Here is an 85,016-nt window from a genome sequence, read left to right as displayed (position 1 = left end):
GGCCGGGGGCGTCCTCGCCGACGTCGCGGCGCCGGTCGCGGTGGTGCGCTGATGGGCGCCGGGCCGGGTCGCTGGCGCGCGCTCGGCGTTGCGGTCCGGCTCTACCACCGCGCCGCCCCGGGCACCGTCGCGGCGCGGGCCGCGACGATCGCGGCCGCGGGCCTCGTCCCGGTCGCCGCCGCCTGGCTGACGAAGGAGCTCGTCGACGGGGTCGGGGCCGGGCTGACGACGCGCTCGGTCGTGCTCCTCGCCGTCGGTCTCGCCGTGACCGGCGCGCTCGGGGCGGTGCTCGCGCACGTCGCGAGATACCTCGACCAGGAGATCGGGCGCCGTGTCGGGCTGCACATGCAGACGACGCTGTTCGGCGCGGTCGTGCGGCCGACGGGGATCGCGCAGCTCGAGGACCCCGGGTACCACGACCGCCTGCAGCTCGCCCGGCTCGCGGGCGAGTCCGGACCGCTGCTGCTGACGGCGGCGCTCGTCACCGTGGTCCAGTCGCTCGTCACGGCCTCGGCGTTCGTCGTGTCCCTCGTGGTGCTGTCGCCCGTCGCGGCGGTCCTCGTCCTGGCCTCGGCGGTGCCCGCGCTCGTGGCGCAGCTGCGCCTCGGCCGGCTCCGCAGCTCGACGACGGCGCTCACCAGCCCGCGGTCGCGGCGCCGCCTGTTCTACGTGACGCTCCTGACGGACCTGCGCGCGGCCAAGGAGATCCGGCTCTTCGGCCTGGGCGAGCACTTCCGCCGCCGGATGCTCGACGAGGTCGGGTCGGTGCACGACGCCGAGCGGCGCGTCGACCGCGTCACGGTGCGGACCGAGACGTTGCTCGCCCTGGTCACGGCGGTCGTCTCCGGCGCGGTCCTGGTCCACGCGGTGGTCCGGATCTCGCGCGGCGCGGGCAGCGTGGGCGACCTCGCCCTGCTGGTCGCGGCGCTCGGCGCGGTCCAGGCCTCCGTCGCGGCGGTCGTCGGCCAGCTCGCGGTGGCCGACGAGGCACTCGTCCTCGTCGCCCGGTACACGGAGGTCGTCGAGGGCGCGCCGGTCGTCGCCGCCGTGCCCGGGCCCGTCGCCGACGCTGTCGCCGACGTGCCCGCGGCGGCGGAGCCCGCCGGACCAGGCACGATCCGGCTGGAGGACGTCTGGTTCCGCTACGGCGACGACGCGCCGTGGGTGCTGCGGGCCCTCGACCTGGAGATCCCGGCGGGCGCGTGCGTCGCGCTGGTCGGGGCGAACGGCGCCGGCAAGTCGACCGTGGTCAAGCTCCTGTGCCGCCTGTACGAGCCGACGCGCGGCCGGATCACGTGGGACGGCGTCGACGTCGCGACGCTCGACCCGGCGGTACTGCGCGCCCGCGTCGCGACGGTCTTCCAGGACTTCGTCTGCTACGAGCTGACCGCGCGCGAGAACGTCGCGCTCGGCGACCTCGACCGCGCCGCGCGGCCGGGCGCGGTCGAGGGAGCCGCCGCGACGGCCGGGGTGGGCGACGTGCTCGCCGCGCTGCCGCGCGGCTACGACACGATGCTGACGCGCGCGTTCGCGGGGCTGCCGACGCGGACAGGCACCGCGGCCCCCGACAGGACCGGGACCGGCAGGGCTCGCACCGGCGGGGCCGGGGCCGACGTGCTCGACGACGCCGGGGCCGCGGGGGTGGTCCTGTCCGGCGGACAGTGGCAGCGCGTCGCCGTCGCCCGGGCGCTCCTGCGGGAGGACGCGCGGCTGCTCGTGCTCGACGAGCCGTCGTCGGGCCTGGACCCGCGCGCCGAGGCGGACCTGCACGCGACGCTGCGCACGGTCGGCCGCGGCAGGTCGCGGCTGCTCGTCGCGCACCGGCTGAGCACCGTGCGCGACGCGGACCGGATCGTCGTCCTGGAGCGGGGCGCCGTGCTGGAGAGCGGCACCCACGACGCGCTCATGGCGCACGACGGCGAGTACGCCGCGCTGTTCCGGTCCCAGGCGGAGGGCTACCGCGAGCACGTCGCCGCGACGGCGGGGGAGGCGTCGTGAGCCTGACCGTCGACGTCCTCGGCCCCCTGCGGGCCCGGGTCGGGGACCAGGACGTCCAGCTCGGCGGACCGGGTCGGCGCGCGCTGCTGGCCGCGCTCGTGCTCGGCAAGGGCCGCGTGGTGCAGGTGAGCGCGCTCGTCGACGCCCTCTGGGGCGACGACCCGCCGCCGAGCGCCGTGACGAAGATCCACGGGCACGTGTCGGGGCTGCGCAAGGCGCTCGCCGCGGCGGGGCACCCCGACCCGACCGCGGCGCTGGTGACGGCGGCGCCCGGCTACCTGCTGCGGCTGGAGCCCGCAGCGACGGACCTGGGGCGGTTCGAGGCGGACGTCGTCGCGGCGCAGGCCGCACGCCGCGCCGAGGACCCCGACGCCGCCGAGTCACACCTCGCCGACGCGCTCGAGCGGTGGCGCGGCCCGGCGCTGGCCGACGTGCCGGCCCCCGCGCTGCGCGCGGTGGCCGAGGGTCTCGACGACCGGCGGCTGCGCGTCCTGGAGGACCACGCGGAGCTGTGGCTCGCGCTCGGCCGGTCGCGGGACGTGCTCGACGAGGTGGGCCCGCTGCTCGTCGCCCACCCGTTCCGCGACCGGCTCAACGAGCTGTTCATGGTCGCGCTGATCCGCACGGACCGGCCGTCGGAGGCCATCGCCACGTACCGCCGCTGCCGCGAGGTCTACGGCCGCGAGCTCGGCATCGAACCAGGGTCCCGGCTGCGCCGCATCGCGGCGTCGCTCGGCTACCCGTCGTAGGAGGAGACCGACCAGCATGTCGACCGAACGCACGACCACGCGCGCGCACCGCGCAGACCGCACGGCCCCGACGGGCGGCCCGGCCCGCCCGTCGGAGGCGGCGGACCCGGCCCGCGGCGCCCACGTCCGCCTCGCGCAGGTGGTCCGGTCCTTCCCGCTCGGGCAGCGCGAGCGGCTCGTCGCGGTCGACCACGTCGACCTCGACCTCGAGCCGGGCAGCCTGACCGCCCTCACGGGGCCGTCCGGGTCGGGCAAGTCGACGCTCCTGCACCTCGTGGGGGCCATCGAGCGCGCGGACTCCGGCTCGGTCCGGGTCGACGAGGAGGAGCTCGTCGGCGCGCCGCGGGGCCGGCTCGCCCGGTACCGGCGGCGCGTCGGGTTCGTGTTCCAGCGGTTCCACCTCCTCCCGGCGCTGAGCGTCCTCGACAACGTGCTCGTACCGCTGCTCCCGGACCGCGCGGCGCGCTCCGCGGCGGTCGACCGCGCGCGGGACCTGATCGACGCCGTCGGCCTCGCGGGGCGCGAGCACGCGCTGCCGGGGACGCTCTCGGGCGGGCAGCAGCAGAGGGTGGCGATCGCCCGGGCGCTGGTCGTCCGGCCGCGGCTCCTGGTCGCCGACGAGCCGACGGGCAACCTCGACTCGCGCACGGGCCGCGCGGTCCTCGACCTGCTGCTCGGCCTGCGCGAGCAGCACCCCATGACGGTCGTGCTGTCGACGCACGACCCGGCCCTCGCCCGCGAGTGCGGGCGCACCGTGCAGCTCCTCGACGGCCGGGTGGTGGCCTCGTGACCCGCTCGGACGCGGTGCGCCGTCGCGGCGCCCGGCGCGCGGCCGTCCTCGCGCTCGCGACGCTCGCGGTCCTGGTGCCCGTCGTGGCGCGCCGCCGCCTGCTCGTGGTGACCGTCTCCGGCGCGAGCATGGAGCCGGCCTACGGCGCGGGGACGCGCGTCCTGGTCGCGCGGGGTCCGCGCGCCCGGCCCGGGGACGTCGTCGTGCTCGACGGCGCACGGGTCGCCCCCGCCCCGGACGGCCTCCCGCCGGGGGCCCGCGACGCTCGCGGCCTCGTGCTGAAGCGCGTCGCCGCGGGCGCCGGGGACCCGGTGCCCGCGGAGGTCGTCGACGCCGTCGGGGGGCAGGAGCACGACCGCGTCCCGCCCGGCCGGCTCGTCGTCCTCGGGGACGCGCCGGAGGCGAGCGTCGACTCGCGCCGCTGGGGCTACGTGCCGGCGGACGCGGTGGTCGGCCGTGTCGCCGCCGTGCTCGCGGCGGGTCCGGGCACGGGGGTCGCGCGATGATCTCGCTCGTGGTGTCCCAGCTCCGGCACGGGCTGGGCCGTGCGGTCGCGACGGTGCTGGCGGTCGCGGTCGCCGTCGCGAGCTTCGCGCTCCTCTCCTCCACGGCGGCGGTCTCGCGCCTCGCCGCGTCGGGCACGGTCGAGGCGAACGCCCGACCGCTGTACGACGTCCTCGTCCGTCCGGCGGGCACGCCCGGCCCGGCGGACGGCCTGGTCCGGGCCGACGACGTCGCGTCGGCGAGCGGCGGGATCTCGCTCGCGCAGTGGGACGCGGTCCGCGCCGTCCCCGGCGTCGAGGTCGCGGCCCCGCTCGCGACCGTCGGTTACGTCATGCAGCACGTGGCCGTGCCCGTCGACCTGACGTCGGCGGTCGACCCGGGGGCGGAGCGCCAGGTCCTGCGCGTGCGCCCGACCGTCGTCTCCGACCGCGGCACGACGCACGTCCCTGACGGCGACACCTACCTCTACGCGACCGAGCACCCGCTCGAGCTGGTCCCGGGGGAGCCCTGGGAGGACGGGGTCGTGTACGAGGCCGGCGAGCTTCCCGCCCCGGTACGCCTCGTGGAGCACGACCCCGACGGCGCGACGGAGGACTGCGTGTGGGGTGCGGCCCGGGACGACCAGGACGTCGACCGGTTCGCGCCGCGCGACCGGGAGTCCTTCGCGTGCTGGTCGTCGGCGGGGTCGGTCGCCGCGGCGCCCGAGGCTCCGACGGCCTGGGTCGGCGTGACCGTCCCGCTGCTCGTCGTCGCGGTCGACCCGGCGCAGGAGGCCGCGCTCGACGGGCTCGACGGCGCGGTCGTGGACGGGCGGTACCTCGGTGCCGGTGCCGGTGCCGACGCCGACCCGGCGGCGCCCGGCGAGCTGCCCGTCCTCGCGGCGACGAGCACGGCGCTCGACCAGACCGTGACGCTCGACGTCGAGCGGCTGCCCGCCGACGCTGCGACGACCGTCGCGTCGTCGCGGACCGTGGGCGCGGCGCTCGACCTGCTCGGGGACGTCCCGGGGACCGTCGTCGACCGGGTCGAGATCGACCCGCAGGACGTGCACGACCGGCTGCTCGCCGCCCTCGCGTCGCCGCCCGGCGCGGGCGAGCCGCCCTGGCTCCGCGCGCCGACGACGATCGTCGGGCCCGACGCGACGACCGTGGTCGACGCGGTCCGCGTCGTCGGCCCGGCGACCAGCGGGCCGGTCGACGTCGCCGGGGACGAGTGGGCCGGAGCGTTCCGCGACGACCCCGGGCACGACCCCGTCCCCGTCACGTCTGCGGACCTTCCGTCGCGCCCCGTCGCCCGGTACACCCCGCAGGACCGCGGGCTGGGACTCACCCTGCGGGCCGTGGGCGCGTTCGACCCGGCGCTCGTCGAGTCCGGCCCGGAGCTCGCGACCCTCCCGTTCGAGCCGACCGCGCCCGCGGGCGTGGACGGCGCTGACGACGCGAGCCGGGCCGCTCTCGGCGACCGGCCGCTGCTGCCCGGCCCGGCCGTGAGCGGCTGGACGGGGCAGCGCCCCGCGCTCGTCACGTCGCTCGACGCCGCGGCGTCCCTCGCGGGCTACACGCGGGCCGGCGAGCCGCTCCCCGTCGGCTCCGCCGCCCCGCTCGCGTCGCTGCGCGTGCGCGTCGAGGGGGACGTGGGGCTCGACGCGCGGTCCCAGGAGCGCGTGCGCGCCGTCGCCGACCGCATCCACGCCGCGACCGGCCTCCGCGTCGACCTCCTGGTCGGGTCGTCCACGACGCACGTCCCCGCTGCCGTGCCCGCGGGAGCGTTCGGCCGGCCGGACCTCGTCGTCGCCGACCCCTGGCTCCAGGAGGGCGTCGCGACCGCGATCGTCACCGCCGTCGACACCAAGAGCCTCGCCCTGGCCGTCCTCGTCCTCGTCGCGTGCGGGCTCGCGGTCGGGAACGCGACGAGCTCGGCGGTGCGCGTGCGCTCGACGGAGCTCGCGGTGCTGGCGTGCGTCGGGTGGCCGCGCCACCGGCTCTTCGGCCTCGTGCTCCTGGAGTCGCTCGTCACCTGCGGCGTCGCGGGCGTGCTCGGCGCGGCCGTCGCCGTGGTCGGCGCGCCCGTGCTCGGGGTCACCCTCGTGCCGTCGTCCGTGCTGCTGGCCGTGCCCGCGGCGGTCGCGCTCGGTGCCGTGTCCGCGCTCGTGCCCGCGTGGCGCGCGGCGCGGGCCGACCCCGGCTCGGCCACGCGCGCACCCGTCGCGCACGTCGGCCGGGCGTGGTCGCCGCGCCGCGTCGGGACCCTGGCGGTGCTCGGCGTGGCGCGGGCCCCCGGCCGGACGCTCGTCGGCGCGCTCGCGCTGGCGCTCGGCGTCGGCGCGGTCGGGGTCCTCGTCGCGGTGTCCGTCGCGTTCCGGGGCGCCGTCACCGGGACCGTGCTGGGCGACGCCGTGACCGTCCAGGTGCGCGCCGCGGACTACGTCGCGGCCGGCCTCGTCGCGCTCCTCGGCGCGGTGACCGTCGCCGACGTGCTGTACGTCGCGGTCCGCGAGCGCGCCGCCGAGCTCGCGCTCCTGGAGGCTGTGGGGTGGGGCTCGCGCAGCGTCGCCCGGCTCGTGCTCACCGAGGCCGCGGTCGTGGGGGCGGTCGGCTCGCTCGTCGGGGCCGGGGCGGCGCTCGCGGTCGCGGGCCTGCTCGCCGACGACGTCCCGGCCGCGGTCGTCGTCGCCGCGGCGGGCGCCGCCGTGGGTGGGGTCCTCCTGGCGCTGCTCGCGGCGTGGTGGCCCGTGCGGGTCGTGCGACGCCTGCCCGTCGCGCGTCTGCTCGCGGCCGAGTGAGACCGGGAACGGCCCGCCAGCACGACTGCCCCGGACCGTGACGGTCCGGGGCAGCGGGAGCCGTCCGCGTGCGGGGACGGCGCAGGGCGTGACGCTCCTGGGTCAGATCCAGTAGCAGTACGTCGTGTTGATGGGCACGACGCGGCAGCACTCCTCGATGCGGCCGCCCGAGAAGTAGTTGTGCCAGCAGTAGTAGTCCTTGGCCTCGGCCTTCGCCGTCGGGAGCAGGGCGCCCAGGAGCCGGTCTCCGAGCGTGTGCAGTCGCGTCATCGCGTGTCCTTCCAGGGGTCGACGTGCAGCGCGGACGACGGGGTGTCGCCGTGCGGCCCGAGCGTCGCGCGGTGTCCTGACGGTCCGCTGACGGTCCGCTACCGGCGCTCAGCCCAGCCGCTGCTTCGCCGCGAGGACCCGCACGACGGCGGCGTCCACCTTCGCCGCGAACGCCGGGTCGGTCGTCGCGCGCTCGACGACGGCCGCCACCATGGGCTGCACGACGCCCGGGTCGGCGGACGCGAGCACCATGTCGCCGCCCGCGTCGATCGTCAGGACGGCGCGGTCGGCGGGCGACCACGCCTGCACCTGCTGCGCCGCAGACACGTCGTCCGTGATGACGACGCCGTCGTACCCCAGGTCGCCGCGCAGCATCCCGTCGACGACGACGGGCGAGAACGCCGCGGGCAGCGAGCCGTCGATCTGCGCGTAGACGGCGGTGGACGTCATGACGAACGCGGCGCCCGCCTCGATCCCCGACGCGAAGACCGCGACGGACGGGTCGTCGCGCGTCGTCACGTCGTCCGTGACGCCCGCGTCGGTGTCCGTGTTCTCGGTGACGCGGCCCAGCCCCGGGAAGTGCTTGATCGTCACGTCGACCCCGGACGCCTCCATGCCGGCGCTGAACGCGTTCGCGTGGGTCGTCACCAAGTCCGGCGTGAAGCCGTAGTTCCGCTGGAAGTACCCGATCGGCGGGTTCTGCGCCGCCGTCCCCTCGGGCACGAGGTCCATCACCGGCGCGAGGTTGAGGTTCACCCCGGCCGCCGCGAGCTCGCCGCCCCACGTCGTCGCGTCGGCCTGCAGCGTCGCCGGGTCGAGCGCCGCCTGGTCCGTGGCCGTGGGGATCTGCGAGAACCCGGGCCCGCGCAGCACCTGGACGTACCCGCCCTCCTGGTCGGTCGCGACGAACAGCGGCGTGCCGTTGGTCGTGTCCGCCGAGACGAGCGCCGTGAAGCCCGCGACGAGGTCCGCCGTCGGGCCGGTGCCCGCCTGCGAGCGCCCGGCGAGGAACACGTTGCCGACGTGGAGCTGCGACACCGCGTCGTAGCTCACCTGCTGCGGGTCGCTCACGTCGACGCCGACCATGAAGAGCTGCCCGACCTTCTGCTCGAGCGTCCACCCGGCCAGCGGGTCCTCGGGCGGGGTGGACGGCGTCGGGGGAGGGCCCGACGGCGACGGGTCGGGGGAGGCGGTCGGCGCGCCCGAGGGCGACGGGGCCGGGGCGGGGCCCGGGCGGGTGAGGTACCACGCGACCGCCGAGACGGCGGCGAGCGTGGTGACGACGGCGACGACGATCCAGGTGGTCCGGGCACGGGTGGTCAAGGGCGGCACCTCCAGCGGCCACCGTAGCCCGGCGTCGCTCGACGGGCGGAACCCGGAGCGGCGCGACATGATGCCCGCACGGACAGCCGCGTCCCGGGGCGACGGTGCCTCGGGACCCGCGCGCCGCAGACGACGTCTCCGATCCTGGAGCACGGCATGACCCACCGCTCGCCCGCCCGTCCCGTCGCCCTCGACCGTGCTCGCCGGGGCACCGCCGCGCTCGTCGCCGCCGCGCTCGCGCTCGCGGGCGCGGTCGCCCTGGTGGCCGGCCCGCAGGCGCGGCCCGCCGCGGCGGCGATCGGGTTCTGCCCCGACCCCGACGACTTCCCGAACGTCGGACCCGTGCCGGTCCCGGGGTTCACCGACAACAACGTCGCGGTGTACGCGGGCGGGGACTACACCGCGACCGGGACCTCGGCCGAGACGGAGGGTGTGCTCGTCGTGCGCGGGGACGCGACGTTCGACACCCCCGGGAGCTTCAACGTGGGCACGGTCGGTGCCGGGTCGGGCATCGTGCCGGAGCCGGGGTCGCCCATGCTCCACGTCGGCGGCGTGATGAGCATCGCCTCCGGGACCAACGTCATCGTGGGTGCGAACCTCGACGGCGGCGGGGCGGTGCACGTCGGGGGCGACCTGGAGGACGTGGGCGGTCTCGACACCAACGGGGGTGCGGTCGAGACGAACATGGGCACGGACGCCGCGCTCGCCCCGTGGGCGGGGTTCCAGACCGTGATCGTCGACGAGTCGGCCGTGCTCGGCGCGGTCCCGGCGACCGGGACCGCGGCGCGGTCCGGCGGTCAGGTGCTGTTCACGAGCACCGACCCGGCGAGCACGGACCTCCAGGCGTTCACCATCGACGCGGCCGACCTCGACGGGGCCTCGGAGTACGCGTTCGTGGGGATCCCGGACGGCACCCCGATCGTCGTCAACGTCGTCGGGGACGCGCCCGTGACCGTGACGGTGAACGACGTGAGGATCAACGGCGTGCGGGTCGACGACCCCGCGAACATCGGCAACGCCGCGGCGCGCCTGATGTGGAACTTCACCGGCTCGGGCGACGTCGCGGTGAACGGTGCCGGTCAGTGGGTCGGCTCGATCCTCGCTCCGTCCGCGGACCAGGTGACGCTCACGGCGAGCACCAACGGGCGCGTCTACGCGGGCAACGACCTCACGACGTCGGGCAGCGGCAACGAGCAGCACAACTACCCCTGGATCGGCCCGGGGCCGTTCAGCTGCATCCCGTCGGCGAGCTTCGTCGTCCAGAAGACCGTGACGGGCGGGGCCGCCGCCGACGTGCCCGCCGACACGACGTTCGAGGTCGAGTACACCTACGAGGAGCCGGGCGGGACGACCGGCGGCGACACGCTCGTCGTGCCGATCAGCGGTGCGCTCGTCAGCGGACCGACGCTCCCCGTCGGCACCGTCGTGACGATCACCGAGACCAACCTGCCCACGGTGCCGGGCGTCGAGTGGGGCACGCCCGTCATCCAGGTGAACGGGGAGCCGCTCGGCGACCCCGCCCAGTTCACGATCCAGGAGAACCAGACCGTCACGGTGACGGTCGTGAACACGGCCAACGGCGGCACCGTCCCGGTGGTGGGCGGGTTCTCGGTGGCCAAGGCGGTGACGGGCGACGCCGCGGGCCTCGTCCCCGACGACACCGCGTTCCTCGTCGACTGGGAGGCCACGCTCCCGGAGGGGGCCACGTACGACGGCGACCTGTCCGGCACGCTGACGGTGCTCGCGGACGGGACCGTCGTGGACGGCCCGTCCGACCTGCCCGTCGGCACGACCGTCACGCTCACGGAGCAGACGCCGCTGCCGGAGATCGAGGGCGTGGTGTGGGGTGACCCCGTGCTCAGCCCGGCGTCGCCGATCACGATCGTCGAGGGCGCGACCGGGGTGGCGGTCACGGTGACCAACGTCGCGGACGCCGTGGTCGGGGGCTTCACCGTCCAGAAGTCGCTCGAGGGCGGCGCGGCGGACGTCGTCCCGTCCGAGACCGCGTTCCTCGTCGACTGGACCGCGACCGTCCCCGCGGGTGTCGAGTACGACGGCGACACGTCGGGCACGCTGACCGTCCTCGCCGACGGGACCGTGGCGGACGGCCCGTCCGACCTGCCGATCGGCACGACCGTGACGCTCGTCGAGCAGCCGCTGCCCGACGTCGACGGCGTCGTCTGGGGCCTGCCCACGCTCGAGCCCGCGTCCCCGATCACGATCGTCGAGGGGCCGACGAGCGTCGCGGTGACGGTGACGAACACGGCGAACGTGCCCGCGGAGATCGGCGGGTTCGCGGTGCAGAAGTCGGTGACGGGCGACGCGTCCGGGGCCGTGCCGCCGGACGCCGCGTTCGTCGTCGCCTGGGAGGCCGTGGTTCCGCCCGACTCCGGCTACGAGGGCCCGACCTCCGGGACGGTGACCGTGCTCGCGGACGGGACCGTGGTGGACGGCCCGCAGGACCTGCCCGAGGGCACGGTCGTGACGTTCACGGAGCAGACCATGCCCGACGTCCCCGGTGTCGACTGGGGGCAGCCCACCGTCTCGCCCGGCACCGTGACCATCGGTGAGGGGGACGCCGTCGCGGGCGTCGTCGTGACGAACACGGCGACCGCGCAGGTCGGCGGGTTCTCGCTCGCCAAGACGGTCGAGGGCGACCTCGCCGGGAGCGTGCCGCCCGGGACGGCGTTCGAGGTCGAGTGGTCCGCGACCCTGCCCGCGGGCTTCACGTACGACGGCCCGCTCACGGGGACGCTGACCGTGCTCGCGGACGGCACCGTGGTCGACGGCCCGCAGGACCTCCCGGTCGGGACGGTCGTGACGTTCACCGAGATCAACCTGCCGGAGGTCGACGGCGTCGTCTGGGGCGCCCCCACGTTCGCCCCGGAGACCGTGACGGTCGGCAACGAGGAGAACACCCTCGTCACGCTGACCAACACCACGCAGGACGTGGTCGAGGTCGGCGGGTTCTCCGTCGCCAAGGAGGTGACCGGCGACCGCGCGGACCTCGTGCCCGCCGGAACCGAGTTCACCGTCGCGTACTCGTACGAGCTCGACGGCACCCTCGTCGGCGGCTACCTCCAGGTCCCGGCCGACGGGACGGTCGTCGCAGGCCCGCAGAACCTCCCCGTCGGCACGGTCGTCACGTTCACGGAGGCGGACCTGCCCGAGGTCCCTGGCGTCGCGTGGGGCGTCCCGACGTTCAGCCCGCCGACGGTCGTCGTCGGCGACGGGCAGAACACGCTGGTCACCGCGACCAACACGGCGAACCAGGCGCTCGGCGGGTTCTCCGTGGTCAAGCGGGTGACCGGCGAGGCGTCCGACGCCGTCCCCGCGACCACGGAGTTCGTCGTGGGCTACGCGTACGACGGCCCGGACGGCACCGTCACCGGGTCGCTCACCGTCCGCGCCGACGGGGTCGCCGTCGACGGCCCGCAGGACCTGCCCGTGGGGACCGTGGTCCGGCTCACCGAGACCGACGTACCCGAGATCGGCGGGGTCGACTGGGGCACGCCGACCTTCACGGTCGACGGGACGGCGGTCTCGGAGGTGACGGTCGGCGACGGCACGGTGGTCGTGACGCTCACCAACACCGCGGAGGACGAGGAGCTCGCGATCACCGGCACCGACGCGGTGCTCGTGACCGTCCTCGCCCTCGCGTTCCTCGGGGCCGGCAGCGCGCTCCTGCTGTTCCGCGCCCGCCGTCGCCGCCTCGCCTGACGGGCACCGACCCGACGGCCGGCACCCGCGCGGGTGCCGGCCGTCGGGCGGACGAGGGCGGATCGGCGCGACGAACGGGACGAACGCCCCCGCGCGGAGACGAGCATCACACCGCAGACTGCGTCATGGGGGAGCGCGCACGACATCTCAGAAGGCGAGGACGGTGCCCGTGGACCGGGCGGCGTCACCCGCCGGACCAGGAGCCATGCATGTCCCGAGGTACCCGCCCCCGAACGTTCGACCCGCTGCGCCGCGCCGTCGCCGCCGTCACCGCAGCGACCCTCGCGCTCGCCGGGGCGGTCGTGCTCGTCACCGGGCCCCAGGCCGCACCCTCGTTCGCCGCCGTCGGGCAGTGCCCGGACCCGGGCCAGTTCCCGGGCATCGGGAACCTGCCGCCGGTCTTCACCGACAACAACGTCGCCGTCTACGCCGGGGGGAACTTCCTCGCTACCGGCTCGGCGTCCGAGGCCGAGGGCGTGCTGGTCGTCGGAGGAGACGCGACGTTCAACCGGACGCTCAGCGGGAGCTCGTTCAACGTCGGCACGGTCGGGGCGGGGTCGCAGATCGCCCCGGACCCCGGCACCGTCATGCTCCACGTGGGCGGCACGCTCGACGTCGTCGCACCGACGAACGTCATCGTGGGGGCGGGCTACTCGGGCCAGGGCGGCGGCGACGTCCAGGTCGGCGCAGCCAAGACCGGTGCGGGGACGGTCGACATGAACGGCGGGGAGCTGCGGCCGGGCCTCGGCGCGGAGAACGCGCTCGCGCCGTTCGGCGACTTCGGGGACCAGGTCTCGCAGGCTTCGACGGCGTTCGCCGGCCTGACGGGGACGCCCGTCGCCGTCGCCGGAAACTCTGCGACCTTCGACGGCTCGACGAGCAGCGCGCTGCACGTCTTCACGGTGGACGCCGCGGTGCTCAACGGCGTGAACGAGCTCAACTTCAACGGCTTCACCGACGGCGCGCCGATCGTCATCAACGTGGTGGGCGGCCCCGTCGACTTCCAGCCCAACTACTTCGCCGCGAACAACGTCCGGTTCGACGACTTCGCGAGCCCGGACTTCGGCAACTGGGCCTCGCGGATCATGTGGAACTTCGTCGACGCCGACGCGGTCCAGCTCGGCCCCGCGGGAGCGTCGCAGTTCATGGGGTCGGTCATGGCGCCGACGGCGGACGTTCAGCTCTACAACCACATGAACGGGCGGGTGTACGTCGGCGGCGACCTCACGTTCGGGGGCGAGGGATCGCAGAGCGGGCTGGAGATCCACAACTACCCGTGGATCGGGCCGGGGCCGTTCAACTGCGTCCCGACCTCGAGCTTCGTCGTGCAGAAGACGGTGACGGGCGCCGCCGCGGCGGACGTCCCGGCCGGGACGGTGTTCACGGTCCACTACTCCTACGTCACGCCGGAACCGGACAGCGAGACCGGCGAGGGCGACCTCGAGGTCCCGCTCAACGGCAACCTCGTCGCAGGCCCGGACCTCCCCGTCGGGACCGTCGTGACGGTCTCGGAGCCGACCTTGCCGAGCGTCCCCGGCGTGTCGTGGGGGTCGCCGGTGTTCCGCGTCAACGGTGACGTGGTGAGCGACCCCACCTCGTTCACCGTCGTCGACGGCTCGATGATGACCGTGTCGGTCGTCAACACGGCGAACGCCGGCGGACCGGTCGGCGGGTTCTCGGTGCAGAAGGCGGCGCTCCAGGGCAACGCGGCGGGCGCCGTCGACCCCGCGACGGAGTACCAGGTCGAGTGGACGGCGACGCTCCCGGAGGGAACGACCTACGACGGCGACCTGTCGGGCACGCTCACCGTGCTCGCGGACGGCGCGGTCGTCGACGGTCCGCAGGACCTCCCGGTCGGCACGACCGTGACGTTCGCGGAGGTCACGCCCGACCCGGTCGACGGCGTCGTCTGGGCGACGCCCGTCGTCGAGCCCTCGACCGTGACGGTCGGGGACGGCCAGAACACGCTCGTCACGGTGACGAACACCGCGACCTCGCAGGTCGGCGGCTTCACGGTCGTGAAGATCGTGGACGGCAACGCCACGGGGCTCGTCCCGGGTGACACGGCGTTCACGGTGACGTGGACCGCTGACATCCCCGACGGCGTCGTCTACGGCGGCGAGACCACGGGACAGGCGGTGATCCTCGCGGACGGCACCCCGTACGCCGGTCCCGTCGACCTCCCCGTCGGGACGGTCGTCACGTTCACGGAGGTCGCGCCGCCGGTGATCGACGGCGTCGTGTGGGGCACGCCGTCCATCAGCCCGGCCGAGCTCACGGTGGGTCAGGGGCAGCCGGCGATCGTCCAGGTGACGAACACCGCGAGCACCGTGAACGGCGGGTTCACGGTGCACAAGGAGCTCCTCGGCAACGCGTCGGGCGCGGTCCCGGGCGACACGGCGTTCCTCGTCGACTGGGCGGCGACGCTGCCGACCGGGGTCACCTACGGTGGCCCGCTCGCGGGGACCGTGACGGTCCTCGCCGACGGGACGGTCGTCGACGGCCCGCAGGACCTCCCGGTCGGCACGGTGGTGACGTTCGCCGAGCAGACGCCGTTCCCCGAGGTCGACGGCGTCCAGTGGGGCGACCCGATCATCTCGCCCGAGTCTCTCGTCGTGAGCGAGAACGGCGGCCAGCCTGCCGCGGTGACGGTCACGAACGTCGCGACGTCGGTCGACGGCGGGTTCACGCTCCAGAAGGCGCTCGCGGGGAACGCGTCCGGCGCCGTGCCGGACGACACCGAGTTCCTCGTGGACTGGTCGGCGGTGCTGCCGACGGGCGTCACGTACGACGGCGCCCTCTCAGGCACGCTCACGGTGCTCGCGGACGGGACCGTCGTCGACGGACCGCAGAACCTGCCGGTGGGCACCGTTGTCACGCTCACGGAGCAGACCCCCCTGCCGGTGGTGTCGAACGTCGTCTGGGGCGACCCGTCGTTCGACCCGGGCGCGCAGGTGACCATCACCGAGAACGGTGGTGAGGCGGTCGGGATCACCGTGACGAACACGGCGACCAGTACCGTGGGCGGCTTCGCGGTCGCCAAGGACGTCGTCGGCGACGCCGCGGGCCTCGTGCCGGGGAGCACGCCGTTCTCGGTGACGTGGGTCGCGACGCTCCCCGCGGGGGTCACCTACGACGGGTCTCTCACGGGGACGCTGACCGTCCTCGCGGACGGGACCGTCGTGGACGGACCGCAGGACCTCCCGGTCGGGACGACCGTGACGTTCTCCGAGTCGACGTTCCCGACGATCCCGAACGTCGTGTGGGGCGACCCGTCGTTCGACCCCGCCACGCTCACGGTCACCGAGACCGGGGACACCCCGGCGCTCGTGACGGTGACCAACACGGCGTCGAGCGTCGTCGGCGGATTCACGCTGCAGAAGGACGTCCAGGGGAACGCGGCCGGGATCGTGCCTGACATCACCACGTTCACGGTCGCCTGGACCGCGGTCCTGCCGCCGGACGTCGCCTACGACGGCCCGCTCACCGGCACGCTGACGGTCCGGGCCGACGGGACGGTCGTGGACGGCCCGGCGGACCTCCCGGTGGGCACCGTGGTGACGTTCGCCGAGCAGACCCCGCTGCCCGAGGTCGGTGACGTCGTGTGGGGCCCGCCGTCGTTCACCCCGGCCCAGCTCACGGTCACCGAGAACGACGGCGAGCCCGTCGCGGTCACGGTGACGAACACCGCGAACTCGGTCGTCGGGTCGTTCGGTGTCGCGAAGGCGCTCGCGGGTAACGCGCAGGGAATCGTGCCGGACGACACCGCGTTCCTCGTGGACTGGAGCGCCGACATCCCTGACGGCGTCGACTACGACGGCGACACGTCCGGCACGCTCACCGTCCTCGCCGACGGCACGGTCGTCGACGGCCCGACCGACCTGCCGGTCGGGACGGTCGTGACCCTGAGCGAGCAGACCCCGCTCCCGGAGGTCGACGGCGTCGTGTGGGGCACGCCGTCGTACGACCCCGGCACCACGGTCACCATCACCGAGAACGCCGGCGCGCCCGTCGTCGTGACGCTGACGAACACGGCGACCACGGTGGACGGCGGCTTCTCGGTCGCCAAGGCGCTGACCGGGAACGCGGCCGGGCTGGTGCCCGGCGACACCGCGTTCCTCGTGGACTGGTCCGCGGTGCTGCCCGACGGCGTCACGTACGCGGGCCCGCTGACCGGGACGGTGACCGTGCTCGCGAGCGGGGCCGTCGTCGCCGGCCCGCAGGACCTCCCGGTGGGCACCACGGTGACGTTCACCGAGCGCACCCCGCTGCCGTCGGTCGACGGCGTGGTCTGGGGCGTGCCGTCCTTCGCTCCCGCGTCGACGCTCGTCGTCGTGGAGAACGGGGGCGACCCCGTCACGGTGACGGTCACCAACATGGCCACGACGGTGAACGGCGGGTTCACGGTGGCCAAGGCCGTGACCGGGAACGCCGCCGGCCTCGTGCCGGACGACACCGAGTTCGTCGTGGGCTGGAGCGCGGCTCTCCCCGAGGGCGTGACGTACCCCGGTCCGCTGACCGGCACCCTCACGGTCCTTGCGGACGGGACGGTCGTGGACGGCCCGGCGGACCTGCCGGTGGGCACGGTCGTGACGTTCACGGAACAGACCCCGCTGCCCGACGTGCCGGACGTCGTCTGGGGCACCCCGGCGTTCGCGCCGGGGGCCGAGGTGACGATCGTCGAGGGCGCGACGGGGGTCGAGCTCACCGTCACGAACACGGCGACGAGCGTCGTCGGCGGGTTCACGCTGGCGAAGGATGTCCAGGGGGACGCGGCCGGGATCGTGCCGGACGGCACGGAGTTCCTGGTCGACTGGACGGCGGTGCTGCCGGACGGCGTGACCTACGACGGCGACCTGTCCGGCACGCTGACGGTGCTCGCGGACGGGACGGTCGTGGACGGTCCGGCGGACCTGCCGGTCGGCACGGTCGTCACGTTCGCCGAGCAGACGCCGCCGCCCGAGGTGCCGAACGTGGTGTGGGGCACCCCGACGTACGCGCCGGGCACCGAGCTGACGATCACCGAGAACGGTGGAGCACCCGTCGCGGTGACGGTGACGAACACGGCGACGAGCGTCGTCGGCGGGTTCACGGTCCACAAGGCGCTCGCGGGGAACGCCGCCGGGGCGGTGCCGTCGGGCACGGAGTTCCTGGTCGACTGGACGGCGGTGCTGCCGGACGGCGTGACCTACGACGGCGACCTGTCCGGGACGCTGACGGTGCTCGCGGACGGGACCGTCGTGGACGGCCCGGCGGACCTGCCGGTCGGGACGGTCGTGACGTTCGCGGAGCAGACGCCGCTGCCCGAGGTGCCGAACGTGGTCTGGGGGACCCCGGCGTACACGCCCGGTGCCCAGGTGACGATCGTCGAGGGCGCGACGGGCGTCGAGCTCGCCGTGACGAACACGGCGACGAGCGTCGTCGGCGGCTTCACGCTGCAGAAGGACGTGACCGGGAACGCCGCCGGCCTCGTGCCGGGCGACACCGCGTTCTCCGTGACCTGGGTGGCGACCCTCCCTGCGGGCGTGACGTACGACGGGTTCCTCACCGGGACGCTGACGATCCTGGCCGACGGGACCGTCGTGGACGGCCCGCAGGACCTGCCGGTGGGCACCACGGTGACGTTCACCGAGGCGACGCCTCCCGCGGTCGACGGCGTCACGTGGGGCGCGGTGTCCGTGGACCCCGCGGCGCTGACGGTCGCCGAGAACGGTGGGGCGCCGTCCGCGGTGACCGTGACGAACACCGCGAACGCGGTGACCGGGTCGTTCGGGGTGGCCAAGGCGCTCGCGGGGAACGCGGCCGGCGTGGTGCCGGACGACACGGCGTTCCTCGTCGACTGGACCGCGACGATCCCGGCCGGGGTCGACTACGACGGCGACACGTCCGGCACGCTGAGCGTGCTCGCGGACGGCACCGTCGCGGACGGTCCGGCGGACCTGCCGGTCGGCACGGTCGTGACGTTCGCCGAGCAGACGCCGCTCCCCGAGATCGCGGACGTGGTCTGGGGCACCCCGGAGCTCTCGCCGGAGTCGGTGACGATCGCCGAGGGCGACGAGCCGGTCGTGGTGACGGTGACGAACACGGCGACGAGCGTCGTCGGCGGGTTCTCGCTGGCGAAGGACGTCCAGGGCGACGCGGCCGGGATCGTGCCGGACGGCACCGAGTTCCTGGTCGACTGGACGGCGACCCTGCCCGCTGGCGTGACCTACGACGGCGACCTGTCCGGCACGCTGACGGTGCTCGCGGACGGGACCGTCGTGGACGGCCCGCAGGACCTCCCCGTCGGGACGGTCGTGACGTTCGCCGAGCAGACGCCGCTCCCCGACGTCCCGGACGTCGTCTGGGGCACGCCGTCGTTCGCTCCCGGGACCGAGCTGACCGTCACGGAGAACGACGGGCAGCCCGTCGCCGTGACGGTGACCAACACGGCCACGAGCATCGTGGGCGGGTTCGCCGTGCAGAAGGCGCTCGCGGGCGACGCGGCGGGGGTCGTGCCGGGCGGGACGGAGTTCCTGGTCGACTGGACCGCGGTGCTGCCCGAGGGCGTCACGTACGACGGCGACCTGTCCGGCACGCTGACGGTGCTCGCGGACGGGACCGTCGTGGACGGCCCGCAGGACCTCCCCGTCGGGACGGTCGTGACGTTCGCCGAGCAGACGCCGCTGCCCGAGGTCCCGAACGTCGTGTGGGGCGACCCGGTCGTCTCCCCGGAGTCGGTGACCATCACGGAGACGGGCGAGACGCCGACCCTCGTGACGGTGACGAACACCGCGACGAGCGTGGTCGGCGGGTTCGCCGTGGCCAAGGCCCTGGCCGGGAACGCGGCGGGGGTCGTGCCGGACGGCACGGAGTTCCTCGTCGACTGGACGGCGACCCTGCCCGACGGCGTCACGTACGACGGCGACCTGTCCGGGACCCTCACGGTGCTCGCGGACGGGACCGTCGTGGACGGCCCGCAGGACCTGCCGGTGGGGGCGGTCGTGACGTTCGCCGAGCAGACGCCGCTGCCCGACGTGCCGGACGTCGTGTGGGGTACCCCGGAGATCGCGCCGGAGTCCGTGACGATCACGGAGACCGGGGACACCCCCACCGAGGTCACCGTGACGAACACGGCGACGAGCGTCGTCGGCGGCTTCACGCTGCAGAAGTCCGTCATCGGCGACGCCGCGGGGATCGTGCCGGACGGCACGGAGTTCTCCGTGACCTGGGTCGCGACCCTCCCGCCGGACGTCACGTACGACGGGTTCCTCACCGGGACGCTGACGGTCCTCGCGGACGGCACGGTCGTGGACGGCCCGCAGGACCTGCCTGTCGGGACCACGGTGACCTTCACCGAGGCCACCCCACCGGCGGTCCCGGGCGTCACGTGGGGCGCCGTGTCCGTGGACCCGGCGCAGCTCACGGTCACGGAGAACGACGGCGAGCCCGTCGCGGTCACGGTGACGAACACCGCGAACGCGGTGACCGGGTCGTTCGGGGTGGCCAAGGCGCTCGCGGGGAACGCGGCCGGCGTGGTGCCGGACGACACGGCGTTCCTCGTCGACTGGTCGGCGACCCTGCCCGACGGCGTGACGTACCCCGGCCCGCTGACCGGCACCCTCACGGTGCTCGCGGACGGGACCGTCACCGACGGCCCGGCCGACCTGCCGGTCGGCACCGTCGTGACGTTCGCGGAGCAGACGCCGCTGCCCGACGTGCCGGACGTCGTGTGGGGCACGCCGGAGCTCTCGCCGGAGTCGGTGACGATCGCCGAGGGCGACGAGCCGGTCGTGGTGACCGTGACGAACACGGCGACGAGCGTCGTCGGCGGGTTCTCGGTGACCAAGGCGCTGGCCGGGAACGCGGCCGGGATCGTGCCGGACGGCACGGAGTTCCTGGTCGACTGGACCGCGACCCTGCCCGCTGGCGTGACCTACGACGGCGACCTGTCCGGCACGCTGACGGTCCTCGCGGACGGGACCGTCGTGGACGGTCCGGCGGACCTGCCGGTCGGGACGGTCGTCACGTTCGCCGAGCAGACGCCGCCCGACGTGGCGGACGTGGTCTGGGGCGACCCGGTCTTCTCCCCGGAGTCGGTGACGATCACGGAGACCGGGGACGCCCCCACCGAGGTCACCGTGACGAACACGGCGACGAGCGTCGTCGGCGGGTTCTCGCTGCAGAAGGCGCTGACCGGCGACTCGGCCGGGGTCGTCCCGAGCGACACGGCGTTCCTCGTGGACTGGTCCGCGGTCGTGCCCGAGGGCGTCACGTACGACGGCGACGTGTCCGGGACCCTCACGGTGCTCGCGGACGGGACCGTCGTGGACGGCCCGCAGGACCTGCCCGTGGGCACGGTCGTGACGTTCGCGGAGCAGACGCCGCTGCCGGAGGTCCCGGGCGTCGCGTGGGGCGAGCCGAGCCTCGACCCCGAGGGCGCGCTGACGATCACGGAGAACGACGGCGAGCCCGCGGCCGTGACGGTCGTCAACACTGCGGACACCGTCTTCGGCACGTTCACCGTCGCGAAGGCGCTCACGGGCGCAGCGGCCGGCGCCGTCCCGGAGGACACGGCGTTCACCGTGACGTGGTCGGCGACCCTGCCCGACGGCGTCACGTTCGACGGCCCGACGAGCGGCACGCTCACCGTCCTCGCGGACGGGGCGGTCGTCGACGGGCTCGCGCTGCCGTACGGGACGGCCGTCACGCTCGCCGAGCCGACGTTCCCCGACGTCCCCGGGATCGCGTGGGGCACGCCGACGTTCGACCCGGCCACGGTCGTGGTCGGGGACGCCGACGCCCCGGTCGCCGTCACGGTGACGAACACGGCGGTCGCGCGGGCCGGCGGGTTCACCGTGCACAAGGAGGTCGGCGGCGACGCCACGAGCCTCGTCCCGGCCGACACCGCGTTCCAGGTCGACTGGACCGCCGTGCTCCCGGCCGGGGTCGAGTACGACGGCGCCATGGAGGGCACGCTCACCGTCCTCGCCGACGGCACCGTGGTCGCCGGGCCGCAGGACCTGCCCGTGGGGACCGAGGTGACGTTCACCGAGCGCACCCCGCTGCCGGAGGTCCGGGGCGTCCTGTGGGGCGAGCCGATGTTCGCGGTGGACGGCGCGGCCGTCGACCCGGCGACCCTCACGGTCGTCGCGGACACCGCGGTCGCGGTCACCCTGACCAACACCGCGAACGACGCACACCTCGTCGGCGGGTTCGCCGTGCACAAGGTCGTCACCGGGAACGCGGCGGGCCGGGTGCCCGACGACACCACGTTCACGGTCACCTGGACCGCGGACGTCCCGGGCGGGACGCTCGACGACGGCCCGACGTCGGGGCGCCTCACGGTCCGCGCCGACGGCACGGTCGTCACGGGCCCCGCGGACCTCCCCGAGGGGACCGTCGTAACACTCGGCGAGGTCGACCTGCCGAGCATCGACGGCGTCCGGTGGGGCACGCCGGCCTTCACGGTCGACGGTGAGCGCACCGCCGAGCTGACCGTCGCCGTCGGCGAGCTGGCGGACGTGACGCTCACCAACACGGCGAGCACGACCGGGGGCCTCGCCGTGACCGGCGCGACCACGGGCGGGCTCGTCGGCCTGGGCGCACTGCTCGTCCTCGGCGGGGCCGCGCTGCTCGCCGTGACCAGGCGCCGCCGGACCGCCTGACGAGCGGGACGTCGCCCACCGCACGACGCGCGACGGGCCGGTCACCCCGCGGGGTGACCGGCCCGTCGTCGCACCGCTCGCGCGAGGATGACCGACCTCAGTCGTGGCCCGCGAGCGTCGCGAGCGCCTTGGTCCACAGCGCGTGCGCGCGCTCCGCGCGCTCGGCCGTCTCGATGTTGCGCTCGACGACGCGCACGCGCGTCCCGGAGTCGTCCGGCTCGAGGACGATCGCGATGTCGTGGTAGTTCTCGGGGACGTCGGGCAGGCCCATCGTCGGCGAGAAGTGCGTGAAGTGCAGCAGCCGCGGGCGCTCGACCGCGACGACGGTGCCCCAGTCCGCGAACTCGCGGCCCATGTAGTGCCCCTCGAACGTGACGGGGCTGCCGGGCCGGAAGTCGGTCTCGACGTTCATGCCGAGCATCCAGCGGGCGCTCGGGTGCAGCAGCTCGGCCCAGACGACCTGCGGCGGCCGCGCGACGTGGATCTCGGCGGTCGTGCTGTGCTCGGTCAGGGTCGGGTCGGTCATGGGTACCTCCGGGGCTCGGGGGCGGGGGCCCGCTTCTGGGGCGACGGTAGACCCTCCGGGCGACACCGGCAGCCGGTAGGTTCGGGCGCGTGACCCGACTGGTGCTCGTCCACGGCCGCGACAACCAGGGCCTCGACGCCGACGTCCTCGACCGCACGTGGACCGTGGTGCTGGACGCAGGGCTGCGCGCGGCGGGATCGAGCCGCGTGCTGCACGACGCCGACACGTCGTTCGTCTTCTACGGCGACACCCTCGCGGGGCTCGTCGCGGGCGACGCGGAGCCGCCGCCGGTGACGGTGCACGCGCTCGCGGCCCTGCCCGGCGACGAGCTCGCGTTCGTCGCGGCCGTCGTCGAGGAGGTGCTGCGGGGCGCGGGGGCGGGCGTCCCGGCCCGCCCCGAGGGCGCCGGTGCCGGTGCGGGGGAGTGGCTGAACCTGCTGCTGTCCGCGCTCGACCGGTACGTGCCCGGCCTGAGCAGCGGCGTCGTCGTGCTGCTCGCGCGCGACGTGTGGGCGTACCTGCACGACGACGCCGTGCGCAGGACGATCGACGACGCGCTCGCCGCCGCGATCCCGACGGACGGCCCGGCCGTCGTGGTCGCGCACTCGCTCGGCTCGGTCGTCGCGTACTCGGTGCTGCGCGAGCACCCCGACGCCGCGCGGTGGGACGTGCCGCTGCTGCTCACCCTGGGCTCCCCGCTCGCGATCCGGGCGATCCGCGACGTCCTCGCCGCGCGCGCCCCGCTGCGCGTGCCCGCGCCGGTGCGCCGCTGGGTCGCGGCGCGCGACCGCCGGGACGCGCTCGCGCTCCACGGCCTCGGGCCTGCGGCGTTCCCGCTCGACCCGCCGACGCCCGCGATCGAGGACCTCGTCGTCGCGAACGCGGCACCGGGGCACCACGCGGCGGCCGTGCTGCTCGCCGACGGCAGCCCGGCGGGCTACCTCGCGCTCCCGGAGGTCGCGGGCGCGCTGGACGGCTGACGCGACCTGTCCGCACCAGGTCGCGGCAGGGCGCGACGTCGTGCTGACAGGTTCACGACACGCCGTGGAGGCGCGCGTGCAGCGACCGGATCTCGGGGGCGAGCTCGTAGGCCGGGCCGCGCACGGGCACGCCCGGCGCGACGTCGCCGATCGCGAGCGGGAGCACGGGTCCGGGCGCCACGCCCCACTCGTCGAGCCAGCCGACGAGCTGCGTCGTGCCGGACGCGTAGACGATCGGGCCGAGCCCGACCCAGGCGTGCGCCGCGCTGCACATCGCGCAGTGCTCGCCCGACGTGTACACGACCGCGTCGCGCCGCTCGTCGGGCGTGAGGTGCTCCGCGGCCCAGCGGGCGATCTCGAGCTCCGGGTGCCGGGTCGCGTCGCCGTCCTTCACGCGGTTGCGGTCCTCGAACCGCACGACCCCGTCGCGGTCGACGAGCAGCGAGCCGAACGGCTCGTCGCCGTCGTCGAGCGCCTCGCGCGCGAGCTCGACGCAGCGGCGCAGGTGCACGAGGTCGTCCGGGGTGGGGAGGGTCTCGGGAGTCATGGCGCCCATCCTCGCCCGGTCAGCGCGCGAGCGCGAGGACGCTGCGCACGTCGGCGACGAACCCGTCCACGTCGTCCGGGGTCGTGTCCCACGCGCACATCCACCGGACCTCGACCCGGTCGGCGGTCTCGCCCGGTCCCCAGTCGTAGAAGCGGTGCCGCTCGCGCAGGCGCTCGACGGCCGCGCGGGGGAGGGTCGCGAAGACCGCGTTGACGAGCGTGGGCTGGGTGAAGGCGAGCCCCGACGTCGGGGCGGGGACGGCGTCGTCCGGCCCGACCGCAGCGGGGACGACGACGTCCGCGAGCCCGGCGCGCAACCGCCCGGCCATCGCGTTCGCGTGCCGCGCGTTGCGCAGCCACAGCTCGTCCTCGTCCGCGAGCTCGTCGACCTCGGCGACGGCGTCGCCCACCGGCTCGAACAGCGCGAGGAGCTGCGCGGAGACGTAGCGCATCTTGGACGCGAGCTGCATCGTCGCCTTGCGCACGAACTCGACACCGTCGACGGCCGACGGGTCGAGCACGACGACCGCCTCCCCGAGCGCGAGCCCGTTCTTGGTGCCGCCGAACGACAGCACGTCCACGCCCGCGTCCGTCGTCAGGGCCCGCAGCGGGACGTCGAGCGCCGCGGCGGCGTTCGCGAGGCGCGACCCGTCGAGGTGCACGCGCATGCCCCGGGCGTGCGCGGCATCGGCCACCGCGCGGACCTCGGCCGGGGTGTAGAGCGTGCCGAGCTCCGTGGACTGCGTGAGCGACACGACGAGCGGCTGCGCGCGGTGCGGGTCGCCGAGGTCGCTCGCGAACCGCTCCACGGCGTCCGGCGTGAGCTTCCCGTCCGACGCCGGGACGGCGAGCACCTTGACCCCGCCGACGCGCTCGGGCGCGCCGTTCTCGTCCGTGTTGAGGTGCGCGTGCTCCGTCGCGACGACGGCGCCCCAGCGCGGCAGCATCGTCATGAGCGCGACGACGTTCGCGCCCGTCCCCGTGAGCACCGGGTAGGCCGTGGCGTCCGGGCCGAAGCGGGACCGTACGGCGTCCTGCAGGCGGGCCGTCCACGGGTCCTCGCCGTAGGAGATCTCGTGCCCGGCGCTCGCCGCGGCGAGCGCGGCGAGGACGTCGGGATGGGCGGGGGAGTAGTTGTCCGAGGCGAACGAGGTCACGTGCCCAGCGTAAGGACCTCGGAGCGAGCGAGCGGGCGCGGACGTGCCTAGCGTCGAGAGGGACGCCCGGCCGGGCGTCACGAGCAGCGGAGGTGCAGCCATGACCACGAACCCCGACGAGCCCGGCACGGGACCGGTCCCTCCCGTCGAGCCGACGGTCGAGCCGCCGAAGTCCCCGGGGCCGCCCCCGGACCCGTCGGAGCCGCCGCGCGACCCGAGCCACACGGACCCGGTCCCGGACTCCCCGCCCGACTGGCCGTCGTCGCCCGGCCGCCCCGTCGGCCCGGACGAGCCGAGCGACGACGCCTGACGTCCGGCCGCGCGTCGTGCACCCGACGTGAGGGCGGTCGCGCGGCTCACAGGAGCCGGCGCGAGCCCGGGTGCGTGACGCGCAGCCAGCGGTAGCCGTAGCCGTCGAGCCGGACCTCGGTGCTCCCGTCGGGGTCCGGCTCGACGTCGTCCGCGTCGAGCAGGTCGACGAGGCGCGCGTCCTCCGGCAGGTTGCCGAGCGCGAGCCGGACCACGACCGGGTCCGGGGACAGGTTGTGGACGGTGACCATCGACGCCTCCTGCCACGTGCTGCGCAGCGCGAGGACCGACGGCTCCGGCTGGTCGAGCACGTCGACCTCGCCCCAGCCGAGCTCGGGGCACTCGCGGTACCGGTGCGCGAGCAGGCGCACGAACGTCAGCAGCGAGTCCGGGTCGCGCCGCTGGTCCGCGACGTTGACGTGCTCGGGCGCGTAGCCGTCCGTGGGCACCGGGCCGGCGAGCCGGCGCGCGGGGGCGCGCGAGAACCCTCCGCCCGGTCCCGACGACCACTGCATCGGGGTCCGCACGGCGAGCCTCCCGTCCGCGGCGAGGTTCTCGCCCATGCCGATCTCCTCGCCGTAGAAGAGGACCGGCGTCCCCGGGAGCGCGAAGAGCAGCGAGTACACCATCCGGACGCGGCGCGGGTCGCCGCCCAGCATGGGCGGGAGCCGACGGCGCAGCCCCCGACCGTAGAGCTGCATGTCCTCCTCGGGCCCGAACGCGGCAAAGACCTCCTGGCGCTCGTCGTCGGAGAGCTTGTCGAGCGTGAGCTCGTCGTGGTTGCGCACGAACGTCGCCCACTGCGCGTCGTGGGGGATCGGGGGGCGCGCGGCGAGCGACGCGGCCAGCGGCCCGGCCTCGTGCCGCGCGAGCGACAGGTACAGCGCCTGCATGCCGTTGAAGTCGAACTGCAGCGTGAGCTCCGAGCTCGACGGGCCGGACTCGCTCCCGTCACCCGTCCCGTCGTCGCCGAAGTAGAGGCGCTGCTCCTCGAACGGCAGGTTGACCTCGCCCATGAGGATCGAGTCGCCCGCGCGGCGCGAGAGGAACGAGCGCAGCGCGCGCAGGAAGTCGTGCGGGTCCTCGATCTCGTCCGACGGGTTCGCGGCCGCGTCCCCGAGGAAGAACGGGACGGCGTCGACCCGGAACCCCGACAGGCCGAGCTGGACCCAGTAGCCCATCGTCTTCGCGATCGCGTCCCGGACGAGCGGGTTCGCCGTGTTGAGGTCCGGCATGTGGCGGTAGAAGCGGTGCCGGTACCACTCGCCGGTGCGCTCGTCCTTGGTCCAGATGCCCTCCTCCTGGTCGGGGAAGATCACCTGGTCCTTCGTGGGCGGCGGCTCGTCGGCGCGCCACACGTAGAAGTCGCGGTACGGGTTGTCCGTGCTGGCGCGCGAGGCCTTGAACCACGGGTGCCGGTCGGACGTGTGGTTGACCACGAGGTCGGCGATGACCCGGATGCCGCGGTCGTGGGCCGTCCGGACCAGCTCGACGAGGTCGCCGACGTCGCCGAGCCGCGGGTCGACCGCGAGGAAGTCGGTGATGTCGTAGCCGTCGTCGCGGTCGGCGGTCGGGTAGAACGGCATGAGCCACAGGCACGTGACCCCGAGGTCGGCGAGGTGGTCGAGGCGCTGCACGAGCCCGGCGAGGTCGCCCACGCCGTCGTCGTCCCAGTCCATGAACGTCTCGACGTCGAGGCAGTAGACCACCGCGTTCTTCCACCACAGGTCGCCGGTGTCGCTGATCCTCATGCCGCACCTCCCTCGGTCGTCGCGGTCGCCGACCGCAGGAGCGGCAGCAGCGTCCCGCCCGCCGCGTCGAGGAACGCGTCCTGCTGCTGCCCCACGTGGTGCAGGTACACCTCGTCGAACCCGCACGCCGCCAGCTCGGCGACGCGGTCCGCGAAGCGCTCGGCGTCGTGCTCCACGAGGACCGTCCCGCGCACCTCCTCCGGACGCACGAGGTCAGCGACCGCGTCGAACTGCTCGGGCGTCTCCAGGTGCCAGCTCACGCTCGGCGGCAGCAGGTTGGAGCGCCACTGGTCGTGCGCGACGGCGAACGCCGCGGCGTCGTCGTCGCCCCACGCGACGTGGACCTGCAGGGCGAGCGGACCCCGGCCGCCCGCGTCGCCGTACGCGCCGACGACGCGGCGCAGGGACTCGACCGGCTGGTTGACGGTCACGAGGCCGTCGGCCCAGTCCGCGTGGCGGCGCGCCGTCGCCGGGGTGACGGCCGGGCCCACGAGGCGCGGGACGACGTCGGGCAGCGACCACACGCGCGCACGGTCCACGGTGACGTGGCCGCGGTGCGTGACCTCCTCGCCTGCGAGCAGCGCGCGGATGACGTCCACGCACTCGCGCAGGCGGTCGTCCCGGTCGGACTTGGGGGGCCACGGGTCGCCCGTGACGTGCTCGTTCATCGCCTCGCCGGAGCCGAGCGCGGCCCAGAACCGGCCGGGGAACATCTGACCGAGCGTCGCGATCGCTTGCGCGACCACCGCGGGGTGGTAGCGCTGGCCGGGCGCCGTGACGACGCCGAACGGCAGGTCCGTGCTGGCGAGCGCGGCGCCGAGCCAGGACCAGGAGTGGCCCGACTCGCCCTGCCGCACGCTCCAGGGCGCGAGGTGGTCGGAGCACATCGCGGCGTCGAACCCCACCTCCTGGGCACGACGCGCGGCACCCAGCAGAGGGCCCGGGGCGATCTGCTCGTGGGACGCGTGAAAACCGAGGGAGACCATGGCGCCAGTGAACCGAGGCTCCGCCGGACACGCTCGGCGAGGAGGGGGACCGGTGGAGGGAGCGTGCGCGCTCGGCGGGGGCCGCCCCGTCCCGACCCGTCCCCCGTACGCTGACGCGATGCGCCTGCTGACCTGGACGTTCGCCGCCTACCTCGCCGCCGTCCTCGTCGTGACGCTCTGGCCCTCCCCGCAGTCCACCGACGCGCCCGGCTGGGCGACGTCGACCCTCGGGTTCCTCCAGGGCCTCGGGATCCCGATCACGCTGCCCGTGCTCGAGGCGCTCGCGAACGTCGTCATGTTCGGGCCCTTCGGCCTGCTCGGGGTCCCGCTCCTGCGCGGCGCGACCGCCCGACGCCGTGGTGCGCCCGTGGGCGTGTGGCGCGCCGTCGGCGTCGTCACCCTCGCGGGCTGCGCGCTCTCGGTCGCGATCGAGCTGACGCAGAACCTCCTGCCGGGGCGCGTCCCGACCGTCCAGGACGTCGTCCTGAACACCGCAGGGGCGCTCCTGGGCTCGGCGCTCGTCGGGCTCGTGCTCGTCGCCACGGGTGCGCGGCGCGCCGTGGCGTCGCGTCCCGCGTGACGCCCCCGGGACGGCGGCTCAGCCCACGGTCCCGTCGACGTAGTACCACCGGTCGCCCTCGCGCACGAACCGGCTGACCTCGTGGAGGCGGCCGCGGTCCGCGCGGTCCGTGCGCGACCGGTGGTGCGCGACGAACTCGACGACGCCCGTGGCGTCGAACGGGCCGCCGGCCTCCGTGCGCACCACGTCGAGGCGGCGCCACTCGAGGTCGTCGTCGAGGTCGAGGTCGGACGGCCGGGTGGACGCGTGCCAGGTCGCACGCAGGTAGCGGGCGTCGCCGACGGCGAACGCGCTGTAGCGCGAGCGCATGAGCGCCTCCGCGGTCGGTGCGTGCGAGCCGTCCGGACCGGGCCGCAGGCCTGCGTGGTAGCGGCCGCAGCACGCCCCGTAGGCGTCGCCAGACAGGCACGGGCACCGCGCGTCGTCGGCCGTGGTCACGACGCGGCCCGCCGCCGGTCCGACTCAGCGGCCGCGGCGCACTCCGCCCCGGGCACCCGGCCCGAGCGCTCCACCGCGTCCGCGATGGTGCGCGACACCGCCTCGAGACGGGCCAGCCCCTCGGGGCCGAGGGGCTCGAACACGACCTCGCGCAGCAGCTCGGTGTGCCCGCGCACGGTGCGCAGGAGCGCGCGCCGGCCCGGGTTCGTCAGGACGATCCACGTGCCGCGCGCGTCGTCGGCGCACTCGGTCCGCTCGACGAGACCGCGGTCGGCCATGCGGCGCGTGAGGTGCGAGACGCGGCTGCGCTCCCAGCAGAGCTCGGCGGCGAGCTCGCCCGTGCGGAGCGCACGGTCCGTCGCGGCGTGCAGCGCCGAGAGCGCCTGGAACTCGGCCTCGGACAGGTCGCCGTCGTCGCGCATCCCGGCGGCCAGCACGCGGTCGAGGGCCTTGCGCATCGTCACGTAGGCGTCCCACGCGTCGCGCTCGGCGTCGTCGAGGATCGGGTGTCCCGCCATGCGGACGATCCTACCGCGGTGGGTGACACGTCACCGAGATGGAGTTACGGTGACGCATCACCAACTTTGGTGACACGTCACTCTTCTGGAGGAACCATGACCTCGACCCCGCGCCTCGCGGTCCTCGTCGGGAGCACGCGCACCGGGCGCAACAGCGAGGGCGTCGCGCGCTGGGTGCTCGACCGCGCCGTGCAGCGCACCGACGCGACGTTCGAGCTCGTCGACCTCGCCGACCACCCGCTGCCCCACCTCGACGAGGCGCTCCCGCCGCGCCTGCAGCAGTACGAGAACCCGCTCGTGTGGGAGTGGTCGCGCGTGATCGACGGCTTCGACGGCTACGTCGTCGTGACGCCCGAGTACAACCACGCACCGCCCGCCGTGCTGAAGAACGCCCTCGACTGGCTGTACCACGAGTGGGCCGACAAGGCCGTGGGCTTCGTCGGCTACGGCGCGCAGGGCGGCACGCGCGCCGTCGAGCAGCTGCGCCTCGTCGCGGGCGAGCTGCAGCTCGCCGACGTCCGCACCCAGGTCGGGCTGTCGCTCTACGACGACTTCGAGGAGTTCCGGACCTTCGCGCCGCGCGAGCGCCACCTGCGCGACCTCGACGCGACCCTCGACGAGGTCGTCGCCTGGTCGCGCGCCCTCGCGACCGTGCGCGAGAGCAAGGCCGTCGCCGCCGCCTGACGCCCGGCCGGGGCCGTCCCCGTGCGCGACGGCGCCCGCCCACCGGGGTGAGCGGGCGCCGTCGGGCATCACCTCACCCGGGCCGGGGGCCCGGGCGGTCCGGCGACGGGGTGCGGGTCAGTCCTGCGCGGCCCACGGGCCCCAGCGGTCGCCGGGCGCCTGGTTCCGCGTCCACCACTTCGCGGTGTACGTCGTCCCCTCGTAGGTCACGCTGTCGCCCTTGACGTAGACGCGGCTCGGCTTCCACACGCCGACCCCGTCCGCGTCGACGCCCGCGATCTCCTCCCACGGGCCCCACGGGTCACCGGGTGTCTGGCCCTTGGTCCACCACTGGGCCCGCCAGACGGCGCCGCCGTAGGTGACGGTGGACCCGCCGGTGTAGGTGGCGCTCTTGGACCAGGCCGGCGGCTCGGCGTAGGTCGGCTGGGCCTGCGGGTTGAGCTCGTCCGTGACGACCGTCTTCGCCGCGTTGGTGATCGGATCGTCGAGCAGCAGGACGTCGAGCCCCTGCTGGATGTCGTTCGAGATGATCGCGCCGTTGTACCAGTACGCCGACCACGAGCCGCCGAGGATCAGCCGCTCCGCGGAGAGCGGGCCGCGGTCGAACCACGCGATCTCGACCGGGTTCGCCGAGTCCGTGAAGTCCCACACGGAGATGCCGCCCTGGTACCAGGCCTGGACCATGATGTCGCGGCCCGGGACGGGGATGAGCGAGCCGTTGTGCGCGACGCAGTTCTCCGTCGCCGCCTGCTCCCGCTCGATCTTGTAGTAGCTCTTGAAGACGAGCTCGCCGCCCACGATGTCGTAGATCGCGTCCGCGCCCTTCTCGGGCCCGACCGTCGGGTTGCACGTGGGTGCGCCGCCGCCGCCGAGCTCGTCGGTGAAGACGACCTTGGTGCCGGCGTTGTTGAACGTCGCCGAGTGCCAGAAGGCGAAGTTCGTCGTGTCGCGGACGACCTCGGTGACCACCGGGTGCGCGCGGTCGGAGATGTCCATGAGGATGCCGTCGCCCATGCACGCGCCCGCCGCGAGGTCCTTCGACGGGTAGGTCGTGATGTCGTGGCAGCCCGACGTCGTGCTCGAGCCGTTGCCGCCCGGGTTGCCGCCCTCCGGGAAGAGCACGGGCGTGGAGACGAGCTCCGCCGCGGCGGGGTCGTCGAGCGGGATCTGCACGACCGAGATGAGGTCGTGCGGCGGCTGGCAGTCGGGGAACGCCGCGTTGGGGCTGTACGACGAGACGTAGACGAACAGCTCCTCCCCGTCCTTCGACGGCGCGAGGGAGTGCGTGTGGGAGCCGCACTGCGTCTCGACCGACGACACGTACTGCGGCGACGTCGGGTCGGAGATGTCGAAGACCTTGACGCCCTCCCACGAGTCCTTGACCGTGGCGCTCTGCGCGACGTTGTCGCACGAGTCGTTGCTGCGCGACGAGTCGGTGCTGAGGACGAGCAGGTCCCCGTAGACCGAGATGTCGTTCTGCGAACCCGGGCAGACCACCTGCGCGACCTGCTGGGGGGCGGTGGGGTTCGCGACGTCGTACACCGTGAACCCGCCGTAGTTGCCGGCGAAGGCGTAGCGGCCCTGGAACGCGAGGTCGCTGCTGTACTGGCCCTCGGGCGCGAACTCGCCGTTCTTCGGGATGTTCGCGACATGGGTCAGGTTGGGGCTGCCGGCGACCTCCCCGGGCGCCAGGACGTCGGTGGCCTGGGCGAGGGGGGCGAGGCGCTGGGCGGGAAGGTCCGCGAGCGAGCCGGCGGCCTGCTCGGTGAGCGCGGCCACCGCCTCGGGAGAGCCGTCGGACGGTTCGGCGGCTGCCGACGAGGCGACGGCGAGCGAGGAGACGGCAAGGGTGGCCGCCATGGACGAGGCGAGCAGGACCCGGCGTCGTTGCCGGCGCGTCTGCCCGTGCGTCGTTCGATGCACCTGAGAAACACCTCCTTGGTAGGGTTCTGCGAATTCTGACGGGCAAATGTGATCTGGACCACTCAAACCGGGCAGTTTCCGGTGACCTTTTACACGGAGGGAACAGGACAGGTGCAGAGTTTTCCCAGCCGTAACGCAGTCCCGGCCGGCGGCGCACGCGCCCTGACCTGCGGCGCCGTCGTGCTCGGGCTCGCGCTCGGCGCCTCGGCGTGCACGCCGGACCCCGACCCGACCTCGACGCCGTCGAGCGTCGTCGTGCAGCCCGGCCGGCCGGGGGAGGAGGCGACGACGGTCGCGCCCGAGGACTACGCGGCCGCGCCCGAGGCGGACTCCTGGAACCAGGCCGACGCCGCGTTCGTGACCGGGATGATCGAGCACCACCTCCAGGCGCTGGAGATCGCGGCGCTCGCGCCGGACCGCGCGGGGTCCGACGCCGTCCGGTCGTTCGCGGAGCGCGTCACCGCCGCGCAGGGCCCCGAGGTCCACGCGCTCGCGTCGTGGCTCCAGGCCCGCGACCTCGCCGTCCCGGAGGGCGCGGAGGACGTCGGCGGCACGGGCCCGCGCGCGCCCGAGGGGTCGGGGCACGAGCACGGTGACGGCGTCTCCGGGATGCTCACGGACGAGCAGCTCGCCGCGATCGAGGGCGCGAGCGGAGCGGAGTTCGACCGCCTCTTCCTCGAGGGGATGATCCAGCACCACGAGGGCGCTCTCGCCATGGTCGACGTCGTGCTCGTCGAGGGTCAGGACCTCTTCGCGAACGAGATCGCGGCCGAGACCGCGGCCGGCCAGGGCGGCGAGATCGACCGCATGCGCGACCTTCTCGCCGCCCTCTGACGCACCGAGCCAGAGCCGGCCCCGGCGGGGTAGAGCCGTGGTTCGTGCGCCGGTGCCGCTGCCCGTGGCGTGCGCGCTCGTGGCCCGCCCCGGTGTCGGGACGGGCCACGGTCACGGGCCGGGTGGGGGCGAGGTCAGCAGTAGAGGTTCGCGCCCGTCGTCGTGCCGAGGATCTGCGCGAAGCGCTGGAACGCGGTGACGCGCGACTGGACCTGCGCCGGGTTGCCGCCGTTGCACTCGATCGAGCCGTTGATCGAGCGGATCGACTCGCCGAAGCCCGCGCCGGAGACGATCGCCTGGTGCCCGGACATCGAGCCCGCGCCGGACTGCGTGTTCCAGAACCAGAGGCCGGTCTTCCAGGCCACGGCCGAGTTCTGCTCCACGAGGTACGGGTTGTTGAGCAGGTCGATGCCGAGGGCGTCGCCGGCGGCCTTGTAGTTGTAGTTCCAGCTCAGCTGGACCGGGCCCTTGCCGTAGTACGCGCTCTGGCCCGCGGGGCAGCCGTACGGCTGGGAGTAGTCGCAGTAGTGCGGGTAGTTCGCGGTGTTGATCTCCTTGATGTAGACGAGCCCGCCGGTCTCGTGGTTGACGTTCGCGAGGAACGCCGCGGCCTCGCGCTTGGCGACCTCGGTGCCACCCGTCGTCGCGAAGCCCGGGTAGGCCGACAGCGCGTCGACGAGGCCCTGGTAGGAGTAGAACGCGTTCCGGTTCGGGAACATCTGGTTGAACTGGGCCTCGGAGACGACGAAGCCGCTCGGGTTCCCGGGGTTGCCCGGGTCGGTCCCGCCGCCTCCGCACGCGCCCTGGGTGCGCCAGACGCCCCACTCGCCGGTGGTGCCGGGCGTCTCGCCCTGGGTCCACCAGCCGGCCTTCCAGTTCTGGCCGCCGTGCGACACGACCGCGCCGCCGAGGTAGACCGTGCCGGAGCTCCACGCGGGGGCGCAGGTCGCGGCGTGCGCCTGCTGCGCCGGGCCGGCGACGGCCCACGAGAGCGCTCCCACGAGCACGAGGAGAACGGCGAGGAGCAGGGCGAGGGGACGGGACGCGGGCCGCTGGGCGACCGCGGCGGACGCCGCGGGGGAGGACGACGCCGGAGCTCGGGTGTGCATCGGTGCACCTTTCGTCGGTGATCGGGTCGGTTCGAGCCTGGCGGCGCGGCGCCGTGGTGGACAACCCCCGTACGCGGAACCCCGTACCCGTGGGACGCGCGAGGTGGAGCCGTGGTCACGCGAGGTTGAGGTGTGGTCACGACCGGGTCTCTCCTCGCGTGACCAGAGTTCTACCTCGCGGGGTGGGTTGACGTGCCGCCGTGGCGGGTGCGAGAGTGTGCGCAACCCGGAAACGTTTCCAGGGCTGTCGAGGTCGTCAGTCTGGAAACGTTTCCACATGCGACGGTCCTTCGACGACGAGGTGGACGACAGTGACGTCATCACGCGCCACGCTGATCCAGGTGGCACAGCGGGCCGGGGTCTCCCTGGCCTCGACCTCCCGCGCCCTGCACGGGACGGGCGCGAGCCCCGCGATGGTCGAGCGCGTGCGCGCCGCGGCCACGGAGCTCGGCTACAGCCCGGACGCGATCGGGCGCTCGCTGCGCCTGAAGAAGACGTTCCAGGTCGCGTTCGCCGTCGCCGACATCGGCAACCCCGTCTACGTCGAGATGATGACCGCGATCCACGAGGTCCTCGCGCCGCACGGGTACCGCGTCGTCGTCATGACGACGGGGGACACCACGCGGTCCACCGTCGAGCTCGTGCGCAGCCTGTCGAGCGGGTTCGTCGACGCCATGATCCTCAGCCCGCTGCGCACCGACGACGAGCTCGTCGAGGAGATCCGGCAGGCGCCGGTCCCGGTCGTCGTCATCGGCCGCACCCTGGCCGACCGCGGCATCGACTCCGTGTCCACCGACTCGGCGGGCGGCATCGGCGAGGCCGTGCGTCACCTGCTCGGCCTCGGCCGCCGTCGGCTCGCGTTCCTCAACGGCCCGCTCGACACGACGCCCGGCGAGGCGCGCCAGCGCGGCTTCGACGCCGCGACGCACGCGGACGACTTCACGGGCGAGCGCGCCGACGCCGTCGTCGCGGCGGACTTCACCGTCGCGGCCGGCCTGGCGGCCACGCGAGCGCTCCTCGACGGGTCCGACGACGGCGCTCGACCTGACGCGATCGTCGCGGCCAACGACCTGCTCGCCATCGGCGCGATCCGGGCCGTGCGCGAGCGCGGGCTGTCGGTCCCCGAGGACGTCGCGGTGACCGGCATGGACGACACCGAGATTGGCCGCGTGTTCCAGCCCAGCCTCACGAGCGTCTCGCTCGGCTCGACCGAGCGTGGGCGGATCGCCGCGGAGCTCGTCGTCGACCTCGTGGACGGTGACGCCCAGGCCGGGCGGCACACGGCCGTCGGGCCGCGCCTCGTCGTGCGCGAGTCGACCGCCGCCCCGGCCGCGACTCCCGAGGCGGGGGGGCAGCGCGCGGCGGGCGACGCCGTCGAGCACGAGGTGCCCGTCGACGCCGCGGGAGGGGGTTCTCGATGAGCGCCCCGACCCTCGCGGGCGACCCGCACGCCGCGGCGGCGCGCCGCCCGGACCGGGGCGCCCCGCGCCGGACCGGGGGCATGGCGCGCGCCAAGCGGCGCGAGGCGGTCGCGCTCGTCATGCCGTCGCTCCTGCCGATCCTCGTGCTGAGCGTCGCGCCGCTCGTCATGGGCGTCGCGCTCGCGTTCACGGACGCGCGGCTCGTGCGCCACCCGGACTACCAGTTCGTGGGCGTCGACAACTTCGTACGCCTCGCGGACAACTCGTTCTTCTGGGACTCGTTCCGCATCGGCATGATCTGGGCAGTCTCCGTGACGCTGCTCCAGCTCGTCGCGGCGATGGGCCTGGCGCTCCTGCTGAACTCGGGGCTCCGGCTCCAGGGGCTCACGCGCGTCCTCGCGCTCATCCCGTGGGCCATGCCGCCGGTCGTCGTGGCGATCATGTGGCAGATGATCTACTCGCCCAACGCCGGGCCGCTCAACGCGTTCCTCGGCGCCCTGGGCCTGCCGGACGACATCAACTGGCTCGCGGACTTCTCGACGGCGCTGCCCGCGGTGATCGTCGTCGGGGTGTGGGTCGGGATGCCGCAGACCACCGTGACGCTGCTCGCCGGGCTCCAGCAGATCCCGGACGAGCTCCACGAGGCCGCGTCGATGGACGGCGCGGGCGCGTGGCGCCGCTTCACCGCCGTGACGCTCCCGAGCCTGCGACCGATCATCACGTCGATCACGTCGCTGAACTTCATCTGGAACTTCAACTCGTTCTCGCTGGTCTACGTGCTCACCGAGGGCGGGCCGGGCGGCCGGACCATGCTGCCGATGCTCTTCACCTACCTCGAGGCGTTCAAGAACCGGAACATCGGCTACGCCGCCGCGATGGGCGTCGTGCTCGTCATCGTGGTCGTCCTCCTGCTCGCGATCTACCTGCGGTCGCAGTTCCGCTCCGAGAAGGAGAGCTGACCCGTGCGCGCACTCGTCCGCCCGGCCCAGTACGTGGCCCTGGCGTTCTACATCCTCTTCCTCGGCTTCCCGCTGCTCTGGCTCATCTCGGCGTCGCTCAAGTCGTCGGGCGAGCTCAACTCGCTCACCGTGAGCCTCATCCCGCAGGACTTCCACTGGGAGAACTACTCCCAGGCGCTCTCGCGGCAGGGGCTCGTGCGCTCGGCGTGGAACAGCGCGATCGTCGCGGTCGTCTCGACGATGCTCGTCATCGTCATCGCGCTGCCCGCGTCGTACGTGCTCGCGCGCCTGCGCGGCAAGATCCGCGCGGCGGGCGTCGGCTGGATCCTGGTGAGCCAGGTGTTCCCGGTGATCCTCATCATCCTGCCGCTGTTCCTCATCCTGCGGACCGTCGGGCTCACGGACTCGCTCGTCGGGCTCACGCTCGTCCACACCACGTACACCCTGCCGTTCGCGCTGTGGATGATGCAGGGCTACGTCTCCGCGATCCCGGTCGACCTCGAGGAGGCGGGCTCCATGGACGGCGCGAGCCGGTTCACCGTGCTCCGCACGATCGTCTTCCCGCTGCTCATGCCCGGCGTCGTCGCGACGGCCATGTTCAGCTTCGTCTCCTCGTGGAACGAGTTCTTCTTCGCGCTCGTCCTGCTCCAGTCGCCCGAGAACTACACGCTGCCCATCACGCTGAAGATGTTCATCGGCGGCGAGGGCAAGGTGGCGCTCGGTCCGCTCGCCGCGGGCTCGGTGCTCGCGGCCATCCCCAGCATCGTCTTCTTCTCGATCATGCAGAAGAAGCTCACCGGCGGTCTGCTGTCCGGCGCCGTGAAGGGGTGACCCCCCACATGTACCCCCCCTGCAACACCCCCACCCGAAAGGTAGAACCATGAAGACTCGTGGTGCGTCCATCGCCGCATGCCTCACGATCACGACCCTGCTCGTCGCCTCCTGCTCGAGCGGGGGCGGCAGCGGGGACGACGGCGCCGACGGCGGCCCGGTCACGCTGAAGTTCCAGTCGCTGTCCGACCAGCCGGCCGCGATCGAGGCGACCGAGAAGATCGTCGCGGACTGGAACGAGGCCAACCCCGACGTCCAGGTCGAGATCGTGCCCGCGGGCTGGGACGGGATCTACGACAAGCTCATCACGCAGTTCAACGGCGGCGCCGCGCCGGACATCATCCACTACGAGGCCGCGAGCATCGTGCCGTTCGCCGTGGACGGCTACCTGGCCGACCTGTCGGAGTACATGTCGGACGAGAAGCGCGCCGACATCCCCGAGGGCATCCTCGACTCCGTGACGGTGGACGACCAGGTCATCGCGTACCCGACCGAGCTGCAGTCCTACATGGTGTTCGCCAACAAGACGATGCTCGAGGCCGCCGGCGTCGAGATCCCGACCGGCGAGACCATGACGTGGGACGAGCTGCGCGAGATCTCGAAGGCCACGACGAAGGACGGCGCGTACGGGCTCGGGTGGGGGCTCGCGAGCCCGACGGCCGCGTTCATGGCGATGGCCCCCGGCTTCGGCGGCCAGTACTTCGAGGGCACCGGGGCCGACGCGAGCATCACCATCGGCGAGGGCGAGATGGCCCTGCCGAAGCTCGTCGACGAGATGGCCCACACCGACAACACGGTGCTGCCGGTCACCCTCACGCAGTCCGGCTCGGAGACGCTCGCGTCGTTCTACGCGGGCCAGGTCGCCATGACGATCCAGGGCTCGTTCCAGGCCGCGAACATCGCCAACGACGCGCCCGAGGGCTTCGACTGGGTCGTGCTGCCCCCGCTCGAGGGCCCCGACGGCGCCGAGCAGGCCGCCAACCCGCAGACGCTGTCGGTGAACATCGACTCCGAGCACGTCGAGGAGTCCGCGGAGTTCATCGAGTTCTTCACCGACACGGAGAACCTTGCCGCGCTCAACGAGGCGGACGCGCTCATCCCGGCCACGACGTCGGCCCAGGAGGCCATGGCGGCGTCGCTCGGCGACGAGAACGGCTGGTCGACGATCCTCTCGTCCGGCCAGTTCCTCACGTCCGCGCCGTACCTGTTCGTCGACGCGTACGCGCAGTGGAAGGACACGGTCGCGACGCCGGCGTACCAGAAGTTCCTCGCCCAGGAGATCGACGCCGACCAGCTCGCGACCGAGCTCGAGGCCGGCTGGGACGAGATCACCAAGTAGCACCTCGGCCGCCCGCCGCGCACCGTGACAGCGGTCGTGGCGAGCACCGAGCAGCAGCGGCCGGGGGCGGTCGCGCACGCGACCGCCCCCGGCCGGGAACCGCGGCCCTGACGGGTCGCGCCGGGCGCGACGTGCGCCGAGGAGAGATCGACAGGGAGTGGACCGTGACCTGGCTGGACGACCGAGCGGTGGCAGTGATCACCGGAGCGGCGGTGGGGGACGCGCTGGGGGGCGCCACCGAGGGCTGGACCCCCGAGCAGATCGAGGAGCGCCACGGGGGGCGCGTGACGGGGATCGTGGAGCCCTGGTACCCGAACTGGCAGGACGCGCGTCCGATCGCGCCCTACCACAAGGGTGACGGGCACATCACGGACGACACCCTCATGACGCGCGCGCTCGTGGAGGTGTACGCGAAGCGGCGCGAGCACCTCGACGCGTACGCGATGGCCGAGGACCTCGTGCCGCTCATGATCGGCGAGCCGCGCTGGATCCCGGAGCTCGAGTCGACCGCGCTGCTGCTGCAGCGCGTGTTCCTCGCCGAGAAGTGGATCGTCGCGCGCCTGCACTACGGGCACGTGGACCCGCGCGAGGCGGGCGTCGGGAACGTCGTGAACTGCGGCGCCGCGATGTACGTCGCGCCGGTGGGGCTCGCGAACGCGGGCGACCCGCGCGGCGCGTACGCCGAGGCCATCGACCTCACCGGCGCGCACCAGTCGAGCTACGGCCGCGAGGCCGCAGGCGTGTTCGCGGCCATGGTCGCCGCGTCCGTCGCGCCGGGCGCGACGGTCGACGACGTCGTGCACGCCGCGCTCGACGTCGCGCACGACGGCACGGCCGCCGCGCTCCAGGCCGTCGTCGAGGCGTTCGACGGCTGGACGACGGCGCCCACGACCGACGAGGAGGAGCGCGCGCTCGCGCGGCTCGTCCGGGAGACGGTGGCCCCGTTCGACTCGGTCGGGCCTGCGTACCGGCAGATGTCGATGGACGCGCGCCGCCCGTCGCGCACCAAGTCCATCGAGGAGCTGCCCGCGGCGCTCGGCTTCGTGCTGGGGCACCGCGGCGACTTCCGCGGCGCCGTGCTCGGCGCCGTGAACTACGGGCGCGACGCCGACTCGATCGCCGTCATGGCGGGCGCGGTGTGCGCCGGGCTGGGCGGGACCGCCGTCGTGCCGGACGAGTGGCTCGACGCGATCGAGGGGGCGAGCCGCATGGACATCCGGGAGACGGGCCGCCTCATGGCCTCCGCGGCGGCGGACATCCTCCGCTCCGACCGCGAGCGCGCCACGTCGCGCCTGCGCGCGCTCGCCGAGCTCGGCGGCGCGTCCGTGGACGGCGGCGATCTCGGGCTGCACGACGGCGCGGCCCAGCCCGCGCGGACGGGTGACCCGGCGTGAGGCTCACCTGGGCCCAGCCCGAGGACCTGCTCGCGCACGAGCTCGTCCAGGCGGTGGCGGAGGGCAAGGACCCCGCGACGCTCGCCGACGTGCGCGAGCGCTGGACCGCCGCGGGCGGCGACGCCGTCCCCGCGGTGAGCGGCGCCGGTCCCGTCCCCGCGACCCCGGCGCTGCGCGCGCTCGCGCGCGACCTGCTCGTCGAGCTCGACGCGCTGCCCGCGGCGCCCGCGCCGCACGAGCCCGACGACTGGGACGCGATCCTCGCCACGCTCCCGGCGGCGCCCGGCCTGCCCACCCGCCCGAGCGCCGTCGGGCCCCCCGACGGCACCGCCGCCGGCGCGGCGACCGGAACCGCCACCGCCGCCGACGCCGCGTACGCCGACCGCGTGCTCGGGGCGTGGACCGGCCGCGCGGCGGGCTGCCTGCTCGGCAAGCCGGTGGAGAAGATCCCGCGCGCGGGCATCGAGGAGATCCTGCGCGCGACGGGCCGGTGGCCGCTGGACCGCTGGTTCACCGCCGTAGGGCTGCCCGACGACGTCGCCGCGCGCTGGCCGTGGAACCGGCGCAGCGCCCCGACGTCGCTCGAGGAGAACATCGACGGGATGCCCGAGGACGACGACCTCAACTACCCGATCCTCGCGCTCGCCCTGCTGGAGCGGCACGGGCGCGGGTTCACGACGGACGACGTCGCACAGCTCTGGCTCGACGCGCTGCCCGCGGGTCGCGTGTTCACGGCCGAGCGCGCCGCGTACCGCAACATCCTCGACGCGCGGCCGGTGCCGGAGACGGCGACGCACCACAACCCGTTCCGGGAGTGGATCGGCGCGCTCATCCGCACGGACGTGCTCGGCTGGGTCTCGCCCGGCGACGTGCGCGAGGCCGCGCGCCTCGCGTGGACGGACGCGCGCCTGAGCCACACGCGCAACGGCGTGTACGGCGCGATGTGGGCGGCCGCGCTCGCGTCGGCGGCGATGGTCTGCGAGACGGTGGACGAGGTGCTCGACGCGGCGGACGCCGTCGTGCCGCCGGGCAGCCGGCTGGCCGCCGCGATCCGGCTCGGCCGTGACGCGGGCCGCGACGGCGACGCGTCCGAGGCGGGCGTGCGCGCCGGGCTCGACACGATCCACGCCGCGTACGGCGACCTGCACTGGGTGCACGTGCTCAACAACGCCGCGGTGATCGCCTACGCGCTCACCGCGGGGCGCGGCGCGGACGGCCGCGGCGACTTCGGCGCGAGCGTCGCGATCGCCGTCACCGCGGGCTGGGACACCGACTCCGCGGGCGCGACGGTCGGCGGCGTGGTGGGTGCGCTGCAGGGCGTCGAGGGGATCGGCCAGCGGTGGACGCGCCCGCTCGACGGCCACATCGCGACCTCGCTGCCCGGCGGCGAGCAGAGGATCGTGGACCTCGCGGCGCGGACGGTCGCGCTCGCGGCGACGCCGGTCGTGGTGGCCGGGGGAGCCGTGCAGGGTCCCACGGAGGAGGCACCGGCATGAGCAGGACGGCGGACGGGGAGCAGGGCGCCACGGTCCGGGGCGGGTCGGGACGGGTCGTGGTGGTCGGGTCGGCGAACGTCGACCTCGTCGTGGACGTCCCGCGCCACCCCGGCGGCGGCGAGACCATCCTCGGCGGCGACCTGCGGCGCAACCCGGGCGGCAAGGGCGCGAACCAGGCGGTCGCCGCGGCGCGCGCGGGCGGCGCCGACACGACGTTCGTCGGCGCGCTCGGCCACGACGACGCGGCCGACCTGCTGCTCGCGTCGCTCGACCGCGGCGGGGTGCGCACCGACCTCGTCGAGCGCGTCGACGTCCCGACCGGCACCGCCCTCATCACCGTCTCGCCCGACGGCGAGAACGCGATCGTCGTCGCGCCCGGCGCGAACTCGCACGTGACGGTCGGCGCGGCCCAGGCCGAGCGGATCGCCGCGGCGGACGTCGTGCTCGCGCAGCTCGAGATCCCGCTCGACGTCGTCCGTGCCGCCGCGGCCGCGCGTCGCCCCGGCGCGCTGCTGGTGCTCAACGCGGCACCGTCGCGCGACCTGCCGGACGACGTCTGGGACGCGATCGACGTGCTCGTCGTCAACGAGCACGAGGCGGCCGACCTGGTCGGTCCGACGGAGCGTGAGACGGACCCCAGCGGCCTCGCGAGCCTTCTGCTCCTGCGCGTCCCGGCCGTCGTCGTGACGCTCGGCGGCCGGGGCAGCCTCGTGCTCGAGCGGCTGCCCGGTGGCACGCTGCAGAGGCACGTCCCCGCGGTCCCCGTCGAGGCCGTGGACACGACCGGCGCGGGAGACACGTTCTGCGGCGTCCTCGCCGCGGCGCTCGCGCGCGGCGCGGACCTGCCCGACGCCGCGCGGCTCGCCGCCGCGGCGGGCGCGCTCGCCGTGACCCGACCCGGCGCGCAGGACGCCGTGCCCGACGCGGCGGACGTCGTCGCGCTCGCGCGCCGGGCCGAGAGCCTCACCTGACCGAACTGAGCCACTTCGCAGCACGACCGAGCGCGGGCCCGCCCGCCGAGGGAAAGGCACCATGACGTACACGTTCGACCCGCTGGTCCCGCGACCGATCGACCTGCCGACCGAGGTCGCGCTCGACGGGCCGCTCACTCCCGAGCAGTCCCTCGCGCTCGACGAGGCGAAGATCTTCGTCGGCCCGGCCGACCCCGCCGACCGCCCGGCGTGGCGCGAGCGCCTCGCCGCGTGGCGCGACGACGCGCGCCGCCGCCACGGGTACACGGGCACCGCGTACGACCGTCCGGACGCCGCGTGGGCTGCCGGGTGCTCGACGGTCGCGCAGGTGTGGCTGTGGGACGAGCTGCTGTACTCGTTCGAGGAGCACCGGTTCACGCCGGAGCGGTTCCTCGCCGACGCGCGCGAGCGGTTCGGCGGCCTCGACGCCGTCGTGCTGTGGCACGCGTACCCCGTCATCGGGATCGACGACCGCAACCAGTGGGACTTCTACCGTGACGTCCCGGGGATCGTCGACCTCGTGCGGACGTTCCACGACGCGGGCCTGCACGTGTTCGTCGACTACAACCCGTGGGACGTCGGCACGCGCCGCGGCGACGACGACCTCACCGAGCTCGCGGCCGTCGTGCGCGACCTCGGCGCCGACGGCGTCTTCCTCGACACGCTGAAGAAGGCCGAGCCGGAGCTCGTCGCGCGGCTCGAGGCCGCGCGGCCCGGCATCGTCCTGGAGGGCGAGTCCAAGCTTCCGGTCGAGCGCATCGAGGACCACTCGTCGTCGTGGGCGCAGTTCTTCGCCGACTCGCCCGTGCCCGGCGTGCTGCGCGCGCACTGGTACGAGCGCCGGCACATGCAGCACCACGTGCGCCGCTGGCACCGCGACCACTCCGAGGAGCTCCAGTCCGCGTGGCTCAACGGCGTCGGCGTCATGGTGTGGGAGGTCGTGTTCGGCGTGTGGGTCGGCTGGTCGCCGCGCGACGCCGCGACGGTCAAGCGCCTGGTCACGGTCCAGCGCGCGGCGCGACCGCTGCTCCTGGACGGCGAGTGGACGCCCCTCACCGAGCTCGCCCCCGAGGCGGAGACGGCGGGGGTCTACGCCTCGCGCTGGGACCTCGACGGCGTGACCCTGTGGACGCTGGTGAACCGAGGCGCCACGGACTACGCCGGCCCCCTCCTCCCGCCCGACCACCCCTCCCGCCGAACCCGGGATTCCGTGGCACCCGAGGCGCTGGGTGACGTGCAACCCAGGGCTCGCCAGGGCGCTGATGACGCTCAGACCCGGGTTCGGTCCGGCGGGGGTGTCGACGGGGTGCGGGTACCCGCGCGGGGCATCGCCGCGGTGCTGCACGTGGCCGACGGCGTCGCCGAGCCGGCATGGCTGCCGCACCTGCGCGACGTGGTCGCGTCGCTCGACGAGTCCGCGCGCCACGACCCGGACGCGCGGTTCCCGCACCGGCTCGCGCGCCGCCTCCACGCGTCACCCGCCGCGTCCGCGGCCGCGTCGGTGTCGATCGAGGCGACGGACCCGACCGGGTCGAGCGCCGCCGTCGGGCCGGGCCGGACGGGGGCGACGTGCGCGCCCGAGCCTGGTGCCGTCGTCGTCCCCGCGGGGCCGTACGTGCTGACCGTCCGGTACCGGGCGCGCGAGACCGGGACGTACCAGGGCGCGCCCTACGTGGACGAGTGGAAGCCGCTCCCGCCGCGTCTGCACGACGCGCGGACCCTCCAGCGCGACGGCGAGCTCGCCGCTCCGGTCGCGGTGGGGAGCGACGTGACGAACGCGGAGTTCGCGGAGTTCCTCGCGGCCACCGGGTACGTGCCCGCCGTCGCGCACCGCTTCCTCGCGCACTGGGCGGACGGCCGTCCCGCGCCCGGCACGGAGGACGAGCCCGTGACCTTCGTCGACCTCGACGACGCGCGGGCGTACTGCGCGTGGCGCGGCGGGCGCCTGCCCACCGAGGACGAGTGGCAGCGCGCGGCCGAGCAGCCCGGCTGGACGCGCGGCGAGCCCGCCGTGTGGAGCTGGACGGGCTCCGAGCACTCGGACGGCCGCACCCGGTTCGTCATGCTCAAGGGCGGCAGCGACTACCGCGCCGACGGCTCCGACTGGTACGTCGAGGGCGGGCGCCACGCGGCGGACTACGCGGTCAAGCTCCTGGTCCCCGGCCTGGGGCTCGCGCGCGGCGCGACCGTCGGGTTCCGCTGCGCGTGGGACCTCGCCGTCGACCAGCCCGCCGCCGACCAGCCCGCCGAGGAGGTGACGGCATGACGGACGCACCGCGCGTCTCGCGCGACGCCGCCGCGGGCGCGCTCGCGGGCCTGCGCGTCGTCGACGCGTCGACGTTGTTCGCCGGGCCGATGGCGGCGATGCACCTCGGCGACCTGGGTGCCGATGTCGTCAAGGTCGAGCACCCCACGAAGCCCGACCCGTCGCGCACGCACGGCGCCGCGAAGGACGGCGTGAACCTGTGGTGGAAGACGCTCGGGCGCAACAAGCGCACCGTCACCGCGAACCTCGGCAGCCCGGGCGGGCGCGAGGTGTTCCTCGCGCTCGTCGCCGACGCGGACGTGGTCATCGAGAACTTCCGGCCCGGCACGCTCGAGCGATGGGGCCTCGGCTACGACGAGCTGTCCGCGCGCAACCCGCGGCTCGTGCTCGCGCGCGTGAGCGGGTTCGGGCAGGTCGGGCCGTACCGCACCCGCCCCGGGTTCGGCACGCTCGCCGAGGCGATGAGCGGGTTCGCCGCGATGACCGGCGAGCCCGACGGCCCGCCGACCCTTCCGCCGTTCGGGCTCGCCGACGGCGTCGCGTCGCTCGCGACCGCGTTCGCCGTCATGGTCGCGCTGTCCACGCGCGAGCGCACCGGGCACGGGCAGGTCGTCGACACGGCGATCATCGAGCCGATCCTCGCGATGCTCGGGCCGCAGATCACGCGCTGGGACCAGCTGCGCACCGTGCAGCCGCGCACCGGCAACCGGTCCGCGAACAACGCGCCGCGCAACACCTACCGCACGCGCGACGGGCAGTGGGTCGCGGTCTCGACGTCGGCGCAGTCCATCGCGGAGCGCGTGATGCGCCTCGTGGGGCGCCCCGACCTGATCGACGAGCCGTGGTTCGCGAGTGGCGTCGAGCGCGCGCAGCACGCGGACCTCCTCGACGAGGCCGTCGGCGGCTGGATCGCGCAGCGCACGCGCGACGAGGTCGTGGCCGCGTTCGAGGAGGCGCAGGCCGCTGTCGCGCCGATCTACGACGCCCAGGACATCGTCGACGACCCGCAGTTCCGCGCGCTCGGCACGATCCACGAGATCGAGGACCCCGAGCTCGGGCCGATGCTCATGCAGGGCCCGCTGTTCCGGCTGTCCGAGAACGACGGCGTCATCCGCTTCACCGGCCGCGCGCACGGCGCCGACACCGATGCCGTGCTGGGCGAGCTCGGGTTCGCACCCGAGCGCGTCGCCGAGCTGCGGGCGGAGGGCGCGGTATGAGTGCGGGCGCTCCGTCGGGTCCGCGAGACGGGTCCGGGTCGGGAGACCGGCTCACGTCCCGGGCCGGTGCGCCGCCGCTCACCTTGCTGTACGTGCCCGCGGACCGGCCCGACCGGGTCGCCAAGGCGCTCGCGTCCGCGGCCGACGTCGTGCTCGTGGACCTCGAGGACGCCGTCGCGCCGGCGCGCAAGGACGAGGCGCGCGGGAACGCCGTCGGGCTGCTGGACGACGCTGCCGCCGCGCGCGGGGTCCAGGTGCGGATCAACCACCCCGCGACGCCGTGGCACGCCGACGACGTCGCGGCGCTCGCGGGCCTGCCGCTCGCCGTCGGGGCGCGCGCGCCGAAGGTCGAGTCCGCCGACGAGGTGCGCGCGCTCGCCGCGGCGCTGCCTGGGCGGGCGCTGCACCTGCTCGTCGAGTCGGCGCTCGGGGTCGAGCGGGCGTTCGAGCTCGCGACGGCGTCGCCGCAGGTCGCGTCCCTCGGGCTCGGCGAAGCCGACCTGCGCTCCGACCTGCGGGTCGACGACGAGGCCGGGCTCGCGTGGGCACGGAGCCGGGTCGTCGTGGCCGCCCGGGCGGCAAGGCTGCCGTCGCCCGCGATGTCCGCGTTCACGCACGTGCGCGACCTCGACGGGCTCGCCACGTCGTGCCGCGCCGGGCGGGCGCTCGGGTTCTGCGGCCGCACCGCGATCCACCCCGGGCAGCTCGCCACGATCCGTGACGCGTTCCTGCCGACGCCCGACGAGGTGGACCGAGCGCGCGAGGTCGTCGAGCGCGTGGGCGACGCCGCGACGTCGGGCACGGGCGTCGTCGCGCTGGCGGACGGCACGTTCCTCGACGTCGCGATGGTCGAGCGAGCGCGCACCGTGCTGGCACTGGCGGACCGCCGCCCCGCCGGGTAGCGCCCGGCGCCGAGCACGACCCTGCCCGCGGTCGAACACGACGTTGCTGTCGTTATCGGCCCGATCACGACAGCAACGTCGTGCTCGACGGGTGGGGGGAGGGGGGAGGGGGCAGCACATTCACGGATCTCGACGAGGAGAACACGATGGACGCAGCACCACGGGACCGGGCGCACCGCGGGACGGCACCACGGCCGGGCCGGCGGCCCGGGACGACGGCGGTCGGGACGGCTCTCGCCCTCGCCGTCGGGCTGGGCGGGCTGGGGCTCGCGCTGCCCGCGACGGCGGCGGAGCAGGGCACGGTCGAGGCGGGGCGGGTCGCGGACTCCGCGGCCGGGGCGATCGACTACACGGTCTACCTGCCGCCCGGCTACGACGACGGCGAGCAGGAGTACCCGACGCTCTACCTGCTGCACGGGCGCGGGGACACGCAGGCGGCGTGGCAGCAGATCACGGGCGACCTCGATGAGCTGATCGGGGCGGGCGAGATCCAGCCGATGGTCGTCGTCATGCCCGACGCGCCGTGGAACGACCGCGGCTCCTGGTACACGGACTCCCTGTACACCGGGGACGCGACGGGCGCCGGCGCCGGCACCGCCGTCGAGACGGCGTTCACGCGCGACCTCGTCGCGCACGTCGACGCGACCTACCGGACCGTCGAGGACCGCGAGGCGCGCGCCGTCGGCGGCTACTCCATGGGGGGCGCGGGCGCGCTCCGGTTCACGCTCGCGCACCAGGACACGTTCTCCGCGGGCATCGTGCTGAGCCCCGCCGTCTACGTGCCGCAGCCGCCCGCGGACTCCTCGGCCCGCGACCACGGCGGCTACGGCGTCGGCACCGCGCCGTTCGACGCCGACCGGTACACGGAGCTGTCCTACCCGGCGGCGCTCGCGGCGCTCGACCCGGCGCTCCCGGTGCACCTGTTCGTCGCCGTCGGCGACGACGAGTGGGCCAACCCCAACCCCGCGGAGGCCACGCACGACATCGACTTCGAGTCCGCGCGCCTCTACAACCAGGCGCGCCGCGTCCCGGGTGTGACGGCCGAGCTGCGCGTGCTCGACGGCGGCCACGACTGGGACGTGTGGCGGCCCGGGTTCCGCGAGGGGATCGTCGACGTCTCGGCGCGGCTGCGCACGACGCCTGCGGTGCCGTGGGACGCGGAGCTCGCCGGATCGACGGGCGACGACCGCGCGGGCGGCGTCGTGGCACTGCCCGACGGCGGCACCGCCGTCGCGCTCGACCTCGCCGGCGCGTGGGACGGGTACGAGCCCGCGGGCGGCCTGGACGCGGTGGTCGTACGGCGCGACGCCGAGGGCGCCGAGGTCTGGCGGCACGCGGTGGCGACGGGCGCGGACGACCGCGCGTACGGCGTCGTGCCGGGCGCCGACGGCGGGGTGCTCGTCGCCGGGTACACGAAGGGCGACCTCGACGGCGCGCACGCGGGCACGACGCGCGACGACGGGTTCGTCGCGGCCGTGACCGCCGACGGCGAGCGGGCGTGGACGCTGCAGACCGGTGACCCGGGAACGGCCGACCGCTTCTACGCGGTCGCGCCCGACGGTGCGGGCGGCGCGTACGTCGCCGGGTACACGAGCGGTGCCGTCGGCGGCGCGCCGAGCGCCGGGGACAAGGACGCGCTGCTCGGCCGGGTCTCCGCGGCGGGCGAGCTGCTGTGGCTGCGCCAGGTCGGCGGGCCCGGCGAGGACAAGGCGCTCGCGGTCGCGGCGTCGCCCGACGGCGCGGTGTACGTGGGCGGGGTGTCGGGCGGCGGGATGCCCGGGGCGGAGCCCGCGGGCGCGAACGACGGCTGGGTCGCGCGCTACGGCGCGGACGGCGAGCAGGAGTGGCTGCGCGCCGTCGCGACGAGCGAGAACGACCAGGTCAGCGGTCTCGTGGCGCGCTCGGACGGATCGGTCGTGGCCGTCGGGCACACGCGCGGGGCGCTCGGCGCGGCCGGCAACCTCGGGGACAACGACGTCGTGGTGCGGGCGTTCGACCCCGCGGGAGAGGCCCTGTGGACGACGCAGGTCGGCACGTCGACCGACGACCGGGGCGTCACGGGCGTCCTCGGCGCGGACGACGCCGTGCTCGTCGTCGGCACGACGTACGGCGCGCTGGGTACCGCCGTCGGCGGGGTCGACGTCGTGACGATCCCCGTCGCGGCCGACGGCACCCCGGGCGAGGCGACGCAGACCGGGTCGCGCGAGCGCGACGGCGCGGACGAGTGGGACGACGCGAACCTGTTCGCGGCACCGGTCCCCGCGGCCGACGGCCGCGACGGGGCGGCGCTGCTCACCGGGCTCACGTACGGTGCGCCCGCGGGGACGACGAATGCGGGCGCTGCGGACGTGTTCGTCGCGCGCGTGCCGTGGGACGCCGTCGTGCCCGGGTCCGGCACGGGGGAGCCGCCGCTGACCGTGACCGCCCAGGCGCGGTGCCTGGCCGGGAAGGCGTACGTCGCGGTACGCGCGACGAGCACGGCGGACGCACCGGTCGACGTCGAGCTCGCCACGCCGTACGGCTCGCGCGTCGTCGCGGACGTCGCGCCGGGGACGAGCGCCTACCAGTCGTTCCCCGTCCGCGCCGCGACCGTCCCGGCCGGGGAGGCGACGGCGACCACGGACGGCCGCACCGCCGTCGTCCCGTACGACGCGCTCACCTGCGCCTGACCGCTGCTGCGGCCGGCAACGGCCTGGCCGCCACGCTCGGCGCACCGGCCGCCGACCACGACCCTGCACCCGGCCGAACACGACGTCGCTGTCGCTATCCGCCTGATAACGACAGCAACGTCGTGTTCGGCGCGGGGCGGGCGGGGCGGTCAGCAGGTGAGGTGGTCGCCCGTCGTGGTGCCGACGATCTCGACGTAGTGGCGGAAGAGGCGGACGCGGTTGTCCATCTGGCGGGGGTTGCCGCCCTCGCACTCGAGCGGGCCGTTGATGGAGCGGATGGTCTCGGCGAAGCCGTGCTCGCCGACGATCGCGTCGTGGCACGTCATCGTCGCGGTGCCGGGCTGCGTGTTCCAGTACCAGAGCGCGGTCTGCCACGCGACGGTCGGGTCCTGCTCGACGAGCCACGGGTCGGCCAGGAGGTCGATCCCGAGCGCCTCCCCGGCCGCGCGGTAGTTGAAGTTCCAGGAGAGCTGGAGCGGGCCGCGGCCGTAGTACGCGTCCTGGCCGGCCGGGCACCCGTACGGCTGCGCGGGGTCGCAGTAGTGCGGGTAGTTCGCGGTGTTCACCTCGACCACGTGCACGAGCCCGTGCGTCTCGTGGCTCACGTTCGCGAGGAACGCCGCCGCCTCGCGCCGCGCGACGCGGTCGCCGCCCGTCGTCGCGAACTCCGGGTACGCGGCCGTCGCGGCGACGAGCCCCGCGTACGTGTAGAACGCGCTCCGCTCGGGGAACATCGCCTCGAACTGCGGCTCGGTCACGACGAACGTCGGCGGAGTGGCGGCGGTCGGCGTCGGGTCGGTCATGGGTCCCCCTCGTCGGGTCGGAGCGGGCGCTGCGTCGCGCCCGGCCCCACCCTAGGGGATTCGTGAGGAGGCCTGCGTAAGTCTCGCGTTCGGGCGCCTCCCCTCCCGAGCGCGTCCGCGTCCGAGCACGCCACGGCGCACGCGCGAGCACGACCTGAGGGCCGCCATCGACTCGATAGCGACCCTCAGGTCGTGCTCGGCGGGGATGGTCAGACCGTCAGCGGCACGACGTCTCCGGGTAGGCCGCCGTGGCCTGCGACCGCACGTCTCGGCCCGCGACGGTCTTGGACGCGACGAGCGTCGCCTCGCCCGCCTCGATCGCCTTGCCCTTGACGGCGAACGTCTTGTCGACCGTCCCGCCGGCGGGGACCGCGGAGAACGTGTGCTCGCCCGCCGCCGCCTGCACGTGCACGTCGATCGGCACCGTGTCCGTGTTCGTCACCGACACCGTGAGCCAGAGCTGCTTGCCCGCCGCCTTGCACGACGGCGTCGCCGTGCCCGAGAAGAGGACGGTCGTGGACCCCGGCTCGGCGCCGACCGTGGCCGCCGTCGCGGACTGGTCGAACGACGCGTTGCCGTAGGTCGTGAACCACCCCTGCGCCGTGGCGAAGTCGTCGGTGAAGGCGCGCGACAGGAGCAGCAGGAGCCGCGCCTTGACGGCGGTGAGGTCACCGCCCGCGATGATGCCCGTACCGCCCCCGTACGACGACCCGGAGCCGGTGCGCGTCGTCGACACGAACCACACGCCCTTGTCGCGGATCGCCGCGGTGCGGGCCTGGCTCATCGCGGACGAGATGCCGCCCGCGCCGGTGCCCGCGGTGACGATGCCCCGGACGCCCGCGTTCGCGAACGCCGCGACGCCCTCGCCGCCCGCCTGCTGGTAGGACGTGACGATCTCGACGCGCGGGAGCGTCTTCGGGTCGACCTTCGCGAGGTCGAACGGCGTGAACCACTCCTCGGTGTCGCAGGACATGACGCGTGCCGGGGCGCGGCCGAGCGTGACGTTGTCGCCGTCGATCCAGCCGAGCACGCCGTACTCGCGCGTCTGGAACGTGTCGGTGCGGTACGAGTTCGTCTTCGTGACCTCGCGTGCCGCCTGGATCTCGTCGTTGAGCATGAGCACGGTGCCGAAGCAGAACGTCTGCTGCGACGCCGCGACCTTGATCGCGTTGTACAGGTTCGCGGGCGCGTCCGTGCCGAACACGAGGCTCGAGCCCGGCCCGTCGCCCGACCCCCACGGGCGCATCGAGCCGGACGTGACGACGGGCTTGCGCGACCGGACCGTGAGGTCGAGCCAGTACGCGAACTCCTCCTGCGTGTCGGTACCGGTCGTGACGACGACGGCGTCGGCGGTCTTCAGCTGCTTCTCCACCTCGAGCGTGAGCGCGTGGAACTGCTCCATCGAGTAGCCGGACGAGCCGGCGTTGCCGAACTGGACGGCCGTGACGTCGGCGACCGCGTCGAGCTCGGGCCGCAGCGTGTCCAGCATGTCGGCCATGAGGTACGTGCCGGCGCGGTAGCTGGTGAACGTGTCGCGGCCGGTCGCCTTGCCGGCCATGGTGCCGCCGGTCGCGACGACGACGACCTTCGGCTTCTCCGCGGCGGCGGTCGCCGTCGCGGTCGCGTACCGCGCGGACGCGATGCCGAGCGGGTTGGCCGGCGCGGTCCCGGACGCGAGCACCGGCGCCGCGGCGCCCTCGGCGCGCGCGGCGGCGGCCGACGCCCGGGAGTCGGCGACGGTGTACGCGACCGTCGCGGCCAGGGCGGCGCACGCGAGGACGAGCGCGACGACGGCCGCGACGGCGCGGCCGGACAGGGTCAGGGTGAACGTTCTCAACAGGGGGCCTTCCGTCGGGGGAACATCTGGCCCGCCCGACGCTAGGGACCGTGTGTTGCCTGACGGTTGCCTGTGCGTAAGAAGTACTCGCGTACCGGATCGGCGGGACGCCTCCCACCGACGGGCGCCGGTGCGCGGGTCGCGGTTGCCCCGCCCACGGGGCGGGTCCAGCCTGGTCGGAGGGGCCGGCGTCGGTCCGGCCCGGTCAGGAGCCGGTCATGGACGACCGCGACGCCGCCCTCCTGCGGGCGCACGAGCACGCCGCCGCGTGGCTCGACTCCCTCGCGACACGGCCCGTCCCGCCGCAGGCGACGGTCGGGGACGTCGTCGCCGCGCTGGGCGCCGACCTGCCCGACGGCCCCACGACGGCCGCGGACGTCGTCGACCTGCTCGCCGCGGCGTGCGGCCCCGGCCTCACGGCCATGCCGTCCGGCCGCTTCTACGGCATGGTCATCGGCGGCAGCCACCCGGCGGCGCTCGCGGCCGACTGGCTCACGAGCGCGTGGGACCAGAACTCCGCGCTGCGCACCGTCACCCCCGCGCACACGGCCGTCGAGGACGTGACGAGCGCGTGGCTGCTCGACCTGCTGGGCCTGCCGTCGTCCGGTGCGGTCGGGTTCGTCACCGGTGCGACGACCGCGAACTTCACGGCGCTCGCGGCGGCGCGGGGCGAGGTCCTGCGGCGCGCGGGGTGGGACGTGCGGCGCGACGGGCTGACCGGGGCGCCACGCGTCCGCGTGCTCGTGGGCGCCGAGCGCCACGAGTCGGTCGACCTCGCGCTGTCCTACCTCGGGCTCGGCGCGCCCGAGGTCGTGGCCGCGGACGACCAGGGCCGCATCTCGGTCGCCGCGCTGGAGGAGGCGCTGACGGACCAGGGCTCTACCTCGCAGGGGGTGCCGGACGGACCGACGATCGTCGTGCTGCAGGCGGGGAACGTGCACTCGGGGGCGTTCGACCCGTTCGGCGCGGCGGTCGAGGTGGCGCACCGGCACGGCGCGTGGGTGCACGTCGACGGCGCGTTCGGGCTCTTCGCCGCCGCGTCGCCGTCGTACCGCCACCTCGTCGCGGGGTACGAGGGCGCGGACTCGTGGGCGACCGACGCGCACAAGACGCTCAACGTCCCGTACGACTGCGGGCTCGCGATCGTCGCGGACCCTGCGCCGCTGCGCGCGGCGATGGGGATGCACGGCGACTACCTCATCCAGAGCGACACGGGCGACCCGCTCGACAAGGTGCCCGAGCTCTCGCGCCGCGGGCGCGCGTTCCCCGTGTGGGCGGTGCTGCGCGCGCTGGGGCGCTCCGGCGTCGCGGAGCTGGTGGACGGCTTCTGCCGGCACGCGAGCGCGTTCGCCGCGGGGATGCGGGCGCTCGACGGCGCCGTCGTGCTCAACGACGTCGTGTTCACCCAGGTGTGCGCCGCGTTCGGGGACGATGCGCGCACGCAGGACGTCGTGCGCCGCGTCCTCGACGACGGCACGGCCTGGATGTCCGGGTCGCGGTGGCACGACCGCGCGGTGCTGCGCGTGTCGGTGAGCTCGTGGGCGACGACGGACGCCGACGTCCGCATGAGCCTCGACGCCCTCCGCCGCGCGGCGTCGTCGGGCTGAGGCCGGGCGCCAACCGGCACGGCCCGGCACGGCCCGGCACCGACGGGCGCACCGACCGTCGCGGGCTGGGCCCGGACCCGGACGCGGGCGCTGCGCCTACACTCGCTGCCGTGCCGACCGCCGAGGACCTCGCCGCCGCCGTCCGTGCGCGTGCCGAGGGGACGCCCTACCGGATCGTCGACGAGCGCCCGGACGGGTTCGAGCTGCGGCTCGACCGCCCCGACGCGGCGTGGTGGCGCATCTTCTCGCACAGCTACTACGCGACGCTCGTCACCCACGAGGTGCGTGTCCTGCCGGACGGGCTGCGGATCGAGCTCACCGACGTCGTGCGGCGCACGCACTGGGCTCTCGACGCCGACGGGCGGTTCGTCGAGCCCGAACGTGGCTGGGTGCGCTCCGTCTCGCGCGGCACAATCCGCTCGACGTTCACCGCGTCGATCGCCGACGACGAGTCGGGGGCGCGGACGCGCGTCCTCTTCGACACCGCGGCCGGGCGCCGGATCGTCACCGACGCGGCCCAGAGCCTGGGCATGAGCGTCGGGGCCTCGGCCGGCACCCGCACCGCGACCGTCGTCGGCCTCGTCGCCGCCGGGCTCGGGCTGGCCGTCGCCCTCGGCGCCGTCGTCATGATCCTCGTCGTCGGGCGGGGCTGACGGCTCGAGCCACGACGCGCACCGGCACGACGCGGCCCGGTCGCCCCCGCCGGAGCGAGGGCGACCGGGCCGCGCCGCAGGTCGGTCGACGGCGGTCAGCGACCGCGGTGCTTGCCGAGGTCGACGCGCACGAGGTGCCCGTCGGGCGGCGTCGTCTCGTCCGCGGGCAGCACGTTCGTCGTCGCGAGCAGCCCCTTGCCGTCCCACTCGAGACCTGCGGGCAGCGGGACCTCCACGACCGTGCTCGGGCCGCGCTTGCCGACCTGTGAGATCTTCCCGCCGAACAGCTCGCTCACGTAGACCGTGCCCTGGTCCGTCACGGCGAGGTTGGTCGCGCCCACGAACCCGGACCCGAGCTGGCGCACCTTCCCCTTCCACGGGTCCACGGTGTAGACGCCGCCGCGCGCGCCGAGGCTCGCGTCCTCCGGCCCGCCCGGGAGCGTCGTCACGTAGAGCACGCCGTGCGGGCCCACCTCGACGTCCGTCGGGACGGGCTCGAACCAGTACGTCTCCCCGACGACGCAGTCGGGCCAGCCGATGGCCGCGGCCGCCTCCGCGGTGACCACCGCGGGCTGGGCCGGGAGGACGGCGACCGTGCGGACCTTCCCGCGGTCGCTGATCGACAGGATCGCGTTCGCGCCCGCGTCGGCGACGTAGGTCGTGCCGCGCGACGTGGTCGTCGCGTACGGGTGGGAGTCGGCGATCCCGGTGTACAGGCCCGGGACCGGCACCGGGGGCACCTGCGCGACGCACGCGGGGTCGGTCTCGCGCAGGCCGTACGTCACGCCCGCGTCCGGGTTGTTCGCCTGCTCGTACGCGAACGTGTCCGCGAGGACGCGGGGCGTGCCGGTCGGGTTCCCCCAGCGGTCCGTGCCCAGGGTCGAGACCTCCGACGCGACCGGGCCCTCCTCGCCGAGCTGCGTCTCGGTGAACGTGATGCGGCGGTCGGCGTAGGAGACGCCGCCGACCTCGCCGCCGTCGGGCGACGCGTAGAGCACGTTCGGCGTGCCGTCGCGCCCGACGGCCGTGAGCAGGCCGGGGAAGTTCTGGGTGACGTAGGTCGTGCCGCGCGGTCCGACCGCGAGGCTGAGCGGGGTGACGAGCCCGGTCGCGACGTCCGTCACGGTGGGTGGGCGCGGGTCGGGCTTCCCGCCGCCGTGCGCGACGGCGGGGCTCGCGACGAGCACGAGGGCGGCGGTCGCGGCGGCGACGCCTGCGGGCAGGGCGGTGCGGAGTCTTCTCATGGGTGCTCCAGGTCCGGCGGTCCCGGGGCGCGGCCAGGGAGGTGGTCGCGGTGCTGCGGGGCAGCACGCGCGCACGGCGCGCCGGGGACGTGTGAGGTGGGTGGTCGTCGGGCCGGACGACGTGGCGCGCCTCGGGTGTGCCCGGGCGTGCCGTGCGACCGGCGGGGCGCCGGCCGGGAGTCTGCTGTGCGTCGGCGGTGAGCACAGACCTCCGAGTGTGCACCCGACGGCCGTCGCGGTCCAGGACCGTCGCCCCGGGCGACGAGCACCGGGGCGACGGCGGGACGGTCAGCCGCGCACGGCCAGGTCCACCCACACGAGCCGGTGGTCGCTGCTCGGGAACGGGAAGACACCGGTGAGGCGCGAGAGCGGGTCCGCCTGGACCGGCCAGAACACGCCGGCGTCGCGCACGCGCAGGTCGCGCGACGGCAGCACGTAGTCGGCGCGCAGGTTGCCCGGCGCGGTGTCCGCGAAGTCGGCGGTGTCGAGCGCGGGGTCGCCGCGGTGCGTCGCGTTCGCGCCGCCCTGGAGCGCGGCCGCCTCGACGGCGCCGTCCGAGCGGGGCGCGGGGTCCTGGACGCGCCGGTGGTCGAGGAGCTGGTCGATCGCGGCGTCGACCGAGTCGCCGTCGAGCGGGTCGGCGTTCTGGTCGCCCAGGACGACGAAGCTCTCGCCCGGGTGCAGCCCGCCGCGGCGGCCGGCGTCGTCGTAGACGTACCGCGACGCCTTGCCGGGCGTCACGTAGTCCGCCCAGAACCGGATCTCGTCGTGGTTGCGCCGCCCGTTGCGGTCCTCGGGACCGTCGAACGTCGGGGGCGTGGGGTGGGACGCGAGCACGTGGACCGTCTCCCGGCCGACGCGCACGGGCACGTCCCAGTGCGACTTGCTCGACAGGCGCACGACCTCGAGCTCCTCGGGCGTGAACCAGTCCGCGGGCGCGGCCGTCGCCGGGTCGTCGGGGAGGAGCGCGCCGGGCATGTCCTTCCACAGGAAGTGCTGGAACGTGCGGACGCCGCGCGTGTCGATCGGGTAGCGCGACAGCACGACCATGCCGTACTGGCCCTCGAACGCCCCGAAGCCGAAGGCGTCGTCGCCCCCGCCGACCGTGCCGTCGTTGTTGAGGTCGAACCCGCTCGGCACACCCGTGTTCGAGGGCGCGACGTACGCGTAGCGGTACTCGATCGGCGTCGCACCGCCCTGGGACACCTCGAGGTAGTGGTCGCGGAACAGGTCGACCGCGCGCCCGTCGGGCACGTGGTCGAACTCGTTGAGCAGCACGACGTCCGGCCGCGTGCGCTGGAGCACCTCGGCGATCGTCGCGGCCTGCGGGTCGTCGGGCGTCGAGAGGTCCGCCTCGAGCTCGCCCGCCGCGGCGCGGTTGAGGCTCGCGTTGTACGTCGCGACGCGCAGCGTCCCGCGTTCGTGGCCGTGGCCGTTGCCGTGGCCGCCGTGCGCGACGGCGGGGCTCGCGGCGGCGCCGCCGATCCCCGCGGTCAGGGCGAGAGCCACGGCGAGCGCGGGGGCCAGGACGGTGCGCGCGGCGCGGGCGTGGTGAGCAGGTCTCGTGGACAGCCTCGTGGACACGGTGGCTCCTCGTCGTCGGGGACGGTGGTCGTCGAGAGGTTCCTCGCCACCGTACGCACGCCCGTCCCCGCACGGAAGGGCGGCGAGGTGGCCGGCGGACGAACGGCCGGCAGGCGCTGCCGGTGTGGGCGCACGGTGGGACCCTGAGACATGGACACCACGCAGTCCCGGCCGACCCGCACCTACCCGCACGGCGTGCCGTGCTGGGTGGACACCGAGCAGCCCGACGTCGACGCCGCGCTCGCGTTCTACGGCGCCCTCTTCGGGTGGGACTTCGAGGACAGGCTCCCGCCCGGCACGGGCGAGCGGTACGTCGTCGCCTCGCTCGGCGGGCAGGACGTCGCCGCGGTCGCGTCCGGGACCGGCGAGCCGACGTGGATCACGTACGTCGCGGTCGACGACGTGGACGCCTCCTCGCGCGGCGTCCCCGACCTCGGCGGGGAGGTCCTCGACGGCCCGACGACGGTCGGGCCGCCGGGGCGCATGGCGTCCGTCCGCGACCCGCAGGGCGCGACGTTCCGGCTCTGGGAGCCCGGGACGCGCGTCGGGGCGCAGCGGGTCAACGAGCCGGGCACGTGGAACTTCAGCGTGCTGCACACGCCCGACGTCGCGCGGGCGCTGCACTTCTACGGGCCGCTCCTCGGGTGGGAGGTGGACCCGGGGCTCGGCGCGGGCATGGCCCGCGTCGAGGGCTACGGCGACCACCTCGCCCGGACCGTCTACCCGGAGATCGACGCGAACCAGGAGGGCGCGCCGCCCGGGTTCCGGGACGTCGTGGCGGGCGTGCTCGAGGACGGCGGCCCCCCGCGGCACACGGTGACGTTCGCCGTCGCCGACCGGGACGACGCCGCCGCGGCCGCGGAGCGCGCGGGCGGCGTCGTGCTCTCGTCGGCCGACACGGAGTGGACCCGCGAGGCCGAGGTGCGCGACCCGCAGGGTGCCGTGCTCACGCTCTCGCAGTTCACCCCGCCCGAGGGCTTCTGACGGCGGGGCCGTCCGCCGGTCGTGCGCGTGGCGTGGTCGGGGCGCCGGCCCGGCCGCGCGCGTGCGGCATCATGACGCCGTGAACGTCGTCACCCGCACCCCGCACGACCAGGTCGTCGCCCGTCTGCGCGCCGCAGACCTCGAGTACGGGCGCGTCGGCCCGACGGACGAGCGCGGCTGGACCTTCGCCGAGGTCGACACGGAGGTCGACGTCGAGGCCGGCCGCGAGCCCGGCGCGCCCGCGTCGGTCGCGCAGGCGCTCGCGCGCGTCGACGAGCTGGTCCCGGCGCCGTGGGTCGTGCAGCTCGACGGCGGGTCGGACCTGCTGCCCGAGGGCGTCAGCGCGATCCTCGCGGCCCGCACGGACCCGGCGGCTCCGCCGGCGGTCGTCACGTGGGCGCCCGTCGACCCGTCCGGGACGAGCACCGACCACGCGATGCGCCTCGACGGCGACCCGGGCGACGTGCTCGCGGCAGTCGCCGCGCTCGTCGGGCTGCGGGACGCGGCGACCGCGCCGGACCGCCTGCGCGAGCTCGAGCACCCCGACGACCTGCTCGACACGTTCACCGGCGTCGCCGACCTGCCGGCGACCGACTCGGCCGCGCCCGACGCCGTCGTCCAGCTCGTGCGCGCCGACGCCGCGTTCGTGCGCGCCGCGGCGCGCCGCGCCGGGTCGGCGTGGGTGCGCGCGACGGACGAGCGCACGGCCGTGTGGACGGTCGCCCGTCCGGCCGCGCCCGTCCCCGGCGCGCCCGACGACGACGTGCGGGACGCGTTCACGGCCGCCCTCGGCGGGGAGTTCCGGGCCCGGTCCACGATCGAGCGCGGCCTGCGCGCGGGCGAGGCGATGCTCAGCCTGGAGCGGGCGGGTTCCGGGGTGTCGTGGACGCTCACGACGTCCGGGCGGCCGTGGGTCTTCGGGAGCTGGAACGACTCGTGGACGGACCTGTCCACCTCCGGGACCGACGGCGCGTACGACGCGCTCGTCGAGACCTTCGGCGAGCCGCGCGACCCGAACCGGCTGCGCGCGCTGCTCGCCGCGTCCACGTGGCCTGGCGACCCGGTCGCCGACCTCGCCTATCTCCTCGGCCTGCCGTCGGCGGTCGTGGAGGCGGTCGACGACCCGGCGCGGTTCCGGCACGGCGCCGAGCGCGTCCAGCCCCTCGGCCCGACGGCACCGCTCACCCCGGCCGAGAAGGCGGCGCTCGTGGCACGCGCGCCCCGGCGCGGGGCGGGGAAGACCGTGCGGGACGTCGTCCTGCTCGTCCTGGGCGTCGTGCTCCTCGGCCTCGGGGCGACGATCCTCGCGACCGACGGCGCCGTCGTCGGGTCGGACGGCCAGCCCGACTGGTCCGTCGCGGTCTGGATCGCGGGCGGCGTCCTCGCGCTCGCCGGCTGGGCCGGGCTGGGCACGGCTCGCTCGGAGCGACGCCGCTTCCTCGAGCTCTAAGCCCTCGCACGCCGGGCTCTCGCACGCCGGGCTACTGCACGGCGTGGGCCAGCAGGCGCGCGACGTCGTGCCCGGCGTCGAGGAGCGCGACGGTGCGGCGCGCGATCGTGCCGAAGCGCGCGTCCAGCGCGGCGAGCGGGTCGGCGACGTCGGACGGCCCGGTGGTCCGACGCAGCGCGTCGATGGTTCTCCGCACGTCCGGTACCCGGTACCCGGCGGACCGCAGCGCCGCGACGACGCGCGCCTCGCGGACCGCGGCCGGCGGGTAGCGACGGGCCGAGACCGACCCCGCGCGCGAGGCGACGCGGTCCGGCGCGAGGAGCCCCTCGCGCTCCCAGAACCGGAGCGTGGACGCGCGCACCCCCAGCGCGGCCGCGAGCTGCGTGATCGTGAGGACGGACCCGTCGGCGTCGTCGTCCCGTCGCGCGGTCGCGGCGCCGGGAGGACGGCCCGCGTCGTCGTCCTCCGCCCGGATCGCGAGGAGTGCGCGCCGGGCGGCGAGCGCCTCCGCGCGCTCCCTCGCCAGGGTCACGTGCAGCGCGCCGACGAGCGCCGTGGCCTCGTCGAAGGTCAGCGTGCGCACGGAGCGCAGCACCCGGCGCGCCTCGACCGGCCCGACCGCGGCCGCGAGACCGCGGTACGCGCGCAGAGCCAGGACGTGCTCCTCGCCGAAGGTGCGGTAGCCGTTCGCGGACCGGCCCGCGGGCGGCAGGACGCCGAGCGCCTCCAGGTCCCGCACCTGCTGGACGGACCACCCGGTCGCGCGCGCGACGTCGGACGTCCGCAGCGGGGGAGAACCCACCCCGCCGGACGGACCACGCCCGGGCTCCTCCGTCACGACCCTCCAGAAGCACTTCAAGCAGACACTCGAACCATGAGTATGGAGCAGATCCTCGACACGGTCCGGTCCCTCGACGGCGTCCTCGTGCTCTCGCCCGGCCCCGGCAGCGAGTTCCCCGAGCTGGCGTGGGGCGACCACTTCTTCTACCACGCCCCCGACGGCGTGGTCCCCCACGGGCAGCCCTACGGCACGGTGGTCACGAAGGACTACCCCGACGACACCACCTCACGACTCGACGACGAGGGCCGGTGGAGGGTCAACGTGCACGTGGGCCGCGACCGGTTCCGCGACCTGGTCGGCTCCGATCCCCGTGACGAGGCGCCGTCGGAGGCGGGGGAGACCGACGTCGTCGTGCCGCACCCGGTCTACGGCGCGCTCGGCTGGGTGTGCGTCGTGAACCCGGGCGAGCGCACGACGCCGCTCGTCCTCGACCTGCTGCGCGCCGCCCACGACGACGCGCGCGCCCGCGCCGCCCGCCGCGCCGCGCGGTAGTGACGACCCCGGGTGCCGGTCGACCACGAGGTCGCACCGCGTCGACCACGGGGTTGCTGTCGTCATCGACCGGAGAACGACAGCAACCCCGTGGTCGGCGGGAGCCGCTCAGACCGGGACGGCGGCGGCCGACGGCGCGGGGCGCGCGGCGACGTGGCCGTGACCGGCGACGTCGACGCCGACCGCGAGGACCTTCGGGACGCCGTCGGTCACCTCGACGGTGGACACCGACGCGTTGGGCAGGGCCGCGAGGCCGGACGGGTCGAGCGTCGCGAGCCACGCGCCGAGCGTGAGGCCGTGGCCCACCACGAGCACGTGCCGGTCGAGCACCGCGCCGGGGCGGGACGCCTCGTCGTGCGCGGCGACGACCCGCGCGAAGACGTCGCGCACGCGGGCCATGAAGTCTCTGCCGGGCTCGCCGCCGCCGACGCCGGGGTGCGTGCCGGCGAGCATGCGCGGCACGAGCTCCGCCCACGGCTCGACGGCGTCGAGGTGCGACTCCGGGCGCCGCTCGTACGACCCGAACGACAGCTCGCGCAGGTCGTGGTCGACGGTCAGCGGGAGGTCGGGATGGTGGCGCAGGATCTCCATCGCCGTGAGCACCGCACGGCCCTGCGGCGAGGAGTACGCGGCCGCGAAGTCGTGCCGCGCGAGGTGCTGCGCGGTGACGCGCACGCCCGCGCGCCCCGTGCGGGTCAGGGGGGAGTCGCACGACCCCTGGAGGTGTCGTCGTGCGTTGAGGTAGGTCTGCCCGTGTCGTACGAGCGTGATCGTCAGGGTCATCGTCGCTGTGCCCTCTCCGGTCGTCCCGGTCTGCTGGTCACGGCCGACGCTAGGGCGTCCCGGTTTCGGGACGACGACGTCCCGGTGACGATCGTGTGGCCGGTGCCGGAACGCCGTGGGCCTCGGGGCGCGGCGACCGGCGCAGCGGCGCAGGACGTCACACGGGTGCGGCGACCTCGTCCCGCTGTGCGCTCGGGACCTGCTCGCGGTCCGTGTCGTCCGAGCCGTCGGTCTCCTCCGCGGCGTCCACGGGCTCCGTCGACGAGCCGCCCGTCTCCGCTGCGGCGTCCGACTCCGGCCGGCCGGCCGCCGGCGTCGCGGCGGGCGCGGGCCACGGCTCCTCGGCGTCCCCGGCGGCGTCGGGCACCGCGCCGGCCGCCCGGTGCACGACGACCGCGAGCGGTGCGACGAGCACCCCGCAGACCAGGCCCCACCCCAGGCCCGCCTGGAGCACGGGGAGGGCGCGTCCGGCGTCGGGCAGGACGCCGCCGGCGGTGACGGTCGAGACGACGACGGGCACCGCCGCGGCGAGGGCCGCCCCCGCGACGCACGCGAACCAGGTGGCGAGCAGGAGCGCCCAGCGGCCCTCCACCGGGGGCAGGCGGCGCGCCGCGAGCGCGGTGAGCAGCCCCACGGCCAGCCCGACGCCGAGCGGCAGCGCGAGGTGCACCGGGTCGGCGAGGAGGGCGTCCCGGTCGACGGCGAGGCGCGCGGAGGGCAGCAGCACGACGTCCCGGGCGACGCCCCACGGCGACTGCGGGTCGGCCGCGCCGGGGAGCAGGGTCCGCCCGACGCCCGCGGCCGCCCAGAGCACGCCCGTCGTCGTGCCCGCCGCGAGGGCCGCCGGCCAGGCGCGCACCGTCGTCGGCGTGCGGGTGTGCCGCGTGCCCGCCGGGTCGTCGCGGCGGTCGGTGAGCGCGCGCGTCACGACGACCGCGAGCCCGACGATCAGGCCGTTGACGAGCCCCCACCAGCCGCCGAGCGCGGTCGCGACGAGCTCGGTGATCGTGTCCGCGCGCCAGGGCAGCGTGACCCCGGCGAACCAGGCGGCCGTCGCGGCGAGCGCCGACGCGGCGACGACGGCGAACCAGACGCCGAGGAACGTCGCCCAGCGGCCCGTGCCCGACGGCAGGCGCCGCAGCGCGAGCTGGGTGCCGGCCGCGACGAGCGCCCCCGCCAGCGCCGCCGTGAGGAGCGTGCTCCCGGAGACGGGCCCACCCCCCGCACCGGTCGGGTGCGGGAGCAGCGCGCGGAGGAGGGTGCCGGGCACGGCGAGCGACGTCCCGGACAACCAGTCCGCGAGGCGTCCCGTGACCACCCAGAGGAGCGCGGTGAGCGTTCCGGCGACGACGACGGCGGGGACGGTCCTCGATGACGGCATCCTGCGAGGGTAGTGGCACGGCGCGCCCGGCCGCACCGACCGGTTCGTCCCGGGCTGTCATCCTGGGCGGCCTGCCGGACATCCCCTTCCGGAGCGTCGCGAGGGGCGGCGTCGACCACGACGACAGGAGCGAGGGCTGATGTCCCCACCCCCCGACGAGGCGGAGGCGCGGGCGCGCCTCGACCGCCTCTACCGCGACCATGCACGGTCCGTGTACCGGTGCGCGGCGACGCGGCTGTCCCCGCAGGACGCGGAGGACATCGTGTGCGAGGTGTTCGTGGTGGCCTGGCGCCGGATCACGGAGGTGCCGCCGTACGAGCTCGCGTGGCTCCTGCGGGTCACGCGCAACGTCATGGCGAACCACCTGCGCGCGGGCTCGCGCCGGGCGGCGCTCGTGCGCCGCGTCACGGGCGTCGCCGCGCCGAGCGTGCCCGACCACGCGGGGGACGTCGTCGGGCAGGACGCCGCCGAGCGGCTGCTCGCCCGCCTGCCCGCGCGCGACCAGGAGGTCCTCCGGCTCCTCGTGCTCGAGGACCTGTCGGTCCCCGAGCTCGCCGAGGCCCTCGGGTGCCGCCCCAACACCGCGTCCGTGCGCGTGCGGCGCGCCAAGGAGCGCCTCGCGCGCCTGTACGCCGAGCTCGACCGGTCCGCTGCGGCGCCGAGCCGGACCCCAGGCCGGTCCGTGCCGCGGCCGCTGGCCGCGCCGTCGTACGCCGTCGCCACGGCGGCCACGGCGGCCGCCACCGCCACCGCCGTTGACTCACCCCGAGAAGGGACGACCCCGTGAACGACCCGATCCACCGCCTGCGCACCGAGAGCACCCGCCCGGACGCGGACGTCCCGCTCGACGCCGTCCTCGCCACGATCCACGCCCGGACGGCGGGCGAGCGCCCCGGGGCGCTGAGCCGGCGGCGCCGGACCGTGCGCACGGCGGCCGTCGGTGTCGCGGGCGCCGGCGTCGTCGCGGGCGTGCTCGTCCTGCCCGGCCTCGTCCCGGGGTCCGGGCCCGACGCCGTGCCCGAGCCCGTGGCCGCGCCGTCGCCGACCACGGAGGTGCGCGACGGCGTCGTCGGCGAGGACCTGGACGCCGACGGCACCGTGGTCACCGCCGTCGCGTATGTCGAGCGGGCGCGCACGGCCGTCCAGGACGTCGACCTCTCGACCCTGGTGCTCGAGGTCGGGTCGACGTTCGGCGTCCAGCACCCGGGGGAGAGCGCGCTCGACTCGTCCGCGGACCGGACCTTCACGGCCGGCGACGGGAGCGCGACCCGCTGGCTCTCCGAGCAGGACTTCGTGGCGTCGGTCGGCACCAGCACGGTGGGCGTCGAGGAGGTCAAGCACGCTGACCCGGCCGGCCCGGAGGGGCAGATGACCTACTGGTGGGTGAGCCCCGCGGCCGGTGTCTACACGCAGTTCACGCTGCCGGTCGAGAACTGGGACGACATCCAGGAGGGCACCATCCGGGAGCAGCTCACCGCGCAGATGACGGACCTGGCCGCGCAGATGGACGCGATCCAGGCGCTCGCCGACCAGCCGGACGTCGTCACGAGCGGCCCCGAGGCGCGGACGGTCGGCGGACGCCCGGCGACGTGCTTCGAGCTCTCCGGCCCCGGGTCGGCCGCCCCGGAGAGCGAGACGTCGATGTGGGTCGGGGGTGAGCCGGGCACCGTCGACTGGACGCGGGCCGCGTGCTTCGATGACGCGACGCACCTGCCGCTGTCGGACGAGCGGACCGAGCACTACTACATCGACGGCGCCACCGAGACCAGCCTTGCGGTCACGACGTCCGAGTACACCTGGCACCCGCGGGACGAGGCGTCGCTCGCCCTCCTCGAGCCGTCGGTCACGGGCCTGCGCGAGGTCTCGCAGGACGAGTTCACGCGCCTGACGAGCTGACCGCCGTCACGGTCTGGCGGAGCGGTGGCTCTGCCTGGCAGAGTGAACGCATGACCGAGTACGTCGACGAGGTCCGAGCACGTCAGCGCGCCGCACGGCACGCCACGTCGTTCCCGCTCCTCCTGACGGCGGGCGCCACCGCGTTCCTCGCCGTCGCGGAGGGCCGGGGATGGTGGCTCTACCCGCAGGTGCTCGTCCCGGCGGCCACCTACGCGGCGCTGTACGTCGTGATGCTCGTGCAGCGCCGCGCGACCGGGATCGGTACCGGGCGGGACGGCTACGGGCTGGTCGCCGTCGCGTGCGCGCTGGTCGGCTTCCTGGTGCCGGTCGTGGCGCTCTTCCTCGGGGCGGCCTTCGTGCTCGGCGGTGGACTCTTGGTCCTCGGCTGGCGAGGCCGCGACGCCTGGCTCGTGGGACCGGGGCTCGCGCTCATGGTCGTCGGCCCGCTCGGGGCTCTGGGTACGCTCGCCAACCACGCCGCGTTCCTGGGCCCGGAGCCGTCCGTGCTGGTGCTCGGGGTCCTCGCCGGGGCGTTGCTCGTCCTCGCGGGACTGGCCCTCGCGCGGGAGCGACGGGCGAGGATCGCGGGTCGTGCCGCGCTCGTCGCCTCAGCGTGAGCGACGACCCGCGGATCCACGCCGACGACGAGGGCCTGCACCCGCTCGCGCACATCGACGAGACCGTCCACCAGCGGGTCCGGCTGGGGATCCTCGCGGTCCTCGCGGACACCGACGACGCGGACTTCTCCCACCTCCGGCGCACGCTCGGTCTCACCGACGGCAACCTCGGGCGACATCTCGAGGTGCTCGTGCGCCACGACTACGTGTCCGTCTCCACGACCGGTGCCGGGCGTCGTCGACGCACCTGGGTGGGGATCACCCGGCGGGGGAGGAGCGCGCTGGAGATCGAGGTCCAGCTCCTCCGGGTGCTGCTCGCCGGCCGCGCGGGGGCGGAGGAGGCCGACGAGCGCCGTCGCGGCCCGCGTGGCGACGGGGCCTGAGCGGCGGGTCGCCGCTGCCGATGAGTTCTCGGCGCGATCGTCGTCAGAATGCACGGGAGCCCCGGTGGACGGCCGCGGGCACGACGACACGGAGGACGCCATGAGCGAGCGCACGACCTACACCCTGGACGTGCCCGGTGCCGTCGTGGCGTACGACGTCTGGACGCCGGAGACGGCGAGCGACCGGCGGCCCGTCGTCGTCATGGGCTCGCCCATGGCGGCGTCCGGGTTCGAGCAGCTCGCCGGGCTGCTCGACGACCGGGTGGTCGTCACGTACGACCCGCGCGGCACCGAGCGCAGCACGCTCGCACCGGACGGCGAGGTCTCGGTCGAGGCGCACGCCGACGACCTGCACGCGGTCGTGACGGCGGTCGGGCTGGGGCCGGTGGACGTGTTCGGGTCGAGCGGGGGCGGCGTGGTCGGGCTGTCGTGGGTCGAGCGGTACCCGGGGGACGTGCGGACGTTCGTCTCGCACGAGCCGCCGATCACGCCGCTGCTCGAGGACGCCGCGCTCGCGACCACGGTCCAGGCGGACATCGTCGAGACGTACGGCCGGGAGGGTTTCGGCCCGGCGATGGCGAAGTTCGTCGCGCTCGTGAGCCACGTGGGCCCGCTGCCGGCCGACTACCTCGGCCGGCCGGCGCCCGACCCGGCGATGTTCGGCTTCCCCACGGCCGACGACGGGTCGCGCGACGACCTGCTCCTCGGCAAGAACCTCGCGACGATGCCCTCGTGGGCTCCCGACGGCGCGGTGCTGCGGGCGTCGGGCACGCGGGTCGTGCCCGCCGTGAGCGCGCAGGGCGAGGGCACGCTGGCGTGGCGCGGCGGCGCCGCCCTGGCCGCACTGCTCGGGGTGGACGCGGTGACGTTCCCCGGGGACCACGGCGGCTTCATGGTCAGCGAGTGGTCGCCGCACAACGACCCGGCGGCGTTCGCCGCCGCGCTGCGCGAGGTGCTCGACGCCTGACCTGCGCGCGTCGCGCACGCGCTGAGCGACCCCCGAGCACGGGGTGGTCGACCGCCTCTCCGAGACCCGGTCGCCCGCCCCGTGCTCGGCGTTTCTCTGGCCGACGCCGCGGACAAGTGTCGACTGACCGGGGACTTTTGCATGTTGTCGACACAACTTTCGCCTACCTGTTGACATCGGCCTCTGACTGCGGTGTCATAAACCTCGTTGCCCCTGGAACCGACCAGGGGACCGGACGTCGGGCAGGGGAGCGCGGCGTCCGGACCGACAGCCGACGGCGCGCACCGACGCGTGCCCCGGCGGGACCATGGCGGTCCCGGACCTCGCCCCACGGTCGGTCTCCCACCGGTCGCAGGTCGAGCCCCGCACGACCGAGCACCTGACTCGACCCTCTGCGACGCGGGACACCCCCGCACGACCCAGTCCTGCCCACAGTGCACCCCCCACAGCACCACCCGGGGAACCTCCGCGCGCCCACGTGGCGCCGGTCAGCGTGACGGCGAGCGCCGGCACGCCGGTCCGGCGCGCCCGCGAGCCGCCCGGACGACCCCGTACGCCCGGAAGGAGTCCCCATGCCCGACCCGACGACCGAGACCGAGACGCCCGCGAGGCCGCTCTCGCGACGGGCGCTTCTCGCGGGGGCAGGCGTCGTCGCCGCGAGCCCCGCGGCCGCCCTGCTGCTGGGCGCCGGAGGCAGCGTCGCCGCAGCACCCCCTGCCGCCGCCGCGACGACGAGCGGAACGGCGTCCGCCGGGGCGGTCGTCGCCGCCGCCGGAGACGTCCGCAAGATCACGATGTACGCCGAGCGGATCTCCGACACGCTCGTCGGCTACGGCCTCGAGCGCGGCAAGGCCACGGTGCCCGGCCCGATCCTCGAGATGTGGGAGGGCGAGACCCTCGAGATCACGCTCGTCAACACGACGGACAAGCGCCTGTCGATCCACCCGCACGGCGTGAACTACGACGTCAACAGCGACGGCAGCGCCTTCAACAACTCGTTCAACGAGCCGGGCGAGACGCGGACCTACACCTGGTCGACCGTCAAGATGGCGCGCGACCGCGGCATCTGGATGCCGGGCAGCGCGGGGTACTGGCACTACCACGACCACGCGTGGGGCGACCACGGCACGCAGGGCCTGGCCGCCGGGCTCTACGGTGCGCTCGTCGTGCGCCGGGTCGGGGACGTGCTGCCGCAGAAGCAGTTCACGATGGTCTTCAACGATATGACGATCAACAACAAGGTCGCCCCCGCCACCCCGATGTTCGAGGCGAAGCTCGGCGAGCGCGTCGAGTTCATCTGCATCGGGCACGGGAACCAGCTCCACACCTTCCACCTGCACGCGCACCGCTGGGCGAACAACCGGACCGGCCTGCTCGCGGACCAGTACGACCCGAGCCAGGTCGTGGACAACCGGGACCTCAACCCGGGCGACGCGTTCGGGTTCCAGGTCGTCGCCGGTCTGGGCGTCGGCCCAGGGGCGTGGATGTACCACTGCCACGTCCAGTTCCACTCCGACGGGGGGATGGCCGGCATCTTCCTCGTGCGCAACGCCGACGGCTCCATGCCGCCGGGCGCGCAGGACTCCATCGACCGGTTCCAGGGTCACGGCAGCCACACCATGTCGGCGCCGTCCGGCGGCACCGCCACTACCGACGGCGCGGCGGCCACCACCGGTGGTGCCGCGGCCGGAGGGACCGGGCCGGCCGTCGTCGACCTCACGGGGCACGCCGGCCACTGACCGGCCACCGAGCTGTCGGCTGATCCAGCACCGACGGGCCGCGGGCTCGCCCCGCACCAGCACCACCTGCACCAGCACGACCCGCTCCCGGCCCGCCCGGGAGCGCCGCACCGATGACGAAGGAGTTGGAGAGTGCTGTCCAGACGATCGACATCCCCCACGAGGGGACGCTCCCGACCAGGAGCACTACTGGCCATGACCGTGGGCCTCACGAGCGCCGCGCTCGTCGCGAGCGCCGCCCTGATCCCGGCGTCGGCCCAGCCCGCCGCCACGGCGCCGAGCAGCGCGGTCGCCTCGACCGGGGCGCTCGCCGCCGGGTCCGTGGCTACCGCGGCGGCCACGACGGCCGTGCGCGTCCTCGTGTTCCACGGCGCGCCCGACGAGCAGACCGACCCGGTCGTCGCCGCGACCGCGGCGCTGACCGAGCTGGGTGCCGCCAACGGGTTCGACGTCGAGGCGACGTCCGACCCCGCGATGCTCAGCGAGGCGACGCTCGGCGAGTACCGCGGCGTCGTCATGCTCTCCTCGGAGGGCATCGAGCTGAGCGGCGAGCAGGAGGCCGCGCTCCAGGCGTACATCAACAAGGGCGGCGGCTTCCTCGGCGTGCGCGACGCCGCGCGTGCCCAGTCCGCGTCGAAGTGGTTCGAGGGCCTCGTCGGCGCCCGGATCCAGGGCGCGACGATGGTGTCGGAGAAGGTCGCCGAGGCGACCGGCACCGGCCGCAGCCCGGCCGCCGAGACGCCGGCCAAGGCCGTCGACGGCGACCCCAACACCAAGTGGCTGACGTTCGCCCGCACGGGCCAGCTCACGCTGCGCATGGAGCAGCCCGTCGCGCTCGTGAAGTACGGCATCACGTCCGCGAACGACTCCGCGGGCCGCGACCCGAAGAACTGGAAGCTCCAGGGCTCGACCGACGGGCAGACCTGGGTCGACCTCGACACGCGCACCGACGAGGACTTCCCGCAGCGCTTCCAGCCGCGCACGTTCGACGTCGGGAGCGAGACCCAGTACGGCTGGTACCGGCTGGACGTCACCGCGAACTCGGGCGACGCCGAGATCCAGCTCGCCGAGCTCTCGATCTTCGGCCCCGACTCCGTCGAGCAGCCCGACCCGGAGATCCCGCTCGAGGAGCGCACGGTCGACCTGGTCGACCGCCAGCACCCTGCGACGGCGGACCTCCCGCTCACGTGGGACCGCGAGGACCGGTGGCTCGACTGGGCCGACGACCCGACCGGTGACGTGCACACGGTCGCGACGCTCGAGCCCGGCCCCGAGGCCGGCCCGACGACGAACCCGTTCCAGCCCCTCTCCTGGTGCCGCGACTACGACGGCGGACGCTCGTTCTTCACCGGCATGGGCGGCACGCCCGAGAGCTGGCAGGACGCGACGTTCCGCGAGCACCTGCTCGGCGCGCTGCAGTGGACGACGGGCGTCGTGCGCGGCGACTGCCAGGCCACGATCGCGTCGAACTACAAGGCCGAGCGCCTGTCGAAGGTGAACACGGCGGGCACGCTCGACCAGAACGGCGAGCAGCACGGCCTCACGATCGCGCCCGACGGCACGGTCTTCTACATCGGCCGCGGCGCCTGCACCACCGGCCCGATCGTCCCGTGGAGCGACCCGAACGTGGGCCTCGGCTGCGGCACGATCCACCAGTGGGACCCGGAGACCGGCACCGCGAAGCTCCTCACGACGCTCGACGTCATGGGCAACCGCGGCAGCGGCGACGAGCTCGTGAAGAACGAGGAGGGGCTGCTCGGCATCGTGCCGGACCCCGACTTCGCGACGAACCACTGGCTGTACGTGTACTGGATGCCGCACGAGAACATCGACCGTGAGCGTCGCGTGGGCTACCGCACCGTCTCGCGGTTCACGTACGACCCCGCGACCCCGACGATCGACCAGAGCACGCGGGTCGACCTGCTCGAGTGGGAGACGCAGATCCACAGCTGCTGCCACGCGGGCGGCGGCATGGCGTTCGACAACGAGGGCAACCTCTACGTCGGCTCGGGCGACAACAACTCGTCCGGCGGCTCGAGCGGGTACTCCGGCAACAACTGGACGCAGGAGTACGCGGGCCTGAGCTTCCAGGACGCACGCCGCACGGCGGGCAACACGAACGACCTCAACGGCAAGATCCTGCGGATCCACCCCGAGGACGACGGCACGTACACGATCCCGGACGACAACCTGTTCCCGGTGGGCGAGTACCCCGCGGACAAGACGCGCCCCGAGATCTACGTCATGGGCGTGCGCAACATCTCGCGCCTGCAGATCGACCCCGACACGAACTGGCTGACCGCGGCCTGGGTTGGCCCGGACGCCGGCAGCCCGAGCCCCGAGCTCGGCCCGGCCAAGTACGAGACCGCGACGATCATCACGTCCGCGGGCAACCAGGGCTGGCCGTACTGCATGGGCAACAAGCAGCCGTACCGCGACCGGAGCAACGAGGACGCGAGCGTCCTCGCCGGCTGGTACGACTGCGACAACCTGAAGAACACGTCGCCGCGCAACACGGGTCTCGTCGACCTGCCGCCGGTGCGCGACAACATGATCTGGTACTCGCCCTCGGGCGGCGGACCGGTGTTCCCGGACCGCGGCAACGGCCTCCCGTCGTACGTGGACAGCGAGGCGACCTACACGATCCCGTGGCTGCGGGGTGGCGGCCAGGCCGTCATGTCCGGTCCGACCTACCGCCAGTCGCAGGTCGACCCCGACTCGGACGTCGCGTGGCCGTCGTACTGGGAGGGCAAGTGGTTCATCGGTGACCAGTCGAACTCGAACAACCGCGTCGCGGTGACGGTCGACCCGGAGAACCTGGAGTCCCCCGTGTTCATGGAGGACCTCCGCCAGATCATCCCGGGCGGTCGCGGTGACGGGCTGCTGCAGAGCTGGATGGACGCGAAGTTCGGTCCGGACGGCGCGCTGTACCTGGTCGACTACGCGGGCGGCTTCTTCAGCCTCGACCCGAACCAGAAGCTCATGCGGATCACCTACCAGGGCGGGGCTCCGACCCCGGCTCCGGCGGCGTCCGCCACGAGCATCCAGGGCGACCCGCTGACGGTGCAGTTCACCGGTGCGCGTTCCGGTGGCGTCTCCTACCTCTGGGAGTTCGGCGACGGCTCGACCTCGCGTCAGGCCAACCCGAAGCACAAGTACCCGCGCGTCGGGACCTACGAGGCCAAGCTCACCGTCACGTACGCGGACGGGACGACGGCCTCGGTCACGACCGACGGCTCGCCGTCGTGCACCCTGCCCGACGAGCGCGAGACCGTGTTCTTCGGCGAGGTCGACTCCACGGTCGAGAACCGCGACCTGGGCGCCTGCAACATCGCCGACCTGTTCCAGGACGAGAAGGAGTGGCGCACCCACGCCCGGTTCCTGTCGCACGTCGAGTCGGTGGCGAAGAGCCTGTACGACGACAGCCGCATCAACGACCGCGAGCGTGCTCGCCTCGTCGACGCGGCGGCCCGGTCCCAGATCGGCGCGTACCCCGGCGGGTACCGCACGATCTTCGACGGCACCGAGGCGTCGCTGTACGACTGGTTCCAGGCTCCGGGCGGCAAGTTCACGCTCGAGCCGGGCGGCTCGCTCAAGTCGAGCGGCGGCCTGGGGATGCTCTGGTACGCGGGCGAAGAGCTCGGGGACTTCTCCGTGAAGCTCCTGTACCGCGACGTCTCGGCGGGCGACCACTACGCGAACAGCGGCGTGTTCACCCGGTTCCCGAACCCGAACGACCCGGGTGACGCGCAGTGCGCGAACAACCAGTCACCCGCGTGGGTCGCGATCTCCTGCGGTCACGAGATCCAGATCTACGACGGTCCGACGGGCGAGCCCCAGAAGACCGGCTCGGTCTACAACTTCGACCCGCTCGGCCTGAACACCGGTGGCGAGAAGCCCAAGGGCGAGTGGAACGAGTACGAGATCCGGGTCGTCGGGCAGCACTACACGATGATCCGCAACGGTGTCGTCATCAACGAGTTCGAGAACTCGCCGGGACAGCAGTCGTCCCGGGCCGGCGACCCGCCCACGGACCTGCGCCAGTTCGACAGCGGGTTCATCGGGCTGCAGAACCACGGCAACTCGGACCTCATCGAGTTCCGTGACATCCGGGTGGCGGACCTGTAGCACCCCCCGGGCGGGGGCGGCCGAGCCGGCCGTCCCCGCCCCTCCCGGGGCCGCCGTCGTGCAGCACGACGGCGGCCCCCGGGACGGGCCGCGTCGCCCGCCCCGACCCGCGCCCGACCAGCCCGACCCGCCCGACAGAACCCCAGACACCCCCCGGAGGAGTGCACCCTCATGGAACGACGTACCAGTCCCGGCGGCTCCCGCCGCCGCGGCCCGCGGCGGCTCCTCGCCGCCACGGTCGCCGGACTCACCGCGACGACGGTCCTCACCGTCGCCCCGGCCTCGGCCGCACCCACGGCGACGGCTCCGTCCGCCGTCTCGTCCGTCGCGAGCAGCACCGTCGCCGCCGCGCAGGTCCTCACCTGGACCGCGGACAACAGCGTGACCGACTACAAGTCCTTCCCGGCCACGGCCGAGGCCGGCCCGGCCACGATCGTGTTCGAGAACAGCATCGCGACCGGAAGCACGTTCGGCATGAGCCACACGCTCACGTTCGACACGTCGACCGCCGGCTTCAACCACGACCTCGACGTGAACATCCTCGCGAGCCCGTTCGACGCGAACGGCGGGCGGCACGAGAAGGACGTGACCCTCACGTCCGGCGCCTACCGCTACTTCTGCGCGATCCCCGGCCACGGCGAGATGTGGGGCGAGCTCGTCGTCACCGACGGCGGCGGGGGCGACGACACGACCGCACCGGCCGTCTCGGCGCTCCTCACGGGCGAGCAGGACGGCGACGGCGCGTACGTCGGCGGCGCGACGGTCACGCTCGACGCGACCGACGACCAGTCCGGCGTGGCCGGGGTCGAGTACGACCTCGACGGCGCGGGCTGGCAGGCGTACACCGAGCCGTTCCTCGTCGACGCCGTCGGCGCGCACACCCTGCAGTTCCGTGCGACCGACACGGCGGGCAACACGTCCGAGGCCCAGACCGCGGAGTTCACCGTCGTCGAGGGTGACGTCGAGGAGGACACGACCGCGCCGACCGTCGAGCCCATGGTCATGGGGCAGCAGGACGAGAACGGTGCCTACATCGGTACCGCCGCGTTCATGCTCCACGCCTCGGACGAGGGGTCGGGCGTCGCGTCGGTCGAGTACCAGGTCGACGGCGGCGCGTGGCTGCCCTACACGACGACCGTGCCGTTCACCGACCTCGGCGAGCACACCGTCTCCTTCCGCGCGACCGACGTCGCGGGCAACGTGTCCGAGGTCGGCTCGGTGACGTTCACCGTCGTCGAGGGCGGCGAGCAGGACACGACCGCCCCGACCGTCACCGCCGAGGTGACGGGCACGCAGGACGACAACGGCGCGTTCGTCGGGTCCGCCACGGCGACGCTCACCGCGACGGACGACGCGTCCGGCGTGGAGAGCGTCGAGTACGACCTCGACGGCGCCGGCTGGGCCCCGTACACCGAGCCGCTCGTCGTCGACGAGCCCGGCGAGCACACGCTCGTCTACCGGGCCACCGACGCCGCCGGCAACGTGTCCGAGGAGACCGTCACGGAGTTCGTCGTCGTCGCCGACGCCGGCGAGGACACGACGGCCCCGGTCGTCGAGACCCAGCTCAGCGGCACGCAGGACGAGGACGGCGCCTACGTCGGCTCCGCGTCCGTGCAGCTCACCGCGACCGACGACGGCTCCGGCGTCGCGTCCGTCGAGTACGACCTCGACGGCGCGGGCTGGACCGAGTACACCGAGGCCGTCGTCGTCGACGAGCCCGGTCGGCACACGCTCGCCTACCGCGCGACCGACGTGGCGGGCAACGTCACCGAGCCTGCCAGCGTCACGTTCGACGTCGTCGCCGGCCAGGGCGGCGACACCGTCGCCCCCACGGTGAACCACCGCGTCATGGGTGGCGAGAAGAACGAGGCCGGCGAGTACCTCTCGACCGTCTTCCTCCGCCTGCTCGCGACGGACGCCGACTCCGGCGTCGCCTCGGTCGAGTACCAGGTCGACGGCGGCGAGTGGCTCCCGTACGCGAAGCAGATCTCCGTGCGGACCCCGGGCGCGCACACCGTCACGTACCGCGCGACGGACGTCGCGGGCAACGTCTCCGCCCTCCAGACGGCGACGTTCGTCATCGCCGGCGGCGAGGAGCCGGGTGACACCGACGGGCCCGTCGTCACGGCGGGCGTCAGCGGCAGCCGCACCCGCGACGGCGACTTCGTCGCCAGCGCCCGCGTCACGCTGACCGCGGTGGACGAGGAGTCGGGCGTCGACCGCATCGAGTTCCAGGCCGACGGCGGCGCCTGGCAGCGCTACGCGGCCCCGGTCGCGTTCGCGGCCGACGGCCAGCACGTGGTCCGCTACCGCGCGGTCGACGGCGTCGGCAACGTCACGACCGGCGAGGTGACCTTCACGGTCCTGCAGCTCGTCCGTGACCGCTGCGTGGGCTCGGACATCCGTCCGACCGTCGTCATCGACGGCCACGACAGCACCGTCCAGAACTACGACGACGGCACGGGCTGCACCGTGAACGACCACGTCGCCGAGACCGACGAGTACTCGACGCACCGTGAGTTCGTCGAGCACGTGAGCCTCGTGACCGAGGACCTCGTCCTCGACGGCGTCCTGGACGACGCCGAGCGCGAGCTCGTCATCGCCGCGGCCGAGCTGTCCGACATCGGCCGCCGCTGACAACCGAGAACCAGTCCGATCGACGACGGCCCGGACCCGCACCCCCCAGGTGCGGGCCCGGGCCGTCGTCGTGCCCCACCCCCCCGCCCCCGGCCCCCGCCCCCCGCCCCCCAACCCCCGCCGCCGAACACGGGGTTGCTGTCGTTCTGGGCGCGATCACGACAGCAGGGTCGTTCTCGACCGCGTGCAGGGTCGTTCTCGGCGGGTGGCGGCCGACCTCGGCGCCCGGGTCAGGCGGGCGGGTCGCCGTAGACCGGGCGCGCGAACGCGAGGACGATGCCCACGCCGCCGCGCTGCGCGAGGCGCGTGCGGTCCTCGGGGTGGTCCAGCAGGTGCCGCAGGACGCGGGCGACCGCCTCGGCGTCCGCGACGTCCACGGTGTCCGGGTCCGGCCCGTTCGCCGGGCGGACCTGGAGCAGGTCCTCGCCCTCGGCGTGCCGGGCCCGCGCGCCGTCGCGCAGCTCGACCCGCAGCGTCGGGCGTCGCTCGCCCTCCAGCACCCGTACCCCCGCGACGTCGTCCCACCGCACGACGACGCGTGCCGGCTCCGGCCCCACGGGCAGCTCGATCTCGTGCGGGCGCAGGACGACCGCCTGGTTCGACGGCCCGCGCACGTACGCCACCAGCCCGACGCCGAAGCCGATGACCAGGAAGCACGAGACGGCCGCCGCGACCCCCTCCTCCTGGAGCAGCAGCCACACGACGAACCACACCGACCCGCCGAACAGCACGACCAGGATGACCAGGACGGCGAGGTAGTCGACGACCGGGGCCAGGCGCTCGCGTCCGCGCACCCCGCCGCGCACCGCGGTCCACACCATGCTGGCCCGGTGCGGGGGACGGGGTCGGCGGTTGCTCACAGGCACAGTCTGCCGGTCACCGGGACCTGCGCCGAACACGACGTTGCTGTCGTTATGGGGCTCAGAACGACGCGGATGTCGTGCTCGACGGCGCGCAGCGTCGTGCTCGGGCGCGGCCGTGGCAGGGTGGCGGCATGACGACGCTCGCCCAGGTCCGCGCGGCCGCGCTCGCCCTGCCCGAGGCGGCGGAGGACGCGACCGCCGGGACGGTGTCCTTCGTGGTGCGCGGGCGACGGTTCGCGGTGGTGACGCGGGACGACGTCGTGCAGCTCCGTGTGGGGGACGACGACGTCGCGCGCCTGCTCGCCGAGCAGCCGACCGCGCGCAGGTGGACCCGGGGTGACCACCTGCTCGGCGCGGGCGTTCCCCTCGCCGACCTCGACGGCCAGCAGGCCAACCACTGGGTGCGGCGCGCGTGGCTCGCCCGCGCGCCGCGACGGCTCGCGGACACCCTCGTCGCGGCCGACGCCGCCGAGCCGGGCTCCGTCGGCGACCTCCCCGCCGCGATCGGTCGCCCGGCGACGCGCGCGCTCGCCGGTGCCGGCATCGTCACGCTGTCCGACGTCGACCGGCTCGGCGACGCGGACCTCCTCGCCTTGCACGGCGTCGGACCCCGGGCTGTGCGGCTCCTGCGCGAGGTGCTCGCGGCACGGTGACGCACCGGCCCGATCGGGTGCTTGCGGCAACCGCGTGCCGGGTTGCGCGGCGAGGGTGGCGTCGGGTAAACATCTGCCCAGGTCAAGAGCGTCCAGCGACACGCCCTCCGCGTGCTGGTCCGGCAACCGCGCCCCTCGCGCACGGTGCCCCAGGAGGAAGACCGGCCCCCGGCCGACCGGCCGAGGGAAGTGCGAGGCCGTCGTCCGCCTCGGCAGCGCCGTCGTGCGCGCCGGACCGGACGTCGACCCTGACCGAAGGGCCGCACCGATGTTCATCACCACCCACCAGGTCCGCACCGACGACCCATGCCGCGTCCTCGTCGGCGCCGACGCCCGGCTCCTGTGCCCCGTCCACACCGGCGTGCCGCGCCCGACGCCGTCCCGCGCGTGCGACGTCCAAGGTGGGCTGACGCTGTGCCACGTGTGCCTGCGGGGACGTTCGTACTCCCGCGGGATGTTCCGGGTGCAGCGCTCGGTGTGCACCGACTGCCTCGCCGTCGACTCCCGCACCAGCACGGCACTGGGCGTGCCGTCCCTCGCGCCGCGCAACCGGGACGACCCCGCGAACCTGCGCATGGACGCCTACGTCACCCTCGTGTTCCCCGAGCGCTGGCGGCTGGCCCGCGCGGCGGGACTCCCCGTCCTGCGGCTCGACCCGAGCGCCCCGTACTGGGGGCAGCGGGCGGTGCAGGACGGCATCGTCGAGGACGCGATGCGCTCGCTGCCCGAGCGCGTCTTCGCCTGGCACGACGACTGGGTCGCGCACGGCACCTTCGACGACGACGCTCGTCGCGAGGCCTACCGCGCCTGGGCGCGCGCCGTGCATCCCGCAAGCGTGGTCGCGTCGGCGTCGGCGGGTGAAATCTGATGACCGGGGCGCACCGTTCCGCCGGCACCCGTGACGTCGTCGGGCTGGTGCGGTACGAACAGGGCATGCCGCACGCGTACCCGCCCGACCCGACGTTCCCGGACGACGGCGGCGCGGAGCGTGCCGTCTGGGAGGCGCTCGTCGCGCAGCTGCCGGACGACGCGGTCGTCGTCCACGGCCTGCACCTCCAGGAGGACGAGCACGAGTACGAGATCGACGTGCTCGTCGCGTGGCCGGGAGTCGGGATCGCGGCGATCGAGGTCAAGGGCGGGTACGTCGACCGGCACGAGGGCGCGTGGTACCAGGGCAGCGGCGACCGCCGGCACCGCATCGAGCCGGTCCGTCAGGTGCAGGGCGCTCGGCACGCGCTCCAGGCGCTGCTGCGTCGTCGCGGCCTCTGGGCCGGCGAGGCGCGCACCGCGCACCTCGTCGCCCTGCCGCACCGGTACGTGCCGGCCGACTGGTCGTCGCTCGACCTGCCGCGAGACATGCTCGTCGACCGCGCGGACCTGGAGCGGCCGCTCGGCGTGGCCGAGCGCGTCAAGCACGCGATCGAGCGCCACGGCCAGGGGCATGCGCCGCTCGCCCTCGACGACGTCCCCGACCTCGTCGAGTCGCTCACCGGGGGATTCCCCAGCCAGGCGGAGCACCTGGCGCTCGCGGCGCAGCACGACACGCGGCTCGAGCAGATGACCCGCGACCAGTCCCGCACGCTCGACGCGCTCTCCGGGGTGCGCCGGATGCGCGTCGTGGGCGGCGCGGGCTCCGGCAAGACGTGGCTCGCGCTCGAGCAGGCGCGACGGCGCGCGCGGGCCGGTGAGCGGGTCGCGCTCCTGTGCTACTCGCGTGGCCTCGGGCGGTACTTCGAGCGGGTCGTCGAGCAGTGGCCGGCGCGCGATCGACCTGCGTACGTGGGTCTCTTCCACGACCTGCCGCTGGCCTGGGGTGCGGAACCCGGTGCCGACGACGACCCGGACTACTGGGAGCGGCGGCTGCCCCTCGCGCTCGGGACGCTCGCGGGCGCGCGCCGTGCCGACGACCTCTTCGACGCGGTCGTGGTCGACGAGGCGCAGGACTTCGGCGACCTCTGGTGGCCGTCGCTGCTGCGCTGCCTGCGCGACCAGGACTCCGGCGGCCTGTACGTCTTCATGGACGACGCGCAGCGCGTCTTTCCCCGGGAAGGCCGCGTCCCGCTGGAGCTCGTGCCCGTGACGCTGCACGAGAACCTGCGGTCGACGAAGCAGATCGCCCAGGTGTTCGGGGCGCTCTCGCCCGAGCGGATCACGCCCCGCGGGATGGAGGGACCGCCCGTCCGGGTCGTCGACGTCCCCACCACCGACGCCGTCGGTGCCGCGGACGACGCGGTGGAGGCCCTGCTCGACGAGGGCTGGGCGAGCGGGCAGCTCGCGCTGCTCGCGACCGGACGGCGGCATCCGCAGCAGGTGAACGAGGTCGAGGCGGGCGGCCACGCCGCCTACTGGGACGCGTTCTTCGCCGAGGACGACGTGTTCTACGGCCACGTGCTCGGGTTCAAGGGCCTCGAGCGTCCGGTCGTCGTCCTCGCAGTCAACGGCGTCCGCGACGTCGCACGGGCGCGCGAGATGCTCTACACCGGGCTCTCCCGGGCACGGTCGCTCCTGGTCGTCGTGGGCGACCGCTCCTGGATCGAGGACGTCGGAGGGGAAGCGGTCCGCCGTCGGTTCGCCCGGGCGCAGGAGTGGTCGCCGGCCTGATCCTCGCCGTGGAAGTCCACTGTGGACGACGGCGTCGTGCGTCGGGTGTGGTCAGCGGTCGGTGGATCCGGCGCCGAACTGGTCGAGGGAGTCGGCGAGCTGGGTCCACGCGTCGTCGGCGCCGATCTGGCGGGCAGTCTTCGCCAGGTTCCTCAGGTCGGCGACGAGCGATGCCGCCTCCTCGCCGCGCTCGTCGACGTACCGCGCGTCGAGGAGGTGGGGCACCTCGCGTTCCGCGTGCATGGCGACGACGTCCAGCAGGACGGTGAGGGCTCGTGCGGCCCGACGGCGCTCGGCCGCCTCACGGAGGCGCCGCGCCTCGTCCGACTCGAGGGGATCGGCCATCGAGGCCGCGGTCCCTTCGACGGCGTCCAGGGTCGGGACGACGACGTCGAACCGGCCCTTCCAGAGGCGGCTGAACGCCGCGTCGTCGGCGAGGTGGAGGACCGTGCCGATCTCCGGAGCGGCCGGGTCGTGCTTCTCGACGCTCGCCCGGAGGCCGGCCACCTCGTAGGCGAACCGCAGCAGGTTGTCGTCGGTCATCGACGCCCCGACGACGAGCAGGTGCTTCGTCATCATCAGCGACTGAACGAGTGACCCGACGGGCTTCCACCGGTTGTCGTAGTGCACGAACGAGCTTCGGGACAGCACGATCGAGTCCGGATGCTCCACGTCGCCGTGCATCTTGAGGAGCCATGGCCGTCGTGTGCTCGTGCGGTCCCACGGGAGCTGGTCGATGTCGGCCCGCAGCCCGTCGGTCGGACCGCCCGCGGCCGTGACGGCCTGCTCGTAGAGCTGGTCGTAGTTGGTCGTGGCCGCCTCACGCACGCGCATGCTCGCGAGGAGGGCGTGGGAGAGGCTGGGGCGGGCGGACGCCGCCCTGATGATGCTCGCGACGCGGACGCCGAGCGCCTTCTGAGCGTCCGACCTGGCCCGCGCCGACCGGTCGGCGAGCGCGACCTGGATGAGCTCCGCCTGCTCGAGCGGGCCGAGCTCCCTGATGCGTTCGCGCACGTCGCTGTCCAGGTCGAGCTTCGCGACCAGGTCGGTCAGCAGCTGGCTCCACGACGGCAGGCCCGCGGCGATGCTCACGCCGGCACCGAAGAACAGGGCGAGGTCGCCGCGGGCGGCACGTGCGCCGAGCGTCCGGGCTCGGGCGGTGACCTCGTCTGGGAGCCCGGTGGGTCGTGCGAGCACGCGGCGGCGGTGCTGGAGCGCCGAGTAGTCGGCTCGGTTCGACGCGACCAGGGCGAGGTCCACGCCGAGGTCGCGCGCCGCGTCGTCCAGGGTGGCGAGGAGGGAGGAGATGACCTGCCCGCGGCGCAGGCGGTGGCCGCCGTAGCCAGTCCCGAGGATCGGGAGCGCGACGAGAGGCAGGTCGCGGCCTGCGGCCTCAGCGGCGACGCGGAGGCGGTCCGCGGAATGCTCGACGATCGCCGCCACGGCGCGGCGGGCGGCGTCGCCCACGCCGTCGGGCGTGGTGGCGATGGCGTCGAGGAACCAGACCTCGGGCCGGTTCCTCGCGCCGCGGCGGGACGTCCGCGCGCGAAGGGCAGCACCTCGACCCCACCCCACCGGCTTGACCTGGCTCCACGTGGTGGCGGGCTCGAGGCCGGCCGCGTCGCGCCACCATCGCTCGACGTGGAAGGCGGCGTCGGTCGGGATGACGATGGCGTCGGCGCTCAGTGCCTCGAGGCGGCCGTTGACGACGAAGAGGTGGCCCTCGGCCGTCATGCGGCGTCGACGTCGGCGTCTGCGGTGGGCTCGGTGTAGCGGTGGTGCATCCACACGACGACGTCGAAGACCCGTAGCGCCGAGATGTCGTCGCCGATCCCGGCCTCGTCGCGCAGGGAGAGGAGGTGTCGGTGCAGTGCGCGGTCGTCTGCTCGCAGTGCTGCAAGGAGAGCGTCCCAGAACGAGGCGGTGGGCTTGACCGCCGCCCGGACGACGGTGTCGTAGACCGGGATGAGCCGCGGCCGCTTGCGTGCCAGGAGCTTGCCCGCGGTGACCCAGCCGATGCCGTGGATGTCGCGCAGCGCCTCCCAGAGGCGGTGCGGAGCCCAGCCGTCGGGGATCGACTCGACGTCCACGAGGTCGAGGTCGTGAGGGATCTCGGCGAGCAGCTCTCCGAACTCGTCCGCGCGAGTCTCGAGGAGCTGGATCGCCCCGTGCGGCGGGACGTTCACCGACAGGAGCGAGACCGCGACGAGGTCGTCAGCCGTGAACCGGTCAGCCGTCTCCGGTCGATCGCCTCCGCCGGCCAGCCGCTCGAAGCGCGAACCCGCCCAGCCCGTCGTCCCGCCGACGGGAGCGAAGTAGCGACGAAGATGATCGACCGCTTCGTCGCGGAGGGTAGGAGTGAGGACGTCGGGGACGATCAGCGTCGATGTCACAGCGTCAGGGTAGGTCGGTCGGCCTCGCGCACACCGCCGCACCCGGACGACGAGTGGGTGAAACCGGTGAGCAGATCTCGGTATGACCACGGACCCGTCGCGACACCTCCGACCTCGGCTCGACGCCGCACTTGCGGCGCTCGGCGAGGCGAATGCCGCGCCGCCCGGTGAGGCGGTGGAGCCGCTCTCGCGGGCGCGTGCGCTCCTCGACGTCGCGCTCGACGAGGCGATGGCGGAGGCGCTGCTCGCCGGGTCGTCGATGCGGTCCGTCGCCGAAGCGGCGGGCGTCGCGCCGAACACCGTGCCTCCGCGCCTCGCGCGGACCCCGGCGCTCGCGGGCTACTCCGGTCCCGACGGTCGCGTTTCCGCCGAGGGCGTCACGCGCGCCCGCTACGACCGCGAGCGCGGGACCCCGCCGCCCGAGCCGACGACCGCCGTCGAACCCCTGAGGTTCCGTCGCCGCACCTGACCACCCGCCACGCCGCCCGTCCAGCAGCACGACGAAGGGAACCGCCATGCCTGACCAGACCCTCACCCACCTCGCCATGCTGCTCGACCGGTCCGGCTCGATGCAGACGATCAAGCAGGCCACCGAGCAGGGCTTCGACCTGTTCCTCGCCGAGCAGCGCGAGGCGCCCGGCCGCTGCACGGTCACGCTCGCGCAGTTCGACAACGAGTACGAGGAGGTCTACACCGACCTCGACGTGCGCGAGGTCCCGCCGCTCGACCTGCGGCCGCGCGGCATGACCGCGCTGCTCGACTCGATCGGGCGGCTCGTGCAGACGACCGCGTTGCGCATCGCCCAGCTCCCGAGGATCAGCGGCCCGGCGCCGTGATCGTCGGGATCATGACCGACGGCCTCGAGAACGCCTCGAAGGAGTACACGCACGCCGCGATCAAGGCGCTCGTCACCGAGCGCGAGGAGCAGTTCGGCTGGACGTTCCTCTACATGGGTGCCAACCAGGACGCCATCGAGGTCGGTGCGTCGCTCGGCGTGAAGCGCGAGCGCTCACTCACCTACGACACGGCGAACGTCGACCAGGCGTACGCCGCGACGTCGCGCAGCATGGCCGGCATGCGGACGGCCATGGCCGCGGGCGCACCGCCCGCCGTGGCGCGCGACCAGCACGCGGTGTACACGGAGGCAGACCGGGCTGCGGCCAGTGGGCCCGTACCGGGTAGCACGAGCTCCCCGGCCGGTCGTCGCAGCGCAGCGCCCGCATCGGTGCCCGCCCCGCAGGGGACGAAGGAGGACCCGTTCGACGAGCAGCACCTGCTGGACCACGTGCGGTCGGTGCTCGCGTCGGGCGCTCCGACGCTCGCCGACGTGGGCACGCTCGGCGGACGCGCGGTCGTCTGGGCGACCGTGCGCGGCGTGCCGGTGTTCCTCAACGCGGACTCGTCGCGCGCCGCGCTCCAGCAGCTCGTCGACGCGTCCGCGCGCGGGCCGCTCCCGTGGACCGTCATCGCGAGCCAGAGCGGTCAGCTCAACAAGGTGACGTTCCGGTCCGGTGAGCGGGTGCCGGGGTTCTACTGCTACACGAGCGAACTTCAGCCCGTGGCCGGTCCGCTGGGCGGTGTCGCGGTCGCGCGATGAGCGTGGCCGGGCCGCTCACACGGGGCAAGCGCCTACGGTCAGCGTTTCAGTAGGCGAACACATGGGCGCTGAGCACGTCGATCTCTCGTCGGGGCGAGCCAAAGAATGCTCCCAGACGGCGAGAGACGACCTGGAATGGTCGCTCGCGTGGCGTCCCGTCGGCCTTCCAGTTGTTCGTCGGCACGATCAGGAACAGGTGGTGCGCGTCGGGTGCGACGTGCGCTTTCCAGAGGTCCTTCAGATCGTGATTGTTCGTGATGGTGCCACCGCGCTCGACCTCCGCGATGATCCCCCGGTGCGGCGCCAGCGGGTAGAAGAAGTCGGGTCGCGCATGAGTGACGAACCCGGTCTGGGGCGTCAGCACGACTTCCTCGCCGAAGCCGAGCTGTACTCGAAGCAGGGTGGCGATGTGCTCTTGGATCGCTTTGCTCTGCGCGCCATGGACGTGGATCGTCGCGATCATCTCGCGCGTCAACGCGATATGTTCGACGAGCTGGAGTGCAAGCCCGTCAACTGTTTGCAGCTCGGCGGCGTACTCAGACGGGATGACCGCCTTCACGTGCCGCGCGTAGCCTTCCACGCCGTGAGCTTCGCAGCTCGCGGCGCAAGAAGCTACTTCGTGTGGACCAGACTCCGCGAAGCCTGAACCTCAGGGGATGCGAACGGGTCAACGACCGTGGGGTGCGGTGGCGAGTCCGCGCCGACTTCGGCGACCGTCATCCATGCCTCGCGAGTTCCATGACGTTCACCAGTGCTGTCCGCGCCCGGCGTTCCACGGCTCGTCACACGAGCTGAACGTTGCCCTGGTACTCGAAGTGCGTGCTCACCCGATCGGAGACGTCGACGTTCACGAGCTTGTGCGAGGCGGGGGTGAACCCGCCGAGCCCGGCGGCGCTCTGGCCTGCCTGCGCGACCTTGTACACGTACTTCAGCACGGCGTCGTTGGTGGAGTGGTACCCGTACACGGCCTCGTCGACGGCCGCGGTGAGCGGGCCCCAGTTACTCTTCGCGCCGATGGCGGCGCCGAGCAGGTGGGCGGCCTGGATGCGCGGCGGCCCGGAGCGGGTACCGAGGGTCTCGGTGGCGACTGCCATGACACGGGCTCCGAGGCTGTGCCCGATGAGCACGTAGGAGTCCGCGTCGGTGCGGGCGAGCAGGTCGGCGACGATGACGCCGGTCTTGTCCGCGCGGCTCTTCGCGACGTGCCAGGGGTTCTTCGCGAGGTCCGACGCGATGAAGGCGGGCGCGAACGTGCTGCCGAGGAGCTTGGCACCCGCCTTGTTGGCGACCGTGG

The 85,016-nt window shown here is 74.5% G+C and carries 65 protein-coding genes and 1 riboswitch (1 of these 66 only partly in view); of the genes, 42 read left to right on the top strand and 23 right to left on the bottom strand.

Going from position 1 to position 85,016, the window contains the following annotated elements:
• The 5 genes from JOE63_RS20710 to JOE63_RS20690 all read left to right on the top strand — a co-directional run.
• Window positions 1-1,998 (top strand): ABC transporter ATP-binding protein (locus tag JOE63_RS20710; RefSeq protein WP_204543340.1); only part of this gene is annotated, 1,998 nt, incomplete at its 5' end.
• Window positions 1,995-2,747, top strand: a complete 753-nt coding sequence (locus JOE63_RS20705; protein ID WP_167551019.1) for an AfsR/SARP family transcriptional regulator — start codon at window positions 1,995-1,997, stop codon at window positions 2,745-2,747. The genes JOE63_RS20710 and JOE63_RS20705, both read left to right, overlap by 4 nt.
• A gap of 16 nt (window positions 2,748-2,763) precedes the next feature.
• Window positions 2,764-3,537 (top strand): ABC transporter ATP-binding protein, encoded by a 774-nt coding sequence (locus JOE63_RS20700; protein ID WP_204543337.1) that lies wholly within the window; start codon window positions 2,764-2,766, stop codon window positions 3,535-3,537.
• Complete coding sequence (locus tag JOE63_RS20695) at window positions 3,534-4,043, top strand: S26 family signal peptidase (RefSeq protein ID WP_204543335.1); 510 nt, start codon at window positions 3,534-3,536, stop codon at window positions 4,041-4,043. The genes JOE63_RS20700 and JOE63_RS20695 overlap by 4 nt, the downstream gene beginning before the upstream one ends.
• The gene (locus tag JOE63_RS20690; protein WP_204543333.1) at window positions 4,040-6,823 is read left to right on the top strand and encodes an FtsX-like permease family protein; all 2,784 of its coding nucleotides are present in this window, start codon (window positions 4,040-4,042) and stop codon (window positions 6,821-6,823) included. The genes JOE63_RS20695 and JOE63_RS20690 overlap by 4 nt, the downstream gene beginning before the upstream one ends.
• A gap of 102 nt (window positions 6,824-6,925) precedes the next feature.
• Here the strand turns inward: JOE63_RS20690 and JOE63_RS20685 are convergent, their stop codons facing one another.
• The gene (locus JOE63_RS20685; RefSeq protein WP_204543332.1) at window positions 6,926-7,093 is read right to left on the bottom strand and encodes a hypothetical protein; all 168 of its coding nucleotides are present in this window, start codon (window positions 7,091-7,093) and stop codon (window positions 6,926-6,928) included.
• A gap of 108 nt (window positions 7,094-7,201) precedes the next feature.
• Window positions 7,202-8,425 (bottom strand): glycoside hydrolase family 3 N-terminal domain-containing protein, encoded by a 1,224-nt coding sequence (locus JOE63_RS20680; protein ID WP_307840277.1) that lies wholly within the window; start codon window positions 8,423-8,425, stop codon window positions 7,202-7,204.
• Between the two features lie 147 nt (window positions 8,426-8,572).
• Between JOE63_RS20680 and JOE63_RS20675 the strand changes: the two genes are divergently transcribed.
• A complete protein-coding gene (locus JOE63_RS20675; protein WP_204543330.1) occupies window positions 8,573-12,136 on the top strand; it encodes a DUF5979 domain-containing protein in 3,564 nt (1,187 codons plus the stop codon).
• Window positions 12,137-12,345: 209 nt separating this feature from the next.
• The gene (locus JOE63_RS20670; protein WP_204543329.1) at window positions 12,346-21,783 is read left to right on the top strand and encodes a DUF5979 domain-containing protein; all 9,438 of its coding nucleotides are present in this window, start codon (window positions 12,346-12,348) and stop codon (window positions 21,781-21,783) included.
• Between the two features lie 97 nt (window positions 21,784-21,880).
• Here the strand turns inward: JOE63_RS20670 and JOE63_RS20665 are convergent, their stop codons facing one another.
• A complete protein-coding gene (locus JOE63_RS20665) occupies window positions 21,881-22,309 on the bottom strand; it encodes an SRPBCC family protein (RefSeq protein ID WP_087470190.1) in 429 nt (142 codons plus the stop codon).
• An 89-nt stretch (window positions 22,310-22,398) separates the two neighbouring features.
• On the opposite strand from JOE63_RS20665, the gene JOE63_RS20660 reads away from it, so the two are divergent.
• A complete protein-coding gene (locus JOE63_RS20660; RefSeq protein ID WP_204543328.1) occupies window positions 22,399-23,289 on the top strand; it encodes a hypothetical protein in 891 nt (296 codons plus the stop codon).
• Window positions 23,290-23,341: 52 nt separating this feature from the next.
• On the opposite strand, the gene JOE63_RS20655 is transcribed toward JOE63_RS20660, so the two are convergent.
• Complete coding sequence (locus JOE63_RS20655; protein ID WP_204543327.1) at window positions 23,342-23,836, bottom strand: nucleoside deaminase; 495 nt, start codon at window positions 23,834-23,836, stop codon at window positions 23,342-23,344.
• A gap of 19 nt (window positions 23,837-23,855) precedes the next feature.
• The gene (locus tag JOE63_RS20650; RefSeq protein ID WP_204543325.1) at window positions 23,856-25,094 is read right to left on the bottom strand and encodes a threonine aldolase family protein; all 1,239 of its coding nucleotides are present in this window, start codon (window positions 25,092-25,094) and stop codon (window positions 23,856-23,858) included.
• On the opposite strand from JOE63_RS20650, the gene JOE63_RS20645 reads away from it, so the two are divergent.
• Entirely contained in the window at window positions 25,093-25,302 is a 210-nt protein-coding gene (locus JOE63_RS20645) for a hypothetical protein (RefSeq protein WP_157759494.1), read from the top strand. The two genes, JOE63_RS20650 and JOE63_RS20645, sit on opposite strands and share 2 nt — an antisense overlap.
• A 46-nt stretch (window positions 25,303-25,348) precedes the next feature.
• On the opposite strand, the gene JOE63_RS20640 is transcribed toward JOE63_RS20645, so the two are convergent.
• Together JOE63_RS20640 and JOE63_RS20635 are read right to left on the bottom strand one after the other, a co-directional pair.
• Window positions 25,349-27,052 carry an alpha-amylase family protein gene (locus tag JOE63_RS20640; protein WP_204543324.1) on the bottom strand — a complete coding sequence of 568 codons (1,704 nt, stop codon included), beginning with the start codon at window positions 27,050-27,052 and terminating at the stop codon, window positions 25,349-25,351.
• Window positions 27,049-28,038 (bottom strand): TIGR03885 family FMN-dependent LLM class oxidoreductase, encoded by a 990-nt coding sequence (locus JOE63_RS20635; protein WP_087470186.1) that lies wholly within the window; start codon window positions 28,036-28,038, stop codon window positions 27,049-27,051. The genes JOE63_RS20640 and JOE63_RS20635 overlap by 4 nt, the downstream gene beginning before the upstream one ends.
• A 118-nt stretch (window positions 28,039-28,156) precedes the next feature.
• On the opposite strand from JOE63_RS20635, the gene JOE63_RS20630 reads away from it, so the two are divergent.
• A complete protein-coding gene (locus tag JOE63_RS20630) occupies window positions 28,157-28,618 on the top strand; it encodes a VanZ family protein (RefSeq protein WP_157759493.1) in 462 nt (153 codons plus the stop codon).
• Window positions 28,619-28,636: 18 nt separating this feature from the next.
• Here JOE63_RS20630 and JOE63_RS20625 read toward each other — a convergent pair whose 3' ends face one another.
• A complete protein-coding gene (locus JOE63_RS20625) occupies window positions 28,637-29,056 on the bottom strand; it encodes a YchJ family protein (protein WP_204543323.1) in 420 nt (139 codons plus the stop codon).
• Window positions 29,053-29,574 carry a MarR family winged helix-turn-helix transcriptional regulator gene (locus tag JOE63_RS20620; RefSeq protein WP_204543322.1) on the bottom strand — a complete coding sequence of 174 codons (522 nt, stop codon included), beginning with the start codon at window positions 29,572-29,574 and terminating at the stop codon, window positions 29,053-29,055. Before JOE63_RS20620 ends, JOE63_RS20625 begins: the two co-directional genes overlap by 4 nt.
• A gap of 96 nt (window positions 29,575-29,670) precedes the next feature.
• On the opposite strand from JOE63_RS20620, the gene JOE63_RS20615 reads away from it, so the two are divergent.
• Window positions 29,671-30,258 carry an NADPH-dependent FMN reductase gene (locus tag JOE63_RS20615; protein ID WP_087470182.1) on the top strand — a complete coding sequence of 196 codons (588 nt, stop codon included), beginning with the start codon at window positions 29,671-29,673 and terminating at the stop codon, window positions 30,256-30,258.
• Between the two features lie 117 nt (window positions 30,259-30,375).
• Here JOE63_RS20615 and JOE63_RS20610 read toward each other — a convergent pair whose 3' ends face one another.
• On the bottom strand, window positions 30,376-32,181 hold the full coding sequence (locus JOE63_RS20610; protein ID WP_239578567.1) for a carbohydrate-binding protein: 1,806 nt from the start codon (window positions 32,179-32,181) through the stop codon (window positions 30,376-30,378).
• A gap of 111 nt (window positions 32,182-32,292) precedes the next feature.
• Between JOE63_RS20610 and JOE63_RS21275 the strand changes: the two genes are divergently transcribed.
• On the top strand, window positions 32,293-33,015 hold the full coding sequence (locus tag JOE63_RS21275) for a DUF305 domain-containing protein (RefSeq protein WP_204543321.1): 723 nt from the start codon (window positions 32,293-32,295) through the stop codon (window positions 33,013-33,015).
• Between the two features lie 134 nt (window positions 33,016-33,149).
• Here the strand turns inward: JOE63_RS21275 and JOE63_RS20600 are convergent, their stop codons facing one another.
• Window positions 33,150-34,124 (bottom strand): glycoside hydrolase family 19 protein, encoded by a 975-nt coding sequence (locus JOE63_RS20600; RefSeq protein ID WP_204543320.1) that lies wholly within the window; start codon window positions 34,122-34,124, stop codon window positions 33,150-33,152.
• A gap of 311 nt (window positions 34,125-34,435) precedes the next feature.
• Between JOE63_RS20600 and JOE63_RS20595 the strand changes: the two genes are divergently transcribed.
• The 11 genes from JOE63_RS20595 to JOE63_RS20545 all read left to right on the top strand — a co-directional run bounded on the left by JOE63_RS20595 (window position 34,436) and on the right by JOE63_RS20545 (window position 49,589).
• Window positions 34,436-35,545 carry a LacI family DNA-binding transcriptional regulator gene (locus JOE63_RS20595; protein WP_307840274.1) on the top strand — a complete coding sequence of 370 codons (1,110 nt, stop codon included), beginning with the start codon at window positions 34,436-34,438 and terminating at the stop codon, window positions 35,543-35,545.
• Window positions 35,542-36,504, top strand: coding sequence for a carbohydrate ABC transporter permease (locus tag JOE63_RS20590; RefSeq protein WP_239576795.1), 963 nt, complete (start codon window positions 35,542-35,544; stop codon window positions 36,502-36,504). The genes JOE63_RS20595 and JOE63_RS20590 overlap by 4 nt, the downstream gene beginning before the upstream one ends.
• Before the next feature lie 3 nt (window positions 36,505-36,507).
• Entirely contained in the window at window positions 36,508-37,335 is an 828-nt protein-coding gene (locus tag JOE63_RS20585; protein WP_087470177.1) for a carbohydrate ABC transporter permease, read from the top strand.
• A 49-nt stretch (window positions 37,336-37,384) separates the two neighbouring features.
• Entirely contained in the window at window positions 37,385-38,674 is a 1,290-nt protein-coding gene (locus tag JOE63_RS20580; protein WP_087470176.1) for an ABC transporter substrate-binding protein, read from the top strand.
• A 164-nt stretch (window positions 38,675-38,838) separates the two neighbouring features.
• Window positions 38,839-40,068: an ADP-ribosylglycohydrolase family protein gene (locus tag JOE63_RS20575; RefSeq protein WP_087470175.1), complete on the top strand. Its 1,230-nt coding sequence runs from the start codon at window positions 38,839-38,841 to the stop codon at window positions 40,066-40,068.
• Window positions 40,065-41,564, top strand: coding sequence for an ADP-ribosylglycohydrolase family protein (locus JOE63_RS20570; protein ID WP_204543319.1), 1,500 nt, complete (start codon window positions 40,065-40,067; stop codon window positions 41,562-41,564). Before JOE63_RS20575 ends, JOE63_RS20570 begins: the two co-directional genes overlap by 4 nt.
• Window positions 41,561-42,535, top strand: coding sequence for a ribokinase (locus JOE63_RS20565; protein ID WP_204543317.1), 975 nt, complete (start codon window positions 41,561-41,563; stop codon window positions 42,533-42,535). The genes JOE63_RS20570 and JOE63_RS20565 overlap by 4 nt, the downstream gene beginning before the upstream one ends.
• 61 nt (window positions 42,536-42,596) lie before the next feature.
• A complete protein-coding gene (locus tag JOE63_RS21270) occupies window positions 42,597-44,801 on the top strand; it encodes an SUMF1/EgtB/PvdO family nonheme iron enzyme (RefSeq protein ID WP_239576793.1) in 2,205 nt (734 codons plus the stop codon).
• Entirely contained in the window at window positions 44,798-46,018 is a 1,221-nt protein-coding gene (locus JOE63_RS20555; RefSeq protein ID WP_204543315.1) for a CaiB/BaiF CoA transferase family protein, read from the top strand. The genes JOE63_RS21270 and JOE63_RS20555 overlap by 4 nt, the downstream gene beginning before the upstream one ends.
• A 92-nt stretch (window positions 46,019-46,110) precedes the next feature.
• Entirely contained in the window at window positions 46,111-46,920 is an 810-nt protein-coding gene (locus JOE63_RS20550; protein ID WP_307840273.1) for an HpcH/HpaI aldolase/citrate lyase family protein, read from the top strand.
• Between the two features lie 146 nt (window positions 46,921-47,066).
• Window positions 47,067-49,589 (top strand): alpha/beta hydrolase-fold protein, encoded by a 2,523-nt coding sequence (locus JOE63_RS20545; protein ID WP_204543311.1) that lies wholly within the window; start codon window positions 47,067-47,069, stop codon window positions 49,587-49,589.
• Window positions 49,590-49,738: 149 nt separating this feature from the next.
• Here the strand turns inward: JOE63_RS20545 and JOE63_RS20540 are convergent, their stop codons facing one another.
• Together JOE63_RS20540 and JOE63_RS20535 are read right to left on the bottom strand one after the other, a co-directional pair.
• Window positions 49,739-50,392, bottom strand: coding sequence for a chitinase (locus JOE63_RS20540; RefSeq protein ID WP_087470169.1), 654 nt, complete (start codon window positions 50,390-50,392; stop codon window positions 49,739-49,741).
• Window positions 50,393-50,609: 217 nt separating this feature from the next.
• Window positions 50,610-52,229 (bottom strand): asparaginase, encoded by a 1,620-nt coding sequence (locus tag JOE63_RS20535; RefSeq protein WP_239576791.1) that lies wholly within the window; start codon window positions 52,227-52,229, stop codon window positions 50,610-50,612.
• A gap of 218 nt (window positions 52,230-52,447) precedes the next feature.
• Between JOE63_RS20535 and JOE63_RS20530 the strand changes: the two genes are divergently transcribed.
• Window positions 52,448-53,836: a pyridoxal phosphate-dependent decarboxylase family protein gene (locus JOE63_RS20530; RefSeq protein ID WP_204543309.1), complete on the top strand. Its 1,389-nt coding sequence runs from the start codon at window positions 52,448-52,450 to the stop codon at window positions 53,834-53,836.
• Between the two features lie 110 nt (window positions 53,837-53,946).
• Window positions 53,947-54,489 (top strand): hypothetical protein, encoded by a 543-nt coding sequence (locus tag JOE63_RS20525; protein ID WP_087470167.1) that lies wholly within the window; start codon window positions 53,947-53,949, stop codon window positions 54,487-54,489.
• 95 nt (window positions 54,490-54,584) lie between these two features.
• On the opposite strand, the gene JOE63_RS20520 is transcribed toward JOE63_RS20525, so the two are convergent.
• Window positions 54,585-55,733: a ScyD/ScyE family protein gene (locus tag JOE63_RS20520; protein WP_087470166.1), complete on the bottom strand. Its 1,149-nt coding sequence runs from the start codon at window positions 55,731-55,733 to the stop codon at window positions 54,585-54,587.
• Between the two features lie 288 nt (window positions 55,734-56,021).
• Window positions 56,022-57,317: an endonuclease/exonuclease/phosphatase family protein gene (locus JOE63_RS20515; protein ID WP_374059061.1), complete on the bottom strand. Its 1,296-nt coding sequence runs from the start codon at window positions 57,315-57,317 to the stop codon at window positions 56,022-56,024.
• 150 nt (window positions 57,318-57,467) lie between these two features.
• Here JOE63_RS20515 and JOE63_RS20510 point away from each other — a divergent pair, with 150 nt between their 5' ends.
• Window positions 57,468-58,301 carry a VOC family protein gene (locus tag JOE63_RS20510; protein ID WP_087470165.1) on the top strand — a complete coding sequence of 278 codons (834 nt, stop codon included), beginning with the start codon at window positions 57,468-57,470 and terminating at the stop codon, window positions 58,299-58,301.
• 79 nt (window positions 58,302-58,380) lie between these two features.
• Window positions 58,381-59,751 carry a hypothetical protein gene (locus JOE63_RS20505; protein WP_087470164.1) on the top strand — a complete coding sequence of 457 codons (1,371 nt, stop codon included), beginning with the start codon at window positions 58,381-58,383 and terminating at the stop codon, window positions 59,749-59,751.
• A gap of 31 nt (window positions 59,752-59,782) precedes the next feature.
• On the opposite strand, the gene JOE63_RS20500 is transcribed toward JOE63_RS20505, so the two are convergent.
• Window positions 59,783-60,589, bottom strand: a complete 807-nt coding sequence (locus JOE63_RS20500) for a MerR family transcriptional regulator (protein ID WP_244286290.1) — start codon at window positions 60,587-60,589, stop codon at window positions 59,783-59,785.
• A gap of 36 nt (window positions 60,590-60,625) precedes the next feature.
• Here JOE63_RS20500 and JOE63_RS20495 point away from each other — a divergent pair, with 36 nt between their 5' ends.
• Entirely contained in the window at window positions 60,626-61,084 is a 459-nt protein-coding gene (locus tag JOE63_RS20495) for a DUF6194 family protein (protein ID WP_204543307.1), read from the top strand.
• Window positions 61,085-61,192: 108 nt separating this feature from the next.
• Here the strand turns inward: JOE63_RS20495 and JOE63_RS20490 are convergent, their stop codons facing one another.
• Together JOE63_RS20490 and JOE63_RS20485 are read right to left on the bottom strand one after the other, a co-directional pair.
• A complete protein-coding gene (locus JOE63_RS20490) occupies window positions 61,193-61,867 on the bottom strand; it encodes a histidine phosphatase family protein (RefSeq protein WP_087470162.1) in 675 nt (224 codons plus the stop codon).
• 157 nt (window positions 61,868-62,024) lie between these two features.
• Window positions 62,025-63,248, bottom strand: coding sequence for a hypothetical protein (locus JOE63_RS20485; RefSeq protein WP_204543305.1), 1,224 nt, complete (start codon window positions 63,246-63,248; stop codon window positions 62,025-62,027).
• Between the two features lie 139 nt (window positions 63,249-63,387).
• Here JOE63_RS20485 and JOE63_RS20480 point away from each other — a divergent pair, with 139 nt between their 5' ends.
• The 8 genes from JOE63_RS20480 (at window position 63,388) to JOE63_RS20450 (ending at window position 75,615) form a co-directional block, all read left to right on the top strand.
• On the top strand, window positions 63,388-64,035 hold the full coding sequence (locus JOE63_RS20480; RefSeq protein WP_204543303.1) for an RNA polymerase sigma factor: 648 nt from the start codon (window positions 63,388-63,390) through the stop codon (window positions 64,033-64,035).
• Window positions 64,032-65,144 carry a hypothetical protein gene (locus JOE63_RS20475; RefSeq protein WP_204543301.1) on the top strand — a complete coding sequence of 371 codons (1,113 nt, stop codon included), beginning with the start codon at window positions 64,032-64,034 and terminating at the stop codon, window positions 65,142-65,144. The genes JOE63_RS20480 and JOE63_RS20475 overlap by 4 nt, the downstream gene beginning before the upstream one ends.
• Window positions 65,145-65,194: 50 nt before the next feature.
• Entirely contained in the window at window positions 65,195-65,761 is a 567-nt protein-coding gene (locus JOE63_RS21265; RefSeq protein ID WP_239576789.1) for a hypothetical protein, read from the top strand.
• Window positions 65,758-66,144, top strand: coding sequence for a transcriptional regulator (locus JOE63_RS21260; RefSeq protein ID WP_307840272.1), 387 nt, complete (start codon window positions 65,758-65,760; stop codon window positions 66,142-66,144). Before JOE63_RS21265 ends, JOE63_RS21260 begins: the two co-directional genes overlap by 4 nt.
• Before the next feature lie 100 nt (window positions 66,145-66,244).
• Window positions 66,245-67,111, top strand: coding sequence for an alpha/beta fold hydrolase (locus tag JOE63_RS20465; RefSeq protein ID WP_204543299.1), 867 nt, complete (start codon window positions 66,245-66,247; stop codon window positions 67,109-67,111).
• Between the two features lie 572 nt (window positions 67,112-67,683).
• Window positions 67,684-68,850, top strand: coding sequence for a multicopper oxidase domain-containing protein (locus JOE63_RS20460; protein WP_204543292.1), 1,167 nt, complete (start codon window positions 67,684-67,686; stop codon window positions 68,848-68,850).
• 195 nt (window positions 68,851-69,045) lie between these two features.
• The gene (locus tag JOE63_RS20455) at window positions 69,046-72,978 is read left to right on the top strand and encodes a ThuA domain-containing protein (protein ID WP_204543289.1); all 3,933 of its coding nucleotides are present in this window, start codon (window positions 69,046-69,048) and stop codon (window positions 72,976-72,978) included.
• 171 nt (window positions 72,979-73,149) lie between these two features.
• Window positions 73,150-75,615 carry a chitobiase/beta-hexosaminidase C-terminal domain-containing protein gene (locus JOE63_RS20450; RefSeq protein WP_204543285.1) on the top strand — a complete coding sequence of 822 codons (2,466 nt, stop codon included), beginning with the start codon at window positions 73,150-73,152 and terminating at the stop codon, window positions 75,613-75,615.
• A 230-nt stretch (window positions 75,616-75,845) separates the two neighbouring features.
• On the opposite strand, the gene JOE63_RS20445 is transcribed toward JOE63_RS20450, so the two are convergent.
• Entirely contained in the window at window positions 75,846-76,475 is a 630-nt protein-coding gene (locus tag JOE63_RS20445) for a hypothetical protein (protein WP_204543283.1), read from the bottom strand.
• A gap of 134 nt (window positions 76,476-76,609) precedes the next feature.
• On the opposite strand from JOE63_RS20445, the gene JOE63_RS21255 reads away from it, so the two are divergent.
• The 3 genes from JOE63_RS21255 to JOE63_RS20430 all read left to right on the top strand — a co-directional run bounded on the left by JOE63_RS21255 (window position 76,610) and on the right by JOE63_RS20430 (window position 79,732).
• On the top strand, window positions 76,610-77,131 hold the full coding sequence (locus tag JOE63_RS21255; RefSeq protein WP_239576787.1) for a hypothetical protein: 522 nt from the start codon (window positions 76,610-76,612) through the stop codon (window positions 77,129-77,131).
• A gap of 80 nt (window positions 77,132-77,211) precedes the next feature.
• Window positions 77,212-77,329: riboswitch (SAM riboswitch) on the top strand.
• Between the two features lie 70 nt (window positions 77,330-77,399).
• Window positions 77,400-77,999, top strand: coding sequence for a hypothetical protein (locus JOE63_RS20435; RefSeq protein ID WP_204543281.1), 600 nt, complete (start codon window positions 77,400-77,402; stop codon window positions 77,997-77,999).
• A 65-nt stretch (window positions 78,000-78,064) separates the two neighbouring features.
• Window positions 78,065-79,732, top strand: a complete 1,668-nt coding sequence (locus JOE63_RS20430) for a nuclease-related domain-containing DEAD/DEAH box helicase (RefSeq protein WP_204543279.1) — start codon at window positions 78,065-78,067, stop codon at window positions 79,730-79,732.
• 51 nt (window positions 79,733-79,783) lie between these two features.
• On the opposite strand, the gene JOE63_RS20425 is transcribed toward JOE63_RS20430, so the two are convergent.
• Together JOE63_RS20425 and JOE63_RS20420 are read right to left on the bottom strand one after the other, a co-directional pair.
• Window positions 79,784-81,466, bottom strand: a complete 1,683-nt coding sequence (locus JOE63_RS20425) for an SIR2 family protein (RefSeq protein ID WP_204543277.1) — start codon at window positions 81,464-81,466, stop codon at window positions 79,784-79,786.
• Window positions 81,463-82,125: a DUF6308 family protein gene (locus JOE63_RS20420; protein ID WP_087470152.1), complete on the bottom strand. Its 663-nt coding sequence runs from the start codon at window positions 82,123-82,125 to the stop codon at window positions 81,463-81,465. Before JOE63_RS20420 ends, JOE63_RS20425 begins: the two co-directional genes overlap by 4 nt.
• 82 nt (window positions 82,126-82,207) lie before the next feature.
• Between JOE63_RS20420 and JOE63_RS20415 the strand changes: the two genes are divergently transcribed.
• The 3 genes from JOE63_RS20415 to JOE63_RS20405 are packed head-to-tail and all read left to right on the top strand — an operon-like array spanning window position 82,208 to window position 83,722.
• The gene (locus JOE63_RS20415; RefSeq protein WP_087470151.1) at window positions 82,208-82,594 is read left to right on the top strand and encodes a hypothetical protein; all 387 of its coding nucleotides are present in this window, start codon (window positions 82,208-82,210) and stop codon (window positions 82,592-82,594) included.
• Between the two features lie 46 nt (window positions 82,595-82,640).
• On the top strand, window positions 82,641-82,961 hold the full coding sequence (locus JOE63_RS20410) for a hypothetical protein (RefSeq protein ID WP_204543275.1): 321 nt from the start codon (window positions 82,641-82,643) through the stop codon (window positions 82,959-82,961).
• A gap of 11 nt (window positions 82,962-82,972) precedes the next feature.
• Window positions 82,973-83,722 (top strand): hypothetical protein, encoded by a 750-nt coding sequence (locus tag JOE63_RS20405; protein ID WP_204543273.1) that lies wholly within the window; start codon window positions 82,973-82,975, stop codon window positions 83,720-83,722.
• Window positions 83,723-83,768: 46 nt separating this feature from the next.
• Here JOE63_RS20405 and JOE63_RS20400 read toward each other — a convergent pair whose 3' ends face one another.
• Both JOE63_RS20400 and JOE63_RS20395 read right to left on the bottom strand, forming a co-directional pair.
• Window positions 83,769-84,302, bottom strand: a complete 534-nt coding sequence (locus JOE63_RS20400; RefSeq protein WP_087470150.1) for a hypothetical protein — start codon at window positions 84,300-84,302, stop codon at window positions 83,769-83,771.
• Between the two features lie 202 nt (window positions 84,303-84,504).
• Window positions 84,505-85,016, bottom strand: partial view of a DUF726 domain-containing protein gene (locus tag JOE63_RS20395; protein WP_087470149.1) — the 3' end only. It continues 1,189 nt past the right edge of the window; only the last 512 of its 1,701 coding nucleotides appear in the window; the start codon falls outside the window, past its right edge — the gene reads right to left on this strand; it ends in the stop codon at window positions 84,505-84,507.

The sequence above is a fragment of the Cellulosimicrobium cellulans genome, assembly GCF_016907755.1.
GTDB classification, from domain to species: domain Bacteria; phylum Actinomycetota; class Actinomycetes; order Actinomycetales; family Cellulomonadaceae; genus Cellulosimicrobium; species Cellulosimicrobium cellulans_D.
Note: the sequence above shows the minus strand (reverse complement) of the source record. Positions and strands in the feature narration are given on the sequence as shown.

What these genes read in the sequence shown, in the direction of transcription:
- JOE63_RS20700 (WP_204543337.1), top strand. Translation starts at nt 2,764, where the DNA reads ATGTCGACCGAACGCACGACCACGCGCGCGCACCGCGCAGACCGCACG.
- JOE63_RS20690 (WP_204543333.1), top strand. Translation starts at nt 4,040, where the DNA reads ATGATCTCGCTCGTGGTGTCCCAGCTCCGGCACGGGCTGGGCCGTGCG.
- JOE63_RS20685 (WP_204543332.1), bottom strand. Translation starts at nt 7,093, where the DNA reads ATGACGCGACTGCACACGCTCGGAGACCGGCTCCTGGGCGCCCTGCTC.
- JOE63_RS20675 (WP_204543330.1), top strand. Translation starts at nt 8,573, where the DNA reads ATGACCCACCGCTCGCCCGCCCGTCCCGTCGCCCTCGACCGTGCTCGC.
- JOE63_RS20670 (WP_204543329.1), top strand. Translation starts at nt 12,346, where the DNA reads ATGTCCCGAGGTACCCGCCCCCGAACGTTCGACCCGCTGCGCCGCGCC.
- JOE63_RS20665 (WP_087470190.1), bottom strand. Translation starts at nt 22,309, where the DNA reads ATGACCGACCCGACCCTGACCGAGCACAGCACGACCGCCGAGATCCAC.
- JOE63_RS20655 (WP_204543327.1), bottom strand. Translation starts at nt 23,836, where the DNA reads ATGACTCCCGAGACCCTCCCCACCCCGGACGACCTCGTGCACCTGCGC.
- JOE63_RS20645 (WP_157759494.1), top strand. Translation starts at nt 25,093, where the DNA reads ATGACCACGAACCCCGACGAGCCCGGCACGGGACCGGTCCCTCCCGTC.
- JOE63_RS20650 (WP_204543325.1), bottom strand. Translation starts at nt 25,094, where the DNA reads ATGGCTGCACCTCCGCTGCTCGTGACGCCCGGCCGGGCGTCCCTCTCG.
- JOE63_RS20640 (WP_204543324.1), bottom strand. Translation starts at nt 27,052, where the DNA reads ATGAGGATCAGCGACACCGGCGACCTGTGGTGGAAGAACGCGGTGGTC.
- JOE63_RS20635 (WP_087470186.1), bottom strand. Translation starts at nt 28,038, where the DNA reads ATGGTCTCCCTCGGTTTTCACGCGTCCCACGAGCAGATCGCCCCGGGC.
- JOE63_RS20630 (WP_157759493.1), top strand. Translation starts at nt 28,157, where the DNA reads ATGCGCCTGCTGACCTGGACGTTCGCCGCCTACCTCGCCGCCGTCCTC.
- JOE63_RS20620 (WP_204543322.1), bottom strand. Translation starts at nt 29,574, where the DNA reads ATGGCGGGACACCCGATCCTCGACGACGCCGAGCGCGACGCGTGGGAC.
- JOE63_RS20615 (WP_087470182.1), top strand. Translation starts at nt 29,671, where the DNA reads ATGACCTCGACCCCGCGCCTCGCGGTCCTCGTCGGGAGCACGCGCACC.
- JOE63_RS20600 (WP_204543320.1), bottom strand. Translation starts at nt 34,124, where the DNA reads ATGCACACCCGAGCTCCGGCGTCGTCCTCCCCCGCGGCGTCCGCCGCG.
- JOE63_RS20590 (WP_239576795.1), top strand. Translation starts at nt 35,542, where the DNA reads ATGAGCGCCCCGACCCTCGCGGGCGACCCGCACGCCGCGGCGGCGCGC.
- JOE63_RS20580 (WP_087470176.1), top strand. Translation starts at nt 37,385, where the DNA reads ATGAAGACTCGTGGTGCGTCCATCGCCGCATGCCTCACGATCACGACC.
- JOE63_RS20565 (WP_204543317.1), top strand. Translation starts at nt 41,561, where the DNA reads ATGAGCAGGACGGCGGACGGGGAGCAGGGCGCCACGGTCCGGGGCGGG.
- JOE63_RS21270 (WP_239576793.1), top strand. Translation starts at nt 42,597, where the DNA reads ATGACGTACACGTTCGACCCGCTGGTCCCGCGACCGATCGACCTGCCG.
- JOE63_RS20555 (WP_204543315.1), top strand. Translation starts at nt 44,798, where the DNA reads ATGACGGACGCACCGCGCGTCTCGCGCGACGCCGCCGCGGGCGCGCTC.
- JOE63_RS20545 (WP_204543311.1), top strand. Translation starts at nt 47,067, where the DNA reads ATGGACGCAGCACCACGGGACCGGGCGCACCGCGGGACGGCACCACGG.
- JOE63_RS20540 (WP_087470169.1), bottom strand. Translation starts at nt 50,392, where the DNA reads ATGACCGACCCGACGCCGACCGCCGCCACTCCGCCGACGTTCGTCGTG.
- JOE63_RS20530 (WP_204543309.1), top strand. Translation starts at nt 52,448, where the DNA reads ATGGACGACCGCGACGCCGCCCTCCTGCGGGCGCACGAGCACGCCGCC.
- JOE63_RS20520 (WP_087470166.1), bottom strand. Translation starts at nt 55,733, where the DNA reads ATGAGAAGACTCCGCACCGCCCTGCCCGCAGGCGTCGCCGCCGCGACC.
- JOE63_RS20510 (WP_087470165.1), top strand. Translation starts at nt 57,468, where the DNA reads ATGGACACCACGCAGTCCCGGCCGACCCGCACCTACCCGCACGGCGTG.
- JOE63_RS20495 (WP_204543307.1), top strand. Translation starts at nt 60,626, where the DNA reads ATGAGTATGGAGCAGATCCTCGACACGGTCCGGTCCCTCGACGGCGTC.
- JOE63_RS20490 (WP_087470162.1), bottom strand. Translation starts at nt 61,867, where the DNA reads ATGACCCTGACGATCACGCTCGTACGACACGGGCAGACCTACCTCAAC.
- JOE63_RS20485 (WP_204543305.1), bottom strand. Translation starts at nt 63,248, where the DNA reads ATGCCGTCATCGAGGACCGTCCCCGCCGTCGTCGTCGCCGGAACGCTC.
- JOE63_RS20480 (WP_204543303.1), top strand. Translation starts at nt 63,388, where the DNA reads ATGTCCCCACCCCCCGACGAGGCGGAGGCGCGGGCGCGCCTCGACCGC.
- JOE63_RS21265 (WP_239576789.1), top strand. Translation starts at nt 65,195, where the DNA reads ATGACCGAGTACGTCGACGAGGTCCGAGCACGTCAGCGCGCCGCACGG.
- JOE63_RS20465 (WP_204543299.1), top strand. Translation starts at nt 66,245, where the DNA reads ATGAGCGAGCGCACGACCTACACCCTGGACGTGCCCGGTGCCGTCGTG.
- JOE63_RS20460 (WP_204543292.1), top strand. Translation starts at nt 67,684, where the DNA reads ATGCCCGACCCGACGACCGAGACCGAGACGCCCGCGAGGCCGCTCTCG.
- JOE63_RS20455 (WP_204543289.1), top strand. Translation starts at nt 69,046, where the DNA reads ATGACCGTGGGCCTCACGAGCGCCGCGCTCGTCGCGAGCGCCGCCCTG.
- JOE63_RS20450 (WP_204543285.1), top strand. Translation starts at nt 73,150, where the DNA reads ATGGAACGACGTACCAGTCCCGGCGGCTCCCGCCGCCGCGGCCCGCGG.
- JOE63_RS21255 (WP_239576787.1), top strand. Translation starts at nt 76,610, where the DNA reads ATGACGACGCTCGCCCAGGTCCGCGCGGCCGCGCTCGCCCTGCCCGAG.
- JOE63_RS20435 (WP_204543281.1), top strand. Translation starts at nt 77,400, where the DNA reads ATGTTCATCACCACCCACCAGGTCCGCACCGACGACCCATGCCGCGTC.
- JOE63_RS20430 (WP_204543279.1), top strand. Translation starts at nt 78,065, where the DNA reads ATGCCGCACGCGTACCCGCCCGACCCGACGTTCCCGGACGACGGCGGC.
- JOE63_RS20425 (WP_204543277.1), bottom strand. Translation starts at nt 81,466, where the DNA reads ATGACGGCCGAGGGCCACCTCTTCGTCGTCAACGGCCGCCTCGAGGCA.
- JOE63_RS20415 (WP_087470151.1), top strand. Translation starts at nt 82,208, where the DNA reads ATGACCACGGACCCGTCGCGACACCTCCGACCTCGGCTCGACGCCGCA.
- JOE63_RS20410 (WP_204543275.1), top strand. Translation starts at nt 82,641, where the DNA reads ATGCCTGACCAGACCCTCACCCACCTCGCCATGCTGCTCGACCGGTCC.
- JOE63_RS20405 (WP_204543273.1), top strand. Translation starts at nt 82,973, where the DNA reads ATGACCGACGGCCTCGAGAACGCCTCGAAGGAGTACACGCACGCCGCG.